This is a genomic window from Acinetobacter sp. SFB (genome assembly GCF_001647545.1).
In the GTDB taxonomy this organism is placed as follows: domain Bacteria; phylum Pseudomonadota; class Gammaproteobacteria; order Pseudomonadales; family Moraxellaceae; genus Acinetobacter.
Genome location: NZ_LSZH01000014.1, coordinates 55,127 through 170,469, shown reverse-complemented (window position 1 = coordinate 170,469; position 115,343 = coordinate 55,127). Strand labels below are relative to the sequence as shown.

General features: G+C 40.5%; 107 protein-coding genes and 4 pseudogenes (2 of these 111 running past the window's edge). 62 read left to right on the top strand and 49 right to left on the bottom strand.

Annotated features, from left to right (window positions below):
- Both mraY and AY606_RS12060 read left to right on the top strand, forming a co-directional pair.
- On the top strand, positions 1 to 388 hold the 3' portion of the coding sequence (mraY, locus tag AY606_RS12065) for a phospho-N-acetylmuramoyl-pentapeptide-transferase (protein ID WP_067868907.1). 731 nt of this gene lie to the left of the window's left edge; 388 of the gene's 1,119 nt are visible here — the last part of the coding sequence; the start codon falls outside the window, past its left edge; the stop codon is at positions 386 to 388.
- Between the two features lie 79 nt (positions 389 to 467).
- Complete coding sequence (locus AY606_RS12060) at positions 468 to 1,271, top strand: putative RNA methyltransferase (protein WP_067868905.1); 804 nt, start codon at positions 468 to 470, stop codon at positions 1,269 to 1,271.
- A gap of 38 nt (positions 1,272 to 1,309) precedes the next feature.
- Here the strand turns inward: AY606_RS12060 and ponA are convergent, their stop codons facing one another.
- The gene (ponA, locus tag AY606_RS12055; protein WP_067868904.1) at positions 1,310 to 3,838 is read right to left on the bottom strand and encodes a penicillin-binding protein PBP1a; all 2,529 of its coding nucleotides are present in this window, start codon (positions 3,836 to 3,838) and stop codon (positions 1,310 to 1,312) included.
- A 165-nt stretch (positions 3,839 to 4,003) separates the two neighbouring features.
- Here ponA and AY606_RS12050 point away from each other — a divergent pair, with 165 nt between their 5' ends.
- The 16 genes and pseudogenes from AY606_RS12050 to AY606_RS11975 all read left to right on the top strand — a co-directional run.
- Positions 4,004 to 5,065, top strand: a complete 1,062-nt coding sequence (locus tag AY606_RS12050) for a pilus assembly protein PilM (protein WP_067868901.1) — start codon at positions 4,004 to 4,006, stop codon at positions 5,063 to 5,065.
- Positions 5,065 to 5,709 carry a PilN domain-containing protein gene (locus tag AY606_RS12045; RefSeq protein ID WP_067868898.1) on the top strand — a complete coding sequence of 215 codons (645 nt, stop codon included), beginning with the start codon at positions 5,065 to 5,067 and terminating at the stop codon, positions 5,707 to 5,709. Before AY606_RS12050 ends, AY606_RS12045 begins: the two co-directional genes overlap by 1 nt.
- Positions 5,706 to 6,431 (top strand): type IV pilus inner membrane component PilO, encoded by a 726-nt coding sequence (locus AY606_RS12040; protein WP_067868895.1) that lies wholly within the window; start codon positions 5,706 to 5,708, stop codon positions 6,429 to 6,431. Before AY606_RS12045 ends, AY606_RS12040 begins: the two co-directional genes overlap by 4 nt.
- A complete protein-coding gene (locus AY606_RS12035) occupies positions 6,431 to 6,958 on the top strand; it encodes a pilus assembly protein PilP (protein ID WP_067868892.1) in 528 nt (175 codons plus the stop codon). Before AY606_RS12040 ends, AY606_RS12035 begins: the two co-directional genes overlap by 1 nt.
- A gap of 61 nt (positions 6,959 to 7,019) precedes the next feature.
- Complete coding sequence (locus AY606_RS12030; protein ID WP_502692129.1) at positions 7,020 to 9,143, top strand: type IV pilus secretin PilQ; 2,124 nt, start codon at positions 7,020 to 7,022, stop codon at positions 9,141 to 9,143.
- A gap of 36 nt (positions 9,144 to 9,179) precedes the next feature.
- Positions 9,180 to 9,728: a shikimate kinase AroK gene (gene aroK, locus AY606_RS12025; RefSeq protein WP_067868878.1), complete on the top strand. Its 549-nt coding sequence runs from the start codon at positions 9,180 to 9,182 to the stop codon at positions 9,726 to 9,728.
- A gap of 17 nt (positions 9,729 to 9,745) precedes the next feature.
- Entirely contained in the window at positions 9,746 to 10,831 is a 1,086-nt protein-coding gene (gene aroB, locus AY606_RS12020; protein ID WP_067868876.1) for a 3-dehydroquinate synthase, read from the top strand.
- A 3-nt stretch (positions 10,832 to 10,834) separates the two neighbouring features.
- The gene (locus AY606_RS12015) at positions 10,835 to 11,683 is read left to right on the top strand and encodes a hypothetical protein (protein ID WP_067868873.1); all 849 of its coding nucleotides are present in this window, start codon (positions 10,835 to 10,837) and stop codon (positions 11,681 to 11,683) included.
- Positions 11,684 to 12,138: 455 nt separating this feature from the next.
- Entirely contained in the window at positions 12,139 to 16,614 is a 4,476-nt protein-coding gene (gene gltB, locus AY606_RS12010) for a glutamate synthase large subunit (RefSeq protein WP_155858203.1), read from the top strand.
- Positions 16,615 to 16,687: 73 nt separating this feature from the next.
- Complete coding sequence (locus AY606_RS12005) at positions 16,688 to 18,109, top strand: glutamate synthase small subunit GltD family protein (RefSeq protein WP_067868871.1); 1,422 nt, start codon at positions 16,688 to 16,690, stop codon at positions 18,107 to 18,109.
- A gap of 396 nt (positions 18,110 to 18,505) precedes the next feature.
- A complete protein-coding gene (locus tag AY606_RS12000) occupies positions 18,506 to 19,390 on the top strand; it encodes a metal-dependent hydrolase (RefSeq protein WP_067868869.1) in 885 nt (294 codons plus the stop codon).
- A gap of 144 nt (positions 19,391 to 19,534) precedes the next feature.
- On the top strand, positions 19,535 to 20,125 hold the full coding sequence (locus AY606_RS11995) for a LemA family protein (protein WP_067868866.1): 591 nt from the start codon (positions 19,535 to 19,537) through the stop codon (positions 20,123 to 20,125).
- Between the two features lie 28 nt (positions 20,126 to 20,153).
- Entirely contained in the window at positions 20,154 to 21,239 is a 1,086-nt protein-coding gene (locus tag AY606_RS11990; RefSeq protein WP_067868863.1) for a TPM domain-containing protein, read from the top strand.
- Entirely contained in the window at positions 21,233 to 21,793 is a 561-nt protein-coding gene (locus AY606_RS11985; protein ID WP_067868860.1) for a TPM domain-containing protein, read from the top strand. Before AY606_RS11990 ends, AY606_RS11985 begins: the two co-directional genes overlap by 7 nt.
- Before the next feature lie 54 nt (positions 21,794 to 21,847).
- A pseudogene (locus AY606_RS11980) lies at positions 21,848 to 22,961 on the top strand (hypothetical protein); the annotation flags it as partial.
- A gap of 3 nt (positions 22,962 to 22,964) precedes the next feature.
- A pseudogene (locus AY606_RS11975) lies at positions 22,965 to 23,244 on the top strand (hypothetical protein); the annotation flags it as partial.
- A 113-nt stretch (positions 23,245 to 23,357) separates the two neighbouring features.
- Here AY606_RS11975 and AY606_RS11970 read toward each other — a convergent pair.
- The gene (locus AY606_RS11970) at positions 23,358 to 23,813 is read right to left on the bottom strand and encodes a pilin (RefSeq protein ID WP_067868856.1); all 456 of its coding nucleotides are present in this window, start codon (positions 23,811 to 23,813) and stop codon (positions 23,358 to 23,360) included.
- A 188-nt stretch (positions 23,814 to 24,001) separates the two neighbouring features.
- Here AY606_RS11970 and AY606_RS11965 point away from each other — a divergent pair, with 188 nt between their 5' ends.
- Genes AY606_RS11965 through AY606_RS11955 form a run of 3 tightly spaced genes read left to right on the top strand, consistent with a single transcriptional unit; the run spans position 24,002 to position 27,598 of the window.
- A complete protein-coding gene (locus AY606_RS11965; RefSeq protein ID WP_249409248.1) occupies positions 24,002 to 25,153 on the top strand; it encodes a glycosyltransferase family 4 protein in 1,152 nt (383 codons plus the stop codon).
- A complete protein-coding gene (locus tag AY606_RS11960; RefSeq protein ID WP_067868854.1) occupies positions 25,150 to 26,565 on the top strand; it encodes a mannose-1-phosphate guanylyltransferase/mannose-6-phosphate isomerase in 1,416 nt (471 codons plus the stop codon). Before AY606_RS11965 ends, AY606_RS11960 begins: the two co-directional genes overlap by 4 nt.
- Complete coding sequence (locus tag AY606_RS11955) at positions 26,552 to 27,598, top strand: glycosyltransferase family 4 protein (RefSeq protein ID WP_067868851.1); 1,047 nt, start codon at positions 26,552 to 26,554, stop codon at positions 27,596 to 27,598. The genes AY606_RS11960 and AY606_RS11955 overlap by 14 nt, the downstream gene beginning before the upstream one ends.
- Here AY606_RS11955 and AY606_RS11950 read toward each other — a convergent pair.
- The 6 genes from AY606_RS11950 to AY606_RS11925 all read right to left on the bottom strand — a co-directional run bounded on the left by AY606_RS11950 (position 27,595) and on the right by AY606_RS11925 (position 34,577).
- The gene (locus tag AY606_RS11950; RefSeq protein WP_067868848.1) at positions 27,595 to 28,875 is read right to left on the bottom strand and encodes a glycosyltransferase family 4 protein; all 1,281 of its coding nucleotides are present in this window, start codon (positions 28,873 to 28,875) and stop codon (positions 27,595 to 27,597) included. The two genes, AY606_RS11955 and AY606_RS11950, sit on opposite strands and share 4 nt — an antisense overlap.
- 1 nt (position 28,876) lies before the next feature.
- The gene (locus tag AY606_RS11945; protein ID WP_067868847.1) at positions 28,877 to 29,593 is read right to left on the bottom strand and encodes a class I SAM-dependent methyltransferase; all 717 of its coding nucleotides are present in this window, start codon (positions 29,591 to 29,593) and stop codon (positions 28,877 to 28,879) included.
- A 10-nt stretch (positions 29,594 to 29,603) separates the two neighbouring features.
- Entirely contained in the window at positions 29,604 to 31,310 is a 1,707-nt protein-coding gene (locus AY606_RS11940) for an ABC transporter ATP-binding protein (protein WP_067868844.1), read from the bottom strand.
- A gap of 8 nt (positions 31,311 to 31,318) precedes the next feature.
- Positions 31,319 to 32,170 carry a glycosyltransferase family 2 protein gene (locus tag AY606_RS11935; RefSeq protein WP_067868840.1) on the bottom strand — a complete coding sequence of 284 codons (852 nt, stop codon included), beginning with the start codon at positions 32,168 to 32,170 and terminating at the stop codon, positions 31,319 to 31,321.
- Positions 32,160 to 34,088 carry a tetratricopeptide repeat protein gene (locus AY606_RS11930; protein ID WP_067868837.1) on the bottom strand — a complete coding sequence of 643 codons (1,929 nt, stop codon included), beginning with the start codon at positions 34,086 to 34,088 and terminating at the stop codon, positions 32,160 to 32,162. The genes AY606_RS11935 and AY606_RS11930 overlap by 11 nt, the downstream gene beginning before the upstream one ends.
- Positions 34,089 to 34,154: 66 nt before the next feature.
- Positions 34,155 to 34,577 (bottom strand): pilin, encoded by a 423-nt coding sequence (locus AY606_RS11925; RefSeq protein WP_067868834.1) that lies wholly within the window; start codon positions 34,575 to 34,577, stop codon positions 34,155 to 34,157.
- A 362-nt stretch (positions 34,578 to 34,939) separates the two neighbouring features.
- Here AY606_RS11925 and AY606_RS16315 point away from each other — a divergent pair, with 362 nt between their 5' ends.
- The 4 genes and pseudogenes from AY606_RS16315 to AY606_RS11915 all read left to right on the top strand — a co-directional run bounded on the left by AY606_RS16315 (position 34,940) and on the right by AY606_RS11915 (position 37,798).
- On the top strand, positions 34,940 to 35,110 hold the full coding sequence (locus tag AY606_RS16315) for a hypothetical protein (protein WP_171255400.1): 171 nt from the start codon (positions 34,940 to 34,942) through the stop codon (positions 35,108 to 35,110).
- Positions 35,111 to 35,221: 111 nt separating this feature from the next.
- Complete coding sequence (locus AY606_RS16775; RefSeq protein WP_067868819.1) at positions 35,222 to 35,566, top strand: pilin; 345 nt, start codon at positions 35,222 to 35,224, stop codon at positions 35,564 to 35,566.
- Positions 35,545 to 36,071 (top strand): annotated as a pseudogene (tfpZ, locus tag AY606_RS16640) (TfpX/TfpZ family type IV pilin accessory protein); the annotation flags it as partial. The gene AY606_RS16775 and the pseudogene tfpZ, both read left to right, overlap by 22 nt.
- An 89-nt stretch (positions 36,072 to 36,160) precedes the next feature.
- Positions 36,161 to 37,798 (top strand): O-antigen ligase family protein, encoded by a 1,638-nt coding sequence (locus AY606_RS11915; RefSeq protein WP_067868816.1) that lies wholly within the window; start codon positions 36,161 to 36,163, stop codon positions 37,796 to 37,798.
- Between the two features lie 51 nt (positions 37,799 to 37,849).
- Here AY606_RS11915 and bfr read toward each other — a convergent pair whose 3' ends face one another.
- From bfr to gmk, 6 genes are all read right to left on the bottom strand, one after another.
- Positions 37,850 to 38,314: a heteropolymeric bacterioferritin subunit Bfr gene (gene bfr / locus AY606_RS11910; protein WP_067868814.1), complete on the bottom strand. Its 465-nt coding sequence runs from the start codon at positions 38,312 to 38,314 to the stop codon at positions 37,850 to 37,852.
- A gap of 251 nt (positions 38,315 to 38,565) precedes the next feature.
- Positions 38,566 to 38,760, bottom strand: a complete 195-nt coding sequence (locus AY606_RS11905; RefSeq protein ID WP_067868803.1) for a bacterioferritin-associated ferredoxin — start codon at positions 38,758 to 38,760, stop codon at positions 38,566 to 38,568.
- A gap of 165 nt (positions 38,761 to 38,925) precedes the next feature.
- Positions 38,926 to 39,309, bottom strand: coding sequence for a deaminase RidA (gene ridA / locus AY606_RS11900; protein ID WP_067726797.1), 384 nt, complete (start codon positions 39,307 to 39,309; stop codon positions 38,926 to 38,928).
- Positions 39,310 to 39,377: 68 nt separating this feature from the next.
- Positions 39,378 to 41,483, bottom strand: coding sequence for a RelA/SpoT family protein (locus AY606_RS11895; protein WP_067868800.1), 2,106 nt, complete (start codon positions 41,481 to 41,483; stop codon positions 39,378 to 39,380).
- Positions 41,484 to 41,703: 220 nt separating this feature from the next.
- A complete protein-coding gene (rpoZ, locus tag AY606_RS11890) occupies positions 41,704 to 41,985 on the bottom strand; it encodes a DNA-directed RNA polymerase subunit omega (protein ID WP_004650579.1) in 282 nt (93 codons plus the stop codon).
- 76 nt (positions 41,986 to 42,061) lie between these two features.
- A complete protein-coding gene (gene gmk, locus AY606_RS11885) occupies positions 42,062 to 42,685 on the bottom strand; it encodes a guanylate kinase (protein WP_067868797.1) in 624 nt (207 codons plus the stop codon).
- Positions 42,686 to 42,819: 134 nt separating this feature from the next.
- Here gmk and ispH point away from each other — a divergent pair, with 134 nt between their 5' ends.
- From ispH to rplS, 12 genes are all read left to right on the top strand, one after another.
- Positions 42,820 to 43,770: a 4-hydroxy-3-methylbut-2-enyl diphosphate reductase gene (ispH, locus tag AY606_RS11880; RefSeq protein WP_067868795.1), complete on the top strand. Its 951-nt coding sequence runs from the start codon at positions 42,820 to 42,822 to the stop codon at positions 43,768 to 43,770.
- Positions 43,771 to 43,933: 163 nt separating this feature from the next.
- The gene (locus AY606_RS11875; protein ID WP_067868793.1) at positions 43,934 to 44,407 is read left to right on the top strand and encodes a GspH/FimT family pseudopilin; all 474 of its coding nucleotides are present in this window, start codon (positions 43,934 to 43,936) and stop codon (positions 44,405 to 44,407) included.
- On the top strand, positions 44,401 to 44,967 hold the full coding sequence (pilV, locus tag AY606_RS11870) for a type IV pilus modification protein PilV (protein ID WP_067868791.1): 567 nt from the start codon (positions 44,401 to 44,403) through the stop codon (positions 44,965 to 44,967). The genes AY606_RS11875 and pilV overlap by 7 nt, the downstream gene beginning before the upstream one ends.
- Before the next feature lies 1 nt (position 44,968).
- Positions 44,969 to 45,982 carry a PilW family protein gene (locus AY606_RS11865; RefSeq protein ID WP_067868790.1) on the top strand — a complete coding sequence of 338 codons (1,014 nt, stop codon included), beginning with the start codon at positions 44,969 to 44,971 and terminating at the stop codon, positions 45,980 to 45,982.
- Positions 45,979 to 46,791 (top strand): PilX N-terminal domain-containing pilus assembly protein, encoded by an 813-nt coding sequence (locus tag AY606_RS11860; RefSeq protein WP_067868788.1) that lies wholly within the window; start codon positions 45,979 to 45,981, stop codon positions 46,789 to 46,791. Before AY606_RS11865 ends, AY606_RS11860 begins: the two co-directional genes overlap by 4 nt.
- Before the next feature lie 10 nt (positions 46,792 to 46,801).
- Positions 46,802 to 51,088 (top strand): pilus assembly protein, encoded by a 4,287-nt coding sequence (locus AY606_RS11855; protein ID WP_067868786.1) that lies wholly within the window; start codon positions 46,802 to 46,804, stop codon positions 51,086 to 51,088.
- Positions 51,089 to 51,101: 13 nt separating this feature from the next.
- On the top strand, positions 51,102 to 51,578 hold the full coding sequence (locus tag AY606_RS11850; RefSeq protein ID WP_067868784.1) for a type IV pilin protein: 477 nt from the start codon (positions 51,102 to 51,104) through the stop codon (positions 51,576 to 51,578).
- Positions 51,578 to 52,003, top strand: a complete 426-nt coding sequence (locus tag AY606_RS11845) for a type IV pilin protein (protein ID WP_067868781.1) — start codon at positions 51,578 to 51,580, stop codon at positions 52,001 to 52,003. Before AY606_RS11850 ends, AY606_RS11845 begins: the two co-directional genes overlap by 1 nt.
- A 144-nt stretch (positions 52,004 to 52,147) precedes the next feature.
- Positions 52,148 to 52,408, top strand: coding sequence for a 30S ribosomal protein S16 (rpsP, locus tag AY606_RS11840; RefSeq protein WP_067868778.1), 261 nt, complete (start codon positions 52,148 to 52,150; stop codon positions 52,406 to 52,408).
- Positions 52,409 to 52,440: 32 nt separating this feature from the next.
- The gene (rimM, locus tag AY606_RS11835; RefSeq protein ID WP_067868775.1) at positions 52,441 to 52,989 is read left to right on the top strand and encodes a ribosome maturation factor RimM; all 549 of its coding nucleotides are present in this window, start codon (positions 52,441 to 52,443) and stop codon (positions 52,987 to 52,989) included.
- Positions 52,990 to 53,031: 42 nt separating this feature from the next.
- Positions 53,032 to 53,772, top strand: coding sequence for a tRNA (guanosine(37)-N1)-methyltransferase TrmD (gene trmD / locus AY606_RS11830; protein ID WP_067868772.1), 741 nt, complete (start codon positions 53,032 to 53,034; stop codon positions 53,770 to 53,772).
- A 149-nt stretch (positions 53,773 to 53,921) separates the two neighbouring features.
- Positions 53,922 to 54,296, top strand: a complete 375-nt coding sequence (gene rplS, locus AY606_RS11825; protein ID WP_067868770.1) for a 50S ribosomal protein L19 — start codon at positions 53,922 to 53,924, stop codon at positions 54,294 to 54,296.
- A 69-nt stretch (positions 54,297 to 54,365) separates the two neighbouring features.
- Here the strand turns inward: rplS and AY606_RS11820 are convergent, their stop codons facing one another.
- Positions 54,366 to 55,346, bottom strand: a complete 981-nt coding sequence (locus AY606_RS11820; RefSeq protein ID WP_067868768.1) for an esterase/lipase family protein — start codon at positions 55,344 to 55,346, stop codon at positions 54,366 to 54,368.
- A gap of 109 nt (positions 55,347 to 55,455) precedes the next feature.
- Positions 55,456 to 56,484, bottom strand: coding sequence for a lipase secretion chaperone (locus AY606_RS11815; protein ID WP_067868766.1), 1,029 nt, complete (start codon positions 56,482 to 56,484; stop codon positions 55,456 to 55,458).
- A 154-nt stretch (positions 56,485 to 56,638) separates the two neighbouring features.
- Between AY606_RS11815 and truB the strand changes: the two genes are divergently transcribed.
- The 3 genes from truB to AY606_RS11800 all read left to right on the top strand — a co-directional run bounded on the left by truB (position 56,639) and on the right by AY606_RS11800 (position 58,938).
- A complete protein-coding gene (truB, locus tag AY606_RS11810; protein WP_067868763.1) occupies positions 56,639 to 57,544 on the top strand; it encodes a tRNA pseudouridine(55) synthase TruB in 906 nt (301 codons plus the stop codon).
- 29 nt (positions 57,545 to 57,573) lie between these two features.
- Entirely contained in the window at positions 57,574 to 58,344 is a 771-nt protein-coding gene (locus AY606_RS11805; protein WP_067868761.1) for a sulfite exporter TauE/SafE family protein, read from the top strand.
- Between the two features lie 132 nt (positions 58,345 to 58,476).
- Positions 58,477 to 58,938 (top strand): hemerythrin domain-containing protein, encoded by a 462-nt coding sequence (locus AY606_RS11800; RefSeq protein ID WP_155858195.1) that lies wholly within the window; start codon positions 58,477 to 58,479, stop codon positions 58,936 to 58,938.
- A gap of 77 nt (positions 58,939 to 59,015) precedes the next feature.
- On the opposite strand, the gene AY606_RS11795 is transcribed toward AY606_RS11800, so the two are convergent.
- From AY606_RS11795 to serA, 3 genes are all read right to left on the bottom strand, one after another.
- On the bottom strand, positions 59,016 to 59,891 hold the full coding sequence (locus tag AY606_RS11795; RefSeq protein ID WP_067868743.1) for an EamA family transporter: 876 nt from the start codon (positions 59,889 to 59,891) through the stop codon (positions 59,016 to 59,018).
- A gap of 184 nt (positions 59,892 to 60,075) precedes the next feature.
- Positions 60,076 to 60,951, bottom strand: a complete 876-nt coding sequence (locus AY606_RS11790; protein WP_067868740.1) for an EamA family transporter — start codon at positions 60,949 to 60,951, stop codon at positions 60,076 to 60,078.
- 416 nt (positions 60,952 to 61,367) lie between these two features.
- Positions 61,368 to 62,600, bottom strand: a complete 1,233-nt coding sequence (gene serA / locus AY606_RS11785; RefSeq protein WP_067868737.1) for a phosphoglycerate dehydrogenase — start codon at positions 62,598 to 62,600, stop codon at positions 61,368 to 61,370.
- 357 nt (positions 62,601 to 62,957) lie between these two features.
- Between serA and AY606_RS11780 the strand changes: the two genes are divergently transcribed.
- From AY606_RS11780 to craA, 4 genes are all read left to right on the top strand, one after another.
- Positions 62,958 to 64,367: a D-2-hydroxyglutarate dehydrogenase gene (locus AY606_RS11780; protein ID WP_067868734.1), complete on the top strand. Its 1,410-nt coding sequence runs from the start codon at positions 62,958 to 62,960 to the stop codon at positions 64,365 to 64,367.
- A gap of 109 nt (positions 64,368 to 64,476) precedes the next feature.
- Positions 64,477 to 64,857 carry a hypothetical protein gene (locus AY606_RS11775; protein ID WP_067868731.1) on the top strand — a complete coding sequence of 127 codons (381 nt, stop codon included), beginning with the start codon at positions 64,477 to 64,479 and terminating at the stop codon, positions 64,855 to 64,857.
- A 94-nt stretch (positions 64,858 to 64,951) separates the two neighbouring features.
- The gene (locus tag AY606_RS11770) at positions 64,952 to 66,373 is read left to right on the top strand and encodes an AbiH family protein (RefSeq protein WP_067869026.1); all 1,422 of its coding nucleotides are present in this window, start codon (positions 64,952 to 64,954) and stop codon (positions 66,371 to 66,373) included.
- Between the two features lie 245 nt (positions 66,374 to 66,618).
- Positions 66,619 to 67,848, top strand: coding sequence for a chloramphenicol efflux MFS transporter CraA (craA, locus tag AY606_RS11765; RefSeq protein ID WP_067868728.1), 1,230 nt, complete (start codon positions 66,619 to 66,621; stop codon positions 67,846 to 67,848).
- 184 nt (positions 67,849 to 68,032) lie between these two features.
- On the opposite strand, the gene AY606_RS11760 is transcribed toward craA, so the two are convergent.
- The 5 genes from AY606_RS11760 to AY606_RS11740 form a co-directional block, all read right to left on the bottom strand.
- Positions 68,033 to 68,338 carry a DUF3817 domain-containing protein gene (locus AY606_RS11760; protein ID WP_067868726.1) on the bottom strand — a complete coding sequence of 102 codons (306 nt, stop codon included), beginning with the start codon at positions 68,336 to 68,338 and terminating at the stop codon, positions 68,033 to 68,035.
- Between the two features lie 120 nt (positions 68,339 to 68,458).
- Positions 68,459 to 70,609, bottom strand: a complete 2,151-nt coding sequence (yccS, locus tag AY606_RS11755; protein WP_067868724.1) for a YccS family putative transporter — start codon at positions 70,607 to 70,609, stop codon at positions 68,459 to 68,461.
- Between the two features lie 182 nt (positions 70,610 to 70,791).
- On the bottom strand, positions 70,792 to 71,343 hold the full coding sequence (gene sodC, locus AY606_RS11750) for a superoxide dismutase family protein (protein WP_067868723.1): 552 nt from the start codon (positions 71,341 to 71,343) through the stop codon (positions 70,792 to 70,794).
- A gap of 109 nt (positions 71,344 to 71,452) precedes the next feature.
- Positions 71,453 to 72,583 carry an AI-2E family transporter gene (locus AY606_RS11745; RefSeq protein WP_171255413.1) on the bottom strand — a complete coding sequence of 377 codons (1,131 nt, stop codon included), beginning with the start codon at positions 72,581 to 72,583 and terminating at the stop codon, positions 71,453 to 71,455.
- A 139-nt stretch (positions 72,584 to 72,722) separates the two neighbouring features.
- The gene (locus AY606_RS11740) at positions 72,723 to 73,367 is read right to left on the bottom strand and encodes a nucleotide-binding protein (protein ID WP_067868719.1); all 645 of its coding nucleotides are present in this window, start codon (positions 73,365 to 73,367) and stop codon (positions 72,723 to 72,725) included.
- A gap of 120 nt (positions 73,368 to 73,487) precedes the next feature.
- On the opposite strand from AY606_RS11740, the gene AY606_RS11735 reads away from it, so the two are divergent.
- On the top strand, positions 73,488 to 73,955 hold the full coding sequence (locus tag AY606_RS11735) for a Holliday junction resolvase-like protein (protein WP_067868716.1): 468 nt from the start codon (positions 73,488 to 73,490) through the stop codon (positions 73,953 to 73,955).
- Between the two features lie 378 nt (positions 73,956 to 74,333).
- On the opposite strand, the gene AY606_RS11730 is transcribed toward AY606_RS11735, so the two are convergent.
- On the bottom strand, positions 74,334 to 74,975 hold the full coding sequence (locus tag AY606_RS11730) for a class I SAM-dependent methyltransferase (protein ID WP_067868713.1): 642 nt from the start codon (positions 74,973 to 74,975) through the stop codon (positions 74,334 to 74,336).
- Between the two features lie 170 nt (positions 74,976 to 75,145).
- Here AY606_RS11730 and AY606_RS11725 point away from each other — a divergent pair, with 170 nt between their 5' ends.
- Positions 75,146 to 75,706 (top strand): hypothetical protein, encoded by a 561-nt coding sequence (locus tag AY606_RS11725; protein ID WP_067868711.1) that lies wholly within the window; start codon positions 75,146 to 75,148, stop codon positions 75,704 to 75,706.
- 115 nt (positions 75,707 to 75,821) lie between these two features.
- Here the strand turns inward: AY606_RS11725 and AY606_RS11720 are convergent, their stop codons facing one another.
- Complete coding sequence (locus AY606_RS11720; RefSeq protein WP_067868709.1) at positions 75,822 to 76,154, bottom strand: HopJ type III effector protein; 333 nt, start codon at positions 76,152 to 76,154, stop codon at positions 75,822 to 75,824.
- Positions 76,155 to 76,333: 179 nt separating this feature from the next.
- Between AY606_RS11720 and crcB the strand changes: the two genes are divergently transcribed.
- A complete protein-coding gene (crcB, locus tag AY606_RS11715) occupies positions 76,334 to 76,714 on the top strand; it encodes a fluoride efflux transporter CrcB (RefSeq protein WP_067868707.1) in 381 nt (126 codons plus the stop codon).
- 116 nt (positions 76,715 to 76,830) lie between these two features.
- Here the strand turns inward: crcB and AY606_RS11710 are convergent, their stop codons facing one another.
- The 4 genes from AY606_RS11710 to AY606_RS11695 form a co-directional block, all read right to left on the bottom strand.
- Positions 76,831 to 77,085: a type B 50S ribosomal protein L31 gene (locus AY606_RS11710; RefSeq protein WP_067868705.1), complete on the bottom strand. Its 255-nt coding sequence runs from the start codon at positions 77,083 to 77,085 to the stop codon at positions 76,831 to 76,833.
- Between the two features lie 103 nt (positions 77,086 to 77,188).
- The gene (locus AY606_RS11705; RefSeq protein WP_067868703.1) at positions 77,189 to 78,487 is read right to left on the bottom strand and encodes an ABC1 kinase family protein; all 1,299 of its coding nucleotides are present in this window, start codon (positions 78,485 to 78,487) and stop codon (positions 77,189 to 77,191) included.
- A gap of 223 nt (positions 78,488 to 78,710) precedes the next feature.
- Positions 78,711 to 80,069 (bottom strand): MATE family efflux transporter, encoded by a 1,359-nt coding sequence (locus AY606_RS11700; RefSeq protein ID WP_067868701.1) that lies wholly within the window; start codon positions 80,067 to 80,069, stop codon positions 78,711 to 78,713.
- Between the two features lie 38 nt (positions 80,070 to 80,107).
- Complete coding sequence (locus AY606_RS11695; protein ID WP_067868699.1) at positions 80,108 to 80,569, bottom strand: DMT family transporter; 462 nt, start codon at positions 80,567 to 80,569, stop codon at positions 80,108 to 80,110.
- Positions 80,570 to 80,692: 123 nt separating this feature from the next.
- Here AY606_RS11695 and hemW point away from each other — a divergent pair, with 123 nt between their 5' ends.
- Complete coding sequence (gene hemW, locus AY606_RS11690) at positions 80,693 to 81,847, top strand: radical SAM family heme chaperone HemW (RefSeq protein WP_067868696.1); 1,155 nt, start codon at positions 80,693 to 80,695, stop codon at positions 81,845 to 81,847.
- Positions 81,848 to 81,983: 136 nt separating this feature from the next.
- Here the strand turns inward: hemW and AY606_RS11685 are convergent, their stop codons facing one another.
- From AY606_RS11685 to ribA, 7 genes are all read right to left on the bottom strand, one after another.
- Positions 81,984 to 82,757 (bottom strand): hypothetical protein, encoded by a 774-nt coding sequence (locus AY606_RS11685; protein ID WP_249409247.1) that lies wholly within the window; start codon positions 82,755 to 82,757, stop codon positions 81,984 to 81,986.
- On the bottom strand, positions 82,738 to 83,265 hold the full coding sequence (locus tag AY606_RS11680) for a DUF6932 family protein (protein ID WP_067868693.1): 528 nt from the start codon (positions 83,263 to 83,265) through the stop codon (positions 82,738 to 82,740). The genes AY606_RS11685 and AY606_RS11680 overlap by 20 nt, the downstream gene beginning before the upstream one ends.
- Positions 83,266 to 83,366: 101 nt before the next feature.
- Positions 83,367 to 85,190 (bottom strand): acyl-CoA dehydrogenase C-terminal domain-containing protein, encoded by a 1,824-nt coding sequence (locus AY606_RS11675; RefSeq protein WP_067868683.1) that lies wholly within the window; start codon positions 85,188 to 85,190, stop codon positions 83,367 to 83,369.
- Between the two features lie 388 nt (positions 85,191 to 85,578).
- Positions 85,579 to 86,367: a shikimate dehydrogenase gene (gene aroE, locus AY606_RS11670; RefSeq protein WP_067868682.1), complete on the bottom strand. Its 789-nt coding sequence runs from the start codon at positions 86,365 to 86,367 to the stop codon at positions 85,579 to 85,581.
- 143 nt (positions 86,368 to 86,510) lie between these two features.
- Positions 86,511 to 86,717 carry a hypothetical protein gene (locus AY606_RS11665; protein WP_067868681.1) on the bottom strand — a complete coding sequence of 69 codons (207 nt, stop codon included), beginning with the start codon at positions 86,715 to 86,717 and terminating at the stop codon, positions 86,511 to 86,513.
- 302 nt (positions 86,718 to 87,019) lie between these two features.
- Complete coding sequence (gene hemF, locus AY606_RS11660) at positions 87,020 to 87,961, bottom strand: oxygen-dependent coproporphyrinogen oxidase (RefSeq protein ID WP_067868680.1); 942 nt, start codon at positions 87,959 to 87,961, stop codon at positions 87,020 to 87,022.
- Positions 87,962 to 88,092: 131 nt separating this feature from the next.
- Positions 88,093 to 88,695, bottom strand: a complete 603-nt coding sequence (ribA, locus tag AY606_RS11655; RefSeq protein ID WP_067868678.1) for a GTP cyclohydrolase II — start codon at positions 88,693 to 88,695, stop codon at positions 88,093 to 88,095.
- A 312-nt stretch (positions 88,696 to 89,007) separates the two neighbouring features.
- Between ribA and dxs the strand changes: the two genes are divergently transcribed.
- From dxs to AY606_RS11615, 9 genes are all read left to right on the top strand, one after another.
- Complete coding sequence (dxs, locus tag AY606_RS11650; RefSeq protein ID WP_067868675.1) at positions 89,008 to 90,918, top strand: 1-deoxy-D-xylulose-5-phosphate synthase; 1,911 nt, start codon at positions 89,008 to 89,010, stop codon at positions 90,916 to 90,918.
- Between the two features lie 112 nt (positions 90,919 to 91,030).
- Entirely contained in the window at positions 91,031 to 91,861 is an 831-nt protein-coding gene (locus AY606_RS11645; protein ID WP_067868672.1) for an inositol monophosphatase family protein, read from the top strand.
- Positions 91,862 to 92,405: 544 nt separating this feature from the next.
- The gene (locus AY606_RS11640; RefSeq protein WP_067868668.1) at positions 92,406 to 94,349 is read left to right on the top strand and encodes a DEAD/DEAH box helicase; all 1,944 of its coding nucleotides are present in this window, start codon (positions 92,406 to 92,408) and stop codon (positions 94,347 to 94,349) included.
- A gap of 82 nt (positions 94,350 to 94,431) precedes the next feature.
- Positions 94,432 to 94,590: a hypothetical protein gene (locus AY606_RS16155; RefSeq protein ID WP_155858193.1), complete on the top strand. Its 159-nt coding sequence runs from the start codon at positions 94,432 to 94,434 to the stop codon at positions 94,588 to 94,590.
- A 161-nt stretch (positions 94,591 to 94,751) separates the two neighbouring features.
- Positions 94,752 to 95,570: an ABC transporter ATP-binding protein gene (locus AY606_RS11635; RefSeq protein ID WP_067868666.1), complete on the top strand. Its 819-nt coding sequence runs from the start codon at positions 94,752 to 94,754 to the stop codon at positions 95,568 to 95,570.
- Positions 95,567 to 96,346: a lipid asymmetry maintenance ABC transporter permease subunit MlaE gene (gene mlaE, locus AY606_RS11630; RefSeq protein ID WP_067868664.1), complete on the top strand. Its 780-nt coding sequence runs from the start codon at positions 95,567 to 95,569 to the stop codon at positions 96,344 to 96,346. Before AY606_RS11635 ends, mlaE begins: the two co-directional genes overlap by 4 nt.
- On the top strand, positions 96,343 to 97,011 hold the full coding sequence (gene mlaD, locus AY606_RS11625) for an outer membrane lipid asymmetry maintenance protein MlaD (RefSeq protein ID WP_067868662.1): 669 nt from the start codon (positions 96,343 to 96,345) through the stop codon (positions 97,009 to 97,011). Before mlaE ends, mlaD begins: the two co-directional genes overlap by 4 nt.
- An 18-nt stretch (positions 97,012 to 97,029) precedes the next feature.
- On the top strand, positions 97,030 to 97,662 hold the full coding sequence (locus AY606_RS11620) for an MlaC/ttg2D family ABC transporter substrate-binding protein (RefSeq protein WP_067868660.1): 633 nt from the start codon (positions 97,030 to 97,032) through the stop codon (positions 97,660 to 97,662).
- Positions 97,663 to 97,677: 15 nt separating this feature from the next.
- On the top strand, positions 97,678 to 97,968 hold the full coding sequence (locus tag AY606_RS11615; protein ID WP_067868657.1) for an STAS domain-containing protein: 291 nt from the start codon (positions 97,678 to 97,680) through the stop codon (positions 97,966 to 97,968).
- Between the two features lie 199 nt (positions 97,969 to 98,167).
- Here the strand turns inward: AY606_RS11615 and AY606_RS11610 are convergent, their stop codons facing one another.
- Positions 98,168 to 99,181 (bottom strand): magnesium and cobalt transport protein CorA, encoded by a 1,014-nt coding sequence (locus AY606_RS11610; RefSeq protein ID WP_067868645.1) that lies wholly within the window; start codon positions 99,179 to 99,181, stop codon positions 98,168 to 98,170.
- Between the two features lie 148 nt (positions 99,182 to 99,329).
- Here AY606_RS11610 and AY606_RS11605 point away from each other — a divergent pair, with 148 nt between their 5' ends.
- Both AY606_RS11605 and AY606_RS11600 read left to right on the top strand, forming a co-directional pair.
- Positions 99,330 to 99,923 carry an LOG family protein gene (locus AY606_RS11605; RefSeq protein WP_067868642.1) on the top strand — a complete coding sequence of 198 codons (594 nt, stop codon included), beginning with the start codon at positions 99,330 to 99,332 and terminating at the stop codon, positions 99,921 to 99,923.
- Between the two features lie 2 nt (positions 99,924 to 99,925).
- Positions 99,926 to 100,333, top strand: coding sequence for an NUDIX hydrolase (locus AY606_RS11600; protein ID WP_067868638.1), 408 nt, complete (start codon positions 99,926 to 99,928; stop codon positions 100,331 to 100,333).
- Between the two features lie 57 nt (positions 100,334 to 100,390).
- Here AY606_RS11600 and AY606_RS11595 read toward each other — a convergent pair whose 3' ends face one another.
- Both AY606_RS11595 and recG read right to left on the bottom strand, forming a co-directional pair.
- Positions 100,391 to 101,023, bottom strand: a complete 633-nt coding sequence (locus AY606_RS11595) for a ComF family protein (protein WP_067868635.1) — start codon at positions 101,021 to 101,023, stop codon at positions 100,391 to 100,393.
- Between the two features lie 215 nt (positions 101,024 to 101,238).
- Positions 101,239 to 103,284, bottom strand: a complete 2,046-nt coding sequence (gene recG, locus AY606_RS11590) for an ATP-dependent DNA helicase RecG (protein WP_067868632.1) — start codon at positions 103,282 to 103,284, stop codon at positions 101,239 to 101,241.
- Between the two features lie 35 nt (positions 103,285 to 103,319).
- Between recG and AY606_RS11585 the strand changes: the two genes are divergently transcribed.
- Entirely contained in the window at positions 103,320 to 104,126 is an 807-nt protein-coding gene (locus AY606_RS11585) for an NAD-dependent epimerase/dehydratase family protein (protein ID WP_067868629.1), read from the top strand.
- Positions 104,127 to 104,247: 121 nt separating this feature from the next.
- Here AY606_RS11585 and plsB read toward each other — a convergent pair whose 3' ends face one another.
- The gene (gene plsB, locus AY606_RS11580; protein WP_067868623.1) at positions 104,248 to 106,824 is read right to left on the bottom strand and encodes a glycerol-3-phosphate 1-O-acyltransferase PlsB; all 2,577 of its coding nucleotides are present in this window, start codon (positions 106,822 to 106,824) and stop codon (positions 104,248 to 104,250) included.
- Between the two features lie 292 nt (positions 106,825 to 107,116).
- Here plsB and AY606_RS11575 point away from each other — a divergent pair, with 292 nt between their 5' ends.
- The gene (locus AY606_RS11575; protein ID WP_067868620.1) at positions 107,117 to 107,989 is read left to right on the top strand and encodes an acyl-CoA thioesterase; all 873 of its coding nucleotides are present in this window, start codon (positions 107,117 to 107,119) and stop codon (positions 107,987 to 107,989) included.
- A 376-nt stretch (positions 107,990 to 108,365) separates the two neighbouring features.
- Positions 108,366 to 109,604 (top strand): dicarboxylate/amino acid:cation symporter, encoded by a 1,239-nt coding sequence (locus tag AY606_RS11570; RefSeq protein ID WP_067868617.1) that lies wholly within the window; start codon positions 108,366 to 108,368, stop codon positions 109,602 to 109,604.
- Here the strand turns inward: AY606_RS11570 and AY606_RS16895 are convergent.
- The 8 genes and pseudogenes from AY606_RS16895 to AY606_RS11540 all read right to left on the bottom strand — a co-directional run.
- Positions 109,574 to 109,792, bottom strand: coding sequence for a VOC family protein (locus tag AY606_RS16895; RefSeq protein WP_502692126.1), 219 nt, complete (start codon positions 109,790 to 109,792; stop codon positions 109,574 to 109,576). The genes AY606_RS11570 and AY606_RS16895 overlap by 31 nt on opposite strands.
- Before the next feature lie 60 nt (positions 109,793 to 109,852).
- Positions 109,853 to 110,002 (bottom strand): VOC family protein, encoded by a 150-nt coding sequence (locus AY606_RS16890; protein ID WP_502692128.1) that lies wholly within the window; start codon positions 110,000 to 110,002, stop codon positions 109,853 to 109,855.
- Between the two features lie 225 nt (positions 110,003 to 110,227).
- Positions 110,228 to 110,500, bottom strand: a pseudogene (locus AY606_RS16635) (metal-dependent hydrolase); the annotation flags it as partial.
- A 191-nt stretch (positions 110,501 to 110,691) separates the two neighbouring features.
- Entirely contained in the window at positions 110,692 to 111,552 is an 861-nt protein-coding gene (gene yihA, locus AY606_RS11560) for a ribosome biogenesis GTP-binding protein YihA/YsxC (RefSeq protein WP_067868603.1), read from the bottom strand.
- Positions 111,553 to 111,653: 101 nt separating this feature from the next.
- Positions 111,654 to 112,097, bottom strand: a complete 444-nt coding sequence (locus tag AY606_RS11555; protein WP_067868599.1) for an RrF2 family transcriptional regulator — start codon at positions 112,095 to 112,097, stop codon at positions 111,654 to 111,656.
- A 93-nt stretch (positions 112,098 to 112,190) separates the two neighbouring features.
- Positions 112,191 to 112,955 (bottom strand): globin domain-containing protein, encoded by a 765-nt coding sequence (locus AY606_RS11550; protein WP_067868592.1) that lies wholly within the window; start codon positions 112,953 to 112,955, stop codon positions 112,191 to 112,193.
- A 151-nt stretch (positions 112,956 to 113,106) separates the two neighbouring features.
- Entirely contained in the window at positions 113,107 to 114,690 is a 1,584-nt protein-coding gene (locus AY606_RS11545; RefSeq protein WP_067868588.1) for a helicase HerA-like domain-containing protein, read from the bottom strand.
- 33 nt (positions 114,691 to 114,723) lie between these two features.
- A protein-coding gene (locus AY606_RS11540; protein WP_067868585.1) for a PLP-dependent transferase crosses the window boundary here: on the bottom strand, positions 114,724 to 115,343 show its 3' portion. 583 nt of this gene lie beyond the right edge of the window; only the last 620 of its 1,203 coding nucleotides appear in the window; the start codon falls outside the window, past its right edge; the stop codon is at positions 114,724 to 114,726.

Genomic DNA, 115,343 nt, shown 5'->3' with positions numbered 1-115,343 from the left:
TGTGAAATATTCATCTGAACTGGTGGTGATCTGTGCAGCAATGATTGGTGCAGGTCTGGCATTCCTTTGGTATAACGCACATCCAGCTCAAGTGTTTATGGGTGATGTCGGTGCATTATCTTTGGGTGCAATGTTGGGTACAATTGCGGTGATGGTTCGCCAAGAAATCGTGTTTGCGATTATGGGCGGTGTGTTTGTGGTTGAAGCCATTTCGGTATTCCTGCAAATTGGTTCACTGCGTATGCGAAATAAACGTGTATTCCTGATGGCGCCGCTACATCACCATTACGAGAAAAAAGGCTGGCGTGAAACCCAGGTGGTAATTCGTTTCTGGATTATCACGATTATGCTGGTAGTTTTAGGCTTAATGACCTTAAAATTGCGCTAAGCAAATATTCGAAAAGCCGGCATTTGCTCCCACATCTGCCGGCTTTTTTATCGCCTGATTTTCAGGCACTGGAGAAAATATGAATCTGCTGATGTGTCCTGTATGTCATGAAGCACTGAAACTGACCGAGAAAACATGGCACTGTGTCAATAATCACAGTTATGACGTGGCAAAACAGGGTTATGTTAATTTGCATGTTGTACAGCATAAACACAGTAAGAACCCAGGCGATACCGTGGAATCGGTGCAGGCGCGCCGTGCATTTTTAAGTGCCGGGTTCTATGCACCTTTGCAAAAGGCAGTGGTTGATAAAATTCATGAATTACGCATTGGAAACCTGCTCGATATTGGCTGTGGTGAAGGCTATTACACCAATGCCATGCAGGCAGAAGTACTGCAATGTATAGGTGTAGATATTGCCAAAAATGCGGTACAGGTTGCGGCTAAGCTCAATAAAAAAGTGACTTGGGTAGTGGGAACAGGTGCCACACTTCCTGTTATGGATGCCTCAATTGACTTATGTACCAGTTTGTTTAGTCCTATTCCCAAGCAGGAAATATTGCGCGTACTGAAGCCCCATGCCTATTTGATGGTGGTGACCCCTGCGACTGAACACTTATATGCGATGCGTGAGGTATTGTTTGAAGAAGTGAATCCACATGAACCACATAAGTTTGTTGACCAATTGACAGATGCTTTTGAATTAATAGATGAAATTATTGTTGACGCGCCTTTTACTCTGCAACAGGCGGATTTGAAAAACCTGATTGCGATGACGCCGTATGCGTATAAAGCAAAACCGGAACGCCGACAGATACTGGAGCAGAATGAGCAATTCGCGTTAAAAGGGCAATTTCAGATTTATTTGTTTAAAAAGAAATAAGCCAAATAAAAAGCCCTCATTTGAGGGCTTTTATGAATTTATTCAAATACATCAATTAAACGTTGAAGTGCGTCCGGTTTATTGTTTTGGTTTTGCGTGTTTGAAGAGTCTGTATGATCTGGAGCCTGTATTTCTTCTCCAGGCAGGTCATCAAAGTCACGTTCAGGTGCACGTGCTGGTGCAACAGGTGCTGGACGATACAATGGGCGCGCCAATGGGGGAGAAGAGCGATCCTCTGTAGCAGTTTCGCCAACAGTTACGGTCTGGTTATGGTTGGTCGGTGCTTTGGCATTTTTATCGAAATGAACCCATGCTGCGGGTGTTCCTTTTAAGGCATTGCCCATAAAGTTGGTCCAGATTGGTAAAGCTGCAACACCACCATATTCACGACGCCCGAGTGTGGTTGGTTGGTCAAAACCGACCCATGCCACAGTCACCAGCTTGCCATTGAATCCGGCAAACCAGGCATCTTTAGCATCATTGGTGGTACCAGTTTTACCGCCAATATCATCCCGACCAATTTTAAGTGCTGCGCGACCTGTACCCTGTTGAATTACATCACGCAGAATATTGGCCATGTCATAAGCAGAACTGGATTTTAAAATACGCTGCGCCTGACGATACTTGCTTTTGGATTCATCCAATTGCAGTTGGGTGAGTTCTTTTTCTGCTTGCAAAGTTTGATTGGTGACTTGAATCACTTCGTCATCTGGAGTTACTGGTTCAGCTGATTCCTGTTCTGCATCGTTTTGATTGATACAAGAAATACATGCATATTCCGGATTACTTTGATAAATCACTTTGCCATAGGCATCTTCGATACGATCAATAAAATGTGGCTGAATACGGTAACCACCATTGGCAAAGGTTGCATAACCGGTTGCCATTTGAATTGGAAGTACTTGCGGTGTACCTAAAGCAATGGTGTAGTTTCGTGGAATCTGATTTTCCTGCAGACCAAAATCCATAAATAATTGCCGCGTACGTTCAATCCCGACAGTTTGTAGCAATCGAACAGAAACAGTATTTCGAGATAAGTACAAGGCGCGACGTAAAGGAATCATTCCTAAATAACGACCATCCGAGTTCTTCGGTGACCATTTGCCAATCGTAATCGGACTATCATTGACCATGCTATACGGCGTCATACCACGTTCAAGGGCCAAAGCATAAACAAACGGCTTAATGGTTGAGCCAGGTTGACGCCAGCCTTGTAAGGCACGATTGAATTTAGATTGGTAAAAATTATATCCTCCGACAATGGCTTCAATTGCTCCATTATTGGGGTTGATTGCAATCAGTTGACCTTGAGCTTTAGGGACTTGAACCAGTGCCCATGAGGTTTTATCATCGTTAGGGCGTAAGCGAATAATATCTTTAATTTTAACAATTTGAGAAGCTTGACGTGGAGCAGGGCCGACACTGTTGGCATTTCTATAAGGATAGGCCCATGACATTCCTGACCAAGGCACGGTCACTGTAGAGCCATCTTGCATCAGTGCATCAAAAGAATTGCTATTCACTTTAATAACTTTCGCAGGATAAGTATTTGCATAGGCACTGAATTCAGTCAGCGGTTTATCGTTTGCTTCAGCACCGCGCCAACCATGACGACGATCATAGGCCTCTAAACCTTCTTGCACCGCCTGTTCTGCATAGGCTTGGCGTTTGCTGTCAACGGTTGTATAAACCTTATAACCAGAATCAATGGCTTGTTCGCCAAATTTTTCAACCAGTTCCGAGCGTACTATTTCTCCGACATACGGATGTTTGTTATTAATGCCGCGGTCTGGCATATCCAGATTAATGGGTTCAGCAATGGCTTTTTGATACTGTGACTGATTGATATAGCCCAATTGCAGCATACGGCCTAAAATCCAGTTACGACGTTCCAATGCGCGTGTTGGATTGACTACAGGATTATATTTAGACGGTGCTTTGGGCAGACCAGAAATCATCGCCATTTGGGCAATACTTAGCTGGTCCAGATTTTTGTTGTAATAAATTTTCGCTGCTGCAGCGATACCGTAGGCATTTTTGCCCAAGAAAATTTTATTCACATAGAGTGTTAAAATTTCCTCTTTGCTTAAGTTCTGTTCTATTTTGCGAGCAAGGAAAATTTCAGTCAGTTTACGTTTCAATGTCCGTTCAGGACTTAAATAATAATTTTTTGCCACCTGCATCGTGATGGTTGAACCACCGGTTTGCACATTGGATCCGGTGATTGTTTCACTGACCGCTCGTCCTAAGCCTTTAAAACTAATACCACTATGTTCAAAGAAAGAGGAATCCTCTGCTGCAAGGAAGGCAGAGATGAAGGGTTTGGGAATCTGTTTGTAGTCTACCGGGACAGATAACTTGCCACCATATTCTGCAATAAGTTGATTATCAGCACTGTACACCTGCAAGGGCTTTAATAACGGCGCCTTTTTTAAAGTGGTCATTTTAGGTAAAGATGGGGCAATATAGAGATACATGCCATAGAATCCCATCGGAATTGCGACCAATGCTATAATTATGATCAAAAAAAATGGATGAACATGGCCCGAACGAGATAGCTTTTTCATAACAAGTAAGTTTTAATAAGAGCTAATGGCAAACTAATTGGCGGTCAGTATAACGTTTACATATACAGATTGTTAGAGGCGTTATTGTATCTGTATAAAATTATAGACCAACACTGATTAGTAGGTTACTTTTATTGGGGATAAAAAAATAATAGGAATTATATTGTGCTCAGGTTATATCGTAAGCCAAATAAGGGGTTAATTGGAGTAGATATTAGTTCTACTTCTGTTAAATTGTTAGAACTTTCTGTTAAGAGCGGTAATAGATATTGGGTTGAAAGCTACGCACTGGTGCCTTTACCTGAAGGGAGTGTGGTCGAAAAGAATATTTTGAATCCAGAAGCGGTGGGGGATGCATTAGAGCGAGCACTTAATCTTGCCAATACTCAATCCACAGCTGCAGCGCTTGCAATTCCAACTTCAATGGTCATTACCAAAACGATTGAGATGGATGCAGATATGACGGACGATGAACGTGAAGTTCAAATTCGTATGGATGCAGAGCAATATATTCCTTTCCCATTAGATGAAGCGAGTCTTGATTTTGAGGTGTTGCCGGATCGTTTGGCAAACCCGAATCGGGTCAATGTACTTTTGGTGGCTACCCGTCTTGAAAATGTTGAAGCACGTGCTGAAGTTTTAGAGCTTGCCGGCTTAACACCTAAAACTGCGGACGTTGAAAGTTTTGCTATCGAAAATGCATATCAGGTGTTTTCCGATACTTTGCCTATGGGCGTAAATACGGTCGGTATTTTAGATATTGGTCATACCATGACGACCTTATCTGTGATGCAAAATAATAAAGTCATTTATACGCGTGAGCAGGTATTCGGTGGCAAACAGCTTACTCAAGAAATTCAAAATCGTTATGGTTTGTCTTTTGAAGAAGCCGGCCGCGCCAAAAAAAGTCGTTCATTGCCTGATGATTATGATGTTGAGGTGTTGGAACCTTATCTAGAAGCTGTGGTTCAACAAGCAGCACGCTCATTACAGTTCTTTTTCTCATCTTCACAGTTCAATGAGATTGACCATATTTTATTGGCAGGCGGTAATGCCAATATTCCGGGGCTCGCCAAGCTACTGCAACAAAAGCTGGGTTATCGTGTGACTACTGCCAACCCATTTTTACAAATGGGCTTTTCTCCACAAATTGATATTAAAAAGATAGAGAATGATGCTTCCTCTCTCATGGTGGCGTGTGGTTTGGCATTAAGGAGTTTTGATTAATGGCGAGAATTAACCTGCTCCCTTGGCGCGATGAGCTGAGAGAGAGACGAAAAAAAGAATTTATTACCATTTGTATTGGTATGGCATTAATCGGGGCTATAGCCGTCGCTTTGGCATGGTTTTACTATGATCATAAACTTGAAGATCAAGAACAAGCCAACCAACTGATTACCAGTACCAATCAAAACCTTGATGTGCAACTGAAATCTTTAGAAGGTTTGGAAGCGCAACGAGATGCCATTATTGAGCGCATGAAGTTGATTCAAGGCTTGCAAGGACAACGCCCCATTGCTGTTCGCCTAATTGATGAAATGGCACGCGTTACACCAAGTAATCTGTACATCACGAAATTTGTCCGTACCGGTGATAAATTTACCATTGAAGGCAAAGCAGAAAGTCCAAACACGGTGGCAGAATTCTTGCGTAATTTAGAAGCTTCGGCTTGGTATCGAAACGCATTTATGAATTCTTTTTTAGCTGTTGAAGAGCAAAAAGATAAAGCTCCGAGTTCAGTGGTTCCTCGTGTTGAAGAACGTTATGGTTCATTCGTTATTACTGCTGACTTGGATGAAATTGCACAACCGACAACCCCAGAAGCACAACAACAAAATCCAGCTAATTCAACCGTGGGGGCAGCACAATGAGTCTCGATGAATTTGATGAATTAAATCCAAATGAAGGGGTTGTTACTCCTAAAAAGAAGATGACCTTAGATAAGTTTCTTCAGCAGTTCAATACCTTGGATATGAATAACTACGGGAGCTGGCCATTATCGGTTAAAATCACTTGCTGGATTTTAATTATGCTGATGATTAGTATTCTGGGATATTTTGCGCTGATTAAAGGTCAAATAGAGGCAATTTCTAATGCCAGCGCTCAAGAACAAAATTTGCTGAACGAGTTTCGTGAAAAAGATTCAAAACTGCGTAATTTGCAACAGTTGCAAGCACAGTTACAAGAAATGGAAGCGAATTTTAATCAGCAACTCGAACAGTTACCTAAAGAAACTGAAATCCCGGGATTGGTTGAAGATATCAACGTCAGTGGGGTAAATTCTGGTCTGAAATTTAAAAATATCCGTTTAGAAAATGAAATCAAGCAAGAGTTCTTTATTGAGCAGCCTATTTCGATTGAAGCAACTGGTGATTATCATGCCTTTGGTTCTTTTGTCAGTGGCATAGCCGCGCTTCCGCGTATTGTTACTTTGCACGATTTTGATATTACCGGTACGGAAAATAAAGAGAAAAAAACCGATATTCCTCAAATTACCTATAATGTTAAAGCTAAAACCTATCGTTATATCGGTGCTACAGAAACTCAAGCAGCAGATGCAAATTCAACTGCTACAGCTGGAGGGGCACAGTAATGAAAATAGAAAAAATGACTTTAAGCCTGATGTTGGGCTTGTTATTGGTGGGGTGTGATTCTCGGATTGATGCGGTCAATGAGCAAATGGCCAGTATTCGTAATCAGCCGCCATTACCGATTGAACCGGCACCTGTTTTCCCCCCTGTACCGACATTTGACTATGCAGCGCATCAACTGAAAAGCCCTTTTTTACCGAGTTCGCTGGCTGCTGAATTGAGAGTAATGGCAGGAAAACGTGTCTATCCTAACTTGTCACGTCAACTACAGCCTTTAGAAAGCTATGCCATTGAATCCTTGAATATGAAGGGTAGTATGCGTAACCAGTCGGGGCAGATCTTGGCCTTGATTCAAACACCAGATGGCGAAATAGAGCGCGTACAGCGTGGTAGTTACATGGGTGTGAATCATGGTCGTGTGGTGAAGATTACGCCAACACAAATCGATCTCATGGAAATTATTCCAGATGGACGGGAAGGATATGTAGAGCGTCCAAGAAGTCTGATATTAATTGGACCTGCGCCTTAAGTTTAAAGGAATAAAAATGAATAACAGTTTTAAAGATTTTATATTTGGGGATGGCAATACAATGAACCATTTGTTCCGTCAATTTTCTATGGGTGCAGTTGCAATTGCAGTAATGCAAGTTGCCAATGCACAAGTCAGTATTACCAATATTGTGCCGATGCAAATTGCAGGTCAGGGTACAGAAATTCGTGTCATGTTTAATGGCTTACCGCCGCAGCCGCAAGCCTATCAATTAGAGCAGCCATCACGTCTGATTCTGGACTTTGATAAAGCACAGCAAAATTTAAAACAAAATAGCATTGCAGTGGCCACCAAAGAAGCCAGTTCTATCGATGTAAGCTCTGATGCGCAACGTTCACGTTTAACGGTGAATTTGGCTGATGCTGGCGCCTTTACTACACGCGTCGAAGGCAATACTTTTATTTTAAAAATTAATTCTGCTGCGGGTAATGCATTTACGACGCAACAGGCTGTTACTCAAAGAGCTACTACCCAAGGCATTTCCAATATTGGCTTCCAGCGCGGTGGTCAGGGTGAAGGACAGGTCGTTATTGATTTGCTCGGCACCAACACACAGGTAGATGTGCAGCAGCAAGGCAGTAAAGTTGTGGTACGAACTTTAGGAAATAAAGTGCCTGCACACTTGGCGCGTCGTTTAAATGTAAATGATTTTGCAACACCTGTATCGACGATTGATGCCAATAATAATGGTGGCAATGGTGTCATTACCATTCAGACTTCCGGTAGCTATGAATATATGGCCTATCAGGCGGACAATAAGCTTACGATCAGTTTAAAACGACCTGAAGATAAAAACCCGCTTAAACCAAAAGCTGCAAATAGTTACACAGGTAAAAAGATTTCTCTAGATTTTCAGGATATTGAAGTGCGTCGTGTGCTGCAATTATTGGCAGACTTCACTGAAATCAATATGGTGACTGCTGATACGGTACAAGGCAATATCACCTTGCGCTTAAAGGATGTACCTTGGGATCAAGCATTAGATATTATTCTAAAAACCAAGAATTTAGATAAGCGTCGTAATGGTAATGTCATCTGGATTGCACCAGTTTCTGAGTTAATTAAAGCAGAAGAAGAGCAGGCGAAGGCGATAGAGCAAAGCGTAAAATTGGCACCAATTCAGACAGAGTACATGCAACTCAGCTATGCCAAGGTTACCGATATTGAAAAACTGATTACCCAAACAAAATCTTCAAATAATTCTAATTCTGGCAATAATAGTAGTAACAATAGTAACTCTAGTGAAAGTTTATTAAGCTCACGTGGGACAATATCCGTTGATGCCCGTACCAATACACTGATTATTAATGATACTGTACAAAATATTGATAAAGTCCGCAAAATGGTCGACTTGCTTGACATTCCAGTGAAACAGGTCATGGTCGAGGCACGTATTGTTCGTGCTACCACAGAGTTTAGTAAAGAAATGGGTGTGAAATGGGGTATCTTGTCACAAGGTATTAATCAAAATAATGATTTGTTGGTCGGTGGTAGTGATCAAACTTTGTGGGATTTAAAAACACCTGACGATGATGGTAAATATACCATTCAACGTCCACAGAACTTAAATGTAGATTTAGGTGTAACCAGTCAAGGTGCAAGCCGTATTGCCTTTGGTTTAATCAGTTTGTCTGATTTTATGCTGGATCTAGAACTTTCTGCACTTCAAGCAGATGGTTATGGTGAAGTGATTTCAACTCCTAAAGTCCTAACCGCAGACAAACAAACAGCCAAAGTTTCATCCGGTACGCAGATTCCTTATCAATCCTCAGAAGGTGGCGGTGCAAATGCAGTTTCTACCACTGAATTTATTGATGCTGTACTGAGTTTGGATGTAACGCCAAGTATTACCCCTGACGGTAAGGTTCAAATGTTGTTAAACATCACCAGTGATACTCCGGGAAATCCAACTCCGACTGGACAATTGACGATTAATAAAAATCAAATTAATACCAATGTCCTGGTTGATAATGGCGAGACGGTGGTATTAGGCGGTATTTTTGAGCAAGTAACTTCAAACCAACAAACTAAGGTTCCATTCCTGGGTGATCTTCCTTACGTTGGTCGTTTATTCCGCAAAGATGTGAAGTCGGATAATAAGCGAGAGTTATTGATTTTTGTTACACCACGAATTGTTAATGACAGTGTTTCAAGAAATCATTAATATATTTTGAATTTAGCAAAATAAATAGGTGACTCCTTGCCAAGCAATGAGTTTGAAACCCTGCCAAATATTTATTTGGTAGGGCCAATGGGGGCTGGGAAAACAACTGTTGGTCGACATGTGGCGGAACTGTTAGGGCGCGAGTTTCTTGATAGTGATCATGAAATTGAACGCAAAACAGGTGCGACCATTCCTTGGATTTTTGAAAAAGAAGGAGAAAAGGGATTTCGTAACCGTGAAACCATGGTGATTGATGAACTCACTGCTCGTTCGCAACTGGTTCTGGCAACCGGTGGTGGTGCAGTGACCCAAGCTTCCAATCGTGAATTTTTAAAACAGCGCGGAATCGTTGTTTACCTCTATACTCCTGTCGAGATTCAGTTACAGCGTACCTACCGGGATAAAAACCGTCCTTTATTGCAAGTTGAAAATCCTGAACAAAAGTTGCGTGATTTATTGGCGCTTCGCGATCCTTTGTATCGAGAAGTTGCACATTATATTATCGAGACCAATCAGGGGGCTGCTCGTGATTTAGCCCAACAAATCTTACATATGATTGTTTCTCAAGAAGCAGGTCTAGTCTAATTAACGGTTTTAATTTCATGCAAACTTTACATGTTGAACTCGGTGATCGCCGCTATCCTATTTTTATTGGCAGTGATTTAAATCCACAATCATTACTTGAGCCTTATATCAAAGGTAAGCAAGTGATGATTGTGAGCAATACCACGGTTGCGCCGTTATATTTAGAACATTATGTGACTGCAATTGAAGCTTTAGGGAAAACGGTTGCAACATGTATTTTGCCTGATGGTGAAAAATATAAAAATATAGAATATTTAAACCTGATTTTTGATGCGCTATTAGAAGCAGGATTTAATCGTGATGCTACCGTTCTGGCGTTGGGTGGTGGCGTGATTGGCGATATGGCTGGCTTTGCATCTGCATGTTTTCAGCGCGGTGTATATTTTATTCAGGTTCCGACCACGCTTTTGTCCCAAGTGGATTCAAGTGTAGGAGGGAAAACCGGCATTAATCATCCCTTGGGTAAAAACATGATTGGTGCTTTTCAACAGCCACAAGTGGTGTTGGCGGATATGGCGCAATTAAGCACTTTGCCTGATCGTGAATTGTCCGCAGGTTTGGCCGAAGTGATTAAATATGCCTTATTGGGCGATCGGGATTTCTTGGGATGGATCGAAGAAAATATGGATGGTCTGATTGGGCGTGATTCAGCGTTGCTGGCTGAAGCGGTTTATCGTTCTTGCGCACATAAAGCTCGTATTGTGGCCAATGATGAGAAAGAACAGGGGGAACGTGCATTATTGAATCTGGGTCATACTTTTGGTCATGCCATTGAATCTTACTTGGGTTATGGGGTTTGGCTACATGGTGAAGCGGTTGCAACCGGTATGGTGATGGCTGCAGATTTATCTCAACGCATGGGCTGGATTTCACTTGATGATTTAGAGCGTACAAAAAAAATCATTCAATGTGCCCATTTACCCGTAAAATGCCCAGCTATTCCACTTGATGAATTCCTCGCATATATGGCACACGATAAAAAAGTGCTAAATGGACAGTTACGTCTTGTACTGATGAAATCATTGGGACAGGCTGTGATTACCAAAGAATTTGATGTGGAATTGATGAAACAAGCGATTTTAGCGAATCAAGAGAAGGCATAAGGCATGGCAACCATCCGTACACAATGGCAACGTATTCAAAATTATATCTGGTTGGTGTGTGGATTGGTGTGTCTGTTTGCAGCACTTGTTTTTTGGGCAATGACGGATAATAAGGATTTGGTAGAAGTAGAAAAATCTGCGGAAACTGAGTCTGAATTGCAAATCCAGCCAGAAAAAGTTGCTGCAACCAGCCTGCTGGGTGCACTTCAAGAAGAAGTCCGTCCTTTGGAAATGACCACACGTGTGGTCAATACTGGCAGCTATGAACCAGAATTTCGGGGCAGTAAATTTATTGCTGAAAATAAGAATGCGACGACAATTGAACTATTTCGCGTGACTAAAGATGATGTGATTCGAAGTTTTCTAAAAAAGCAGCCTGATCGTAAAAACTTTTTCTACATTCGCTTAAGTGGCGAAAATCAAATTGAACAATATGTTTTACTGTATGGCATCTATCGAAATAATGATCAGGCAAAACAAGCCCTGCAACAATTGCCCCTCCAGTTTCCCAAGTCTATTCAACCGCAGGTTGAAAATATTGAAAATTATGCCGCTTTGGTTAATGACATGGGCGCAGAAGAGATGGGTTCAAATAGCAAAATATACGCAGTCAATTTAAAATCTGCACCATTGCCTCGCATTGATGAGAGTCTTTTGGTTTTACCGAAACCTAAGCCAACAATCCCGATGCTTGAGCCTAAATCATCAGCAAGTACCACTACAACGGTTACACGTCGCGATGAAGATGGGAACGTTGTTGATGTTCAGCGTTCAAATTCTTCAGTTGAATCTGCGCCGAAAAAAAATGGCAATAAAGGAGCAGAAACTGAAATTAGCGATCCATTTAATTAAAAATAGAGTTCTAAAATAGAGCAAATTAAGTTATAAAAATGTTTGTATGCACAAATATAGTGCGAAAAATTCTTTCAAGAAAATAAGATGAAGTGTATGAAGCTTTAATATTTCTATATTTAAAACATTTAGCTTTATCTTTTTTGAATTGGCATCATTTTTGCTTTATTGGTGCATGAATTGAGTTATTGTCCCTATTTTGGCGCGAAAAGATTCAAGTATTGTACGAAGTTGCTGAATTTGCATGCTTTAAAAGAGTGCGTAACATCAGCAAAAACATTTTTGTAATTGATCCATACACAGAAGATGAAATGCGATTATCTTAAGTATGTGAAGAAAATGATTCTGCCCAATCTTGATCTGAGTGTGAGTAAATTGGACTAAATCGCAAGAAGATATTTGATTGTTAGATGCCCGCTTTATGGGCCATGTTGAAAGAAGGGTACGCTATGCACATGCCATCGCCTAATACTGTAGCTCCCGCTCAAGGTTTATACCAACCGGATGAGTTTAAAGATAACTGTGGTTTCGGTTTAATCGCCCATATGCAGGGTGATGCAAGCCATGATTTGGTCAAGACCGCGATTCATAGTTTAAGTTGTATGACCCACCGTGGTGGTATTGCCGCAGATGGCAAGACAGGGGATGGTTGTGGTTTATTGCTGGCTATGCCGAAAGCATTTTTCCGTGAAGAAGCAAAAAAACTCAGTGATATCACTTTAAGTGAAATATTTGCAGTGGGTACGGTATTTTTAAATCTTGATCCAGCCATTGCCGCACATTCGAAACAGGTTTTAGCCAAAGAAATTGAATCTGAAGGTCTAAAGGTCCTTGCTTGGCGTGTGATCCCCACCAATGTCGATGCTTTGGGTGAAATTGCACTTCGATCAATGCCCGCATTTGAACAGATTATTGTCAATTGCCCAATGGGTGTGACCGAGGTTGAATTTAACCGTAAGTTATTTCTTGCGCGCCGTCGTGCGGAACAATTGCTCAGCAATGATTCTTCCTTCTATGTCACAACATTGTGTTCAACCGTCATCACCTATAAAGGTTTGATGATGCCTGAAGCAATCGCAGACTTTTATACCGACTTAGCAGATCCGCGTCTGGAATCACATATTGTGGTGTTCCATCAGCGTTTTTCGACCAATACCTTGCCACTTTGGCCGTTGGCACAGCCGTTCCGTTATCTTGCGCACAATGGTGAAATCAATACCATTACGGCTAACCGTAACTGGGCATTGGCACGTGTGCCAAAATTTGAAAATCCATTGCTTCCGGGTTTAACCGAGCTCAATCCGATTGTGAACCGTACCGGTTCGGATTCTTCAAGCTTAGATAACATGCTTGAGATCTTGGTCGGTGGGGGTATGGACTTGTTCCGTGCACTACGCATGCTGGTTCCACCGGCTTGGCAAAATGTTGAAACTTTAGATGCCGATTTACGTGCATTTTACGAGTTTAACTCTAAGCACATGGAAGCATGGGATGGGCCTGCAGGTCTGGTGATTCAGGATGGTCGTCATGCTATCTGTATGCTGGATCGTAATGGTTTACGTCCTGCACGTTGGGTGATTACCAAAAATGGCTACATTACACTTGCATCCGAAATTGGTGTTTGGGGTTATAAACCTGAAGACGTGATTTCTAAAGGTCGTGTTGGTCCAGGTCAAATTTTGGTGATTGATACTCTCACCGGTAAATTGCTCGATACTCAAGATGTCAGCAATCATTTGAAAAAAATGCGCCCTTACCGTGAATGGTTACGTGAAAACTCAATTCGTCTACAAGGTAGTCCGGAACTTGAAGAATATTTATGTGATCAAGGCTTAAAAGGCGATGCCCTAAAAGCCTCACAAAAAATGTTCATGGTGACCTTTGAAGAACGTGATCAATTGCTTCGTCCAATCGCGGAAAGCGGTCAGGAAGCAGTCGGCTCAATGGGTGATGATACGCCAATGGCCGTATTGTCGCGTCAGGTTCGTCATGTATCGGATTATTTCCGCCAACAGTTCGCGCAGGTGACCAATCCACCGATCGATCCATTACGTGAATCGATCGTGATGTCTCTAGAGACGTGTTTGGGTCGTGAGCAAAATGTATTTGAACAAAGTCCTGAACATGCCGATCGCCTGATCATTTCAAGCCCTGTATTGTCAAACTCAAAAATGCACCAAATGCGTACTTTGGGTCGTAAAGGCTACGAAATTGCCGACATCGACTTGAACTATGTGGCAAGCGAAGGTTCGCAGGCGGCGATTTCTCGTATCTGTGAAGAAGCTGCTCAAGCAGTTCGTGACGGCAAAACCTTACTGGTGCTTTCAGATAAGAAAATTCGTGAAGGTTATTTACCTGCCAATGCCTTAATGGCAACAGGCGCAGTGCATCATCACCTGATTCAAGTGGGTTTGCGTACTGATGCCAACATCATTGTAGAAACCGCTTTGGCACGTGATGCGCATCAATTTGCGGTGATCTTGGGCTTTGGTGCCACTGCCATTTATCCATACCTTGCTTATGACGTGATCAATGACTTGATTGCCAAAGGCGAATTGTTGGGTGACCCAATTCATGCTCAGGCGAATTTCCGTAAAGGCATTGAGAAAGGCCTGCTTAAAGTGCTTTCTAAAATGGGTATCTCAACTGTTGCGTCTTATCGTGGTGGTCAGTTATTCGAAGCCGTGGGTTTATCTAATGAAGTGGTGGATAAATGCTTCACTGGTGTGCCAAGCCGTATTCAAGGGGCAACCTTTGCAGATCTTGAAAATGATCTTAAAAAATTGGCTGAAAATGCGTGGAAAGCCCGCAAGCCAATTGACCAAGGTGGTTTGCTGAAATTTGTCTTTGATAAGGAATATCACGCATTTAATCCAGACGTGATCAATTCTCTACATAAAGCAGTACGTTCAGGCGATTATGCTGACTTTAAAGAATATGCTGAATTGGTGAATACTCGTCCAATTACAACGATCCGTGATTTATTCAAGCTTAAAACAGATAATTCAATTGCGCTTGATCGAGTAGAATCGGTGGAAGAAATCTTGCCACGTTTCGACTCTGCAGGCATGTCTTTAGGTGCATTGTCACCGGAAGCGCATGAAGCGATTGCAATTGCCATGAACACCATTGGTGGTCGTTCAAACTCGGGTGAGGGCGGTGAAGATCCTGCACGTTATGGCACCATCCGTAACTCGAAAATTAAACAGATTGCTTCAGGTCGTTTTGGTGTGACACCCGCATATTTAACGTCTGCTGAAGTGTTGCAGATTAAAGTTGCGCAAGGTGCGAAACCGGGTGAAGGCGGTCAGTTGCCGGGTGGTAAAGTGAATGGCTTAATTGCACGTTTACGTTACTCAGTACCAGGTGTCACCCTGATTTCACCACCACCGCACCATGACATCTACTCAATTGAAGATTTGTCACAATTGATTTTTGACTTGAAACAAGTCAATCCTCAAGCGATGGTATCGGTAAAACTAGTCTCTGAACCCGGTGTGGGAACCATTGCGGCAGGTGTTGCAAAAGCCTATGCCGATTTCATTACCATTTCAGGTTATGACGGTGGTACTGCAGCTTCGCCATTATCTTCAATTCACCATGCAGGTTCGCCATGGGAATTGGGTCTGGCTGAGGCGCATCAAGCGCTTCGCGTCAATGACCTGCGTGGCAAAGTACGTGTACAAACCGATGGTGGTTTAAAAACTGGTCTAGACGTGGTTAAAGCAGCGATTCTGGGTGCAGAAAGCTTCGGTTTTGGTTCTACGCCAATGATTGCGTTAGGTTGTAAATACCTGCGTATTTGCCACTTGAACAACTGTGCAACCGGTGTAGCAACGCAGCAAGACCATTTACGTCAAGAGCATTATATTGGCGAGCCAGAAATGCTGATCAACTTCTTCCACTTCATTGCAGAAGAAACCCGTGAATGGTTGGCAGCGCTCGGTGTATCAAGTTTGAAAGACTTGATTGGCCGTACAGATTTGCTTGAAGTCTTACCGGGCGATACAGATAAACATGCTCATTTAGATTTAAGCGCCTTGTTAACCTCACATCCATCTGCGGAAGGTAAAGCGCAATATTGCCAAGTTCAAGGCAATGCACCCTTTGATAAAGGCTTGCTTGCAGAGAAAATGGTGCTTGAGATGCTTCCAACCATTGAAGCAGGCAAGAGTGGCGAGTTTAACTACAATGTGGTGAACTGTGACCGTTCAATTGGTGCACGTATTTCAGGTGAAATTGCGCGTCGTTATGGCAACTTGAGTATGGAAGCCCATCCTGTCGTCATGAATTTGAAAGGTACTGCAGGCCAGTCACTCGGTGTTTGGAATGCCGGCGGTTTGCATATCAAACTTGAAGGTGATGCCAACGATTACGTCGGTAAAGGCATGGCAGGCGGTCGTATCTCGATCTTCCCGCCAAAAGGTTCGCCATTCCAGACACAAAATACTGCAATTATTGGTAACACATGTTTGTATGGTGCAACTGGCGGTAAAGTCTTTGCTGCAGGTACTGCTGGCGAACGTTTTGCAGTGCGTAACTCTGGTGCCTTTGCGGTAATTGAAGGTGCGGGCGACCACTGCTGTGAATATATGACTGGCGGTATTGTGACTGTACTGGGTAAAGTCGGTCATAACTTCGGTGCCGGCATGACCGGTGGCTTTGCTTATGTGCTTGACCTGGATAATGACTTCGTGGATCACTATAACCATGAGTTGATCGAGTTAAACCGTATCTCTACAGAAGCGATGGAAGAACATCAAGAATTCTTGCTTCGTATTTTGGATGAACATATTACAGAGACAGGTAGTGCTTGGGCGTACAAGATCCGCAACGAGTTTGATTTTTACAGCCGTAAATTCTGGCTTGTAAAACCAAAAGCTGCTAATTTGCAAACGCTTTTGAAAACGACTAAAGCCGATCCACAATAATTCCACGACGAACAGATTGATAGGCAGGTGTAGCGGATAAATAAACCGACTGCACCTACCCACGGAGAGAGACATGGCAGAGCGCCTAAACAATGACTTTCAATTCCTGGATGTAGCACGCCAAGATCCAGAGAAAAAAGATCTAACTGTCCGCAAAGCAGAGTTTGTGGAAATTTATAAACCTTTTACAGCGGAAATTGCGGCTAATCAGTCGCACCGTTGTTTAGGTTGTGGTAACCCGTATTGTGAATGGAAATGTCCGGTACATAACTACATTCCAAACTGGTTAAAACTGATTGCTGAAGGTCGTATTTTCCAGGCAGCTGAACTTTGCCATCAAACTAATACATTGCCAGAAGTCTGTGGTCGTGTATGTCCGCAAGACCGTTTATGTGAAGGTGCTTGTACCCTCAATGACGGTTTTGGTGCAGTCACCATTGGTAATGCTGAAAAATATATCAATGATACCGCTTTTGCTTTAGGCTGGCGTCCAGACATGTCCAACGTAAAATGGACAGATAAAAAAGTCGCGATTATTGGTGCAGGTCCTGCAGGTTTAGGTTGTGCAGATATCCTGGTACGTAACGGTGTTAAACCCGTTGTATTTGATAAACGTCCTGAAATTGGTGGTTTGCTGACTTTCGGTATTCCAGAATTCAAGATGGAAAAAGACGTAATGAAACGTCGCCGTGAAATTTTCGCCGGTATGGGCGTTGAATTCCGTTTAAATACTGAAATTGGTACAGATGTAACGATAGATCAGCTTCTTGCAGATTATGATGCCGTGTTCATGGGGATGGGAACATACACCTACATGAAAGGCGGTTTTGCCGGTGAAAATCTTGATGGTGTGCATGATGCGCTTGATTTCTTGATTGCCAACGTCAATCGTACTCAAGGCTGGGAAAAAGACGTAGCAGAATACATCAGCGTTGAAGGCAAAAAGGTGATTGTACTGGGCGGTGGTGACACTGCGATGGACTGTAACCGTACTTCAATTCGTCAAGGTGCGGAATCAGTGGTTTGTGCTTATCGCCGCGATGAAGAAAATATGCCGGGTTCACGTCGTGAAGTAAAAAATGCGCGTGAAGAGGGTGTGAACTTCATGTTCAATCGCCAGCCAATTGAAATTGTGGGTGAAAACGGCAAAGTCACGGGTGTTAAAGTGGTCACTACGCAATTGGGCGAAGCTGATAGTCGTGGCCGTCGCAGCCCGGAACCCGTTCCGGGTTCAGAAGAAGTTTTAGCTGCGGATGCCGTGCTTTTAGCGTTTGGTTTTCGTGCCAGTCCGGCAGATTGGTTTGCGGGTGCAAACATTGGTCTGGATGGTTCGGGTCGTGTGGTTGCCGCTGAAAAGCAACAATACCGTTTCCAGACTTCTAATCCGAAAATATTTGCCGGTGGCGATATGGTTCGTGGTTCTGATCTGGTTGTTACTGCAATCTGGGAAGGTCGTGAAGCAGCTGAAGGGATCCTGGATTATCTGGATATATAAGCAGAATCTCTCATTTGAATAAGCTCTAAATAAATTTTAAAAACCCACTTCGGTGGGTTTTTTATTTTAGAAAATGTTTATGGATGAAATATGATTTTGTGCAATTCATGGAACAAGTATTGAAAAGTCTTCTCTGCTTACAGGAGGATGGTTAGAGAGGATTGAATTTTAAAAGTAGCTTATGAATATCTGAAAAGGCCTTTCTTGCAGATGCAAAATATATGGCGAAGCTCCTTATTTCCTGAAAGGAAAGGGAGCTTATTACTTTTGAGTACGGGTAGGGATAAATAAAAAATGAGCCTTTTCGCAAACTAGGTAAGCGCTTCTGCCATACCTGTCATAAAAATTGCTGTCCATACTGTGCTTATTCTCTGATCAATTTTTAGGATTAAGACTATGACAGAAGTGGCGACAGAAAAATCATATCAAAATCGTCCAAAAGCTCTGGGAATTACAGTCAGAAAGCTGCAATTTAACCCAAAACTGATTCGCAGACACTATTTTGCCAATTCACCCGTAATGTCGCATTTGCTGACTGCACTTTCTTCAACGTTTCCGATTGGTGAGCAGTTCTTTGTACATAGCGTCCGTAATGTGCGGGATAAAGTCAAAGATGAGAAGTTGCAGGCACAGATCGCGGCTTTTATTGGGCAGGAAGCAATGCATTCAAAAGCCCATGCCCAATTTAATGAGGCGTGGCGAAGTGATGATTATAATTTAGATCGCTTTCAGGCATGGCTTGCGCGTAGAAATGATTATGTCAAAAATTTACATCCTAAAATTCAACTCGCCATTACCTGTGCCTTTGAGCATTTCACGGCATTACTTGGCGGATATATTCTTCGCCATCCACAAGTGTTGGCCACTTTAGATGATGACGCGGTAAAGCTTTGGGTGTGGCATGCGATTGAAGAAATTGAACATCGGGCAGTGGCTTTTGATGTGTATCAAGCCGTGTATGGCGATGATAAAGTTCGCCGTATGATCATGCGCAGTGTCACCACAGGATTTGCCAGCCTCACTTTGTATTCTGCAACACGGCTCTTTCTACAGGATAAGCGTAAAAGTTTGCCGAAAGTTGGCGGCAATATTTTTGGTCTTTATTTACTCGGTAAGATGTTTGTCCAACTCATGCCAGAATACTTATCTTATTTTAAAACTGATTTTCATCCTTCGGAAATTGATTACAGTAAAATGGTGAATTATTGGAAAAAGCAGTTGGCAGAAGATTACCAGATGAAAAGTTTTCAACATGAATTAAAACCAGGCTTAATCAATTAAACAGTCAAATCATCAAGACCAATAGAAATATTGGCCCTTTTTTATGCAAGCGCTGAAGTACTGAAATTAAACAGAACTGGGCTTAAATATGTTTACAATAAAAATATTTAAACAAATACAAAGAAATATAGAGGATATAGATAAATGAATGTAATGAAAAAAAGTTTAGTCACTATGACTCTAGTGAGTACTTTGACCTTATCCGGTTGTGGCTATAACACGCTACAGGTCAAAGATGAGGCCGTAACCGCATCTTGGTCTGAAGTACAAAACCAATATCAACGCCGTGCAGACCTTGTACCAAACTTGGTCAATGTGGTGAAAGGCTATGCTAAACATGAAGAAAAAGTTTTAACAGAAGTCACTCAAGCACGCGCCAATGTTGCAGGCTTAAAAGTAGATAAAGAAGTTTTGGAAGATCCAGCTTTATTCCAGAAATATCAACAAGCACAGGCGCAAATGACCAGTGCATTATCGCGTTTGATTGCGGTTTCTGAAAATTATCCCGATCTAAAAGCCAATGAACAATTTCGTGATTTACAGGTTCAACTGGAAGGTACTGAAAACCGGATTGCAGTCGCACGTAACCGTTATATTACGACAGTTCAAGACTTTAATGGCTATGCACGCCAGTTCCCGCAGGTCATGACGGCTAAAGTGATTGGCATGAATCCAAAACCGAACTTTAGTGCTGAACAAGGCGCACAAAATGCACCTAAAGTATCTTTCGAATAATTCATTGATTGCTGAATAAGGATTGCTGATGTCTGATTCTTATAAAAAATACTTTTCATGCATAACTTTGCTGCAAGCCGTGTTGGTTTGCTTGAGTGTGCTCATCAGTTCGGTGACATGGAGTGAAGTCGCCACGGCTACAGATGAAAATGCTGAGGCTGTCGTTGTTGGTAAAATCATTCAGGATCAGCAGCAGACCTCTCAAAATCAGAAAGCAGCCAAAGAAAATGCGACTGACACAACAGTATCATCGCCACAAATTGTCAATGATATGGCGGAAGGTGAATCGATTCGTGGACTGCCAACGCTCAACTCACCGGTTGTGGATCAGGCAAATATATTAACTGAAAGCCAGAAGCAGGAAATTAGTCAGCGAATTTTAGCATTACATGAACAAGGCAAGGCACAAATTGGGGTAGTGATTGTACCGACTACAGGGCAAGAAGATATTTTTGATTTTGCCATGCGTATTGCGGAAAAATGGCAACTCGGTTCAGCCAAGCAAGATAATGGTTTGTTGATGGCGATTGCGGTGAATGACCATCGCATTCAAATTTTGACTGGTTACGGCCTGGAAGGGGTGATACCCGATATTGTGGCCAGTCGTATTATTCGAAATCAGATGACGCCTTATTTTAAACAGGCGCAATATGCCCAAGGGATTGATGCGGGTCTGGTTGAAATAGAACGCATTTTAAATATGGATCCCGAAGTAGCACAGAAAGCTGCACAAGAACTGAAAGAGCGTCAAGAAAAAGCTTTACACGAACAGCAAGCCAAAGAGAAAACTTTTAGTACTGCCTTGTTTATTTTAATCGCAGGAATTGTTGGCTCGTTTATTGTGGGTAAACCTTTAAGTGCATCTACTGCTGCAGTTGCTGGAACTGTAGCGGGTTTGGTCAATGGTGCTGGACTGGTCACCAGTTTATTGATTGGTGGTGGAATTTTCTTTTTACTGATTACGGCTATTGCGCAAACCATTTTCCAGCTGTTTTTAGCCTCTGCAGGTCGTGGCGGCGGTGGAGGGGGGCGTGGTGGCGGCTTTGGCGGTGGTGGAGGATTTAGTGGCGGTGGTGGTGGTTTTGGCGGCGGAGGAGCATCAGGATCATGGTAACTAAAACAGAAACAACAGAAATTATTACACAACCCAAAATGGAAGAAATGAATCAACCTAGCCTTAAACGCTGGTTAAAGCATTCTTTCTATATGCCGGCGGCTAAACGCTATTTTAATAAAATGGATCAACATGCAATTGCACAGGCAGTGATGGAAGCAGAATATGGACATGCAGGAGAAATTCAGGTGGTGATTGAGGGGAACATTCCTTCAAATCAAGCCTACTATCAAAATACTCAAATGCGTGCACGGCAACTGTTTGCTGAACTGGGTGTTTGGGATACCGAGTTTAATAGTGGCATTCTTTTATATCTAAATTTATGTGAACAAAAAGTTGAAATTGTGATTGATCGGGGAATTCAAAAACAAACCGAGCAAACTGTTTGGGATGAAATTTGCCAAAAAATGACTGCCCAACTTTCCCAGCATCAATATCGGGAAGCTGTTATGGCGGGCGTATTTAATATAGGCGATGTATTAAATAAATTTTATGCGCAGTCAAGAATAGATCAGCAGAATGAATTGAGTAATAATCCGATCATATTGGGCTAGAAAATAGGTGGATTTTAAGAGTCACTGATTTTGTAAATATCTTTAAGTTAGAGGGATTGTTATCAAAACTTTTAAAGTCATAAATATATTCTGTCTATACTTATTGGTTATGCTGCTAAATTCCATGGTGGCAGTAACAAATCTACTTATTGGAGCACCTTTGAAGACATTCAATTTGGCGTAAATGCCGCGCAAAGTATTGGTAAAAAGTATGCCTTATTCAATCCGCATTATGATTTTCCCCATCCTGCTGAATATCCATTATTTCCCACCCTGTACTCACAGAAACATCAGCATGAAAATAATCAAAATATTAAGTATGAAACGGCTTTTATCTCTAATTTTGAGGGTGCTCCAATCCGAACAGATACTAATTTTAATCAGTATTTAAGTCGTATTTCGACCACTCTAGGAGATGAGTTAAGAATCACTGAAAGCGATTTAGCTGAACTGGAGGCCTTTGATTGTTTCCGCAACTGGTGAGAAGAAAAGACTGTCAAATTGGAGAGTATTGGAATATTTGCACCCATCAATTTAGACGCTCAATTGCAGTCTATGGCATGCGTTTAAGTGTTATTGGCTTAAGGTGCTTTGTCGATTCAATATAAGCATTTAACCGAAGTGATGACGCTGTATTATCGAGAAAATTCAGTATTTGCCCCGACTATTTTAGTCAGTGATAGCCAAAAAGAGTTTATTCAAGAGCTTGAATATCAGCGTCTGGTGCATTCTTATGCACAGTTTGATGAATGTGTGATTAATAGTTCAAGTCAGCTATTTGGTGGTGCAGGAACCTATTTACAGTTGCAAAAAGACCCTGAGCAATTGAAGGATGTTTTTCCAGAGCATGATGAGACCATCAAGCGCATGAAGAGGGATTAAGCAGCTGATAAAAATAATCTTTTTTAAGCCTATACCAACCTTTCTCCTTGCGCAAAAATTTCCTTTAACCCTATTCCGAGTTGTTTGAGCTGTGCACATGCAATTTTTAATACGGCAAGTGCCAATAAAATGCAAAAAGTAGTGCAACGGATACAGAAAGTGGGTGATACACAAGTGCAAGGCAGGTTGCTGGATGGACAGATGGACAGATGGACAGATGGACAGTAACATTATAGAGTTAAATAAGAACATTCAAAAAATTAAAATCGTGAATAAAGGGAACTAGAGCCTTAGCGTACTCAATGAATACTATGCTGCTTTAGAGCATTTAAAATGCTAATAGGTCAATGACACTGCCAAAGGGTTCTGCCATCAATAATGACACTGTAGCATTTGAAGCAGGGCAAAACGTTCCTTTTCCTGCACAGCAGGTTGAGCAAGCCGAGAATAGGAAAAAAGCAGTTAAAACGGATTCTGAGCAGTTAAAATAGGACTATGAAACATTGCAGAAAAAGGCAAATTCACTATTGTTGGAAAATTTTGAGTTTAGAGGGGAACTTTTAGGTTGAGAGCAAAGTATCATCTAATCTATTCATTGGTGAAATCTGCGTCACGGTAATAAATAACCGTTAAAGATAGGAAGTGACGATTTTTGGCATACATTAATTCTAAATATATACTTTTAAATACCAGTACATATTGAGGGTAAATACAATTGCTGAATTGTACTAGAGCTACATTCCCAACGAGCAGAGCCATTACCTGCATAGTTCATCATGGCAAAAACTAGTGTTTTACCTGCAATGCCTGCATTCATACCAGTATTATTAAAAGTAAATTCAAAAGCGCATATCGAATTGGGCGTAGTGGTGTTAATAGTAACGTTCTTCACATATTTTGCGTTGATTGAACCAGTCGTATCCAAGCCCAAATTAGGGGGTGATGCTGGACAGCTACCACTTTCACCATATACTGCTATGACCTCACTTTTGTAAACACTTGCCATATTTAATGCTTCAGCCAGTTGAGAACGAGCGGTATAATTTTGGTAGGCAGGAATAGCTATTGCAGCTAAAATCCCAATGATAGCGACTACAATCATAAGCTCTATTAAAGTGAAGCCTTTCATATTGTTCATGTTCTATTTTCTCTAGGTATAATCTATTTCATCCCATTTAGAGAGCAAAAAATGAGCCAACTAACTCTAAATGAAAAAATTATCAGTTTAAAAAATACTAAGCAGCATTTGATCTTGTATCTATATTAATTTTTGACTAATCTGCCAGAGTGCAACAGACAAAAACTTAAATATATAGGCAAGGTACTGTGAAAAAAATCCTTATTATTACTCGTAACTTACCACCTCTTGTGGGGGGGATGGAACGCCTCAATTGGCATATGGCTGATGAACTCAGTAAATATGCCGAAGTGAGAGTAATAGGTCCTAGAGGGTCAAAAGCACTAAAGCCAGAAAATATAAGACTAAGCGAAGCGCCGCTAAAGCCTTTCCCCTTGTTTATGCTTATTGCCTTTATAAAGGCCATTTGGTTCGCTTTAATTGATAGACCTGATATTATTCTTGCTGGTAGTGGTTTAACCGCTCCCTTGGCATTAATAGCGAGTAAAAGTATAGGTGCTAAATCTTCTGCTTACTTACACGGTCTTGATATTATTGTATCTAATAAGCTCTACCAAGTTATTTGGGTGCCTTTACTTAGTCGCATAGACAATATTATTGTAAATAGTATTCCAACTAAACAATTAGCCCTAGAGGCAAATATAGCTGAAAGAAAAATAAGTGTAGTACATCCTGGTGTTGATTTATCTATTGCAGCTAAGTCAGCAGAAAGTCTCCAAGCATTCAAACAAAAATATGGTCTAGAAAATAGAAAAATACTTTTATCGATAGGGCGTTTAACTACACGAAAAGGTTTGAAAGAGTTTGTTGAGAATTCTTTGCCTGTGATAGTGAAACAAGAGAAAAGCGCTATATTAGTGATAGTAGGAGAGGCACCTACAAACTCATTGGGGGCTGAGGTGCAAAGTCGAGAGAGTATTGAGCACGCAGCACAAGCAAATGGTGTGGGCGATCATATAAAAATTTTGGGAAGAGTGAATGAAGAAATTTTAACTTTGATTTTGCTCTCTGCAGATGTCCATATCTTTCCAATTCGTTATATAAAAGGTGATCCAGAAGGCTTTGGTATGGTTGCTTTAGAAGCTGCTGCACACGGACTTCCGACTGTGGCTTTTGCTACTGGTGGCGTTATAGATGCAGTGGGAGATGAGCAGTCTGGATATTTAGTAAGCAGTGGTGATTACCTTATGTTAGCTTCTAAAATTATCCATATAATTCAAAATGACAAACTAAAATGGCAGAGTTCCAGCTTAAATTTTGCAAAAAACTTTGCTTGGCCTAATTTTGGAATGAAAATAATAGCTAGTCTGCAGCAGAGCTTTGGGGATAAAAAAAGATGAAAATAGTACCGATTATTATGGCAGGTGGTTTCGGCACAAGATTATGGCCACAATCGCGAGTAATGCACCCTAAACAGTTCTTAGCATTTAATGGCGCAGAAGAAACCTTATTACAAGCTACTTTAAAGAGACTTGATGGTTTAGATGTAGAGCCCCCTATTGTTGTATGTAATGAAGAGCACCGATTTCTTATCGCTGAGCAGCTAAGGGCAATAAAAATAGAAAATGCTTATATTTTATTAGAGAAAAAGAGTAGAAATACTGCACCAGCTATTACTTTAGCAGCGATTCTTGCAGAGAGGCTATATGAGGATTCCATCTTAATTGTATTTGCTGCAGATCATTATTTTTCTGATAAGCAAGAATTACAAGCTTCAGTTAAATGTGCATGTGCACTAGCCAAGTCTGGGAATTTAATCACTTTTGGAATAAAACCTGATAAACCCGAAACAGGTTATGGTTATATAAAACTCGGTGTAGCCATTGCAAGTGAAAATATATTTAAGGTGGAAGGGTTTATTGAGAAACCGAACTTAATGACTGCTAAAGAGTATCTTGAAGCAGGTGAATACCTTTGGAATAGCGGAAATTTTGTTTTCACTAGTTCTACTTTTTTAAAAACTATGAAAGAGTACGCAAATGAAATTTATGAAAGTTGTATTAAAGCAATGAATATGATCAGCACGGATTTATCCTTTGTTAGAGCTGATGAAAAACAACTTGAGTGTTGTCCAGCTTTATCTATAGATTATGCCGTGATGGAAAAAGCAGATAATTTAGCAGTAATTGCCATTTCGTCAAGCTGGAAAGATTTAGGCTCTTGGGGAGCACTTGCTGAGTTAGCCGATAAAGACAATAATGGTAATACTCTTATTGGAGATGTTTTCGCTATAGATAGCAATAATAATTATTTGGTATCAAACCATCGAGTAATAGCTGCTATTGGCGTGAATGATATAGCTGTCATTGAGACGCAAGATGCAATATTGGTTGTAGATAAAACAAAAACCCAAGAAGTGAAGCAGATCGTAGAGTATCTCCAGAAAACACACCGTAAAGAAGCTTCTGAACACCCTAAAACTTATCGTCCATGGGGCAGCTATGAATGCGTAGATAAGGGGGATAGATACCAAGTTAAACGAATTACCGTTAAGCCTGGTGCTAAACTTTCTACCCAACTACACCATCATAGAGCAGAGCATTGGGTAGTTGTATGTGGTACAGCCAAAGTCACAAGAGGTAATGAAGTTTTTATTCTTGCAGAAAATCAATCTACCTTTATACCTATTGGCGAAGTGCATACATTAGAGAACCCCGGGAAAATACCTTTAGAGCTTATTGAGGTTCAGTCAGGGGCTTATTTAGGTGAGGACGATATTATAAGATTAAAGGATGAGTATGGGCGAATATAAGAGATCTGCAATTAAATTTACTAATAAAGACATCGGAGTTTGGTTCCCGACCATTCGTACTGGAACAGGCACAGATAAGTTCACAGAACAATTGGTTAAAGGTTTAAATGAGGAGGGAGTAAGAGCGGAGATAACGTGGTTGCCACATTATGCAGAATATTTACCGTGGTTAATAAAGTCTCCGGTCACACCCAAATGGGCAAACATCGTACATATAAATACGTGGCTTCCCTCTAAATTCTATCCGAAAGAATTTCCAATTGTTGCTACCCTACATCATTGCGTGCAAGATAAAAATTTTTATCCTTATAAAACTAAATTACAGAAACTCTATCATTATTTATGGATTACTCCGATTGAAAAGGAGTCAATTCTACAAGCTACGGCTCTTACAACAGTTAGCGAGTATACAGCCATGTGTGCTAAGGAAATTTTCTATATCTCTAATATAGAGGTAATCTATAATGGAATAGATTTTGATATTTTTAATACCAAATCTTGTAAAAAAAAATTGGATAATAAAAATTTTCGCTTATTATTTGTAGGAAGTAATTCAATTCGTAAAGGATTTGATTTATTACCTAAAATAATGGAAGAATTAGGTGAAGGATACGAATTATTTTATACATCAAATACTCCCAATATGCTTCCATTAAATATGAAAAAATTGCCATATCAAGAAACAGCTTATGATTTGGCAAATACATATAGGTCTATGGATGCTTTACTTTTCCCCTCTAGATTAGAAGGTTTCGGCCTAGTCGTGGCTGAAGCAATGGCATGTGGTTTACCAGTTGTTGTTGCTAATAGTTCTGCACTACCAGAAATAATTGAGAATAAAGTTTCAGGTTTTATTTGTCAAAAGGACAATATTTCAGATTTTGTAAATACAGTAAAATGTTTGAAAAATAATAAGGAATTACAAAAAGAAATATCAAATGCAGCAAGTATACATATTCAGGAAAACTTTAATATTAAACACACTATAAATTCTTATATTACTCTGTACCAAAAATTAATTATAGGTTCTTAAACGTCTAAAAGGAAATCTCCAATACTATTTTTAAAATTTTCCTTACTAAATTTTTTTACATTTATTAATCCTTTTTGGGACAATCGGGAGCATAATTCATCATCAGACCATAATTTTTTAATACATTCGGTCATTTCTTCAATATCTAGAGGGTTTTTTAACAGTAAAGCTGAACCCATTGTGATTTCACTTAATGAGCTATTATTAGAAGTTAAAACGGGCACTCCCAAGGTTTGAGCTTCTATAACGGGTATTCCGAAACCTTCATTTAAGCTGGGAAATAAGAATGCTCGACTATTTCTAATTAAACACAGTTTTTCAATATCACTAACAAAATCAGTTTTTAAAATATTATATTTTGAATCTAGAAAAACTTTCACATCAACTAAATAATCCTCTAATGAGAAATCTTTACTATATTTTTTATTAATACTACCAGAAATAACTAATGGAATAGACTTATCTGAATGAGTTGCATGAATATATGCTTGAATTAAATTATGGACATTTTTTCGTTTCTCAATAGCCCCAACGTAGTACATATATTGACCAGATTTTAATTTATACTTATCTAATACCTGCTGCTGAATTTCAGGTAACGTACTTAGATAAATACTATGCTCATCCGCAGGTAATGGTTGATAAACTACCTCAATTTTATCCTCCATATAGGGAAAATACTCTAAATATCTATCTTTTGTATATTCTGAAACACATAATACTTTATCTGCATAACAGCATGCTTCTAATCGTTTATAAAAATATTTATGAAATTTTCTTTTTTCTTCAATTGGAATAATGTCATGTACTGTTTGAACTATCTTATGTTTAGTCGATTTAAATGCAAGCGGTGAGTCTGTAAAAATAATATCTTGACTTGAAAAGCAAGGGATTTTAATATCATTTAAATAAATTTTTTTTGGAAATAATAAGTCAATATTGTTAGAATAATACAATAATTCTGTATTAATAAAAAAATCAAAATTATTGTTTTGATTATATAAAATAGAATAATTTTTTTTTAAAAATTTTCCTAATAAATAATTTAAAACCACCTTTATTTTTTTATTTTTACAAAAAAAATATTTATTTGGATCTTTAAGATAGTCTAATAAATTCTCCAAGGAAAAATCGCTATCATATACTTGTGAAAATAAACCTATAGTATAATTATTTTTTTTTACAGCCTCAACTAAAGAGCTAGTGAATTGATAAACACCTCTACGATCACTTCTATTAAAAGAATAACTTAAAAATATTATCTTTCTATCTTTCAACTTAAATTTCCTTTTTAAAAAAGACTACTAAATTCTCTGAACAAAAGAAATAATATGTAGTTGGAAAAAAAAATACTTTCATTATTAAATTAATAAATAATTTTATAGGGTATAAAGCTATAGTATAAAAGGTTTTTTTAATGGATTTATATATAAATATTTCACTTTGTCCTTTTATGAAAAGTAGTTTAAAGTCACAATACTTAGAAAGTTGTATAATTTTATTTGAACCAATACAATTTAAATGAGTTAAATCACCATTTTGATTTTTCATACCTATTGGAGAGTCTCCATTAGGAAATCTAGCCACAAAAAAACCACCATTTTTCAGCTTACTTTTTATTTTAACAGTAAATTCAATCAGTTCATTAGAAGTGATATGCTCTAAAACATCGAACGCTACGATTAAATCGAATACATTGTCTTCTAAGTAGTCCATAGTACTACACACTTGAAAACCTTTCTTATTTGCAATAGTTATTAGATCATCATTTACTTCTATACCATACACACTCCATCCCCTTTCTAATGCATATGTTAGAAAACTTCCATTGCCAAAACCAATCTCTAACACCCGTATATTTTGTCCTTTTAAATTGCCTTCTATTTTTTTTAATTCAAGATCATAATATCTTCTAGTGCAATCATCTATTAATCCAAAACTTTCTCCCCAATTTTTCCATTCTAGGTAGCCATCATATATATTGCCATTTTTCATATTTTCATCTCTATAATGTAATTATTGTATTACACTTGGCAACTGCACTTTCTCTATGAGCAATAATTACTATTGTCTTTTTCCCACTTAAATTTTGAATCGCCTCATTTACTGCCTTTTCTGTTTCTATATCTAATGCACTAGTTGCTTCATCCATAAATAAAATTTCTGGATTTTTATATAAAGCCCGGGCGATTCCTATCCTTTGTCTCTGCCCACCAGATAGCATAACTCCACGCTCACCGACTTTTGTTTTATAAGCTTGTGGCAATTGTTGCATAATGAAATCATCAATTTGTGCCTGTTGAGCTGCACGTTTGACTGCTTGCATATCAATCTGGTCTTGTTCAACACCAAAAGCAATATTCTCTGCAATACTTTTATCGGCTAAATAAATTGATTGTGGTACATATCCTACAATTTGGTGCCACGCCTGAATATTACTCTGATTTAACTCAATACCATCTATCAAAATTCTCCCATTTTTTAGATGCAATAATCCCAGCATAATATCCATTAAAGTACTTTTTCCACTCCCACTTTTCCCAACTATACCAACACTTTTATTTTTAAGAATAGTAAGATTGAAATTATCAAAGATTAAATTATCAGGTCTATTATTATAAGAAAAACTAATATCATCTAGCTGAATAATTTGTTCAAATGAAAATTCCCTATTAGATTTTTCAATTTTATTATTTTTTTCTAATAAAAATTCATTTTTCACTACATTAAAAACATTTTGAGAAAATTTTATCTGTGCTATTGCACGATAAACATTCTGTGCGGCAGGTAGCATGCGATAAGCAGCAATACCATAAAGTCCTAGTATTGGTAAAATATTTGAAATTTCTTTACCAGAGATTACCAATACAATTGCAAGAATGATAATACAACCATATCCTATCGTTTCCACAATATGTAAAGGAACTTGCCCTAAAGTTTCTTTAGTTGCTAGATGAAGTGAATATAACCTTGAACTATGATCAACTTTTTCTATATACTGCTTTTCCGCATGATTAATAATAATATCTTTAACTCCTCCCAATACTTCTGAGCAAGCCTGATAACGTATTTCATTTGCTTCAACAAAACTTTGGCCAATTCGATCAAGAATTTTTTTTACGGTTATAAAAATAACAGAATAAAAAAACATTAAGGTTAGGGCTGTTGAAATTGCCATAATAGGATTATAAAAGACAAGAATTATGATCATACAAAGAATGACAACACTATAAGCGATTAAGAATAGTACAGGTTGAATAATTCCACGAACTAACTCATCTACTTCTGATAATATATTTTTAATTAAAGTTGAACTATTTCGTTCAATAAAAAATTCATATGGCTGCTGTAAGTAAATTTCTAAAAGCCTAGTCGAGAAATAGTGGCGTTGCAAGTTGGAAAACCTATACAATGCATACTGAGTAATGATTTTAATAAGAGTAGAAAAAATAACAATGCAAAGGGAAATTATCCCTAAATATACAATGAGTTGACGTGTATCTTTCACTAATAAGATTTTTGAAATTTTTTGAAGTAGCACATTATTTTCTATAATAGTCGGGTTTGCCAACACAGCGAGAAAAGGCATAATCGAAACAACGCCAATTGCCTCAATAATAGCCATTGCAACCACGAGGACAAGGACAAACGAAAGTTTTCGCTTATCAAGTTTTGTCAGTATTTTCCATAACTCTATTAATGTATTAAACACACTAATTCCTATTTATTATCTTTATACATCAAAGCAGTCACCTGTTCTGAAATCAGCCCCATTAGGAAAATCATGATACTGCCTGTATAAAGTAGAGCACTCATATTGGTAAAACGACCTGCATCCCATAAAGTATAGCCATACCACCCTGTAGCCATCATAAATAAAAGAACAGCTATTGGAAGAAACATCTTTAAAGGTGAGAATAGTGTGGCAATTTTAAAAATAATTAGAAAGAAACGCACTCCATCTTTTAAAGGATGAATATGACTTTCACCTATGCGTTTGGCTGCATGTATTGGCACATAAGTCACTGAATAACCTGCACGGAAAAATGCCATAGTGCTAGTGGTTGGGTAGGAAAACCCATTGGGTAATAAATATAAAAACTCCCGAAACTTATCGGCACGCACAGCACGAAAACCCGAAGTTAAGTCTTCAACTTTTTGTTCGGTCATATAGGTTGCGAGGTTGTTATAAAGTGTATTGGCAATACCTCGACCTATACTTGCTTGTGATCCTTTTTGTCTTGCACCCACAACCAGGTCATAACCCTGATTAATTTTTTCTAATAATTTTGATATATCTTGTGGGTCATGTTGACCATCTGCATCCATAAAAATAATGATGTCACCAGTTGCTGAACGTGCCCCTGTTTTAATTGCTGCACCATTGCCTTTAGAGTAGGAGTGAGTAACGACTTTAGCACCTGCTTCTTCTGCAACTTGTTTGGTGTTATCAGTTGAACCGTCATTTACTACAATAATTTCATGAAAAAGTTGTAGCTGTTGAATCTGTGCAAGGGTTTGACCAATGGCACCAGATTCATTTTTAGCGGGTAGGACAATACTAATTTTCATATTTGTCCTTAATTTTCTGGTTTTTCATTTTTTCAATAGCCTGCCTTAAACGAGGAATTTCAAAATCATACTCTGCTTTTGAGCGCTTTAAAGTTTTCACTTCTTGTTTTTGATAAATAGCATTTGCTTGATCTAATAACTGGGTAGAATCTGAATAATAATCTTTGGAGGCCATTTCGGCTACCATCATTAAGCCTGCCTCAACATCATTATAGCGCTTCATTGCCAATTTATAATGTAGATAAGCCTCTACTGGCTGGCGGCTAGCAGCATAAATTTGAGCTTGCAAATAAGGTGTTAATCGTAAAAACAAAGGAAAATCTTTATAGTTGGCATTTTTCTGCATAGCCGCAATGAGTTTTAAGCTTAACGCTCCGTATTGATTAATATTTTCTGGTAAAACTACATATTCTACTAATGTCCTTAGACCTTGTACTGCTTGTGCATCAAATGGTTGGATTGAGAGTCGCGTAATGGCTTGGTGGAAATCTTGCTCAGTCGCCTGATGAGTATAAACTTTTTGTAATAGTAGACGAATTGAAAGTAAAGCACTATTTGGTAAACGTTGAATCGCTTGCTCAATATGAGCATTGGCTTCTTGATAACGTCCTTGATCAATTAAAATCGCTGCAATAGCATTTTGTGCTCGAGGTGAAGTAGGCGTATTTTTTGCCCAATAGATCTGTAAATTATCAGTATTTGACCATAAAAGTGAACGTTGCCATGTCATTAATGTCAGCATACTTAATATTAATATAGAAATAAATGTCACTAATTTATAGTCAATTTTTTCACTTAGCCAAATTAGTCCTGCTGAAAGGGGTAAGAATAAAAATAAAGCAGCTAAATAATTACGGTGTTCAAAGTATAGCTCTAGGCCAATAATAGTGGATTCCATTAAATGAGCAGCAAAGAAAAATAAAATTGCTAGACTGAATAGAGGGTATTTTTTTCTAGCTAAAAATGCACTGATGAATAATACGACTAGAAAAATAATCGAAAAAAAGGTTGTTAAAGGCTGGAATAAACCTCTTGAAATAGGGTATCCATCCTGAAATAAGCCGCGTCCTTCAATCTCTGGAATATAGAGATTAAATAAATACTCAGTAACAATCCGTGCTTCGCTATAAAGACGCTCAACCATATTAAAATTGCGGTTTGGCCAAGGTTCTGCTGAAAGATTAATATAACGAAACATGAGTACAGCAATTGCTAATGAGGGTAGCCATAAACAAATAGCTCGCCATTGCCACAATGGCTTATTTATTTTATTAGAATTACAAAACTCAATTACTAAAATGAGTAAGGGTAAAAGTGCACCATTTTCTTTACTATAGGTTGCTAAGATCGTAGCTAAGCCAATCGAGACTGTCATTAATATATAGCCAACAATAGGCTTTTCAGCTAATAATAATCGACCCTGTAAATAACCGATAATTCCTATTAAGCTAAATAGGGTTGCAAGCTGTGCCATGCGTTGCACGACATATAACGTTGTAGATACAAAGTAAGGATGTAACAACCAGATACTAAAGCTAAGTATCGCTATCCATATGGCTTTTTTTTCTGAATAATTATAATTCTTGAGCAGAAGCAAAGTCGCCCAAAAGAGCAATAAGCCATTTATTAAGTGAATATATAAATTAGTTAATTTGAATGAATAAGCAACACTAGGCCAAGTATTATCATTAATTAAAAAACTAGCCAAAGAAATTGGTCGACCTGTAGGGCCAGAAAAACCATTGGATATAAAATTTAAAGCTTTATCCCAACTATTAATATCCCCATAAGTACCTAACTCTTGTAAATTTGGGTAATCATCAAAGAGGAAATCAGCTTTTAATCCTATTGAGTAACTAAAATAACAAATGAGCAAAGTACTTAAAAGCACAATAAATGGAAAAGTTTTTTTTAACATATAGTTTTTATATCCATAGAAAACAACGCCTATCAATTGATAGGCGTGTTCTAAAACTGACTAAAATTAGCGGCAGTTTGAAGGAACAAGCTCTTGAGTAATAGTACCACGTTTACATTTCCAATTTACACCACCAGTAGACGTAGTAGGACTTAATAGTAAAGTTGCTGAGCCAGCAGTAAGAACTTTATCATTATATAAAATAGTAATTAAGCCATTAGTATTTGTTACAGAAGTTACAGCATTACCTTTAATAGCAGTTGCAGCAGCTAAACCAGCACTAGCATTATCAGCAGGATAACGGTTAGTAGAAGCATAAAATTCAGTTACAGCTGCTTTTGCACCGCCAGCCAAGCTTAAACCTTCAGTAACGTGAGCACGTTTAGTATAGTTCTGATAAGCAGGAATCGCGATAGCAGCCAAAATACCGATAATAGCAACTACAATCATAAGCTCGATGAGCGTAAAGCCTTTTTGCATTGTATTCATAACATTCTCCACAAATGTTTTGTAAATTTAATTATAAGCTTTGTAAGCTAATTTTTAGTTTGCACGAAATGTGCCAAAGTATAGTATCTATTAATTTCATATGAAATCAACAGTTTGTTTAAATTTAAAGATCAATGAAAGTTCGTTGAGTAATTTTATGTAAAAAAGTGACAAAAAATGTCAGTTTTATCGATTTTATGAGAAGTCATTTTGTAAGTGGTTTACGGCTATAAATCACTCAATGTTTGGTCGCTAAAAAAAATCTAGAGTAATTTGCCTAAGTTATGATTATTTGTGCAGTGCTGAGTATGGTTTAAAATTGAAAAGTGCTATTCCTCCAATTTTTTTATAGGGGGCATCGAATGAAACGGCTAAAAGACTTCAAAATTACCGAGCGAACACCTTACCCAGCTCTAACAGTTTTATTTATACAGTTTGGTGATGATGAAGGTACCCAATGTATTGTTCTGCATCGTGCAAAATATGTGATCCATCCGTATAGAGAAGAACTACAAAAGCTGGCTTATAAATGAGTTTGGGTTTTATATACCATTTTTAAGTTATCTATATTTTAAAATATATCACCACCAATCTGCTCTTATAAAAATTCATTCCATCGCGTGAAGTAAAAGCTATTTCCGGATATGGATAAATTGGAAAAACTTGTCCATATAAAGGGGTTTATGGAGTGTGCTGAATTAATGATCGTTGTAGTGTTTATCGGTATTTTAGCTGCTATTGCGATCCATGCTTATCAGGATTCGACAAAGAGTGCGAAATTTACTGAAGGTCTTTCTTTAGCTTCAAGTGTAAAAAATTCAGTAGCAGAAAATACATCTAATGTTGCACCTTATGATTTGGATTGGGCAACACCTATAGGAATAGCTAATGTAACTAGTATTGGAATTAGTAAAACTAACGGTGAAATCACAATAACATATACACCAATAGTTTCTGCATCAGGTGTAAATACCTTAAATTTGATTTAACGATCATTATTGCTATTCAAATTGCAGCCCTATGCTATGGCGTCTATAGTATTGAACAAGGTCGCCCAGCATGGTTGTTTATAATATAGATCGTTTTGAGTTAGTGCGAAAAAATGACATTATTCAAGATAATCTGAGCCAAGCCCAACTCGCATTTCAACATGTGTCATGGTTTAAACCATAATATGTAGCAGTCAATTTTGCAAAAGATGTTAATCAACGTAATAATGATATGTTTGCAGAGGTGTGGGGTGGTATTTCTATAGCACAACGTCCAGAGCGTTATGTCGATTTTGCACAAGCCAAAACACAAATCGAAAGTCGCGCACAAAATTTAGAAGATCTTAAAAAATATAATAACAAAAAATAGGTTGAACATACTTTGGCAAAATATTTAGAAGCGAACACTTTTGTGCCTTTAAAAGCTACAGCTGTAGATATGACAGTTTTAATAGATCAAAAAGCCAACGTGGTTAAAATTATTGATTTAAGACCGTGGAAGTGATTTGCTTTTAAATGATAATAAAAAAGCAGATTACCTTTTAATCTGCTTTTTTATTATCATATGCCCATTCTATTTTCACTGATTTATTCATGAAATTTTTCTTATTGCTTATTGCGGCTGTTTTTATATCTCTTGGCTGGCTCCTCCCGATTCATTACCGCCCTTGGGTAACTTATACAGGCGAGCTGTTTGCTTTTTTATCCCTTTTTACTTTAGCTGCTATTTATTTAAAAGACAGAATTAAACTACCAGTTGTCAGCCTGCCATTATTATTCCTTGCTGCTATTCCATTAATTCAATACTTAGCGGGTGAATTATTTTTCTTTGATAAAGCCTTAATCAGTACGCTATTTGTCTTTGGATTTTGGCTGAGCATCGTCATTGGTTATAACTTGTCGGCAGAAAAAATAGATCTTGAAGAGGTTTTTACTGGACTCAGCTATGTTTTTTTAATGGCAGGAACAGCTACAGCTATTATTGCAATTTGCCAATGGATAAATTTGGATGCCTATTTACCGGGAATGGTCAATATACAAGGCAATACTCGTCCTTTTGCCAACTTTGCTCAGCCTAATAACATGGCGACTTTTTTACTTATGTCCTTAATGGCATGTTTATATTTATATGAAAAGAAAAAAATCCAGACCAAATGGATCGCAGCCTGTGCTTTACCTATCGTTATTGGCGTTGCCTTAAGTCAATCACGTACTTCCTGGGTCGCGTGTCTGTGTATTTTAATTTACTTGGCTTATCAACAATATCGTGGCTTCATTCGCCTGAAATGGTATTGGGCTATTACATGGTTTGGTTTATTTATAGGATTGATTGTGATATCGCCTGTATTGAGCCAACTGCTTGCACAAGCCACTGATGCACAAATTGTGCAAAGTCGGGACGTGGTACAACGCGCAACCGGAGATATGTCACGCTTAGCCATTTGGAATCAAATGCTGCATGCAATTGCAGACCGTCCATGGTTTGGCTATGGCTGGAATCAGACCAGTGTTGCTTATACATTGGTCAGTGATCATTTTCAGGGACCTGTGTGGATTCGTAGCGCGCATAACTTTATTCTTGATTTTCTGCTCTGGAATGGTCTGTTGATTGGCTTGCCTTTTTTGGCTTACTTTGGCTATTGGGGCTATCAGCTGAATAAGCATGTCAATTCGGTCGAATCCGTGATTGGTATTTTAATGATTGGCGCTGTACTGATTCACTCAATGCTGGAATTCCCCCAATACTATGCCTATTTCTTGCTACCAGTCGGTTTTATTATCGGTCTGGTTCAGTCTCAGCAATGCAATATTAAAACCATTGCACTTTCACCCAACTACATGCGCGCAGCATATGCGGTATCTTTAGTATTACTGGTTTTAATTGTCAGAGATTATTCAGTGATGGTGCCCAAACTGAATCAATCCATGCGTTATGAGCAAACGCCTGAGAAAATTACCAATCAAGATCAAATTTACCTGCTTGAAGAGTTTAACTGGCGTATTGCATGGATTCGCATGAATCCGTATAGCAAAATAAATGCAGAGCAATTAGAAGATATTCGGGAGATGGTGCTGAACTATCCGACTAAATATGACCTGATCAAGTATGCCAAAGTACTGGCTTTCAATGGTTATGAGCAAGAAGCAAGACATCAATTATGGTTGTTAAAAACATTACGTAAAGTCGATCTAGACTATGCTTCATTAGCCCAGCCAGCTTCGGAAAAGTAAAACTTTAAATAAAAAAAAGCCGGTCAATTGACTGGCTTTTTTTTAAGAGAATTAAATTTGGCTTTGAATATAGTTTTCGATACCGACTTTCTCAACCAAATCAAGCTGGGTCGTGCTCCAGTCCAAATATTCTTCCTCTTTTTCCAGAATTTCCTGTACAAGATCACGGGTCACATAATCCATTTCCTGCTCTGCCAGGCGGACAGCTTTTTGTAGCGCTTCAATATTTTCGTTTACTTTGCGCACATCACAATTCAGTACTTCAACAGTATGCTGACCGATGTACAACTTACCCAAATTTTGCAGGTTCGGTAAACCTTCAAGAAATAAAATACGTTCAATAATTTTATCTGCATCTTTCATTTGGTGAATGGATTCTTTGTATTCTGCAGAACCGAGTTTCTCAATTCCCCAGTGATTAAACATACGCGAATGCAGGAAATATTGGTTAATCGCAGTCAATTGGTGGTATAACACCTGATTTAACTGATTAATCACATCACGGTTGCCTTTCATTGTAAGTTCTCCATCAACAATTTCTGCCTTAACCATGTGTCAGACAATCAAAAAAATTATTATTACAATGATCTTAAACAAGAACCGAAATAATGGCGAGTAATTTATTGAACGGCAAATGAAAATCGGAATCAAAAAGGATTAAAGCTGAAACTGGAATAATAGAATAAGAAAAACCCGCCTAGAGTCATAAGCGGGGGAGGAAGATGATCTTTCGACCATTAAACTTTGATTATTGTGGTTATAGTATTTTAAGCGGCTATCGATATACGGGCAGCGATTTCTGAAAGTTCATCGCTAATGATGGCACGTGCTTCTGGAGCACAGCGACCACAGCAGGTACCCAAATCAAGCAAGTCGCGAATTTCGCGATAGCTTTCCGCGCCATCGGCTACGGCATCTTTAATATCTTGATCAGTAATACCACGGCATAAACAAACGTACATTTTCAACTCGCCACAAGAGTTAAATAGGATAAGTAATATTATTGATAATTGTTATCGTTTGTCAATGAAATTCATTTGAAATTTCATTCTTGTTTATTGAGTTTTTGAATAAAAAAATACCACTTGATCGGTGGTATTTTAAACAATTATTTAACTGTATGATTTTTATTTATTAATAATAACCACGCCATCCATTTCAACTAAGGCATCTTTAGGCAGACTTGCCACGCCTAATGCTGCACGCGCAGGATAGGGTTGGGCAAAGTATTCCCCCATAATCTGGTTCACCAGTTGGAAATGCGAAAGATCAGTGAGGAAAATGTTCAGTTTGGCGATATCGGCCAAAGAACCCCCAGCTGCTTCACAAACGGCTTTTAAATTATCAAATACGCGACGAATCTGAGCTTCAATACCTTCAACCAATTCCATACTGTAAGGATCTAAGCCAATTTGACCTGAAAGATACAGTGTATTTTCAACTAAAATCGCTTGAGAATATGTACCAATTGCTGCAGGTGCATTTTCCGTATGGATTACTTGGCGGGACATTGATTTCTCCTTATATCATCTTCATACATCATAGCGTATATCATTCAAAAAAGTTGCATATGATTGAATTAACTTGCTTTAGATGCTTCTGTAATATTAATCGTTTGGGCTAAACGGGTAATGCGCGGAAAACCAAAATGCATGCGTAAATCACGAATGATTTGCGCAATCTGTTTGCGGTTATGTACCACAATATTCACGTAAGTTTTCCCTTCATGGTTATGCACCATTTCTACACCAGTTTTTTCTTTACGGCATTGGTAGATGAGTTCAGAAATTTGTTCATCATTCATGGCCATATCAATACTTAAATAGGCGGTAAAGCTTATATCATCGGCATCTTCAGAAGCCCATTGCAAAGGCATGATATTTTCTGGATGTTGGTGTTGTTCATGCAGCAGGTTGTGACAGCGTGCACGATGAACAATGAGTCCACGACGTGACAAATGCCCTTGAATAGGATCGCCAAGAACAGGGTTGCAGCAATGGGCATATTTGACATCCACACCTTCAGTGCCTTGAATCAGGCGAGTTGAAGATTGAGTCTCTACAGTCTGATCTTGGGCAAACAAATGGTTGGCCACCAATTGCGGAAGTAAATCTCCCACCGCAACTTGTTCAAATAGCTGTTCTTTAGTCTCAATATGCCGCCATTGCAAGATATCGATCCAGTCTTCCTGGGTTAAGTCTTTTATCGAGCGAGCAAACAGTTTCAGTGCACGATTTAGCGCTTGCTGACCCACGAGTTGCTGCTCTTCAACATCCTGATCGCGTAAAATATTTTGTAAGGCGCGACGTGCTTTTTGGGTATTAATAAAACTGAGCCAGTCTGGGTTTGGGGTAGCCAGAACATCGGTAATAATTTCAACTACTTGACCACTCATAAGGGGTGTTGAAAGCGGCTTGGTTTCACCGTTTATTTTTGCACCTACCGCGTGATTACCTAAAAACAGGCTGGCAGAATATGCAAAATCGACTGCTGTTGCGCCTTGAGGTAGTTCATGCAAATTACCATGAGGGGTGTAAACCCAAATTTTTTCTTGATGTAAATAATCTAACAGGTCGCTAAATGTGGTTTTTGCACAGGCATCATCAATCAGTACATTCAGGTTTTGCATAGAGGCTTGAATGGCTGAGCGACAGGCTTGTGGCGCATTTTCCCCTAAAACCACCCCAAAACGTGCAGCCTTACGCATCAGTTCAGTTTGAATGGTCAGTGATAAAGTCGTTTTTTCACCTTTTAAACGCATCATCAGGGATTGATTTCCACCAGGAAGTGGGCGGCGAATATGATCGTCATAATGCAGAATCTGAAAATTTTCCCGCAAAATTTCTGCCAGACGGTCACAGTCAGCAATGCTTTGTAAAATAATTTCGAAAGCATGGCTATGAGTCAGTTCTTGCAGATTGATATCATTTTTAACGAAGTGACGCAGTAATTCGATATTGTTATTTTTCTTTTTAATGCGACCAGAAATTTGATGCTGCTCTAGCAATTCAGTAAGTTTTTTTTCCCAAATACTTTGATATTCACAGCGTTTAGGCTTGGTTTGAAATAATGCTTCTTGCACATTATTATACATATCCAGATCGAGATTTTGATAGCACAAATGTTCCAGATTGTCGGCCATCTCATTCATACCGACAATACGACCCATGGGCACAAAAATATCAAAAGTTTCCTGGGCGATACGTCGACGTTTATCGGGCCGTAACGACTCCAGCGTGGTCATATTGTGGTAGCGATCTGCCAGTTTAATAATAATCACACGTGGGTCTTGTAGGGTTGCTTGCAGAATTTTACGGAAGGATGCTGCTTTATTATATTCTTTATCACTGGAATGACTGAGTTTAGTGACGCCATCGACCAGTTCTGCAACAGTACGTCCAAATTTTTCAGTGATGTCTTCTTTATTGAAGTCAGTATCTTCAATCACATCATGTAAAAGCGCAGCCATAAGCGTTTCTGCATCCAGACGCATATGGGCAAGAATGCTACTGACGGCAATCGGGTGCAGAATATACGGTTCACCACTTTTACGGGTAATGCCGTCATGGGCGATATCTGCATAATCACAGGCCAAAAGCACACGCTCGACATCGCTTGCATCTAAATAAGCGTCGATAATGATTTTCAGTTGTTGTCTGGCTTGGCTGACCTGTGGGCCTGGCATATAACACCTTTCTACTTCAGTTTTACAGTTTAAATGGCTAGACCTTTAATGAAAAACATATTGCATGACTTGTCAAATTTTTCATTTAAAAAAAAGCAAAAAAAATACATCTTGAATAACGTATCTTTCTACTTATGTTATAACGGTTATTGAGCAAATATAAAAGTTATCCAATAAAAAAAGCCTAGTTAAAAACTAGGCTTTTTTAAGATTTTTTTTCTTATTGGAAAGAAAAGCCATCTAAATTCAAGTTGTTTGCAGAAAGTGCAAGATCCAGACTAGAGGTTTGATAGTCTTGATCGCGTTGTTTCAAAATATCTTTAGATACATGACCCGCTGCAATTTCACGTAAAGCAACAACGGTTGGTTTATCGTTATCCCACTCTACAGTTGGTTCAATACCTTGACGTGCCAGTTGACGCGCGCGTTTGCTTGCCACTAGTACAAGCTCAAAGCGGTTGTCCACATGGTCTAAACAATCTTCAACGGTTACGCGTGCCATAAGAATTCTCGTTTGAATATTAAATTTGAACAGACTGGGCAGTATAAAAGGCTTTGCCCGTAGACTCAAGTTTTAATCACAATTCAACAGGAGTAATTAATTTTTCAATCAATTCTTGCTGACGAGTCGCTTGTTGAGAGATAACCAAACGATTGGCAATAATCACGCATTCCAGATCATGCAATGCTTTATTAAAGTCATCATTAATAATGACATAGTCAAAGTTTATATATTGCTGCATATCTTCTACTGCACAATCTAAACGCTGTTCAATGACTTCAACAGAGTCGGTGCCACGGTTCGATAAACGTTGACGCAAATCAAACTGGCTAGGCGGTAAAATGAAAATTTGTTTTGATTCGGGGAAAAGCTTGCGAACTTGCTGCGCACCTTGCCAGTCGATCTCAAGTAAAACATCATGACCTTTAGCCAGTTGCTGTTTTACTGTGGCTTGAGCTGTGCCGTAATAGTTGCCAAATACTTCGGCATACTCAATAAAACCGCCTTGCCCAACTAAAGCAAGAAAATCTTGTTTTTGCGAAAAATGATAATGCACACCTTCGAGTTCACCAGGGCGTTGACCACGAGTGGTGTGAGAGACAGAAACATGTAAATTATTTACACGCTCAAGTAGGGCTTTAACGAGAGATGTTTTGCCTGTTCCAGATGCAGCAGAAACGACAAACAAGAGACCCGACATGATATTTTTCCTGATATGATAAAATATCTTCTCTATTTTAGAGCAGACAGCCAGTAAACTAAATAGCTGTTGGTAAGTTGTTTGCATTTATTTCAAATTATTCAGTCTAAATTCAAGTGAACATTGAGGGTCTTATGGAAATTGTATTGGCCAATCCACGTGGTTTTTGTGCAGGTGTCGACCGAGCAATTGCGATCGTTAATCGGGCACTTGAATGTTTTAATCCACCCATTTATGTGCGCCATGAAGTGGTACACAACAAATTTGTGGTCGATGATTTACGTCAGCGCGGGGCTATTTTTGTCGATGAGCTGGATGAAGTACCTGATGATAATATTGTTATTTTTAGCGCACATGGTGTTTCTAAGGCGGTACAAATCGAGGCTGAACGTCGTGGTTTAAAAGTCTTTGATGCAACGTGTCCCTTGGTGACTAAAGTTCATATTGAAGTGACCAAATATGCGCGCGAAGGAACAGAAGCCATTTTGATTGGTCATGAAGGTCATCCCGAAGTTGAAGGAACCATGGGGCAATATGACAAAAAAAATGGTGGTGAAATTTACCTGGTTGAAGATGAGCAAGATGTAGCGGCTTTAGTCGTGCATAATCCTGAAAAAGTGGCTTTTGTCACTCAGACAACTTTATCCATTGATGATACAGCGAAAGTGATTGACGCATTACGAACAAAATTTCCTGAAATTCAGGGGCCGCGTAAGGATGACATCTGTTATGCCACGCAAAATCGTCAAGATGCGGTGCGTGATTTAGCTTTGCAGTGTGATGTGGTTTTGGTGGTCGGTTCGCCGAATTCATCCAATTCAAACCGTTTACGTGAACTGGCAGAGCGTATGGGGAAGCAGGCTTATTTGGTTGATAATGCAGATCAGCTTGATCAAAATTGGTTTAATGAAAATACTAAAATTGGAGTAACTGCGGGGGCATCGGCACCCGAAATTTTAATTAAACAAGTGATCCAGAGATTACAAGATTGGGGTGCCAAAGCACCAGAAGAGCTTGCAGGACGTGAAGAAAATATTACTTTTAGTTTGCCCAAAGAGTTACGTATTTCTGTAACTCAGGCTTAAAGCGTAAATAATTTAACATTCTGAAAAATTTAAAAAATTGACAGATCATTGCTTTTTGGCAATGATCTGTTTTTTTATGCCTTTTATCCTGTTATGTGTTTAATTTGTAATTAAGTTAGGTAGTATCTTTAATAGAGTAAAGTTTTGTTGTTTTGGGGGGCATATGCTGAAAGCAAAAAAAAATCAAGGATTCACTTTAATTGAGCTGATGATAACAATTGCTGTAATGGCAATTATTGCAACGATGGCTGCTCCTTCTATGACTAATCTTTTAGAAAAACAACGATTTCAAAAAAAAGAAAGAGAGTTACTTTCAGTATTAACCCAGACTAAAAGTCAGGCTATTTTAAAGCGTGCAGATATTACGGCAAATCTGAATTCTACAAGTGCAAATACTGATACCGCTATAACTTGGGATAAGGGAAGTAATGTGAGCTTAACCATTCAGACTTTAGCAGAAAATCAGACCACAGGAACTTATTCAGGAACAAACTTGATATTTGATAAAAATGGCTTGGTCAGTAGTTTAACTCAGGATGCCTTAATCAGTTTATGTAACACAAAGTTAAATGTAAAAAAGCAATTAATATTAACCAAACTGGGAAGTGTTTATACCAAGCCTGAGGGAACATGCTGATGAAAATGTTAAAAAATCAGATGGGGGTTGGGATGGTTGAAGTGCTCGTGGCTTTGCTTGTGCTTGCAATTGGAGTTCTGGGTTATGTGGCTTTACAATTGCGTGCCATTGATGCTTCTGCTGAGGCTTTAAGTAAGTCACAAGCCATGCTTGTAATGCGAGGATTAGCTGAGAATATACGTTCTAATCCTGCAGCATTTTCAAATTATCCTGCTTTAATTCAAGGTTATAGTAATTACTCCTCAACTACATCTGCTCCGACATCCTGTCTTAACTCAGCTTGTACTGCTGTGCAGATGGCAACTTACGATGCCTATAATACTGCTAAAAACGCCGACCAGTATGGAATGAAAATTACTATGGAAAACTGCCCGGGTGTTGCCAGTACTATGACTTTAAAACGGCAATGTTTATATATTTTTTGGGCTAAAACACAGCCAAACTCTGCTACTACAACTATAAATGGTGTTTCTACAACCACTATTGATGCTTCTAGTTGCATGTCGAGTTCAGGAACGTATGTAAGTGGTGCATCATGCTTAATGATGGAGGCTTATTAAGATGAGTAAGCCTTCTTTTAAGCCACAAATGGGCTTTACATTGATTGAGTTGATGGTGGCGCTAGTCTTGGGGTTAATCTTGGTTGCAGCAGCAACTCAACTATTTACTGGGGGAATTCTGTCAAGCCAATTGCAACGTGCCAATGCAGAAATACAGGATAGTGGTGTATTTGGTGTGGATTATATGCTGCGAGATATCCGTCTGGCGAATGTAGGGAATTCAACCAATCTGGAAATTAATGACCAGACTGCATATGGTGGGATTGTCCTTACTGGGTCTACATCATCAAGCGCGACTAATGTTAATTTTGTACCTAAAGTAGGAGCTACTGCCTATATTGATTCGGCATTATTAAGTCGGGGTAGTGGAGATACTGTTTCAACTACAGCTAATTACTGGAAAGGATTATCCAATGTAAAAAATACGGCAGGCACAGCTCAAATTAGTGATCAATTGACGATTCAATTTGTTGCACCTTCTCAAATGTTTAATTGTGAAGGACAAACAGTATATGCTGGTGATTTAGTTGTACAACGGTACTTTTTAAGAGTGGATGCCAACGGTACTGGAGCTAGTGATATTGCGCTGGCGTGTGATGCCAATACTCCTGCAACATCTGCAACTGCAGTTTCTGCTCAACCGGCAATAGTTACAGGTTTAGGAACTGCAGGACAAATTATTATTCCACGCGTAGATCATTTTCATGTGCTTTTAAAAACAAGAGATGAGGATGGAAATTTAAGTTACTACACCATTCCACAGTATAGAGCTGCCGCAATTGCAGCAAGAGCAACTACCCCTACAGCGAAGAAAGTACCTAGAATTTTGGCAATTCAGGCTTCTGTGCTTATTCGTTCTACAAACTCTGCAAAAAATACAGTAGTTGATCCGGCTCAAGCAACTTATGTCATGTTGGACACAACGGTTAAAGCAACAGATACATCCAATCGTTTTTTAAGACGTGTTTATAACTCTACGGTAGCTTTGCGTAATGCAATGGGGGAGAACCTATGAGAGTAATGACTCCAACAATTGCATTGCAGCGCCAACAAGGTGCGACATTAATTGTTGTATTAGTTATTTTATTGATTACTACAATAGTGGGTGTTTTGGCAATCCGTGTTGCAATTGTTTCATTAAGCGTAGCAACAAATAGTCAGGTGGATCAATTAAATTTTCAATCTTCTGATACTCCGCTGGTTTTACTGACCCGAACGGATACCTCTACATTAACAAATTTTGGCAATGTGATTGGGGCAAGTCTAAGGGAAAATGAAAGTAACCCAGGTCTTGAATATATTTTCTGTTATAAGCCGACTTCGACGACTGTAAACTTTGCTCAAACAAAGGATGCAATTTTGCTTAAACCTGGGACTGGTAATAATGCAAGCAAAGAAGCAGGTATTGGGGATGGCTTTTGTAATCTAAGTAGTGATTTTGGTAGTAATCGTCAAGCTGTGGTGACTCAAGTAGCGGTAACTATACCCACAGAATCTCTTACAGGTACTCCAGGATCGAATCTACCTAGAGGCATTAATTTAACAGAAGGTACTCAGTTACCGAAAAGTATGACAAGTGCTCAGCGTATAAGAGTAATTACGACTGCAATGTTGCCAGCATATTCAACAGCATTAACTTCGACTATACAGACGGATTGTTTAAGTAATAGTAATGCCAAAATTAGCGACAATCTTTCTGAAGATTTGGCTGCAAAGCAAACGCTATCAGATTGTCTGAAGTCCAAAAATGTACCTTTTAGTACTCAGGTACAAGAATTTAACTATATCAATAAACTTGAAGAAGTAACTGCTCCAGGTGGTTAAGGGGAAAGCAATGAATACAGAATTTAAAAAATTGCAACGTACAAAACTTTGGAATGCAATCTTTGCCGGTACTGTTGCTATGACCTGGCTAACTGCAACATCCGTGGTACAAGCAAGTGACTTACAAATTTATGCGGTACCTAAAGCCGGTAAAAAAACCCTGATTATGATGCTGGATACATCTGGGAGTATGGCTTTCCTCACTGAAGATTATGGAAGTGTTTGTCCAACAGACTGGCGGGGTAATGAAACCATAAGTACAGAAACAGGCGGCGATTCTGTATATAGTTACACGAGAAGATTTTGCTCTGTTTCGTATAACACTAGTAGTGCTTCAAATTATCAAAGGTTAAAAGATCGTTGTTTTAACCCGAATAAAAATGCAGATGGAACCCCGAGTACAGGGACAGCTGCCTTGAAATGCTATGACCGGATTTCGCGTTTAAAAGATGGTATGTTTGGATTGCTGAATAGTAGTGACGCAGCTGTTAGTAATTCCAGTACGGGTACACAGGTTCGACTTTCAACTACGGTAATGGGACTTGGAAACTTCTCATCAGATGGTGATGGGCAAACCGGCCAGATCTTGGTTGCAGCCAAGCCTTTAGGTGCTGTCGGTAGTGCTCAAAGAAATGCCTTGAAAAGTGCAATTGCGGGACTAACCGCATATAATGGTACGCCTTCAGCACATGCGATGGCAGAAGCTGCAGCATATTTGATGGGGACAACTACTTATTCTGAACAAAATTACAATATAAAAAGAGATACTACTAATTTGATTCGAAGTTACTCGACGACTTCATCTGGGAGTGGGTCGAGTAAAAGATATACATATACATATACATATAATGTATACACCTGTAATAGATGGAATTCGGTTGATTTGAATTCCTCGACTCAAACTTGTAACCGATGGGGGAATAATCCTGTTGTAACTACAGGTACAACTACGAATGCAACATCTGGAAGTAATCCGTTGTGGGCTAATCAACCTAATATCCAACCATCAAATGGTTGGTTAAGCAGTGATGGTTTTACTGCAGGTGATTACTATACATATATTGTAAGTAATGCGGATAGTGGAACGCCTAAGTCGAAAGTAAAAGATACTACTACAAATCCCGATATTGTCATGGATCGCAATGCTGCTAATGTGGATGTACTCTATAAATCACCACTCCCAACTGTAACAAATAGGGCAAGTTGTGATGGTCAGGGAATCTATTTCCTATCGGATGGACAACCTAACAGCTCTAGCGATTCTAGAGCTTTAAATGTAATGCAAAAAGCATTAGATACTAAAGGTAGCTTATTTCAATGCTCCAATGATCTATCAAATACAGATGGTAGTTCTGCATGGCGTTGTATGGGAGCCTTTGCAAAAGCATTATTTAACCCTGCAACCAACCCTGTTGGTGTCTCAATTAAAACTGCATTTGTTGGTTTTGGTAAAGAATTTGAAGCAAGTTCGGTTGACGCTACAGGGGTTTCTACTGATACACAAAATGCTTGTCGTATGAGTTCCCGTGCTTATCGAGACCCCTTAACTCAACAGTTGCCAAATGATAAATGTTCTCCAACTTATGGAGGAAGTTTAATGGTGACAGCACCAACTGCAGCAACCTCAACAGATACTTATAAGACTGCTGATGGTTATCGATATGATGGTGGTTATGGTAATGGTGGTTTCTTCCAGGCTTCAAGTGCCAATGATGTAACCAATAGTGTTGTTGCATTTATTAAAAATTTGGGTGGTGCAACATTGGACCCAATCACTACAGGGCCAATTTCTGTCCCGTATGATGCCCTGAATCCTAAAAATTTACAGGAAAACGGTTATTTAAGAGCCTTGGAGCCAGATCCGGCCAATACTAATTTATCTTGGCGCGGTAACCTAAAAAAATATAGTGTAGTTCTAAGTGGCGCTACTGCTGGTGCATTTCAAGGAAGTTCGGGTGGACTGGTTTATGATGCTAAGGGTGCATTTACAACGGGTACGAAAGATTATTGGAATACTTCTTCATATGTGGATGGCGGAAAAGTATTTTTAGGAGGAGCTTATTCTAAAGTACCACTTCCTATTTTGGGACAGACTGAAGAAGTAAGCGGAACATTAATTACTAAGTATGCTTATTCTGCATCCAATAAAATTCGTAATTTGTTTACCGATGTTTCTGCTGTAAGTGCTGATGATTCATCTTTAACACCCTCTACTGGTTTAAGCACAGGGGCAATAATGTTGCAAATACCTGAAAAGCCAGCGGCTACAGCAACAGATCCTTTTACAAGCCCTGCTGCAACTTCAAGTTATGTTTTAGGCAAATTAAATACAATTACAGGTCAAGGTATATTAAAAGATTTTCCTTTAAGTATTAAATTGAAATTGCTTAATTTCTTGGGATATTCAACATCTCTTGATGCAACAACTTTACCTACTTCTTTAACCACTTCTGATGCACCTTATCTTTCTATGGGAGGAAGTATCCATTCAGCACCCGTTCAGTTAACTTATTCTGGAACAATGGATAGTTCAGGAAATTTAACGAGTGCACGAGATCAATCGATCTTATTTGGAACTATGGAAGGCGGTTTACATATTGTTGACGCAAGTTCTGGTGAAGAACAAATGGTTTTTGTTCCTGCTGAAATTCTAAATCATCCAATTAAGTCTAAAGCTCTTGTACCTGGACAAACTGATGCAAGTGCTCCAGTTCATGGTGTTGATGGCGCATGGGTTTCTGATGCAACCTATAAAGTTGATTCTGAAGCTGGAGCAAATAACACGACAGTTACTAAAGTTTTAGCTCGTAGAATGAATGTATATGGTGGGTTGCGTATGGGAGGTTCTAGCTATTATGGCTTGGATGTTCTTGCGCCTAAAAATCCTAAATTATTATTTAGAATAGATCCATCTACTACTGGTTTTGAACGTTTGGGACAAAGTTGGTCTAAACCAGTAATGGCGAATATTCGATATAATGGTGCAATTACACGTGTGATGATTGTTGGGGGAGGGTATGATGCATGTTATGAGGACCCTAACTTCACTCTGGCATCAACATCTGGTAATGGTTCGACCTGTGCAACTACCTCTGAAGCAAATGGTAATGCCGTTTATATTGTAAATGCTCAAACAGGTGACCTTATCTGGTCAGCAACTTATGCCTCTACTGCTACTGACGGTCGTCAATATATGAAACATAGTATTGTGAGCCGCATTAGTACTTTAGATCGTAATGCTGACGGATTGATTGATCATTTATATTTTGGTGATCTTGGGGGGCAGATATTCCGAGCCGATTTAAATAATAAACAAACGCTATCTGGTTCAACTTACAGTGCTTTTGGTGTACGAGTAGTGCGTTTAGCGAATCTTGCAACAGATGATGCTACAAATGATCCTGATAATAGTTATATAGGTGGTAAAGCTCCTCGTTTCTATGAACCTCCTACAGTAACTATTCATGATCAGGGAAAAAATACATTTATTTTAGTAGGTATTGCATCAGGTAACCGAGCTGCTCCCTTAGATGTTTTCCCAGCGACTGGTAGAGAAGGATTAACACCTGCTTCAGCAATGACAGATCGTCCGGTAAACAATGTATACGGTATTATTGATAGAGATTTTATTAATAAGGATTTGATGACAGTAGCATATACTGACTTAATAACTAAAGATAAAACTCGTGCAAATTTACGCAAAAATCCACAAATTGTTGCAACCACCGAGTCTGTAGAAACAATTTTCTTCCCATCAAGTGGAAGTGGTAAAGATGGTTGGTACCGATCTTTATCGAGTCAAAATACAGCTACTACAGGCTTGAATAATGTAGAGCGTGCACAAGATGGTACATTTAGAATGCGGGGTGGGTTAAAGGCATTTGAGGAACCAATGGCACTTACAGGTTATCTGTTGGTTCCAGTTTATGATCCGCAGGGTACAGGTATTGAAGCACAAGATCCATGTAAACCACGTGTAATTGGGGAAACTGATTTTCAACGTTTTTGTCTACCCTTCGGTGCATGTCTAACAGCAACCGGTGCTTTAGATACGGATAAGGAACGGAGAAGTGGTTTTCAGACTAAAACAACGGACTGTCCAACAGGGGTGACTGAATGTAACTCGAATATTTTAGGTGCAGGTATTAGAGGTGTTAGTTTTGTTCCTAAGGCTGAAACAACAACGACTTCTGAAAGTTGTGGGCGTCTCTCGATGGCTGGAAATATTGCAGGTACGGGTGAGTGGAAATGTACAAGTAAGTTTATTCCAACACGATGGTATGAGCGTTATCGTTAACAGGACATTATGAATGAACAGATCTTTAATGCTAAAATTCGATCAGGGTTTTACCCTAATTGAATTGATGATTGTAGTGGTAGTGATTGCAATTTTCGCTGCAATCGCTCTTCCAAGCTATCAGGCATACACACGTAAGGCGAATACTGCTTTTGCTCAGCAGGAAATATTAAAATTAGCTGATCAACTGGAAAGACATAAGACCAGAAACTTCAGTTATAAAAATTTTGCTACGGGCACACTTACCCTTAATCGTGGTGGATACACTCTTACTGTTACCGATGATACGACAGCAGGGAATTCGCTAAACTCAACTGCGACTAACGGTCAGACTTGGGTAATTAAAGCCACCACTGCAGATGCTAAACAAATGAAGTTACTAGCGAAAAGTTCAGGATTACGTTGTCAGAGCACAACTACGACAGCAGTGGATAACAATTGCTCTAGTGCAGTATGTACGGTTTGTGAAACCAATAGTGAGGCCTGGTAATGCGTAATGGATTTACATTAATTGAGCTAATGATTGTGGTCGCTATTATTGCCATCATTATGGCAATAGCACTGCCTAGCTATGCTCAATACAAAAAAAGAGTAAACCGTGCTGATGTTCAGACAGAAATGATGAATATAGCGCAGCGCCTTGAATCTCATAAATTGGCAAATTTTACATATCCGGTCACGACCATGAGCAGTTTTTATGGAGGTAATGTTTTTCCGAGAACAGGGACTGCATTATTCACACTTGCCTTTACTACCTCTAATGCTAATACCTGGGTAATGACAGCAACTCCTCTATCAACCTCATCACAAGCAGGGGATGGAATTATTTGTCTAAACGACCAAGGACAAAAATTTTGGGCCAAGGGTGCTACAACCTGTGCGCTTTCAGCCACCTCTAACTGGGACGGTCGCTAAAATAAATTCAAACGGTAGACAACTTAAAATTTGATCTTTCTTTCATAACAAATATAACGTAAAATATTGCCCTCTATGAAAGGGGTTTGAAATGCTGCCGATGGTCGGCGCAGGGATAATCCGTAAAAACTATAAGGTTATATCATGGTCGTAATTCGTCTGGCACGCGGTGGTGCTAAAAAACGTCCGTTCTATCAAGTTATTGTAACTGATAGCCGCAATGCGCGTGACGGTCGTTTCATCGAACGTATTGGTTTCTTTAACCCTACAGCTCAAGGTCAAGCAGAAAAACTTCGTTTAGATGCTGACCGTTTTGCTCATTGGGTTGCTCAAGGCGCTCAACCGTCTGAACGTGTTGCTTCTTTAGCTGCTCAAGCTAAGAAAGCTGCTGCAGCTACTGCATAATTTATTGCGAATTAAGTAGTAGGTAATAACCCATGACACCAACACAGAATGTTCCCGAAGATCGTATTCAGATTGGACAGCTACGTTCAGCATATGGATTAAATGGGTGGCTCTGGGTCTATTCCAATACAGAACCCATGAGCAACATCTTTGACTATCTTCCTTGGTACATTGAGACCAAAGAAGGTTGGCAAACAGTAGATGTAAAACGCTGGAAACCGCATGGTAAAGGCTTGGTTGTCAGCTTAAAAGGTGTGAGCGATCGCACGGCAGCGGATAGCCTGGTTGGTACAAATGTCTGGATTTCAAAATCGCAAATTCCGAAAGCAGGAATGGACGAGTTTTACTGGACAGATTTGAAAGGCTTAACAGTGTTAGGCCTGGATGATGCTGAACAAGAAGTAAACCTCGGCAAAATCCATGAAATGTTTGAGACCGGTGCCAACGATGTGATGGTGGTTCACGCAACACCAGACAGCGTTGATGCTGAAGAGCGCATGATTCCATGGCATAAAGATGTGGTACAGCGCGTTGATCTTGAAGCTGGTCGTATCTACGTCAATTGGGGCGTAGATTATTAATCCTTTAAGGATGAACGCAGCAGGAAAATAGAGGAGTCTGCGATGTTTTTTGCAGTCATTACGCTTTTTCCTGAAATGTTTGAAGCGATTACAGCCTACGGTATTAGCGGGCGTGCAGCAAAACGTGAAATTGTACAAGTGACTTGTATTAATCCACGCGATTTTGCAACGGGTAACTATAAACGGGTGGATGAACGTCCATTTGGCGGTGGTCCGGGTATGGTGATGATGGCTGAGCCTTTGTCTCAGGCAATTCAGCATGCCAAAGAGCTTGCAAAGCAAGTAGGTTGTGTTCAGGTTCCTGTGGTGTATATGTCTCCGCAAGGAAAAACCTTAAATGAACTGGCAGTACAGCAGTTTGTCGAATATGACGGATTGATTGTGCTCTGCGGGCGTTATGAAGGTGTCGATGAACGTTTGATCCAGCAATATGTTGATCAGGAATGGTCAATTGGGGATTATGTTTTGTCGGGTGGCGAACTTCCTGCGATGGTTTTGTTGGACAGTATTATCCGGAGGCTTCCGGGTGCGATGTCTGATGAACAATCCGCGATACAGGACTCATTTGTGGATGGTCTTTTAGACTGCCCGCAATATACCAAGCCAGACCAGTTTGAAGGTTTGGATGTGCCTGAGGTGTTAAAGTCTGGGCATCATGCAAACATTGAAAAATGGCGGTTTTTGCAGCGTTATCAACGAACCCTCGATCGCAGGCCTGAGCTTGTAGAAAAAGTTGAGTTGACCAAGCAGCAAAAGAAATGGCTAAAAGATTCGAATACCTAAAGTCGACTTTAAGTATTTTTAAACAGGCTCTTTATCGACCGAAGTGAAGACTGAGGTGGTAAAGGGAAAGATAAACGGGTCGATATGCGCTTTAGCCTCTGTCCCCAGCGGTAACAGACCTCTTCTGTCCGCACATTGGAGATTCCCACATGAGTGGTAAACATCCTTTAGTTCAAATTATTGAAAATGCTCAATTAAAAACTGATATCCCGGCTTTCGCGCCTGGTGATACTGTTATTGTTTCTGTAAAAGTAAAAGAGGGCGATCGTGAACGTCTTCAGGCTTTTGAAGGCGTTGTAATTGCAATCAAAAACCGTGGTTTGAACTCTGCGTTTACAGTTCGTAAAATCTCTAGCGGTATTGGTGTTGAACGTGTTTTCCAAACACATTCTCCAATCGTAGCTAAAATTGAAGTGAAACGTCGTGGTGACGTTCGTCGTGCTAAACTTTACTACCTACGCGAATTGTCTGGTAAAGCTGCACGTATTCGTGAAAAATTACCAGCTCGTAAAGTTAAAGCTTAATTTAAAGTTTTATCTCGAGTTAAAAAATGCGCCTAAAGGCGCATTTTTTTATGTCTGAATTTTTTAGTTTTATAAACCTTGCAGTTTTAAGCGGTTGGCATGTTGGCGGTATACCGATACCGGGTCAGGAGCCAAGAATGCAGTTAAGCCAAAGAACTGGTTGATGGCATCCAGGTGATTCCAGTTATAGTTGTCACGAATGGTTTTACCATATTTCGCGCTACAACGAGAAACAAGACCGTCATTGTCGCCTTTAGGATCGGTCAGTTTTGCAGTAATCCCCAACAGCATATCTGGATCAAGCGGGTTGGTTACTGTACCTGTACCTGAGAATGAATAAAAAGAAATCCCTTTTTCAGTGGCAGGACCTTCGCCACAGGCTGTTTTTGGCATGCCTAAAGGATATTTAGCTTGAAACGCCTTAGAGCCTGCAACGCTTAAACTTTTCCCCGCACTTAATGAGTCATGCGGGAAGGAGTTAGGATCAAGTCCTTGTGCCCAGACAAGCATTTTTGATGCAAAATTGACGACACTGACCAACGGACCTTCCACGGAAGTGCCTTCAGCTGCAATAATATAATCTGCAACCTTAGAGCCTTTAAGCGGGCTGGAGATTGCAGTTGCTGACGCGACTTTGTTCGGTGCAACATTGGAGACATAGGCAATGCTGTGTCCGCCATGGCTATGGCCCAATAAGTTCACTTTGGGTGAACCCGTTAGGGCAATAATTTCATCGACTTGTTGTAATAGCTGCTCACCACGGACTTCAGAGCTATTAAAGGGGGTGACACGCGTCGCCCAAGCATTGGCACCGTTACGAGCCAAATCAGGCAGTATTTGATACCAATAATCGATTCCAAGTTCATCTGTCCCAGCACGAATCCATCCGCCCATCCCATGTGCAAATACCAGAGGATATTTGGTTTTTGCATAATTTGATGTTGCTTTATCTGTGATTTGTGAAGCTTGACCTGCTGAAGCTATTTGAGGCAATGCAATCGCCGCACTGGATAATATTGCGTATACGAGTGCCTTAGAGTTCCATTTCATTGTATTTATCTCACATTTTTTATTTTTTAAAACTGCTCTGAATTTATTGATTCATAGCAGTTACATATATCAGATGATCAATTTAATCAGCTGATAGGCTACATTGCGATTACTCGCCATATGGTAATTTTCCTCCCTGATCATGCACTGTTTCAAAAGTTCCAACCCGGAGTTGTTCTTCGGGTTTACTAAAATGCTGCGTCCGTAACTGTTGCATGGCTTGTTGTTTGGCATCCTCGCTCAAGCCGCTTTTTATAATGTTGTCGCGCTCTTTTAAATAACCATCGACCTTGTTTTTCCAGTCACTGCGTTGTCCATCTAAGCTTTCTAAACGCTGTGTGGCTTGAGGACCGACCAGATTCGTCCGCATTTGATGAAGTTCTTCTGCGGAACCACCGCGTACCTTAATGTCAGCAGTAAGTTTGCGCAAGTCTTCGAGTTTATTGAGCTGCTCTAAGTTTTCTTTCCAGTCTTCGGGTAATTGATTGAACAAATCTTTTAATTTTTGCGCTTTTTGCGCTTCGCTTAGATTTTTATCATCCATAACGGTCATGCGGCTTAAGGTGTATTCATGGTAAATATCTTCAGTCCCGAATAAGCCTTCAATTTCGTAATCAGAAAAAAGTTGTTTACGCAGATTTTTCATATTGGCAAAGATGCTTTGATAATATTTGGGATCTTCTTTATCTATATTCGGTGCCTGTAAATCACCCAGTTTTTCGCGATAATCGATATAGCGATTCCACAAATCTAGAATTTGTGCGAGGGCAGGCGCTTTATAGGCTTGCTGGATATAAGCCTGGAAATCATTTTTAATCTGCTTGAGATCTTTTTCTCCATACTGGGTAATGAAATATTCAAAACAGTTCCTGGTTTGCTCATTCACAATTAAGCGATTGGCGCTATCGAGGCGTAACTGACAGTTCACTTCAGTGTCTTGTTGGCTTTTACTCATAAACGCCCCGCCTTGAATCAGGTTTGCGGGCATCTTTGTCGTTAAGCTATTAGCTTGAGGATCAATAGTTTGAGCTGTGCGTGTTTTTTCAGCACTCGATTGCGAGGGCGCTAGCCAAAATAATAATGCGCCAATACCAACAATAATAAGAGCCAAAATAATCCATAACTTATATTTCTGCATTTCCTATGCAACCTTTTTCCTGTATTTGTTTTTATAAGTCTAAAAATAGAACTTAAATTTGCCATTAAAAATGTAAATCTAACGTAGAGAAGTTGTAAATGTGGACAAGCGGTTGTTAACATGTCAGCCGTTTCAACTTGCTTGATCTTTCGCTATGAAAAAGACCTCACCTAAGATTCAACGCCGGCATATTAGCGGTGTGTTTTTATTGAATAAGCCTTTGGGTATTAGTTCTAATGCTGCTTTACAGAGAGTACGTGGCTTATATCGAGCACAAAAAGGCGGTCATACCGGTGCTTTAGATCCTTTAGCATCGGGATTGTTGCCAATTTGTTTAGGTGAAGCGACTAAATTTTCCCACTATTTACTCGACTCGATCAAGCGTTATCAAACCACTATTCACCTCGGTCATAGCACAACCACGGGTGATATCGAAGGTGAAGTATTGTCGGAACAAGCTGTTCCAGTACTGACCGAAGATACAATTCAACAGGTTCTGGCAGGTTTTGTGGGGGACATTCAGCAAGTTCCACCGATGTATTCTGCTTTGAAAAAAGAAGGCCGTCCGTTGTATGAATTGGCACGTCAAGGCATTGAAGTTGAACGGGAAGCACGTCCGCTCACCATTGAGGCAATTGAGTTATTGTCTTTTACCGAAAATAGCCTGACTTTAGATATTACCTGTTCTAAAGGGACTTATATTCGGGTGTTGGGTGAAGACATTGCCAAAGCCTTGGGGACATTCGGTCATTTAACTTATCTGCACCGGATTAAAACCGGTCAGTTTGACCTGATTCCCGAATATACCATTGAGTATTTGGAAAGCTTGACTGAATTTGAACGTGAAGCTTTGTTATTACCTGTATTTGCACCAGTCGAGCATTTCCCAAGCGTTCAGATTCCTGAGGGTAGAGCTGAACATTTTGGGCATGGTATGGAAAGCAATATTGAGCATGAAGCTGCCGCAGAAGTACTGGTTTTTGATGGTGAGAAATGTTTGGGTTTAGCCGAGATTACCGATAAAAAACGTCTGGTGCCAAAACGTGTTTTAAATCTCTAATCATTATTTCAAGATAGGTCTAAAGCAACATGGATATTGAGATCATCCTCAGCCTGATTTTTTTTGCATTTTTTGCAGGTGCGATAGATGCAGCAGTCGGTGGCGGTGGTCTGATTCAGATTCCAGCTCTCATGAATGCTTTTCCGCATATGAACACGGCAACACTGTTTGGCACCAATAAAATGGCTTCCATTTGTGGTACGGCCTCAGCAGCATGGTCGTATTTACGCCGGGTTAAAGTTGTCTGGAAGTTATTGGTGGTGATTGGGGTGGCTGCCTTTATCAGCTCTTTTGCAGGAGCGGCTTGTGTAACCCTGATTCCCCAAGCAGTACTCAGGCCTTTTGTGCTGTTTATGCTGATCGTGATTGCCATTTATACCTTTATGAAGAAGCAGTTCGGCCAAGTGCATTTTCAGCAGAGTATCACCAGGAAAACCTTAATTCTGGCCGGCATTGGGGGGGTGGTGATTGGATTTTATGACGGTATTTTTGGTCCTGGTACCGGTAGTTTTTTTATTTTCTATTTTATTCGTTATTTAAAAGTCGATTTTTTGCATGCGTCTGCCTTATCTAAAATTGGCAATTTTATGACCAATTTCGCAGCCTTAAGTTTCTTCATTCCAACCGGGCATGTGCTGTTCAGTTTGGGTTTGATGATGGCGGTTGCCAATGTTGCAGGTTCACTGATTGGCGTGAAGATGGCCTTAAAGTATGGCAGTGGCTTTATCCGGATTCTTTTTCTGGTCTTGGTCGCGGTTTTGATTTTGCGCTTAAGTTATCAGATATTATTTGCAAGTTAATAAAAACATTCACAAAAATTAACAGTATTAGAGCATGTTCCTGCATAAGAATAAGCAATCGGCATGGGCATCATTGCCCATTTTTATCAGAGTTTGCCCTGATCATATAGCATAAAGCCAGAGGTCATTAGCATAATGAATATTTTTGAAGCATTACGTCAGAGTCATGAAATACAAAGAGAACTGGCAGAAAAATTACTGCAAACTTCTGGGAATACTCCAGAACGCCATGAGTTGTTTAAACAACTAAAGAATGAATTATTTGCCCATGAAGCGGCTGAAGACCGTTATTTTTATATTCCGCTCATGATGACAGATTCTGGACTGAATATTACCCGTCATGCCTTGGCAGAACATCATGAAATGGATGAGATGATTGAAGAGCTGAGTGAAACTGATTTCAGCAATCCGGGCTGGATTGCGATAGCCAAAAAGCTTTCTGATAAGGTGCATCATCATCTAAAAGAGGAAGAGCATAGCTTTTTTCAGCAGGCCGGAAAAATTCTGGAAGAGGAACAGAAAACAGCTTTGGCGGTGCAGTACAAGAATGAGTATCAGCGTTATAAAGACATGAAAAAAGATATGCTGGTATAAAGCTAAAATTTAAATTCAAGATTGCATGATAAAAAAAGATGGCATTATGGCCATCTTTTTTTATTTAGACCTATGGATTAGTCAGGTTGATGATTTTTATTTTTACTGGCCCTAAATGTTACACCGACCGAAGCAAGCATGATGCAAAGCAAGGCAACGCTCTGTAAAAGCGTAATTTGTTCTTTCAATAACCACCAGCCTGCCAAAGCACCGAGGGCCGGGGATAAACTGGACAATGTGCCATAACTGAGTTTGCTTAAACGCTTGAGTGCCATCAGGTCCAAAGCATAAGGAATCGCGGTTGCAAGCAGGGCAATGACCAAGGCCTGTCCCCAATATTGAGTTTGAATCAGGGCTGTAGGATTATTGACTGCACTGATCGGTAACATCACCATGGCCGACAGGACAATGGCAATGCTCAGCGCATGCAGGCCAATATTTTGCCGTACGACACGTTGCCCGAAATAAATATAAATGGCCCAGCAGATACCGGCACCCAAAGCGAATGCTGCACCCAGATAAGAGAAGTTATCGGCTGATGCATCTTGCCACGGTACCATCAACGCAACGCCTAAAATAGCCAGACCTACCCACAGATAATCAGTTTTTTCTTTGATCGAAAGCAGGGCCAGGGTCAGCGGTCCCAAGAATTCTAAGCCGACTGCAATCCCTTGCGGTAATTTGCCTAAAGAGGCATAAAACAACACATTCATTAAACAGACAGAGCCACTATAAAACAGCAAGTCCTTCCATTTTAAATAGGGTAAGCGTTTGATGATTTTCCAGGAACGGAACATCAGTACAATTAAAATGGAAGCAAAACTAAGACGTAGTGTAACTACCGTCAGTGGATCAAGCACTTCAAACAGTTGTTTGGCAAAAGAGGCACTGATCTGATAGGCGATCATGGATAAAACCATGAACAATACGGCAGTAAGTTGGGTGTTCGGCATGGTGCACGCAGGATCACCAAATTAGGTGAATCCACTGGAAAAGATGGCGCCAGTATAGCAATTCTGTTGAATTTTTGAGGAATTGTGCGGTGGTAAATGTTGTGAATTTAAAATTTTAAATTTAAAAAATCAGCGCGAAAATTCAGCCTGACTGATTTGAATTTAAATAATAAATTTTCTATTTTTATTCGATCTTGTTCTTGGCGTGTTGCATGGTATAGGTACAGCCAATGGAGGCTGTAATAATGGTCGCAAGTGCCAGCCACTGATTCCATAACAATTGCTCGCCTAAAAATATAAACCCCGATAATGCTGCAATCGCCGGTTCTACGCTCATTAAAGTGCCGAAGCTGAGCGCAGTTAAATTACGCAGTGCAATCATTTCCAGAGTAAAAGGCAGGGCACTGGCAAGCGCCGCCAAGGCGACAAAATAAACTAAATTTGAAGGCTCGAAAACGTTAGGTGGCATACCGGAAAATAGCGCAATTGGCATCAAGCACAGCATGCCGATAAACATGCCCAAGCATACGGTATGATTACCTGAAATACCGGAAGGTTTTTGTCCGGAAACGATATATAGCGCCCAGCAAGCACCTGCACCTAGTGCCAAAGCAATCCCGATTAAATCCAGCTGTTGTGAGGCCTGATCAAAGGGAAACAATAAAATTAAACCCAGAATAGCTAGTCCCACCCAGACAAAATCAAATTTTTTTCGTGCGTAATACAACGCTACGCTGAGTGGCCCAATGAATTCAAAAGAAACGGCAATGCCGAGCGGAAGGCGGTTAATGGCCAGGTAAAACAGGGCATTCATACCGGCGAGCGCAATACCATAACTGATAATGGCTTTCCATTTCACCTGTTTGAAATTGATTTGCCAAATTTTAAAAATAAGCGCCAAGATTACAGCGCCAAGTAACAGACGCATTGCCGCAATGGTCAGAATTGGAAATTGACCAAACAGAATTTTGGCAAGCGAGCCACTGCTCTGTACGCTGATCATTGCAATCAGCAATAACAGCAGGGCCTGAACATGTGGCGTATTTTTAAAATTCAACATTTATTAAATGAACTAAATTCGTTTCGATTTCTCGAATAGGAGGAGAGAAGCGAAGGCTTTATGAATATTTCCGAATATGCGTGAAATAATAAGGAACGATGCTATTTTAGCATTGAGATGCTTAATTTCATCTTTAGCTTATTGTTACTTGGTTTTGTCCGGAGAAGCATTGCCTCATAAGACCAAAGCCAGCTTACGAACATTTGAAACATGTTGCAAATGTTCTTATTGTAGAACTTGAAAGGTTAAGATATTTAAATAAATTGTTCGCAGAAACATTCATTATTTAATCTCGGTCTGCCTCGAACAGCTGCGAATGGAGAAATCGCGGAACCGATATCTTTTACATTTAAATTGCGGAATTTAAAAAATAAAAAACCACAGCACCAATGCTGTGGTTTTTTTTAAATCTTAAATTAGAACAATACGCGAACTCGGATGGTACCTTCAACTTCTTGAAGGGTATCTAACGCTTCTTTAGATGCAGTTGCATCAACGTCCATCACCAAGTAACCCACATCACCTTTAGTCATTAATGATTGACCAGAGATGTTGATGCCGTGTTCAGCAAACAGGTTGTTGATTTTAGAAAGAACGCCAGGAATGTTTTGGTGAATGTGAAGTAAACGGTGTTTACCTTCAGTCAACGGCAACGCAATTTCCGGGAAGTTCACAGCAGATAAAGTCATACCTTTATCGGAGTAAGCGACAAATTTCTCTGCAACTTCTAGACCGATATTCGCTTGCGCTTCCATAGTCGAACCACCCACGTGAGGAGTCAAAATCACGTTGTCCAAGCCACGAAGTGGAGAAACAAATTCTTCACCGTTTGCTTTAGGTTCTTTAGGGAATACGTCAATTGCAGCACCTGCAATGTGACCCGATTTAATCGCATCAGCCAAATCTTCAATCAGTACACAGGTACCACGTGCAGCATTGATGAAGATAGAACCTTCTTTCATTTGTGCAAACTGGTCTTTGCCAAAGAAATTACGTGTTGATGGCACGTCAGGAACGTGTAGAGAAACAACGTCAGCATTTGCAAGTAACTCGGCAAGAGAACCCACTTGACGTGCATTACCCATCGGAAGCTTAGTCACTGCATCATAATAGATAACATGCATACCCATGCTTTCAGCAAGAACTGAAAGTTGCGAACCGATTGAGCCGTAACCCACGATACCTAAAGTTTTACCACGAGTTTCAAATGAACCCACTGCAGACTTGTTCCAGCCACCACGGTGAGTAGAAGCAGATTTCGCAGGAACACCACGAAGTAAAAGAATGGCTTCAGCAAGTACCAGTTCAGCTACTGAGCGGGTATTTGAATATGGTGCGTTAAATACTGGAATACCGCGAATCATCGCAGCATTCAGATTAACCTGATTGGTACCGATACAAAAACAGCCAACCGCGATAAGCTTGTTGGCTGCTTCAAATACTTCTTCAGTCAATTGAGTACGTGAACGAATGCCGATGAAGTGTGCATCTTTAACCGCTTCTTTCAACGCTTCACCCTCAAGCGCAGTTTTACGGGAATCGATGTTGGTATATCCAGCAGCATTTAATGTGTCGATTGCGTTTTGATGAACGCCTTCCAACAACAAGAAACGAATTTTATCTTTAGGTAGAGAAAGATGTTGGCTCATTACGGCTCCGCTACAAAGGCCAAATTTAGTCGCGATATGATAACATACGAGAACGGTCTATATACATTTCCTTTATGACGCAGAGGATAGGTATTTTTGTCATACATACTGCCGTGCATTACAGATTTTGGTCTAACTAAGGCTGTAATATTTAAGGCGAGATTGTCAAAATGCTTATTTCCGCAGGGTTTCAGTGGAAAATGCCTTATAATGCTGCGCAGTGAAAACTGCCACAGCCATGCTGCTGGTTTTGTGTTCACGCTCAGTCTAAGACATCATTGCATTTTAATCTTTTTACAAATGAATGATCTATAGACCATCCACCCCCTTGTATATTTCTTGCTAGGTCTGCAAACGATGAATGCTCCAGTCGCTTTAACACCTGAGTTATTAACCCAATTGACAGTTATTGTCGGTGAAAACCGCATTAAAACTGATGCTGTTAGTCTTGATGCCTGGGGCAGAGACTACACCAAGCATTTTGATCCGAATCCATCCGTCATCGTTTTTCCATCGAGCACGGAACAGGTGCAGGCGATTGTTAAATTTGCGAATGAACACAATATTGCCATCACGCCATCGGGCGGTCGTACCGGTTTATCTGCGGGTGCAGTCGCTGCAAATGGCGAAATTGTGGTGAGCATGGACAAGATGAACCAGATTCTTGAGTTCTTCCCTGCAGACCGTATGGTACGTGTACAGGCGGGTGTGGTGACTGAACAATTGCAGAATTATGCTGAAGAACAAGGTATGTATTACCCAGTCGATTTTGCATCTTCAGGTTCTTCGCAAATTGGCGGCAACATTGGTACCAATGCTGGCGGAATCAAAGTCATTAAATACGGCATGACCCGTAACTGGGTGTTGGGTCTGACTGTGGTGACGGGTAAGGGCGATATCCTGCGACTGAACAAAGGCATGATCAAGAACGCAACCGGTTATGCACTACAGCATTTGTTTATTGGTGGTGAAGGGACGCTAGGTCTGGTGACTGAAGCTGAAATTAAGCTTGAGCGTCAACCGCATGACTTGCAAGTAATGGTTTTAGGTGTACCTGACTTTGATGCGATCATGCCGGTATTGCATGCATTCCAGAACAAAATTGATTTAACTGCATTCGAATTCTTCGGCGAATTGGCCATGCAGAAAGTGCTGGATCATGGTCATGTACAGCGTCCATTTGAAACGGCATGTCCTTTCTATGTATTGCTTGAATTTGAAGCGCCATTTGAACCGATCATGGATGCGGCGATGGAAATCTTCGAGCATTGCATGGAACAGGGTTGGGTGCTGGATGGCGTGATGAGCCAAAACTTGGACCAAGTACATAGCTTGTGGCGTTTACGCGAAGATATCTCTGAATCAATCGCACCGTTTACACCTTATAAAAATGACATTTCAGTATTGATTACCCACGTTCCTGCATTTATTAAAGAAATTGATGCGATTGTGGAAGCGAATTACCCTGACTTTGAAATTTGCTGGTTCGGTCATATTGGTGACGGTAATTTACACTTGAACATCTTGAAGCCAGAGAACTTGTCTAAAGATGAATTCTTTGCCAAATGTCAGGTAGTAAATAAGTATGTGTTCGAAACTGTGAAAAAATATGACGGTTCGATTTCTGCGGAACACGGTGTGGGGATGACGAAAAAGCCATATCTTGATTACTCGCGTTCTGCCGAAGAAATTGAATACATGAAAGCTTTGAAACAGGTGTTCGATCCAAACGGTATTATGAACCCGGGCAAATTATTTGATCTTTAATATTTGACCTGTAAGTTCTTTTGCCCGATGACTACATAACTGTTATCGAGTCAGAAAAAAAGGCATGGCATCATAGGTGCCATGTCTTTTTTATGGGGAAGATTTCCTAATGTTACGTTTATTATCTACCTCTCTAATTTGTTTGGGCTTAATGACGACAGGTTGTGCAACAACAAAAAAACTAGCATCTAAAGTCAGTCTTGGTTCATCAGATACGCCGTTACAACAAGTCTTGAAAGAAAGACCTGATTTGCGCAAGAACTCGGCAACAGTTGAAATTCGTCAATTTTTTAATAGTGTAGAGTCCCCAACTGCTGCACAAGTGAAAGTGACTGAAACGGGTTTAAAGGATGATTCGGTTCGCTCGATGCGTACGGTTTATAGTTTTAAACTGGTGGATGGTGATTGGAAGAAGATTGATACGGAGAAGTCCTATCAATGTATGCGCAGCAAAAACACCAAGTCTTTTCAAAAAGCGAAATGCTCTTAATAAATCTTTGATTTATGGTTGAAAGTTAGGCTGTAATGCCTCATAAAAAGCGTATCGATTGATGCGCTTTTTTGCGTTTGGGGGAATAAGAGCAATGAATATTTTGATTGTCGGAAACGGCTTTGATTTGTCGCACTATTTGCCGACGAAGTATGATCATTTTATGGATGTGATGGATGCAATAGAAAAAAAGGATTTAGGTAAGCCAATTCAGAATGTTTTTAGTAATCCTCTAAATACTTTGCCTGAATTAATATTGAAAGTTTTAGAAATAAAAAGAGCAGTAGATGAAAAAACGTATCAGATGAATTTTGATGATTTATTTGTTATATGCCGAGATAAAAAATTTGTTAGTAAAACTAAAGAAATATATGACACAACGTCCATTATTCTTTCTGTAGAAGAAATAGTAGAACTTCAATATAAGTTGAAAAAGAATTGTTGGTATCAATATTTCAAAAATCATGTTGAAGAAATTAAAACATGGATTGATTTTGAACAAAAAATACAAGATGTACTTACTATATTAGCGGAATGTATCGGAGAGCTAGAAAAAATTCATAATCCCAAAAAGATTTATGAATATTTTTCAGAACATCCTAAAGATGGGAGTTTAGGAATTAAAGAAAAAAATTCAAAGATATTAAATTTTTTTAACTTTACTGCTGAAGAAGAATATTATCGTCAATCTATTAATCTAGGTCGACCATCTCATAAAAGCACGCGTATCAACTTAAATCCAAGATTTTGTCATGGTGAAAGTCTTTTAAATAATTTTTCACCCTCATTATTCTTAGATTTTTTATCAAATCAATTAGATGATTTTATTGAAATATTTAATTTATATCTTGAATTAGTCGTTAATCAATTAATTCCAGTGCATAAATTTTCTATTGAAAGTAAGGGAATAATCAGTCTAGATAAAATTTATTCTTTTAATTATACGAATACTTATCAAAGAATATATGATTTGGTGAAAGTTGAGTATTTACATGGAAGTCATGGTGAAAATCAAAATATTGTATTGGGTATATTCGATTTAGAACATGATTCCTTAAGAAAACTCAAAGCTTATGGTTTTACCAAATATCATCAAAAACTTTTTAAAGACACAGATTATTTATTTTTGGATGAATCTAAGAATAATATTTTAGCCTATAAAAAAAGGGTTGAAGATTTTGAGAAAAATTATCAGAAACCTAACAAGGAATATTATAGGGATGCCCTTAGATTTGAAGAAAAATTAAATCTAAATTTTTATATTTGGGGGCATTCCTTAGATGTTTCCGATAAAGATTATATTATTGATTTATTTAGTTTAAATGATGATATAGATCGAAATGTCAGAGTAACTGTCTATTACTTTGATAAAAATGCAAAATTTATGTTACTTAATAATTTACTTTCAATATTGGGCAAAGACAAAGTCGAACAATGGATGAAGAACAAATGGCTTCAATTCAAAGAAAATCCAGAAATTAAATTTAATGAAACGATTTCGGAAAAAACAGCTTAAAGACAAGAAAAATAGACTCTGCTAAACTATACCTACTCGACCAAGTAGGTGTACTTGTTTGAGATCAATTTTCTCATGAATTTTTTATTTCAACACCTTGTGAATACAGTGTTTTAAGCCACTTATTACCCAGTGCATTATCCAAACTTTAATTTTAATTCTCAATGCTGGTCATTGGGCTGACGCATCTCTCCCTAAAAATAATGCGTAGTCCTAAAAAGCCTATTCAAAAATAGTAGAAAACAATGCAAAAAGTTAAAACAGCTACTTTAAACCGTGCCACGCTGATGTTCCCCTTGGCATTGGTCCTGTTTGAATTTTCCGTCTATATCGGCAACGACTTGGTTCAACCCGCCATGCTCGCCATTACCAAAGACTTTGGCGTAAGCAGTTCATGGGCACCATCTTCCATGTCGTTTTACCTGTTGGGTGGAGCTTGTGTAGCGTGGTTGCTTGGACCATTGTCCGACCGTTTGGGACGCAGAAAAGTATTACTTTCAGGTGTACTGTTCTTTGTACTGTGCTGCTTGCTGATTTTATTCACCCAAAATATTGAAAGCTTTTTGGCGCTGCGCTTTTTACAAGGCATTGGCTTAACGGTGATTTCCGCAGTCGGTTATGCCGCTATTCAGGAAACCTTTGAAGAACGCGACGCGATTAAAGTCATGGCGCTGATGGCCAATATTTCCTTGCTTGCACCTTTACTCGGTCCTATCGTCGGTGCATTCCTGATTGATCACGTGTCATGGCATTGGGGTTTTATTGGCATCGCATTTTTGGCTTTTTTAAGCTGGTTTGGTTTAAACGCCAAAATGCCGAACACGAAATTAAGCATTCCCAAACAGCCGCTGATTTATATTTTGGATGACTTTAAAAAGGTCTATAAAAACAAACGTTTTTTAGGAATGACTTTAGCCCTCCCTATGGTCAGTATGCCGCTGATGCTGTGGATTGCACTTTCACCTGTGATATTGGTAGAAGAGTTGGGCTTTAGCAGCATGCAATATGGCTTGGCACAGTTTCCGGTCTTGGGCGGATTAATTCTGGGCAATATCGTGCTGATTAAAATTATCGACAAACTGGCTTTGGGTAAATCGGTACTGATTGGCTTGCCGGTGATGTTGCTGGGAACAGTGGTTTTAATTGCCGGGGTGATTTGGTCGGATTATCTGATCTGGTGCTTAATTGCCGGCATGACTTTAATCAGCTTTGGTGAAGGTATCAGTTTTTCAGTGCTTTACCGTTTTGCACTGATGTCATCAGAAATATCTAAAGGAACAGTCGCAGCAGCCGTGTCGATGCTGTTGATGTTTAGCTTCTTTATTATTATTGAACTGGTGCGGATGATGTATGAGCAATACCATCTTTGGGCATATAGCATAGCGTGTTTTGTTTTAATCGCGCTGTGGTTTAGTTTTCCGCGAAGCATGCTTAAACAGATTTTAAAAGAACGTCTAGAACAGGGAAGGTTTTAGCCGCCTTATTTGTTTCCTCTCCTTGTAGGAGATGAGGAATATATTCCGCAAGGCGAGAGGTTAATCATCCCTTTACCCCTCCTTAAAGGAGGGGAATATAGTGGTGTGAAATAAGTGTTTTCTCTCTTTGTGCGATGAGGAATATATTTCGCAAGGAATGAGGGCGCATCCTTTTAATCAGAAACTATAGCTTGGATTCAGCGATTGGCTGTTCAAAGTTCTTTAATTTGCGATCAAAAACAAAAGTGCCAAACGGTAAAATGGATGCGATTAAACCCAGAATAAACATGTAAATCGACCATTTCTGTCTTTCACATACCGTAAACAACACGATTAAAAACAGCATGAACAGTACGCCGTGCCCCATGCCGACATATTTCACCAAGACTGGATTATCCAGTAGGTATTTCATCGGCATTGCGATAAGCAAAAGCAGCAGAAAGGAAACACCTTCTAAAAGACCAATGACACGTAAAGTTTGAATATTCATGCTCATGCTTAAATTAATCCGAATTAAGCATGAGTTTACTGAGTATTGCAGCGGTAGTGAATTAAAAATAAATATATTTTAAAATATATCAAATACTTATAACCAACTATTTAACTCGGATTATTTGATTTCCTGCTTCAGCAGCTGGCTGTGTAAATCTATAAATTCAGGCAGCGTTTCCATTAATAAGCTGATCTGTTTCAGTGCCAATAATAAATTTTCAGACAAATTTTCTTGTGTACTGATCTGTTGAATGTCGTGCAGCTTGTGCTGAATTTTGTCCATATCCAAAGCTTGTTGCTGCAACAGCACGGCAAATAGAGTGTCTTTACACCACAGCATTAAATCCAGCACTTGTACATCTTGCACCTGTTCCCGGTGACTGCCCAGAGCCGAAACATAACTGAGTTGACTGTGGCTATAGACCAGATAGCGAAAAGCCGCATGAATCAGCGCCTGATTTGGATTGGGTTCGGTACTTAAGCTGGAAATCATGCTCGACAGTTCAATCTGCGCATTGTGTGCGGTACGGCGTGCCCGACGGTAATCCAGACTGTTGTTTTTGCCAAACTGATATTGCTTCACCACCGCATCGAAATACGCCAATGTCGCTTGGTTACTCTTTTTGATGGTGCTGGAAATATTACGAAAGTTCCAGTCGGGCCAGATAAAACTGACCGCAAACCAGGCAATCAGGCAGCCTAAAAGGGTATCGACAATTCGCGGTAAAATAATGGCATAACCTGAGCCTTTTAAATTGAAAATCAGCAGTACCATTAAGGTTGCCATCAGTGTTGCTATGGCGTATTTTTTGGAACGCAGATAGAAAAAACACACGCCAGAAATAATGGTCAGAACCAGTTGCCCTTCAATACTCGGAACAAAATATAAAATCGGCATACCGAAAAGAACACCTAAAAGGGTACCTAAAGTACGTAGTTTCAAACGGCTTTTGGTGGCGAAATAACTGATCTGACAGACGAATAAACTGGTGAGTAAAATCCAGTAACCATTTTTGGCGAAGGGCATTAATGAGATGGCGTAGCCCACGGCAAATACAAAGGCAATTCGCACCGCATGACGAAACAGCGCTGAATTGGGCGTAAAATGTTGTTTCAGTTTCAGCCATAAATCCGGGAGATCCTGAATATCATCATCGAGCAGATTGATATTTTCCTGGTGCTGGAGATAACTTTGACGATAGTTATTTTGTTCATGACTCAAATTTAAAAACTGTTCCTGAATTTTTTTCAGGTTGCGCAGAATCAGCAGCAGGTTTTTTACTTCCAGATTCTGCGGATTTTCCTCAATCCATAATTGAATCGAATTTTCCAGATTGGCAATTGCAATGTCCGTATCTGAATTGGACTGATAAGTCTGATGGTTCAGAATATCGTGCGCCAGTTTCTGACAGGATAAAGCATGCAGTTTTACATTCTTTTGAATCCGAAAAATCAGATCGGTACGGCTAAAGTTTTGATGAATATTTTCATAATGCAGATAGTTTGATGTTGCTTGCTCATGAATGTCTTGCGCCAGAAAATACAGATTGAGCCAGTAAATGGTATTTTTATTGGCACGAGCGGCTTTTAAACGGGTAAGTAACGATGCCTTGGTGATATTCAGGCTTTGTACCACTTCACTGTTTTTTAAGGAAAGCTGATATAGCAGCGGTTCTATATTGTCAGTATTATCCGGATCAAACAGCCGGGCTTTAACCAACAGTAAGTCAGCAATCGCATTGAAATTGGCAGCCAAATTATCTTGTACAGCCTGAGTGGGTTTGAGCAAATAAAAGATAATTGACGTCAAACCATACCACAGCGCACCCAGTACAAAATAACTCGGTTGTTGATACCACTGGTTGTATTCACCCAGTCCAAACATGGTGTAAATGGACAGTAAAATCGTGCCGAAAGAAATGGTGGCATAACGTTGTCCCAGTGCGTCCATTAAAATAAAAGCGGCACTCGACAATGATAAATACAGAATAAAAAGCAGTTTATAAGGATAGAGAAATTCAAGAATACTGCTGACGCCAAAAAACAGAATGCAGACATAGACCAGATTGCGTAAGCGAATACTCAGGCGATCATCAAAATCGGTCAGGGCTGTGGCAATCGCGCCTAAAGTCACTGGCACAATGAACGGCTCACAACCTAAAAAAAGCAGACCTAAAGTGGTTCCAGTCAGGACAATAAAAATTTGCAGACAATAAATTAAAATGGAATTGGATTTAAAACGTTGAAGCAAATCTTTCAGGCTATTCACGAGTTTTCTAAAGTAAAATTTATTATCCCTACAGCCTGAACTTTTTTAAATGTCCTGTCAATTTTGCATGGGCAAACTGCTTAAGGGCATTTATATTTAAAGCCTATTTTAAACTGCGACAGATTTATGCACAAAAAAAGCAGACTCTAGGTCTGCTTATTATTTATATTTTAAATTGATCGTTATTTAATCAATCCACAGGCAATACGGTCACCGCCACCGCCCAGAGGTTTGGGCTGATCGGCATAGTTATCGCCACCGGCATGAACCATAATCGCTAAACCTTGAATGTCGGCCAATTTTAAACGCGGTGCAACCAAAGTCACCTTCGCGTGTCCTTGAGCATCGACATTTAACAGGGGTAAATCACCTAAATGACCGGTAAGTGGCGTTCCGTGATGAGGTGCCTGGTTCGGGTTGAAGTGGCCACCAGCGGCAATTGCTGCACCGATTTTCCCATCTTTTTCAGCCGGATCACAGGAACCTTTTTCATGAATATGAAAACCGTGTGGGCCGGGTGGCAGTTCAGCCAAGTCAGTCATAAGGACTAAACCTGCAGGACTGTCTTTAAACTTGATGGTACCAATTTCTTTACCGACTCCTTGAGCCGATACCGCATGAACGGTCGCCTGGTGATGAGCCTCATGAGATGAGGTAGGTGAACTTGTGCAGCCCAGCAGGGCAAAACTGCTAATCGCACCCAGCATCGTTAATTTAAATAGCGAAGACCACATTGCATTGCATCCTTTACTTTTATTTTGATCTTGACCATTCAAACAAGGCCTCGGATGCAATTCAATAATGATTAAGTATTTGAATGTATGAGTTTCTTAAACTTTAAGCCTAAATTTTATCTGAATTTGATTGGTCTTTATCATCGTCAAGATCATAGGCCATGGTGGATTTTGGCAGCATGAAAGGCTCCAATTCATTGGTTTCATGAAGCCATTCACGCCAAATCGCCAGCAATACCGCAAGAATCACCGGACCAATAAATAGACCGACCAGACCAAAACTGGCAATTCCGCCTAATACCCCAAACATAATCAGCAAGAACGGAATTTGGGTTGCACCCGAAATCACCAGAGGACGAATCACATTATCCGAAGTACTGACAATACAGACACCCCATGCCATCACTCCAATTGCTTCAACGGTTTGACCTTGTGAGAACAGCCATAATGCAACTGAGCCATAAGCCAGTGGTGTTCCAAATGGAATCAGTGCCAAGATGAAGGTCACAATGGTCAGTACCATTGGATTGGGTACACCGGCAACGAAATAACTTAAGCCGGCTAATACGGCTTGCGCCACCGCGGTTAAACCCACGCCATAAACTACAGCACGGGTCGTTTCAGAAATGGTATCTAAATAATGATGCACGCGTGGGCCAATAATCATTTCCAAGGCTCTGCTGACTTGGTTCAGAATGGTTTGACCATCACGGTAGAAAAAGAACAAGGACAATACGGCAAAACCCAGCTTAACGATGTTTTTACCAATCTCATTTAGAACGAAACGACCGTAATTGAGATGACCCTGAATCCAGCTGGAAACCGTTTGCACAATACTGTTCGGATCAGTATTGATGTCATGTAAGGTGCGGCTAACTTCCTTGCCTATAAACGGTAAATCGCGAATAAATTGCGGCACATTTAAGTGACCTGAGAACACCTGTTTTTGTAATTCATAATATAAATTTCGACCTTCATGTTGCAGCATGAAAATGCCGAAGGTCAGCGGAATACCGATCAATAAAATAATCAGGCTGATCATGATCGTTGCGCTTAGGGTGGCACGTGAACCAGACTTGCGATAAATCCATTGATACCAGGGCCAGGTCATATAGGCAATAATGGCTGCCCAAAGTACAGGCACAATAAAGTATTTGAGGACGTTAAAACTCAAGAAAAGGAGGATGAAAAATAATCCAAATAATAGTACTTTTTGTAATGTTGGCGCGTACTGTTGCACTGCATTCACTGTTTTGTTTCTAAGGTCCATGCCATCTTAACTGAAAAAAAAGCTCGCGAGAATGAAAGCCGAGTAAGTTCTAGTGAATAATCAATAAGCAAATACTGCATAGAGAGGCAAAGCTAGAACCTGTAAGCCCCTAAAACCATTTGGTCGGATCATCAATAATGGCATTTAAAACTGGCTGCCACTGGTTTTGCATACTCAAATAATTTTTTTGTGTTTTATCAAACACGGTTAGACCTTGCATGGCCAACTGACTATAAGCGGTTCGTTCAGAAATCCAGGCGACAGGTTGCTGTTCAATTTTATTAAAAAAATCTTGGATTTCTTTAGTGCTGGCACTATTGGCTTTAACGCGATTGGCAAGCAGTAAAATTTGTACTTTACCTTTACGAATACGCTTGATGTCCTGTAAATGCTTCAAGAAACGGCGCGTACTGTCGATGTCGAAAAATGAGGGTTGTAATGGGGTAATAATGGCGTGAGCTTCCCCAATCAGTTGCTCTGCATGTTCACCAGAAAGTGCACCCGGCGCATCTATAATCAGATATTCTAAATTTTTAGGTGCATCACCAATTGATTTTTCATGTCGCCAGTCCAGGCTTTGAATCGGGGCGGCATTTTCAGGGCGGTGTTTAAGCCATTGCAAAGTTGATTTTTGGTTATCGGCATCAGCCAGTGCAACACGGTAACTTTTTTGTGCCAAAGCGGCAGCCAGGCTGATTGCGGTAATGGTTTTGCCACATCCACCTTTCTGATTTGCAATTAAGATTGTTTTCATGACCCTGACGATTTTATTCTGCTCAGTCCTAGCATATCATTGTTTGATGCGACGAATATGACACATGACAAAAGTCTTAAAGACCCATGTGGCGGTACTTTTTTGGATTAGGAAAATAGAATGTCCATCTGGATGGCAATGTTGATCGGTGCATGTATAGGCGTGGTACTCACCACCCTGATTTTAAGCAATACCCGTAATGGACGAGTAAAAGCGGAATATGAGCAGTACATTGCCGAGTTGGAACTGGAGCATCAACAGGCTTTGACCAGTGCCCAAAAGCGGAGTGTCAATACCAGTCGTGCCGTGTTAAAAGGAAAAATGGCAGAGCAAATGGCACCGATTATGCCCGAGTTTCAATATTTACCCAGTGATGCCAAATTCTTGGGTGATCCGGTCGATTACGTGGTGTTTGATGGCTATACCGACTTACGCGATGGTGAAGGACGGGCTGAAGATATAGAAGTGGTACTGATTGATATTAAAAGTGGCGGGGCACGCCTCACCAAGGGGCAACAAGCCATTGCTCAAGCGATTCGAGATGGACGAGTACGCTTTGAAACCATTCGCATCGACTTTGATGATTAAAATGGCGATGAATATGCTATTCCCTTAAATTCCAGGCTTCCTCATCCGAGCTTGAGAAAATTTATAATCTTAGATATTGAAAAATAAAGCAGCATTAATAAATCTAATTTCAGGTTCTATTATTTCGTCTTGTACTTGAGTCAAAGCAGTGCCTTAACGTTGTTCAGATGCGACCCGAGCAGCGCTGCTGCGTAAGGTTTCGGGAAAATGAGGGCTCTCAAATATATTGAGAGCCTAAAAGAAAATCCTTTGTCAGTTAACCACTGGGTCGAATATGCTTTATCTATTCAATCGCTTGAAAACATGATCTTGCAAACAATATCCTGTTCTCAAGCCTGCAACTGACATTTGCATGTAGCCTATTATTTTTTATTCAGCTTATGTCGAACTCCGCTTTTGCTGTTTTTGAACGCGGGCAAAGAGCATGCGCCTGCCAATTTTAGGAATACCGGCGGCATCAAAATAATGCTGTTCTTTAAAGCGAAAATTCGCATCCAGCAGGGCCTGTTCGATATTACGATTCAGGTGACAGCCATCCGCCAGACGTTTTTGAATAGGGGTCAGCAAATTCTGTAGATGCCTCAGAGTATTGTTGTCCTGATACTGCACATGCTCAACCAAATGCAAAGTACCAGTCGGTTTGAGTACCCGATGCAACTCATTTAAGGCTTGGGCTAAATTTTCAATACTGCATAAAGTCCAGGTACTGACAATATGCTCAATACTGTGATCGGCAAAAGGCAGCTTTTCAGCACTGGCCTGAATATGCTGTACATGTATCGCACTTTCATGCACGCGCTGGATCGCCAGTTGATAAATATCGGCATTGGGTTCGAGGGCGTAGAGCGTATCGACATTCTGATAAAAAGGTAGATTTACCCCTGTGCCAAAACCAATTTCTAACACTTCACCGGAAATGGGTAATAGTAATTCACGACGTTGATCCATCAGGCTCGGTGTTTGCATGACTTGATTGAGTAAATGCGGGAAAATGTGTTGCTGATAAAATTTATAAATCATTGAAGGCTTAATTTTTCTTTATAGGTGGCTATTTTAATAGATATTTCAGTCAATTAATAAGACAAAAAAGTGACTGAATATATCTATATTGTTACCAAGTCTATATACCCATTTAAGTTTCATGACTTAAGATAAAAGCTGAAATAAAAAATTCGTTTTGAGGTATGCAGATGACTAGACAATTATTATTCAGTGCTTTACTTGCAACCAGCATGTTGCAAATGAGTGCCAGTGCATCTGTCGATCATAATATTTCTAAGGGTTTGGCACCGGTTGCTAAAGACCAATCCATTAAAAAGCTACAATCCTTTAGAGGTGATTTTCGTATTTTAGGTTCGAAAATTTATACCAACGATGAGCAAGCCAAGTTTTCTCCAATTGATTATGCGGTCAGTTGGGGTTTATTTGCCGAACCTGAAATTGCACGACATATATCGGTCAATCAGTATGACCGCTACTTGAACTGGAAGATTGACCGTTTGCCGGTGCCGAAAGAGCAAGCCATGCAGATGGTGTCAAATATGCACATTATTCCGGCAAATCCACAGATTGCCAAACAAATTAAAAATGTAAAACGGGGTGATTTGGTGCGTTTAACAGGCGAACTGGTCGAAATTAAAGATAAAGATTTGGTCTGGACTTCATCTCTAACCCCGACAGATACCGGTGATGGCGCATGTGAATTATTCCGTGTCAGTTCAATTGAGTGGATAGAAAAGGTAAAAGGTTGATCATTTTTAACTCCCTCCCTTGTACACTCAAAACATATTTTGAGAATTTTCAGCTTTATACAAGGTAAGATAAAAAACCCTCTTTGATAAAGAGGGTTTTTTATAGGATGGAAGCTTATTTTGCTGTTAAAGCTTGGCCTTCAAACTGAAGACCATCCCATCCATTTTGCATAAACTGGCGAATATTTTGGTGGTCGGTGGCTTCAGGTGTAGCCAATACCGCAGCATAATGTTCAGCAAACAGGCTTAAAGTCTGCGCTTGATCTAAACCATTTAACTGAGCAAAAGAAAAAACTTTTGCACTGCCTTGATTTTCAGTCGCAGCATTGGCTTGTTGGCCATTTTTAAATGCTGTTGGTGTGTGATTGTAACGGGCTTCAATAGATGCAATCACATCTGCAAATTTCACTTCGTCTGCTTGAAGTTGTGCCAATAAATCTTGAATCATGATTTCCTCAGTCCCTATAAACAGTCAATTTAACCGCAAGACTATAGCAATTTTTATGCATTTTATTCAGCATTATTTCTTTGGAAAAGATACACAATTATGCAAAAGTATTGTTCAATGAAAACAGGGCAGTGAATAAAGATGGGTGAGACACACCCGATACTGGATGAAATAAATAAATGAACTGGTTACTGGTAGCGATGGGTGGGGCGATTGGCGCAAGTTTGCGTTATGGCGCAGGTGTATTTTTACTGAAACCGACCAGCGTATTTCCTTGGACCACCTGGTGGGTGAATATCTTTGGCTGCCTGCTTGCCGGTATTTTCTTTGCCTGTAGCCAAAAATTCCCCAACTTGCAAAATGAAGCGCGGCTGTTGTTGATGGTCGGAATTTTAGGCGGCTTTACCACATTTTCAAGTTTTGGTCTGGAAACCTTTCAGCTGTTAAAACATGGTCAGACCACACTTGCTTTGAGCTATGTGATTTCCAGTGTGATCATCGGAGTGATTGTTTTGGCATTGGGTTTCTATCTGTTTCAATGGGTATTACACAGCAAATAAAAGCTGAATGATGTTTGAGTTAAAAATACAAAAGATAAAAAAAGAAGCCTAAGTGGAGGATGCTTAGGCTTCTGAATAAGGAAAAAATAACAAGCTCAGCTTAACTGAATATTAATTTAATGTGAGTGTTTGAAACGTGCGAAACGTTTGTTGAAACTTGCCACACGACCTTCATTGCTCGCCTGACGTTGTTCACCGGTATAAAACGGATGAGATGCACTCGAAACATCTAAAGTCACGTAAGGATAATCCTGACCTTGATAACTCTTGGTGTGTTGGGTTTGCAAGGTACTTCCAATAACGAAATAGGCATCCGCATTGGTGTCATGGAACAGCACTTCACGATATTCTGGATGGATATTGGTACGCATGATGAACTCCAAAATTATTGTTAATATGGTTATGTTATATCATAACATTATATTTTGCAAATAAAACCCAAATCAGCAGCCGTATTTGGGTTCTATGAAAGACTTATTGGCGTGGTGGAACCAGTTCATCAAACAGGTCATTAAGATTGTCATGCATTTTTAAATGAATCATGTTCCAGTAATGACCTGAAACGGTACGATTGACCATCAATGTCTCTGGTGAAGGCTTAAATACATCCCAATATTTTAAAGAAGGTTTAAGTAACTCCATGCCATCATGATGGGCCGAATTTTCTTCGAAATCATACATCGTGGTGAGTGGGCGCATCAGGACTTCTAACCATTGCTTGTACAGTTCAGCCGGGAATTTCCCCTGTTCTGAAATGGCATGCAGGGCATCTAGCTGTTGTTCCATCTCAGTAATATTACCTTCACGGGCGGACTGCACCAAATGTTTAAAGTGTTGTACAGTTTCACTGGATAATACTTTTACACCGCCGTAATCGTAAATCACCACCGTGCCATCTTCACGGAAGGCAAAGTTGCCTGGATGCGGGTCGCAGTGGAAACGTTTCAAATAGAAAATCTCTTGCCCAATGGCACGAAATAAACGGCGACCCAGTTCATTACGGGTATCTTGAGACCAGGTACTCGCAGTTTCAATACTTTCACCCGGTTCCAGGCTTAGGGTTAATATATGTCGTGAAGAATAATCTTTATAGACTTGCGGAATAATAATTTTACTGTCTAAGCTTTGGTGAAATGTACGCGCCACTTCTAAGTTTTGCGCTTCAATCTCATAGTTCAATTCATTGTCTAAACTTTCCTGAATTTCCTTGAACAGTTGATCCTGTAATTTGCGATCAACCTTCAATACACCCATTAAACGTAAAGCCAAACGCACCTGTTTCAGATCGCTTTCGCAGGCTTCATCGACACCCGGATATTGTACTTTCACCACCACTTGTTGCCCGTTCGGCAAGAAAGCTTTGTGCACTTGGCCAATAGAAGCTGCGGCAAAAGGCTGTTCATCGAAGTGTTTAAAGATTTGATCGAGCGGTTTACCCAGTTCTTTTTCGACTTGGGCTTTAATTTCAGCAAAAGGCATTGCAGGAGCCTGACGCTGTAACTTGCTAATGGCACGCGCCACTTCAGGCGGAAAGATGTCTTTATATTGTGACGCAATTTGCCCCACTTTCATGACCGCACCCTTCATTTCGCCAAGGGTATCTGCAATTTGTAGACCTATATCTTGAAAAAGTTTACTGCGAGAGGCATTTTTTTGTTCTTCATCGGCATTAAAATTTTTGATCGAATTTGTGACGGTTTTAGTTGCGATGCTCGCCGTCATACTGGCAAGTTTCATAAAACGACGACCGGGTGTGCTAGCCGTTTTTGCCATGCGATATTCCTCAAGATCATCATAGATGTATTTCAATGATCATAGGGCTTAAACTTGCTATTGCCTACTTTAAATTGTTAAAAGCTGCATTTTTACTGTTCAATTTTAAAAATTAAAAATATTTTTTGTAGCTTAAATTGATGAAGTTTTTATGATTATTTTTTATTGATGTTGCTGTTTATCTCATTCCTTTTTCATGAGAAAAGGAATGAGATCGAAAGATTTAAGCCATTTTGATACGGTGATTAATCATATATAAACGGGTCAATAACAGCACACAGGCCACCGTTAAACCCACAATCAAACCGACCCACACTCCAGCCGCTTTCATTTCTGTAAAGCGTGCCAGATAAATCCCAACAGGGAAGGCAATGACCCAATAAGCGATCATGGTGATCCACATAGGAGCTTTGGTATCTTGCATGCCACGCAGACAACCTGCGGCACTGACTTGCCAGGCATCCATCAACTGATAGGCAATTGCAAATAACAACAGATACATCGCTACCTGTGCTACCTCATAATCTGAAGTGTAAATCGAGACAATTTCAGGACGGAAGAACCAGATTAGCGCCATAGTGGCAAGCGCTAAAATGGTTCCGGTCAGTAATCCCAGATACTGAACTTTACGCATTGCTCGCCAGTTTTTTTCACCATAATAAGTCCCTACACGAATGGTCAGTGCAATTGCGAGTGACATCGGAATCATAAACAATTGCGACGTCACGGAAATGGCAATCTGGTGCGCTGCAACCAAGGTTTCACCTAAAGGGCTTAACACAATGGCTGCGGTACTGAAAATGCTGACTTCAAAAAATATCGCTAAACCAATCGGCAAACCGAGCTGTAAAATACGCTTTACCCAATACGGATCAATTTTTTCCCACGCTGCGAAGACTTGGGTTTTACGGTAAGCCTTGCCTTTAAACACATAAGTTGCCAAAGCAATGAACATCAGCCATTGCAAAATAGCCGTAGCAAAGCCACAGCCTGCACTGCCCAGTTCAGGAATCGGGCCTAAGCCATACATGAAAATAAAGTTCAGTGGCACCAGTGCAACCAGCGCAACCAGACTAATGACAGTAACAGGGCGTGGATAACCCAGTGCTTCCGAGTAGCCACGTAGCGCTGCATACATGGTGACTGCAGGCATCCCTAAACCAATGGCATGCAAGAACAAGCTGGCTTTTGGCAATAACGCTTCAGGTACGCCTAAAACAGGCAACAAAAATGGCATGACTTGTAAAATCAATGCGGCAATGATTCCGAGAATAAAAGCTACCCAGAGTGACTGCCGGGCAATAGTGGCAATTTTTTCCGGAGTACGTGCGCCGTTGGCTTCGGCAACCAAAGGAGTGGTCGCAATCATGATGCCACTGAATAACAGCATCACCGGAATCCATAAACCCACCCCGACTGCAATGGCTGCAAGGTCAGTTGGCGAGAGATGTCCTGCCATAATGGTATCAATTAAGCCCAAACCTGCTTGGGCAAATTGGGTGATTAAAATGGGAATCATCAAATGAAAGAGTTGCTTTAATTCAAAGCGGTTTGTTGTCGTTAAAGCAGTGACATTAGACACAAAAAATACTCATTATTTATTAATAAAGATCATGATCTTTAGCGTTGCAAAGTAAGCAGCACGCCAATGAAAACAATCATACTTCCTAAAAAGCGTTGCCAGTTGATCGGGGTTTTTTCAGTGCCAAACCAGCCAAAATGATCCAGTAACATCGACATGGCGATTTGCCCAAAAATAACCAGCCCGGTCAAGATGAGAAAACCAAGTTTAGGCACAGCATAGATACTCAAACTGATAGCATAAACGCCTAAAAAGCCACCTAACCAAAGAAACCAGGGAATCTGGGTTAAAGTTGAAAAATGAGGTTTTTCTGCGGATTGAAAAAACACCAGTATGGCAAGCACTATTGTACCTACCAAAAAAGATAAAAGGGCAGCTTGCAAAGGAGAATGTAAATATTCACGTAATTGGTTATTTAAGGCATTTTGCAAACTCATCGCAACACCGATGCCCATCGCAAGCGGTAACAAAAAAAGTAACTGACTGGATATTTTCATCATATTAAGTATGTATTCTTGTTGAATTTTTCTCAGTCTAAAACAATCCCTAACAGTATTCCTTAGTGTCTTGATGCAGTCATGTTAAAATATATTTCCCGTATTTTGTTGTTTTGAGCTTAATCCTTGGCTGAATTAAATCCTGTGCTTGTTCCATTATCTTTATATATTCATATGCCTTGGTGTGTGCGTAAGTGTCCCTATTGCGACTTTAATTCGCATGCCGTGCCTGATGGAAAACTGTCTTTAGATTTAGAGCAGGAATATTTGCAGGCCTTGGTTGCAGACTTCAAAACCCAGCTCGATTTTGCTCAAGGTCGCCAGATTCATAGTGTGTTTATTGGTGGCGGTACGCCATCTTTAATTTCAGCCAAAGGTTATGTGTGGTTGTTCAATCAACTAAAAAGCATTATTACCTTTGAAGATGGCTGTGAAATCACCTTAGAAGCCAATCCCGGAACTGTGGAGCATGATCCTTTTGCAGGTTATTTAGAAGCAGGAATTAACCGTCTTTCTATTGGTGTGCAAAGTTTTAATACGGATCACCTAAAAAAATTAGGGCGTATTCACAGTAATGATGATGCAATTAATGCCATTCATCTGGCCCGTGAGGCTGGTTTTGAACGCATCAATGTCGATTTGATGCATGGCCTGCCAGAGCAGACTTTAGAGCAAGCGTTACTGGATTTAAAACTGGCGGTAGAAAATGGCGCAACCCATGTGTCATGGTATCAACTAACCATTGAACCGAATACCGTATTTTTCCGCACTCAACCAGTTTTACCTGTAGAAGACGTGCTGGAAGATATTCAGGAACAAGGCGAAGCTTATTTAAAAGCGCAAGGTTTTGTGAATTATGAAGTCTCGGCCTGGCGTAAGGAAAAACCATCTGTACATAATTTAAATTACTGGCAGTTTGGTGATTATCTAGCAATTGGCGCAGGGGCGCATGGCAAAGTGACCCAATCTGATGGCGTGTACCGTTTTCAGAAAACCCGTTTGCCAAAGGATTATTTGGCCAAAGTTCCTGCCGAGCATCTTCAGCTTAAAAAAATTGAAAATGAAGAGATGCCGTTTGAATTTATGATGAATGCCTTACGGTTAAATGAGGGCGTAGAAGCAAAAATTTATCATGAGCGTACAGGTTTAGACTTGACTGATTTAGATGAACTTTTAAATTCACTACGTGCTAAAGATTTGATGGTTGAAGATCAAAAACGTTTGTCTTGTACAGCGCAGGGACATGTGTTTTTAAATTCGGTACTGGAAGAGTTTCTTTAAATAATCTCAATAAAGTCGTAACTTTCGGTCACACGATCAAAAGTAGGATGGGTACTTATATTTTTTATAACTCTCAAAGCTATGAATTGATTAATCCGTAGCTTTTCTATTTCGACTAAAACAGATTTTTCTAATCTCACTCGGTAAGTTTTTTATCTTCATCAACTAATATAATTTTTCCTGAACGGTCGAGATTTTGAACAATACCTGATATTTCACATTCTAAAGGTGGTTCAATATCCAGATCATTTAAAAAGTTAATTGCATTTTCAATTTTTGTAGAATTTCCCATCCAATAATATTTTTTTTCTTGATGTGAATCCCAACATAATTCGAAATCTAGGTGATTACTTCTTAAAGCTATTAACATGGATTTAATACTTAAAATACCTTTATTTCCCATTACGGAAAATACTTCATTATTAGATTTAGGGTCTTCTAAAGATAAAAAGAATTCAAACCAATTGCTTAGTGTATTTTGAGATAAACTCCACCCAAATAAATCAGGTTGAATTTCAAGACTGATCACGAATTTTGTAGAGCCTGAAACAATATTTGCCAGCCTTAAATCTAATTCGGTTTGGTTAATATATTCTGCATACTTTTGTGGTTTTCGAACCTTTGTAGAAATTGTAATAAGACTCTCTGCTAATCCTTTAGACAGTATTGCATGTAGCATTAGAGGAAGAGATCCATTATGGGCTTTTTCACCAATAAAACGTACTTCAAGAATTTCTTTCTCGCGTTTTAATTGCAATTGATATAATTGGTTTCTTAAATCTTTTACATGATTTTCAAAAGAAACTAAGCTAGCTTTTTCAAAATCATCGGATTCATCTAAATTTTGTTTCTTTACAAGAAGAATGCTTTCAGCTTCATTTAATTTTTCATTAAGAGTGTGAATTTGCATTTGCAAAGATCCTAAGTTGTAGAAAGCCTTTAGCCTCTTTTAACTGATTTAGACTAAAAAGTCCCTGCCAATAGAAATGTTCTTTCTCATCATCTTTATCTCTGAAAAATAAATCACATCCATATCTTGCTCGAATTAAATCACGATTATTTAAAAAATCTAAGAGTTTAGTTTTTATTTTTTGAGGTAAAGAATTGACTTGTTTTTTATCTAAAAAAATTACTAAATCTAAGTCGCTTGGGTGCGGTTTTAAAGAACAGCATGATCCATCAATCCAAATAATTAAGTCAATTGAATACTGTTTTAATTCATTAACTAACTCTCTGAAGCGATTACAGAGATAAGTGCGTGTTCTTTTATCTTCGAATGGAAACAGAATTTTACTTTCAAGAGCATCAAGCTCAATACGGTGTAATCCAGGCTCTAATAAAGTTGGATAAATATATTTGTCTCCAATAAATCTTTCTGGATCAGTTTCTATGAACTCTATTTTTTGGATACCGTTCATCTTTTATAAATTAAATATTTAATTTAATAATTATTAGCACATTTATAGAACAATAAAAAGAGCGCCGAAGCGCTCTTTTATTTTGAGTTAAAATTTACAACTTAGTAGTCAAAGCTGAAATGTTCAGGGGCTAAAGAAATCATGGTTTTCGATGGATTCACCATGGCTTCGGCATGACCCTGAGTACGCGGCAATATACGCTCGAAATAGAAATCGGCCACTTTGATTTTGGCTTTATAGAATTCAGGGGTTTCTGCGCCGTTCCCCGATTCTAGTTTCTCAGAAGCGACTGCAGCTTGTTGTGCCCAGTAGTAAGCCATCATTGCATAGCCAGAGAACATCAAGAAATCTGTAGATGCTGAAGAGACGATATCGCGGTCTTTACGTGCTGCAAGCATGATGCGTACAGTTAACGCATTCCATTGTGCACAAATCTTGGTTAAGTCCCATGCAAAACGGCGCATGTATTTGTTGCGTGCATGACGACCACAGAAACGTAAGATTTCAGCAGTGTAGTCACGAACCACTTTGCCTTTAGAAGACAGCAAAACTTTACGACCAATCAGGTCAAGTGCCTGAACACCGGTTGTACCTTCATATAAGGTCGCAATACGTGCATCACGTGCAATTTGTTCCATGCCATGTTCTTTAATATAACCATGACCACCAAACACTTGCATACCGTGATTAGCCGCTTCCAGACCCAATTCAGTCAAGAAACCTTTCAAGATAGGGGTATAGAAACCAAGTTTGTCATCATATTCTTCAAACTTCGCTTGGTCGCCTTGAGTCAGCGCATCGGTCATTTTGTCAGCAAGCTGTGCAGCATGATAAATCATGGCACGACCACCTTCCGCAATGGCTTTTTGCGTCAGCAGCATACGGCGCACGTCAGCATGGTGAATAATCGCATCTGCCACTTGCTCAGGGTCTTTCTTGCCTGATAGCGCACGCATAGACATACGTTCTTTGGCATAGGGCAATGCACCCTGGAAAGACAATTCTGCATGGGCAATACCTTGAACTGCTGTACCAATACGTGCAGTGTTCATGAAGGTAAACATCGCATGCAAACCTTTGTGCTGTTCACCAATCAGGTAACCTGTTGCAGCATCAAAATTTAAAACCGCTGTTGCAGAAGCGCGAATTCCCATTTTGTGTTCAATTGAACCACAGTTCACAGGGTTACGTTCACCTATGCCACCCTCAGCATTCGGGGTAAATTTAGGCACGATAAACAGCGAAATACCACGCGTACCTGCAGGCGCATCAGGAAGGCGAGCCAGTACAATATGGACAATGTTTTCAGTCAGGTCATGTTCACCTGCAGAGATGAAGATTTTTGTCCCGGTAATTTTATAGGTACCATCCGCTTGCGGTTCAGCTTTGGTTTTGACTTGTCCCAAATCTGTACCGCATTGTGGTTCAGTCAAACACATGGTGCCCGACCAGGTTCCCGCAGTTAAATGCGGCATATAGATATTTTTTTGTTCTTCAGTTCCGAACTGCATGATGGTATTCATACAGCCCATACTCAAACCCGGATACATGGTAAATGACCAGTTCGCCGTACCCATCATTTCAGATTTGATCAGGTTAAGCGACATCGGCAAGCCTTGACCACCATACTCTTCCGGATAAGACAGACCTTGCCAGCCACCTTGCACAAATTGGTCATAGGCTTCTTTAAAGCCTTTTGGTGTTCTGACTTCGCCATTTTCAAAATGACAGCCTTCCTCATCACCCGACTGATTTATAGGAGAGAGAATGTTTTCACAAAAATCTGCTGCACCTTCTAGAATCATGTCTACGGTATCAGGGTCGGCAGCTTCGCCATTCGATAAAGTTTTATAATGTTCTGGGTAATCAAAAACTTCATTCATTAAAAAGCGAATGTCGTGTAAAGGGGCTTTATAAGCTGGCATAGTGTTAATCCTAATTTAGAAATAGTTTTGGATTACGAATCGATAGTTTGATTATTCACATTGTTCATCAAAATACATTGATGGTGTAGCCTGGGAAAAATGTCAGAAAGGCGAATTGTAAGTAGATAAATTTAACTATTAATGTAACTGATTATATTGTTTGGTTCACTTTCTTAATGTATTTCATGTAAATAGATGTTTTAAATAATAATTAAATTAGACAGTTATTGCCTATAGTGAGTTTTGGATAGGTGAATATTTGAATAATTCTCATGAACTACATTTAATAAAACATAATGTCATAAAATCCAATTCAAAAATATATTTTGTGGGTAATATTGAAAAGAAGCAAGGGTTTACTTCTTTTCGATTGCTTTATTTCATCTGGCTAAAGAAAATCTTTCAGTGCTGGCTTCACGCCATTCCAGATCGAGAAAGATTCAATCGCTTGACCGACCAACATGCCATAACCTTCTGAAGTGGGAATACCGCGCGCCCTGGCTTGATCTAAAAAGCTCGAAGGTTTGCCATAGGCCATTTCATAAGCATGTTTAAACTGTAAAGATTCAGGTAAAACCAGAGGATCACCACTTAGGCTGGCAGAGGTGGCATTAATCACAAGATCGAACTCACCAGTCACATCATTTAAAGAAATTGGAGCCAGTGTGGCTTGCGGAACTGCATCTTTTAAATCGGCAACCAGTTGCTCGGCACGGGCCAGGGTACGATTGGCAATCACGATTTTTTTCACCCCCGCCTGAACCAAAGGGTAGACCACACCACGGGTTGCTCCACCGGCACCAATAATTAAAAGATCCGTATTTTCCAGGTTCCAGTCTAGCGCTTTAATCGCATCGACCAAGCCTTGACCATCGGTATTGTCACCATGCAGCTTGCCATCTTGCATCCACAAGGTATTTACCGCTTTGGCAATTTTGGCCCGTTCTGTTAAAACCTGACATTGAGCAAAGGCCTGTTCCTTAAAAGGCACGGTCACGTTCAGGCCTATGCCTCCCTGGGCAAAGAATTCTTTTATATTGGCTTCAAAACCATCAAGAGGGGCAAGACGTTTGCTGTAATTTAGATCAATGCCTGATTTTTTGGCAAAAGCATGATGAAGTTCTGGCGAGCGTGACTGTTCGATTGGATGGCCAATCACCGCGAATTGTTTGCTCATTTCACAAGATCCATGTGCGGAAATGGCATTCAATATACGTGATTTTTCGATCAGGCTAAAGTCAGAAGAAGGGAGAAAATAAAAGTTAAAGGTCTATAAAAGTAAAAGGGAAACGGAAAAAACTAGAGAGGATTGAAACAATCTTAAGGATTACAGATTTCACGAACCAAGTCTTCTAGCCACATTGCTGCGGTAAAAAACAAGGCAAATCCTGCAAATATAGTAAATGTAATCGATAAACTATCGGAAAGCGTGCTTTCGGATGATAAGGTAGTAATGATGGAAGCTATGATCAGGGTGAAAATGGACCAAAATAAAACCACCTTATGATTTAAAATTTTATCTAACATTGTTGGTTACCTAAAGCACGCTTTTTTAGTTGATATGTGCTTTTAAAATATGTGTGAATAGTATATTGAATTGATAAGTCTAAACGATTTTATAAATTCTATAGAGTGTTGTGCTGTAAGAAAATATGTCAGTAGAATTATTATGAATGAAATATGATGAATCTTGTATGCCATAAAAGTATTGATTTAAAGTTTTATTCTTATAAGTTTTTGAATTTTCAATTTAAAAAAATGATGCAGATAAATAAATCCCTTTGTCCAGAAATGGAAAAAGGGATTGAATGTTTTAAATGTATTATTAATTATTGCAGTTCAGTCAACCAATCTTGCGGTTTTAAATAATAGTCCGTTAAGCGTTTTTCCGCAGAATCTTGTTCCCATTCCGGACGATATGACCAAGCGGCAAGCGGGGGCATACTGACTAAAATTGATTCAATCCGACCACCGGTTTGCAGACCAAATAAGGTGCCACGGTCATAAACTAGATTATATTCCACATAGCGGCCACGACGGTAGAGCTGGAAATCGCGTTGCGCTTTGGTATAGGGTTGATTTTGATGACGCTGGAAAATTGGCAAGATTGCTTCTAGGTAACCATTGCCGACGGCCTGAATGTATTTAAAACAGGTTTCGAAATCCCACTGATTTAAATCATCAAAGAATAATCCGCCTACACCGCGTTGTTCATCACGATGTTTTAAATAGAAGTAGTCATCACACCACTTTTTGTGTTCGGGATAAACCGTATCACCAAATGGCGCACACAGATCATGGGCTTTTTGGTGCCAGTCCAATACGTCCTGATCATCTGGATAGAAAGGGGTTAGATCAAAACCGCCACCAAACCACCATACAGGATCTTGTCCTTCAGGCTCTGCCACAAACAAACGCACGTTGGCATGAGAAGTTGGAACATTCGGGTTCTTAGGATGAATCACCAAAGATACACCTAATGCTTGTGCTTTTGCTCCGGCAATTTGTGGATGACGTTCTGTTGCCGAAGCCGGTAATTTTGAAATATTGATGTGAGAAAACATCACACCACCTTTTTCAATCACGGTGCCATTTTGCAAAACACGTGAACGACCGCCACCGCCTTCCGGGCGTTCCCAATCATCAATCTCAAAATGAGCAGTGCCGCCACTCTCTAATTCTCGTTGTTCCAAACCTGCACAAATACGGGCTTGAAGGTCGAGGAGAAATTCGCGAACGCGTTGAATATCAGCTGAAGTTGGGTTCTGCATAGATGACCTCTATTGCCTAATTTTAAGGACTAAATACATCAAAACATAAAGTCATAAAAAAAGTAAGGGATTTTTTAACATCTTGTAAAAAATCCCTGATTACTGTGATTTATAAAGCTTTATAAAGTGAATTAGAAGTCACCTTTTTTATACATGTGCGCCATACGTTCGTGTTTGGTTTTTAGGTATTCTGCATTGAACGGATTTAAGCCCACGGTGAGGGGGACACGATCAACCACATCAATACCCAGTTCTTCTAATGCGGCAATTTTTGAAGGATTATTGGTCACCAATTTGACCTGTTTCACCTTTAAATGCTCAAGCATGATCGTGCACATGTCATAACGTCGTGCATCTGCAGGCAAATTCAACATCAGATTGGCATCCACGGTATCATGTCCCTGATCTTGCAGGGCATAGGCGCGAATTTTATTGGTCAGCCCAATACCACGACCTTCTTGGCGTAAGTATAAAATCACCCCCTGACCCACTTCGTTAATCAACTTGAGTGTTGCCTGGAGTTGCGGTCCACAGTCACATTTCAGTGAGGCAAAGGCATCACCGGTTAAACATTCAGAGTGAATGCGAACCACCACCGGATCAGTCGGTGCTGTCTCTAGACCTTTAGAAAGTGCGACATGTTCTTCACCGGTTTGAGGATCTTGAAATACAGTGATTTTAAATTCACCAAAAGCGGTTGGTAATCTTGAAGTTGCGACAAATTCTATCGGCACTGCTTAACCCGTCAAATAGTTCATTAATTAGCTGAAGTATAGCGTAATGCTTGGACATTGGTAGAATTGCTATGCTGAAATTATGCAGAAGATTTTCTTTTTTGTATAAAGCGAACGATAATAGTTGATAAATAGTAAGATTATTCAGGATAATCTCGCTCATGAACAAACACCCAGTGTAGAGAACTTGCTCTAAACTGCATCGCTAGAAATGTGGCTGATTTAAAGGTGATACAATTCGGTACTTGCTTGTCTCGAATAACCCATTTACCTAGCTTAGGATTTGCCAGGCTTTAGAAGGCTTTGCCATTTATGTTGTATACAGAAATACCGACTCACCGCCCTGTAACACCGTTGCTGGATACCATTGATCATCCACAACAATTACGATTACTCGAGCGCAGCCAATTAGAAAAAGTGGCGGATGAGTTACGTCAGTACATTTTGTATGCAGCAGGACAAAGTGGTGGGCATTTTGGTGCCAATCTGGGCGTGATCGAACTGACCGTGGCTTTGCATTATTGTTTTAATACCCCGCATGACCGTTTAATTTGGGATGTCGGGCATCAGGCTTATCCGCATAAAGCCTTAACCGGTCGCCGTGAGCAATTGACTACCATTCGTTCCAAAGATGGCTTGGCAGCTTTTCCAACTCGTGAAGAGTCGGTTTTTGATACTTTTGGTGTGGGACATTCTTCTACCGCAATATCTGCGGGTTTAGGCATGTCACTGGCACGCCGTTACCAGAAAAATCCGTGTGAGGTGGTGTCGATCATTGGCGATGGCGCGATGACAGCCGGTATGGCTTTTGAAGCCATGAATGATGCGGTAGCACACAATGCTGATTTAATCGTGGTACTAAACGACAACGATATGTCGATTTCATGCAGTACCGGTGGTTTTGCCAAGCACTTGGCTGCCATCTGGGGAAGTGGCCAATCGGTGAATATTTCAGAAACAGGGGAGGCTTATGTACAGCCTCATCCTGAATGGAATTACAATTCGCGTTTACACAGTGCAGCAACGGATGCAGCAGATAACTTATTTAAAGCCATTGGGTTTGACTACTTTGGTCCTTTTGACGGTCATGATGTCAATCATTTGGTCCAAGTCTTTGATGCATTAAAAAAACGCAAAGGTCCGCGTTTAATTCATGTCTATACCAAAAAAGGTAAAGGCTTTGTACCTGCTGAAGCAGATCAGATTAAATACCACGCAATTAGTAAAATAAATTCAGCCCCTGTAGTAAATACTGCACCTAAATATTCGGATGTATTTGGGCAGTGGCTGTGTGATGAAGCAGCACAAGATAACCGCTTACTCGCGATTACACCGGCGATGTGTGAAGGTTCCGGCATGGTGCAGTTCGCTAAGCAATTTCCCGAGCGCTTTTTCGATGTCGCGATTGCCGAACAACATGCAGTGACTTTGGCTGCCGGTATGGCATGTGAAGGTTTAAAACCTGTAGTGGCGATTTATTCGACCTTCTTGCAACGTGGTTATGATCAACTGATTCACGATGTTGCCTTGCAAAATTTAGATGTGACTTTTGGGATTGACCGTGCCGGCTTGGTCGGTGAAGATGGGCCAACCCATGCCGGTGCTTACGATTATGCCTTTATGCGTACCGTGCCGAATATGGTGATTATGGCGCCTAAAGACGAAAATGAATGTCGCCAGATGCTCCATACGGCGTATCAATATAATGGTCCTGCGGCGGTGCGTTATCCACGCGGTAATGGCGTCGGTGTTAAAATTGAATCCCAATTGACTGCTTTAGAGATTGGTAAAGCTGAAGTTGTAGCCAGTTTTAATGAACAGCAAGATGAACAGATTAGTATTTTGGCTTTTGGTAGCCGAGTCACGGTTGCGATGGAAGCAGCACAAGCATTGGCAGAAGCACATGAGGTTGGTGTACGTGTGGTCAACATGCGCTTTGTGAAACCGTTAGATGAACAGATCATTGAGCAACTTGCGGCAACCACCAGCTTGTTTGTGACGGTTGAAGAACATGCGGTTATGGCAGGCGCAGGAAGTGCGGTAAATGAGTATTTGGCTCAAGCACAAATTGTTAAACCGACTTTAAATTTAGGTTTACCTGATATTTTTATGCACCAGGCTTCACATACACAAATGTTGCAACAGGCTGGGCTTGATCCCAAAGGCATTGAAAAGTCGATTGAATTGGCTTGGCTAAAGCTTGGACAAACCATTTCATCATGATGAAATAAATTTTAAAAAACATTTTTCCCCTAAAAGCCCGCATATTTGCTAAAATATTCGGGCTTTTAGGCATTATTCTTTATCAGTTTCTTAAATTTGTAGTGGGTGTTCAATGGAACCTATGGTGGTTATGGCTGCGCGTGCGGCTCAATTAGTTGGTCAAGAGCTTTTAAAAGCGCATCAAAATCGTCATAAACTCGATCTACAAGTCGAAGAAAAAGGGATTGATGGTCCGGTAACGCGTGTAGATCGTTATTTGGAACAGTTGACGATCGATACTCTACGTAAAAGCTATAAAAACCACAGCTTCCTTGGTGAAGAGTTTGGTATGCAAGAAGGTACTGGTCACGACGCCGATTGGTGTTGGGTGATCGATCCTTTGGACGGTACTTTAAACTTCATTAACGGTTTTCCACATTTCTGTATCTCAATTGCAGTTCAACATAAAGGCGTAACTCAACACGGTGTTATTTATGACCCTGTGAAAGACGAGCTTTTCTCTGCAAGTCGTGGCCGCGGTGCCATGATGAATCAACGTCGTATTCGCGTAAATATTAAAGACAGTCTAGACAAGACATTCTTGGCTGTAGGCCATGCTTACCGTAATAAACGTAACGGTGAAGTGGTGTCTTATGCGAAAAACCATTTTGATTCATTATTAAACGTGACTGAAGCGGGTGCACAATTCCGTCGTTCAGGTTCTGCTGCGTTAGATTTGGCGTATGTTGCTGCAGGTCGTCTTGATGGTTACTTCGAACTTGGTTTGAAACCTTGGGATATCGCTGTAGGCGAGTTACTGGTAAAAGAAGCCGGTGGTACTGTAGTGGATGCACGTGGTGGTCCCGATTCTATGGACAATGGTCAAGTCATTGCTTGCTCTATGAAAATGCTAAAACCTTTAATGCAAGCTGTCGTTCCAGCTTGGGGTGAAGCCGCAAAGTAAGACCGATTTAATCGAGTGATATGACAAAAAAAGCTCTCCATGTGAGGGCTTTTTTATTGCCAGAGAAATTTGATCTTCATCTTTAATGTGAGTTTTAATCACTTTTAACGTGATTTTTTGACGAAAGATGCCGCTAATTAAAAATTTCGCTGAAAAAATAAACAAAATTAAGTTGTAAAATAGGCTGTTACTGAAAAAAACAGTATCAATTCATAATTCAATCGAAAAAAATGATTACTTTTTAAAATTATTCTGTTATTATGCCGCCACGCACTTAAATTTCCGTTCTTTACCTGAACATTATCTTCTAATCATTGTATGCGCGTTCTGTCCATAGAGAGGACATATCCTTCGCGCCCCAATCGCTTAAGCGATTCCCTTCAGGTTTGCGGCCGTAATCATATACGTGCGTTATATCCACATCGACGTTATTCGGATCGCTGCTGAATCCTAATTTTTCAGCTCTATTTGCTGTGCCGCTTTTTGCCGATGTCCATATTGTAATTTATTTAATGGAGCACCCACTTCAGGGTGAACACTCTCTATGAGCAAAACTTTTGCTGATTTTTCCCTCGATGCGTCTTTAATCCAAGCGATCGAAGGTTTAGGCTTTACTACGCCAACTCCTGTACAAGAACAAGCAATTCCAGCTGCACTTGAAGGTAAAGACCTTCTTGTATCAAGCCAAACTGGTTCTGGTAAAACTGCTGCATTCTTACTACCTACTTTAAATGCTTTAGCAAATGAAGATTCGCTTATCTCATTTAAAGACCGCATGAAAGCGGTAACTCAACCGAATATCCTAGTGATTTCTCCTACTCGTGAATTAGCACAACAAGTATGTCAAGATGCGATTGCATTGGTTCGTCATATGAAAGGTGTTCGTGTTGCTGCGATCATGGGTGGTATGCCTTTCGGTAAACAAATTCAACAATTAAAAGGTGCACAAGTTGTAGTTGCGACTCCAGGTCGTTTACTTGATCTTGTAAACCGTCGTCAACTTAAACTTGACATGGTTGATGCATTAATCGTCGACGAAGCTGACCGTATGCTTGACTTGGGCTTCTCTGAAGACCTAGAAGCAATTGGTGAATTGGCAGCTAACCGTAAACAAACATTGATGTTCTCTGCGACTTTTGCACCGCGTATCGTTACGCTTGCTGAACGCATGATGAATGATCCGCTGCGTATTGCGATCGAAACTGGTCACTCTACAAATACAGACATCACCCAAACATTGCATTGGACTGATGGCTTTGAACACAAGAAAAAATTGCTTACTCACTGGTTATCTGATGAATCAGTAGATCAAGCAGTTGTGTTTGCATCAACTCAAGAAGATACAGACATGTTGGCTGAAGAACTTGCTGAAGCAGGTCTATCAGTTGTAGCACTTCACGGTGCTATGCCACAGACTGTTCGTAACCGTCGTTTACGTAGTATCCGTGAAGGTCGTGCAAAAATCCTTGTTGCTACAGACGTAGCGGCGCGTGGTCTTGATGTACCAACAATTTCACACGTAATCAACTTCGGTTTACCGATGAAAAACGAAGACTATGTACACCGTATCGGTCGTACAGGTCGTGCCGGTCGTACAGGTAATGCAATTACTCTGGCGACTTACCGTGAACGCGGTAAGATCCGTGCGCTTGAAGACTTCCTAGATGCACGTTTAAACGTGTCTGAAATTGAAGGTCTTGAGCCATCTCCACCTCCTGCACGCGGTGCTCGTGATGGCGCTGGTCGTGGTCGTGATGGCGGTCGTGGCGGTTTCGGCGGTGGTCGTGGTCGTGATGGCGGCGGTCGTAGCGGTGGCGGTTTCAGCGGTGGTCGTGATGGCGGTCGTGGCGGTGATCGTCCACAACGTAGCTTCGATGACAAACCACGTGGCGATCGTCCACAACGTAGTTTTGATGACAAACCACGTGGCGAACGTCCTTCTTATGGCGATGATCGTCCTAAGCGTGATTTCGGTGATCGTCCAGCTCCACGTCGTGAAGGCGGTTTTGGTGATCGTCCACAACGTTCTTTCGATGACCGTCCAAAACGTGATTTTGGTGATCGTCCAGCTCCACGTCGTGAAGGCGGTTTTGGTGATCGTCCACAACGTTCTTTCGATGATCGTCCAGCGCCACGTCGCGAAGGCGGTTTCGGTGATCGTCCGCAACGTTCGTTTGGTGACAAACCACGTTCGGCTGATGACAACCGTGGTAATCGTGTAGATTACAAACCAGCTCGTGAAGGTGATCGTCCAGCTCCACGTCGTGAAGGTGATCGTCCAGCTCCACGTCGTGACTACGGTGATCGTCCGGCTCCACGTCGTGAAGGCGGTTTTGGTGATCGTCCACAACGTTCTTTCAGCGATGATCGTCCTAAGCGTACTTTCGGTGGCGAAGATCGTCCACGTCGTAGCTTTGATGACAAACCACGTACTGAACGTCCAGCTTTTGGTGGCGAAGAACGTCCGCGTCGTAAATTTAACGACTAATTTATTCGTTAGATTTAGATAGAAAAAACCGGTGGAAACACCGGTTTTTTTATGGATTAATATTTGATCTTATAAGATAAAAATGTATACTCAATCATGTTTTGTTTTAAAATCGTTAAATATGAACAATGAATCTGTGCATCATATTCAAAATTTTAATCAAGAGGTGATTATGCCTTATATTGGTTTGGCCTTGTTGTTAGGTAATATTGGCTACTATCTCTATAACGTGTTTCTGTAACACAGCGTCCTGTTTTTATACCTGTTTTTTATAAGAAATAAAATTACAATTAAATTCATTAGAAACTTCACTGGATTCATCGCCTTTTATCTAAAAGTGACATTTTAAGCTTTAATCCTTTATAGTATGCATGCTGAAAAAATGTAGGAAAACGCTCAGCTATGAATAAGCGAATACCCTCTCAATCTCATTCTTTGATTGAGATTAAAAATCTGAGCTTTAAACGAGGGGAACGTATCATTTATGACAATATCAGTCTAACGATTCGTCGGGGTCAAATCACTGCCATTATGGGACCTTCAGGTACAGGTAAAACTACCTTGCTGCGTCTGATTGGTGGGCAGCTGGTTCCAGACCAAGGCCAAGTTCTACTCGATGGAAAAGATATTGCCACAATGTCGCGGTCTGACCTGTTTGCTGCACGGGCGCGTATGGGAATGCTGTTCCAAAGCGGGGCGCTATTTACCGATATGACCACTTATGAAAATGTGGCATTTCCACTTCGGGCCCATACCAAGTTGCCTGAACATCTAATCGCTGAAATTGTGGCATTAAAATTAGAGTCTGTGGGTTTGCGCGGTGCAGAACAGCTGATGCCGTCCGAGCTGTCGGGTGGGATGAACCGTCGTGTCGCACTGGCACGTGCTATTGCGCTTGATCCAGAACTGATTATGTATGATGAGCCATTCGCGGGCCAAGATCCGATTGTGATGGGGGTTTTGAGCCGTTTAATCCGTTCGCTACGTGAAGCTCTGGACTTAACCACCATTATTGTCTCGCATGATGTGGCAGAGACGTTGTCGATTGCTGACTATATTTATGTGGTGGCTGAAGGCAAGATTCAGGGGGAAGGCACGCCTGCTGAACTCAGAGAACATGCTTCACCTTTTGTACGTCAATTTCTCACCGGTTCAATAGACGGTCCGGTCGATTATCAATTTAGCCATCAAGCTTATTTAAGTGATGAGGTACGTTCATGAATGCCATTGCCTTATTAGGTAGACGCGTTATTGAACGTGTACGTGGTATTGGTGTGGCAACGGTGATGTTGCTGCAAATTTTATTTTCCATGCCGACTAAACTGGGCGTAAGCTTGTTTATTTATCAAATGCACCGTATTGGGGTCATGTCTTTATTGATCATTGGTGTGTCTGGTCTGTTTATTGGCTTGGTGCTAGGTTTGCAAGGCTATTCCATTTTGGTGAATGTCGGTTCTGAAGCAATGCTTGGAACTATGGTGTCGCTGACTTTATTACGTGAACTTGCACCAGTCGTTGCAGCCTTGTTGTTTGCTGGGCGCGCCGGTTCAGCACTGACTGCTGAAATTGGCCTAATGAAAGCCACAGAGCAACTTTCCAGCATGGAAATGATTGGCGTTGATCCACTAAAACGTATTGTTTCACCACGTTTGTGGGCAGGTGTTGTCAGTTTACCGATGTTGACCGTGATTTTTGCAGCCATTGGTATCTTGGGTGGTAAAATGGTCGGGGTAGACTTTCTGGGTGTTGATGAAGGTTCTTATTGGAGCGGTATGCAAAGTTCCGTCCAATTTGGGCATGATGTGGTCAATGGTATTATCAAAAGTATTGTTTTTGCCCTGATTTGTACCTGGATTGCGGTGTATCAAGGTTATGCCTGTGAGCCGACATCTGAAGGGATTGCAACATCTACAACCCGTACAGTGGTTTATTCGTCATTGTGTGTATTAGGTTTTGATTTCGTGTTGACTGCGGTCATGTTTGGAGGGGTTCAATGAAATCACGTACAAGTGAGCTGACCGTCGGTATTTTTGTCATTATTTTCGGTTTGGCGTTATTTTTCTTGGCCATGAAAGTGAGTGGATTGTCTGGCACCAATTTACGTGATGCTTATGACATGACTGCACAATTTGACAACGTAAATGGTTTAAAGCCGCGTGCTAAAGTCACCATGAGTGGGGTAACGATTGGTCGTGTCACGGATATTACTCTTGATCCTGTATCACGCTTAGCGACCGTTCATTTTGAGCTGGATGGTAAGCTGACTTCATTCAATAAAGAGCAGCTTAAAACGGTTAAAGCCAATGCTTTAGAAGAACTGCGCTATAGCACTGAATATACTGAAGCAACGCCTGCACAACAAAAAGAAATGGAAAAACAACTTGTTGATAACATGAGCTCCATCACCAGTATTGATGAAGATGCTTATATTATGGTCGCAACCAATGGTTTGTTGGGTGAAAAATATTTGAAAGTGGTTCCGGGCGGTGGTTTGAACTACGTGAAACGTGGTGAAAGTATTGTCAATACACAAGGCACCATGGACCTTGAAGATTTGATTAGTAAGTTTATTACTGGTGGTGCGAGTAAATCATCAGAAAAAGCGACAGATGCAAAAATATCAGGTGAATCGGCAGATGCAGAAGCATCCTTTGTTGAATAATTTGGAGAGGAAGTTTTAATGAATACTTTAGTTAAACATGTACTTACGGCTAGTATTTTATCAACAATGATGGCGACTACTGCATTTGCAGTACCGGCGGAAGCTCCACCTACTTTTGTTAAAAAAGTTGCAGATGGTCTGATTTCACGCTTGAAAGCGGATCAAGCTAAATTGCAAAATAATCCAGCTGCAGTGAAAATGATTGTACGTCAAAATCTTGACCCTTATATTGATTCACAAGCATTTACCCGTATTGTGATGGGGACATATGCGACCAATCAATATAGTACTGCTGCTCAGCGTGCTCAGTTTGAGCGTAACTTCCGTGAAACTTTAATTGAAAACTACGGTAGCGCATTTGCGAAGTTCTCAAATCAGTCTTATAGCCTTCGTCCATATAAAGAGACCAACAGTAAAAACCCTGTAGTGACAATGGACTTTAATAACAAAGGTGAAAAAATTCCTGTATCTTTCCAATTGGTGGATAAAGGCAATCAATGGAAAATCCGCAATATTAATGTATCGGGTATTGATTTAGGTTTGCAGTTCCGCAATCAGTTTGCTGCGACGGTAAAACGTAATGGTGGCAGTTTGGATAAAGCGATTGCAAACTTCCAGCCAGATGCAGAAGTAGCTGTTAATAAAAAATAATTGAGTAGGTGTTCGGTGATTGAATTCATTCATCAGGAATTGCAGGTTTCTGGAAAAATAGATTATCTCAATGCTGAAAGCTATTATCAGCAGGGTTTAAAACTGATTCAATCTCAAAATCAGTTTCCGGTAGTCGTGAATTTGGCCCAGTTAGAGCAGGGTAGTACCTTGGCTTTGGCAGTATTGGTGCGCTGGTTGCGCCAGACTCCGAAAGCACAAGGCATCCAGTTTAAAGCTGTACCTGAAAAAATGCTGAAAATTATTCAGGCCTGTCATTTACAAAATGATCTGCAATTGATTGCCTGAATACTGAGATATAAAAAAGCACCGTAAGGTGCTTTTTTATTGTCATATATTTTGAGGGATTTTTTGGTTTAGGCATTTAGCAAATAGGATAAGAAAAACTCCCTCTTCTGCTAGCAAGTGAGAAGCATTACTTTGCATACATCTTTTGAACCATCTTTCAAAGGCAGAAATGAGTTTAATGCCTATAAAAATGAATAGCTTAAATCCATTTTTTCCAGCGGAAATAAATCAATGGGCCAATGAAGAAAGCGAGCAAAATAATACCGACCATAATGAAGCTTGTTGTTCCTTTGGCAAAAGGCAGTACATCGGTATTCATGCCATAAATACTCGCAACCAGCATGGGAGGCGCGAGCATACTGGGCAAGATCGAGAATCGACGAATCGTGTCATTCTGTTCAGTGTTAATGAATCCCGAGGTGGTATCGAGTAAGAATCGAACCTTTTGGAATAAGAAGGCATCATGTTCCACCAGGGAGCGCACATCTTCACTCAATTCTCGAATATCGGCATCGTAAATATGGCTGCCCAAAGCACGTGGGCGAGACAAGAAAGTCAGCACACGGCGTAAATCGATTAAACATAATTGTGCTTTTCCAAGCATGTCTTCTAATTGGGCCAAGCGGGTAATCATGTCATCCAAATCGAGTATTTGTTCACGATGACGGTTATTCAATACTTCGGTGGAATATTTTTCCAGGTCTTTGTGAACATCTTCTAGGATATCCGCAAGCTCATCCAGTTTGGCTTCAAGCAGACCCAGTAATACCCAGGTAGGATCTTTATAGTCAATTTCATAATCATTGCGACGCGCACGCGCACGAAAGGCACGGAACGCAACCAGCTTTTCACCACGCAAGGTAAACAGGTGTTGTTTATGCAGAATAAAAGCGACAGTTTGTACGGTGGCTAAAATACTTGAATCGTCATCTGCTTCACCATCGACCTGAAAGTTTTTATTTTTCGTTAAAAAGTAGGTGCTGATATGTAAAATACCGTCATCATCACGGTAAAATCGTGCTGATGAGGAAATGTCTTCTAGTGATTTTAGCGTGGGGAGATTCTGGTCATAGGCATCCAAGACCCACTGTTGTTCTTCTTGTGAGGGGGCGATTAAATCAATCCACACCAAATCTGGGTGAAGATCGAAGCCCCCATTAATGGTGGCATCTTCCAAACTACCGCGCTCTGTGGCGTAAAAGGCTTCAAGCATGCTGTCTTTTCCCTGCGCAGTATAGGTTAGTCAATGGGTGTATTTTAGACAAGGAATTGAATAAAAACACTGCTTGAATCACTTTTTTATTAAAAATCTCCTGAAAATTTAACTTATTAGTATAGCATCTTCAAAACATGGTGAAAAAATGACGAATTCAATCGCAATTTTTTGTGGTTCAGCGGTGGGGACAGATACTATTTTTTTAGACACTGCACAGAAAGTAGGTCAAGCAATTGCCAAGCAAGGGAAAACACTGGTGTACGGCGGTGGTCGTTCGGGTTTGATGGGTATTGTTGCCGATAGTGCTTTACAGGTGGGCGGTAAAGTCATCGGTGTAATTCCAAATGCATTGGTTGACCGTGAGCTTGCACATCCACATTTAACCGAGTTGCATGTGGTTACCAATATGCATGAACGCAAAACCAAGATGTCGGAACTGTCCGATGCATTTATAGCTTTACCGGGTGGTGCAGGAACGCTGGAAGAAATCTTTGAGCAGTGGACTTGGGCGCAATTAGGTATTCATTTAAAGCCATGTGCATTTTTAAATGTAGAGGGTTTTTATGATGATTTGCTGAAATTTATCCAGTTGACCACGGCAAAAGGTTTTACTCATTCACGCTTTACCGACAGTATTATTGCTTCAGATTCGATCTTAGATATTTTACTGCAATTTGATACTTTTCAGGCCCCACAACCGAAATGGGGAATGGTTGATCAGCAAGAATTGGTGAAATAAAGATGAAAGTGATTACCGTGGCAGCCGCCATTATTTTAAATGACCAGCATCAGCTTTTAGTGGTTCGTAAGCAGAATACCTCGTGTTTTATGCAGGTGGGTGGCAAGCTTGAACCGAATGAACTGCCTGAACACACCATGTTGCGTGAAATTCAGGAAGAGATCGGTTGTCAGGCATCTATTGAGCAATTTGTCGGGCGTTTTGAAACGGCCACTGCTAATGAACCTGATCATTTATTGGTAAGTTATGTCTATAGGGTAACTTTGGATCATGCGCCGAAAATTGATGCAGAAATTGCAGAGATGAAGTGGGTCAATTTGGATGATAAAGAAACCCAACTTGCCCCATTGACGACAGAAATTGTGATGCCGTGGGTGCAGCAGTTTTTAATAGAAAGTACGATTTCCTAGATACGAACTAAAGCAAGTTTTACATTTTTACTTGTCTTTTAGAAAAGAAAGCAATTTTTAAGTTTCTGCACTTGCGATACACGCTGCGTAAACTTTCTGACAACCCAGTTCTTCAAGCTTTTGTTTTAATGCATAGATAGAGCTGCCTGTGGTCACCACGTCATCTAAAATAAGCACACGGCGGTAACGAAGTTTTGATGTGGGGTTGATCTGAAACTGTTGTTCAATATTATCAAGACGTTCGAGCCGGCTTAAACCCTTTTGTGAATGTTGCTGTAAGCGGCTGACAGGTTGCCAGACCGGAACATTGATTTGTTTGGCCATAATTTTAGCCAGCACCAAAGACTGGTTATAACCGCGTTCCAGTAGTCGTTGTGTTGATATCGGCATCGGGACAATCGCTTGAATTTTGGGTAGGCGAAGTTCGATTAGTGTGCCGGCAAGTAGGTTTTGAAAATGCAGGTGTTGTTCATATTTAAATTTTTGAATGATGCGATCAATCGGGTAGTCATAATGACAAGCCACCTGAATATTCATTTCCTGTCGCTGAACCTTACTTTTAGACCACGGCAATTGTTGCCAGCAATCTTTACAGAGTGAATGTTGGTGGTTCCGGTCAATTCCACATAGTGTACAAGATGAAATGCCTTGGATTATTTTGCGGAATAATGGATTAATGAATTGCAGCATGGTTTGATTCTTCTTTTTATTTAGCGTTAATTTTACACAGTAGGTAGGAACGCTCAAGAGTTTTTTAATGGATTTAATCACTCATTTTAAAATCTGCAAAGCGTATAGCGACTCTTGTCAGGACAGCATCCATGCTGTCGAATTAATCATAACTATCTGAGTAAAGCCTTTATTTTTATATTCATTATTGAATCTATTGTTTTAAAGTAGATTCTCTACACATACGCGTATCGTGGTGCTTCAGGCAACCAGCGTTTGAGTAAAGCTTTGGCATTTTCCGGATAATCTTTGAGAATTTGCTGTGCCACATAATGCGCTTGACTCAGCAGATGATCGTCTCGTTCAAGCTTGGCAACCCGGAATCCCATATCGCCAGTTTGTTTGGTGCCGAGCAGTTCACCCGGACCGCGAATTTCCAGATCCTTTTCTGCAATCACAAAACCATCATTACTTTCCCGCAAAATACGTAAGCGTTCCTGTCCATTTTGTGACAGCGGGCTTTTATACAGCAGGGCACAGAAACTGGCTGTGGCACCACGTCCAACCCGTCCACGTAATTGATGTAACTGAGAAAGTCCCAAGCGTTCAGCATTTTCAATCACCATAATTGAGGCATTGGGTACATCGACCCCGACTTCAATGACGGTCGTGGCAATCAATAGTTGCAGTTGATTATCTTTAAATTGCTGCATCACCAACTGCTTTTCATCGGCTTTCATTTTGCCATGTACCAGACCAATATTGATATGTGGAAAGCGCTCTTTAATTTCCTGATAAGTGGCTTCAGCCGCTTGAGCATCCAAGGTTTCAGATTGTTCCACTAGGGTACACACCCAATAAGCCTGTTTGCCTTCAGCACAGTTAGTGGTAACCCGATGCAACACTTCTTCACGGCGGTCTAAAGGAATGGTAACGGTTTGAATTGGGGTACGACCCGGAGGAAGTTCATCAATCACCGAAGTATCCAAATCACCATAAGCAGACATCGCCAGTGTGCGCGGAATCGGGGTGGCCGTCATGACTAGTTGATGCGGTGTCATATTGTTGGCCCCTTTATTACGCAAGGCCAGCCGTTGATCGACTCCGAAGCGATGCTGTTCATCAATAATCACCAAACCGAGTTTGGCGAAACCGACATTTTCCTGAAATAGTGCGTGGGTGCCAACGACTAAATTGGCGGTTCCTTCTTTGATGCCTTGTTCTGCTGCTGCGCGAGCTTTACCTTTTTGTTTTCCTGAAAGCCATGACACAGTTAAGCCAAGGGGTTCAAACCATTTTTTAAAATTCAAATAATGCTGTTCAGCCAAAATTTCAGTCGGTGCCATCAGCGCTACTTGCCATCCTTCTTCCAAGGCATGACAGGCTGCAACGCCCGCAACCAAAGTTTTACCTGCACCGACATCGCCCTGAACTAAACGCAGCATCGGTTTGTTTTGTTTTAAGTCCTGCACAATTTCTTTGGAGACACGTTTTTGCGCGCCGGTCAGACTAAAGGGCAAGCTGCCCAATAACTGTTTGGCAAAATTTTTACTCGGTGAAAAAGACGGTGCTTCAATTTGCTGAATATACGCCCGGCGTGAAAGCAGACTAATCTGGTGCGCGACCAGTTCTTCAAAAATTAAACGCTGCTGGGCAGGATGTGAGCCTTGTGCCAGTTGCAACATATTGGCATTTAATGGCGGCTCATGAATATATTCCAGTGCCTGTTTCAGCGCATAACCATTGGTGAATTTTTCCGGCAATAATTCAGGCAGGTCATCACTATGCTGCCTAAGTGCCTGTTTGACATAGTCACGGATTTTGGCTTGGGTTAAACCCTCAGTAGCCGGATAAATGGCGGTCAATTCAGTTTTGGGTAAGGGCGTATGTTCGGTAATCAGCTGAATTTCAGGATGATAAAGCTCTAAACCACGTGCACCGACACGAACTTCACCAAAGATGCGCAGTTGATTGCCGGGTTTGGCACGATCGGTCAGGGCTTTATAGATATGGTAAAAACGCAAGGTGACTTTGCCGAAATCATCTTCTAGCAGCACCGCCATCGATTTACGCTTACCCGGTGGAAAATCCACACCTTTGACCACGCCTTCTAGCAAATAGCTGCGCCCCACGATCAATTGGTTCATGGGGATGATCGTGCTACGATCTTCATAATCACGTGGCAGATGAAAAAGTAAATCATCTGTGCTGAAAATATTCAGTTTTTCCAGTAAAGCAGCAGAGGCGTTTCCAACCCCTTGCAATTGATGGACAGCGGCCATTTACCCTCAACTTCGGTTATGTAATCAGGTGTTTAATGCATATATTATTTATTGGTTATGGTAAAACATCTCAGCGCGTTGCCAAACAGTTATTTGAGCAAGGCCACCAAATTACCACAATTAGCCAAAGCCCGAAAACGGATCAATTTGCGACACATTTGATTCAGGATGTTCATCAGTTGGATTTAACGCATATTCCAGCCATTGATTGGATCTATGTTTTACTGTCACCCTCACAAAGCACTCTAGAGGGGTATCAGCGGACCTATGTCGACTCTATTGCCCCCATTGTCGTCGCATTAAAATCTCATCCAGTTCAAAAGATTGTCGTGGTGTCATCTACCCGTGTATACGGTGAAAATAAGGGTGAGCGAATTGATGATGATTCCGTCATGCACCCCAGTGATGAACAGGGCCAACTACTCTTAAAGATGGAGCAGCTGTATCAGCAGGCTTTCCCCAATCAATGCATCATCATTCGTCCCACCGGCATTTATGGTACATCCGTTGCCCGAATGATCAAGCTGGCTGAAGTCACTCAAAGTTATGCCAAAATTCACTATAGCAACCGTATTCACATCGATGATTTAGCCCGATTTCTGGCGCAATTGATTCACGTGGAACATCCTGAAAAATCATATATTGTCAGCAATAACCAACCGATTGCTTTACATGAAGTGATTCAATGGTTTCAACGGCAGCTGAATTTACCTGAACTAGTTTTAGAAACTGAAGAGCTGTCAGGAAAAAGAATGTATGCAACGCGAATGGCTAAAACAGGATTTGAGTTGGAACATGCAGACTGTTTTGGGGATTATTTGCAGATGCTAGGAAATAAATGACACTCCTTCTCCCTCTGGGAGAAGGTTGGGATGAGGTTTTTATAATTAACCTCTCCCTTGCGAACTTAAAATATATTCTCAGGGTTCTCATCTCCTAGAAGGAGAAGGAACTCTTAAGGCATTACTTCTTCTTGCGTTTCAAACGACGTTTCGCTTGTTGAGCCGCAACAGCATCTAAAGCTTCTTTTAACTCTTCATCGCTAAAGGTGGTAATGTGCTGTAGCATTTGCAAAGTCACGTCATCCAGAACCAGGTTGGCGTACTGCGCAACATTTTTGAAGTTCTCATCAAACACAATGGCATTGTCTTCGTTGTTGCGAATATAGCCCTGTTGAGTCAGTACTTTTATAAAGCTTTGGAACAGGGCTTTATCAAAGAATTCAGGTGAATTGAACTCATACAACACCGATAGACGTTGACCGACCAAATGACTGAGCTCTTCAACCTGACGGGTTGAAATGTTGCCTGAACCACGCTGCGTGATCAGAGCCAGAGTCATGTAATAACGCTCAAGACTTTGCATCACAGGGGCAGCCAGAACCACCAGCTGGTTATGATCTTCTGAATTGGGTGCAGGCGAAACCAGATTACCTTCAATATCTTCAAAAATCAGTTTGGCTTGAATTAAGGCTTCGACATAAGCACAGATTTGATCTTTCAACTCATCATCTTGCCATTTTAAGAACAATTCTGCTTTTAAGAATGGATAGAGCGTACGAATCACATTAATCAAATCACCACGGCGAATTAAACCGTTATGCTCAACCAAAGCAGCAATTAAAGACGGCAATACAAAGGCATGCAGAATGTTATTACGGAAGTAAGTCAGTAAAACCGCTTGATTGTCTTCAATCGCAATAATATCGCCCAACACATGTTTGATGCGTTTAATCAGTTTCAGTTTTAAACCGTAGGCAATAATTTCTTTGCCTGAAAGCGGTGTAACTTGGGTGCGTGCATCATAAGGTAAGGCAGCGACCAGCTTGCGATAGGCATCGAGTTGTTTAATGCAGATCTCTTCATCCAAAGTATGTTTTGGTGTTGCCAGTAGAATCAGAGAAAGCAGTGAAACCGGGTTAATTACTACCGCACGGTTAATATTTTCTAAAATCGCATGCGCTGAACTGCTGACTGCATCTGACACTTCTTGCGGAACGGGATCATCATTCTTTTCAATCTTGATCTGATCTGCACCGTGTTTTTTCAGCATGTCATCTAAAAATACCGGTTCACCAAAGTTGACATGTACTTTACCGAAAATGCGCTCGATTTTACGCAAGGTTTTTAAAATACCAATAATCGACTCAGATTCTTTCGGCTTGCCTTGCATTTCACCGACATAGGTTGAACCTTCCATCAGGCGTTCATAACCAATATAAGTCGGCAAAAACACGATTGGTTTTGATCGACCACGTAAATGACTATGGACAGTCATTGCGAGCATACCAGTTTTGGCTGGCAACAAACGCCCTGTACGTGAGCGGCCACCTTCAATAAAGTATTCCAGTGGCGTATTACGTGACAAAATGCTGAACAGGTATTCTTTGAATACCGTGGTATATAAGCCATTGCCCCGGAAAGTGCGACGAATAAAGAATGCACCGCCACCCCGGAGTAATTGACCTACAAACGGCATATTCAGGTTATCACCCGCAGCGATGTACGGCACCATCATGCCGCGCTTGTAAATCACATAAGACAGCAATAAATAGTCAATGTGACTGCGGTGACACGGGGTATAGATAATTTCGTAGTCTTTGGCAAGTTCACGCACGGTACTAAAGTTATGGACTTCTACGCCGTCATACAGCTGTGTCCATAAACGGGTCAGCGCCATATCGGCAAAATGCACTGCAGAATGTGAATAATCAGAGACAATTTCGTTTAAATAAGCAATTGCACGACGTTCAGATTCAATCATGCTGACTTTGCTGCGGATACTTTCACGGCGAATGGCTTCTTGTACATCCGTCGATTTGATCAGTGAATGCATCACATTACGACGGTCTGACAGGTCAGGCCCGAGTACAACTTCACGCTGACCGTCTAAATAGTTATTCAGCGTATTGAGAATATAGGTCGCAGGCGACAAGTTGGGATGGGTCTTTTGGGCAAAGTCGATTAGCCCACGCAAGGATTGTCCCTGATGGAATTCCAGATAAGACTGACGACCATGCAAGCCAATATTCACCAATTGCTTGATTGTACCCGGAGTGGCCCAGGTATCGGTAAACAGCAGCTTGAACCAGGAATCTTCTTTATCTGGCGAGCGTCCCCACAGTACAGTCACAGGAATCAGTTCAATATCCACTTCAGGATGATGTTCTAAAAGATCAATTAAGCGGAGTAAACGGGGTGGAAAAGCATGTGGCGGAGGATTTAGTAAATTGTTTTCATTGTGATGCTGCAAGAACAGTACCGATGCTTTTTCTTTGTGATTCCCGAACATTAATGGGTCTAAGGCAGCAGGAAGTTTGAGTCGTCGTGTTTCACCATCGACAATCAGTGCATTGCTGCGCGAGTAATTTTGTAGCACATAACAGATGATTTTCTGCGTAACCGGTTGCTCTGTTGCCGCATTTACTTCTGTAGTTGTCGGTTCAGTAGGAACCTCACCAAGAACATGTGGGGTTACCACGAGGTCAAGCAGCTTACTTGAAAGCTGACGATACATTTGACCAAAGCCACTCTTGGACATATACACTCCTACTTAAATGACCGAAACCACAGATTTTCTGAGGGGGAAATTGTTATGCATCATTGTAATTTAAAACAATATGTCATTTTCTGACAAAATGCATATCGAGTGTTAAATTTTATCGTTAAAAATCGTATTTTTAGCCATTGTTAAGCAAAAATAATCTGACAGACCGGTCAGTCTAAATCTAGGGTTTTGGTCTGGATTTATGGCAAAATAGCTGCAATAGTTTATCTGATTGATTTAAATTTTTCGCCTACATTTCAGGTATCCCCAGCAAAATAGGTCGTTTATGAATGCGTTAACCCAAGAACTGGTTGAATTACTTAGCCTTGAAAAAATTGAAGAAAATATCTACCGAGGCATCAGCCGCAACTTGGTGGGAAAACGTGTCTTCGGTGGTCAGGTGTTAGGGCAGGCATTACGTGCCGCTTCGTATACCACAGACCGTCCTGCACATTCATTACATGCCTATTTCTTGTATGGTGGTGATATCAACGCACCTATTCTGTATCAGGTTGACCGTTTGCGGGATGGGAAAAGCTTTGTCAGTCGCCAGGTTAATGCCATTCAACATGGTCGTACCATTTTTACCGCGATGATTTCTTTTGCTTATCCAGAAGAGGGATTAAATTACCAGATTAGTGAACCTGAATATCCGGCGCCAGAACAGGTGAAATCAGAAGCTGAACTGAAAAAAATGTTTGTGGAATTTGTGCCGGAAAATGTGCGTGCCAGCTTTATGCGCGATCGCCATATTGATATCCGTCCGATTGATCCAAGCAATCCATTTCAACCGCAACCTGAAGCGCCATCTTATGCGCACTATTTACGCACGCATGATAAAATCGCGCCAGAAATTGACGAGCTTTCTTTACATCAGGCCATTGCTGCATTTTATTCAGACTATACTTTAATGACCACAGCGCTCCGTCCGCACGGTTTAAGTTATTTATCGCCAAGTTTGCAATGTGCCAGTATTGACCATGCCATGTATTTCCATAAGCCATTCCGTGTCGATGAATGGATGCTATACGACATGGATGCTACGGTAAGTGCGAGTTCGCGTGGCCTGAATTTCGGTCGCATGTGGCAAAACGGTGAGCTGGTGTGCAGTACCACTCAAGAAGGTCTAATTCGCATCCGCGAAATTGAAACTCAATAACCAATCATATTTTTTTTAAAAACCGGACAAAACGTCCGGTTTTTTTATGATGTTATTTTAGTGGCAGTGCGGAATATCTTCCGACACATCTTTAGGACAGCCATGTCCGGAATGAGCAAAAGCTGTTTCCTATACTGAATATGAGCGCGGCGAGAAGAATTATTTTTTTATATGGGTACTCTTTTAATTATTGGTAGAGGAGTCCTGATTCAAAAGCAGATCTTATGTCCTTTATTTGGCAAGTCGTTGGAGCTCTAGATAAAGTTTAAATTCTGCTTTTGCATATTTATGCTGAACGTGTAACAAAAAGTTTCTCGATTCTAAAAATAAGGCATGGCATAGTGCCTGCAAGACTTAACAATAAAAGCATGTAGAGATGAGCTTAAATACCCAAATTTTGATTGCTGCAATTTTAGGCGTGGCTTTCGGTTTTATTCTGAATCTTTATCCCGACACTGCATTTTTTGATGCCAGTTTGTATGGTTTGGGAATTGCCAGCAGTATTTTTATTGGCTTATTGAAGATGCTGTTAATCCCGCTTATTTTTAGTTCAATTGTAGTGGGCGTCTCCAATTTACAAGCGGGTGGACAATTAGGCAAAGTCTGGAAAATTACCTTGGCCTGCTGCGTCACGACCACCACTTTGGCTTTGATTCTCGGGATCAGTTGTGCGCATCTGTTTGATGTTGGAAAGGGCGTAGACATTGCCCTGTTTCAGGATGCAATGAATACCCATCAAACCCCGGACACCTTAACGGCAACGTCATTTTTCACCAATTTTATTCAAAATACCCTTATCAATCCTTTTAAAGCTTTTTCTGAAGGTAATGTTTTGGCTGTGGTGCTGTTTGCTTTATTTATTGGTGTGGCTTTGGTGCATGGTGGCGAGCGTTTCAAAACCGTACGTCAAGTCAGTCAGCAGTTTTTCGACATGATGATGTTTATGATTATCTGGGTGATGCGACTGGCACCGATCGGTATTTTTGCTCTGCTGGCAAAACTTATTTCAACTGAAGATATTTCTGTACTGAACCGTCTGATGGAATTTGCTGCTGTGGTGACCGGAACCACCATATTTCACGGTGCCGTGGTTTTACCGCTACTCCTGTGGATTTTTGGCAAGATGAATCCGATCACTTTTTTTAAAGGCACACGCACAGCCCTGATTACTGCTTTTGCCACCAGTTCCAGTTCGGCCACTCTGCCACTTTCCATGAAGTGTGCTCAGGAAAACCTGGGGGTACGTCCGGCAACGGCCGGTTTCGTCATTCCCTTGGGAACACAGTTGAATATGGATGGCACAGCACTTTATGAAGCTGCTGCAGCTTTATTTGTTGCTAACTTGATGGGGCTGGATTTAAGTATTGGACAACAGCTTATTGTCTGTTTGACCGCCATGATTGCCTCCTTAGGTGCACCGGGTATTCCAAGTGCAGGCATGGTGACCATGATTATGGTATTGCAGTCAGTGGGTCTGCCGGCGGAAGCCATTGCCATTTTATTGCCGATTGACCGTTTACTGGATACCGTACGTACTGTGGTTAACGTGCAAGGGGATATGATGATTAGTGTGGTGGTCGACCGTCACACCCGTGATGATGAAATTCCAACCTGATCATTTTCCCAGTCTAGATTCCATACCAATTCCCCAACATGTCCATTGGGATCTTGAAAATCACCTGTATATCCACCGGGAAAGTTGGCTTGTGCAGGTTTAATAATTTGAGCACCTGCATGAGCTGCTTGTGCAATGACTTGATCGACTTCTATTAATGGACTAAAGACCTGATGTCCAAGGGTCATTTGGGTCGGACAGATTGCATTTAGTTCCAGAGGGGTAGCATGCAGAATACTCTGTTGCGGTTATAAAGCGAGTTTTAAATCTGATTGCAGTTGTATAAAAGCGACTGCACCATAGTCATAGTGTTGACCCACAATCCTTTCGTTATATAAGCCCAAACCTTGACAATAAAACGTCAGTGACTGCTCTAAATTCTTGACGGCAAGCGTGATAACAGAAATTGAGGGCTTTATCTTTTATCCATATCATTTTTATGATCTGGATGGATTGTAGTGCAAATAAAAATAGGGCATAAAGCCCTACGGTCCGGTATTCATATGATTGCCTTAAGCGACTTTCAGGGCTGCGCGTTTTGCAGCAGGTGAGTGATCTAAATAGGCAAGTGCATCTTCAGTTTTGGCTTCATGCACAGGATCGTACTAGGGCATCAAATACTTGCGCTCTACATCAATGTTACACACCGAGAGATATTCTTTATTCGCTGAGGCATGTGCCTGCCTGGCTTCCTAGTGGATAAAAGCTTTAACATCCGGTTGGAGTTTTTCATCGCTAATTTGCGGCAAAACTTTGTTATACGGACGGCAGAACCAGAATTCACTGGCAGGTAAAATCATATTAATTGCATTGACGAAATAATTGACAAAGGGTTGATTTTGAATCCAGTCGAGAGGTGTCTGCTGCCATTCAGATTTGACTTTACGCGGCTTGATTTAGTAATCAATTGAAGATCCAATTTTAGACTTTTTCAATAAGCATAAAAGCTCCATCATGCTGTCCTTATTTTGTCTGTGATCATGATCACATCGACTTAGGAGCAGTATAAAAAAATGCCCTCCATTGTGCTTGGCAATAGAGGGCATTCAAATATCAAAAGATGATAATTTTTGTCAGACAACCGGTATTAGTCAGCTTGTCTACTTTCATCGGTAGCATCTTCGGCAATTTCAATCTCTGCTTCATCATCTGCATACATCGATTCTACCGGTTCATCCAGATCATCGGCATCCGCTTCAGGAATACGATCTAAATCGAATTTGGTCGCTTGTTCCAAGGTGAAATTCAGACGGCCACCCATGACACTTGCAAGTTCTTCCAAACCTTGTTTGTTCATGGATGAGAACAATTGAATGGAGAAGTCCAGTTTCATTTTTTTCAATTGCTGTTGCACTTCTTGCAGCACTTTAGAGGCAGGACCACGGTTAAGTTTATCTGATTTAGTTAACAGGACATGGACAAATAAATGACGTGAATAAGCCCATTCCAGCATCATTACGTCAAAGTGTTGCAGTGGATGGCGAATATCCATCAGCAGCACGAGGCCTTGTAGGCTTTGGCGATGAATCAGATAATTTTCCAGTTCTTTTTGCCAAACAATTTTCATGGCTTCAGGTACGGCGGCATAACCATAACCGGGCAAATCGACCAGACGCTGATCCGGATTACCCAAACTGAAGAAGTTGATCATCTGGGTACGACCCGGCTTTTTCGATGCACGTGCCAATTGTTTTTGATTGGTTAAGGCATTGATAGCACTGGATTTACCGGCATTTGAACGACCGGCAAAAGCAATTTCATAACCTGTGTCTTCTACACACAGGTTGAGCTTTGGCGCACTCATCAAGAATTCGGCTTGGCGTAACCAGTTGAGTGAACGCACGGAATATTCAGTAATGGCAGAATCAACTTTTTTCTCATAGCTGATCTTTTGCTTAGGCGCATTCGCTGTCTTACTGTTTTTGGATTTTCCTCTGCTGTGGTGCATAACTCAACTTCAATAAATGATCTACAAAGAAACATTATAAAGGAAGTCGTCTAGGCAAGCGACCTTTGCATTTTGAAAGCTATAAAACTTCGGTCGTTGATTTAAAGATTAAGCAGTGCAATCGGGGAGGAAGATGCGGATTTAGCGGAACTGCCGGTATCCAGCACATCGCCTAAACAATAGTGATCTAGTGACTGGTAAAACTGCTCAAGTGCTTGATCTAAAATGCCTTTAAGGCCGCAGTTGCTGCGCAGTACGCAGGGCGGAGTGTTGCATTCCACAATCTGGTTATCGCCTTGCAGGATACGCACAATTTGGCCCAGATTTAAATTTAAAGTTTCTGCATTCAGGCGAATCCCACCGCCTTTTCCACGTGCGGTAACGATCCAATCCTGTTTTCCCATGAAATGGACAATTTTGACCAGATGATTTTGAGAGACATGCAAATCCTGTGCAATTTCTGCAATGGTATATGGGGTATCTCTAGATCTAGAGATATACATCAATAGACGCAAGGCATAATCAGTAAATTTATTGAGTTGCATAGGGTCTTTAGAACGTGGGAAGGTGGATAGCGTAACTTGAAAGTTCCCCGAAGGGAACTTTCAATAACAGGCAATTAATGACTGATGATGCATTTAGCCTTTAACTGGTGCAGAAACCTGAACTACATCACCAACTTTATAGTTCTTAAGCAAGATGTTAGCCACAGAATATTCTGTATGATTTTCTTCAGGTTTTACCTCAAAAGTAAACTGATCTGCAGATTGAGCTTCAGCAAAAGTAAATTGTTGTGGCTGTTGAATATCACGTCCAGGCACTTGAACCTTAACTGAAATATAGCTGCCTGCTTCAGCAGCAGCAACTGGCTGACCATCTTGTGCTTTTAAAGTAAAACGTTTACCTGTGTCATTTGCGTCAACTGCAGCGATTTCAAAAGCACGCCATCCAGCCCAACCGCCATTTTGTGCAGCCAAACCTTCATATTTCTGTTTTTCTACACCGGCCAAGATGCCTGCCAATTGCAGATAAGCCTCTTTCCAGGCAGCAATCAGGTCAGATTCAAAAGGTACATTTAAAACTTCGCTAATTGAATGCAACAGGTTGTCACCGACAATGGCATAGTGATCAGGCTGGATATCCAGGCTGACATGCTTAGTGGTAATGTGCTCAATTGCTTTAGCCAATACACTCGGGTTTTCAATATGTTCTGCATAAGCCAATACAGCAGCGGCCAAGGCGCGTGGCTGACGGCCGCTAGCTTGATGATCTAAGTTAAAGATGTTTTTTAATTCTGGATTGTTATTTAGCATACGCTTATAAAAATAGCTGGTCAGTGCAACACCATTTTCACGAAGGACAGGGACAGTGGATTTAACAAGTTCGATATGTTGTGGAGTCATGGCTAGAACATCTTTTGTTAGGGTTATAAGATGTATTTAAAATACATCTTATAAAAATTATTGTAAATACATCTTTTTTAAAAAACCATAAAAAAATTATGGAATATCTGAATATCCCATAATTTTAAAAATCCTGATGGGAAGAAGAAAGTTATTTCCTGCCGAAAAGAGAACCGAGCAAACCACGGACAATTTTCTGTCCTGTACTTCCCCCTAAACTGCGAGCCGCACTTTTCGCAAATGTTCCGACAATATCTTGCGTGATTTTTTCACGTTGCTTTGATGCGCGTTCAGCCTCTTTCTGTTGTTCACGTACAATACGTTCTTGTTCGCGTGCTTGCTGTTTGGCAAAAGCTTCCTGATCTTTGGCTTGTTGTTTGGTTAGGGCTTCTTGTTGCTTGGCTTGCTGTTTCGCTGTTTCCTCTGCCACTGTCTGTTGCTGACGCTGTACCACTTTTTGCTGCAATATCTCATATGCACTTTCACGGTCAACATGCTGCTCATAAACTCCTGCAACAATGCTTTGATTCATCAGTATTTTGCGTTCATCTAAGCTAATCGGGCTAAATGAAGAGTAGGGCGGCATCACCCAGCCACGTTCAACAATCTGTGGAATGCCTTGCTCATCTAGGCAGCTAATTAAGGCTTCACCGACACCCAGTTCAGTAATGGCTTGATCGACTTTAAATTCAGAATTGGCGCGGAAGGTATCTGCTGCCGTTTTTACCGCTTTTTGATCTTTTGGGGTAAATGCACGTAAGGCATGCTGGATGCGATTACCCAGTTGTCCTAAAACGCTTTCAGGCAGGTCGAGTGGATTTTGAGTGACAAAATAAATCCCCACGCCTTTAGAGCGAATTAAGCGTACCACTTGTTCAATTTTCTCCTGTAGCGCTGTGCTGGCATTATCAAACAATAAATGTGCTTCATCGAAAAAGAACACCAGTTTGGGTTTATCCATATCGCCCACTTCAGGCAATTGTTCAAACAGTTCCGATAGCATCCAGAGCAGGAAAGTGGCATACAGTTTGGGGGTGTTCATCAATTTGTCAGCTGCCAACAGGTTGATGTAACCACGCCCATGGCTATCCGTCTGAATAAAATCCAGAATGTTTAAACTCGGTTCACCAAAAAACTGATCGCCACCTTGGTTTGCAAGCGCCAATAAATTACGTTGAATAGCACCCAGACTGGCGGGAGAAAGGTTGCCGTATTCAGCCTGAAATTCCGGGGCATGTTCAGACACATAAGTAATAATTGATTTTAAATCCTTAAAATCAATCAGCAGTAAGCCCTGATCATCTGCAATCCGGAAAACTGCCGAAAGTACCCCTTGCTGTGTGTCATTCAGATTGAGCATTTGTGCTAAGAGTAACGGTCCTATTTCCGAAACGGTGGTTCGAATTGGATGACCTTGTTGGCCAAATAAATCCCAAAACACTACGGGTGATGCAGCAAAGGGGATAGATTCAATATTTAAGACTTTAAGACGTTGATCGAATTTAGCATTACTTGAACCCGCTTTGGCCAAGCTTGAAACATCGCCTTTGGCATCGGCTAAAAACACGGGTACACCAATTCGGGAAAAGTTTTCTGCAAGAACTTTTAACGTCACCGTTTTACCCGTTCCGGTTGCACCCGCGATTAAGCCGTGACGGTTGGCAAACTGTGAATGTAAAACAATCTCTTGCTGCGTATTCGAGGTTTTCTTGGCAATAACGATCGGTGTACTCATGTCTGTTCCTATTTTATTTTCTTATACTTGGTGTTATTCGCGTTGTGGTGTATTTAATTGTTTTAACGCGTTTTCTATATCTTGAATTAAATCATCTGGATGTTCCAGCCCTATACAAAAACGAACCAGCAATCCTTGTTGTAAATGTGTATGTTCCAGTACACGCATATCTTTTAAGTTATACAGCATGACCAAGCTGACAGGGCCACCCCAGCTAAAACCCAGCTTGAACAGTTGTAAAGCATCACAGAATTTGCGGATAGCTGAGAGCGTATAGTCGGGTTTGAAAATCACACTCACTAAACCGGCACTTTGACCCATATGACAGATTTCTTTCCAGTAGTGATGTCCGGCAGAGGATTCATCAGCAGGATGCAGCACCTGAACAAATTCTTTTTGTCGTTTCAACCAGCCCAGCAGCTTTAAAGTGCTTTGGGACTGATGTTCATAACGAACTCGCATGGAAGCTAAACTGCGTTGAACTTGTGCAGCGTCATCCCCTGAAATGGAAATACCTTGAATGGCATGCATACGAAACAGTTGGTGATGCAGGTTTTTATCCACTGTCACCACTGAACCCATCAAAATATCTCCACCACCGCTTGGATATTTCGTCAGCGCATGTACCGTCAGATCGACACTCAAATGCTGGT

Bases quoted from the DNA above. Each gene is read 5' to 3' on its own strand.
- AY606_RS12060 (WP_067868905.1), top strand. From the start codon at position 468: ATGAATCTGCTGATGTGTCCTGTATGTCATGAAGCACTGAAACTGACC.
- ponA (WP_067868904.1), bottom strand. From the start codon at position 3,838: ATGAAAAAGCTATCTCGTTCGGGCCATGTTCATCCATTTTTTTTGATC.
- AY606_RS12045 (WP_067868898.1), top strand. From the start codon at position 5,065: ATGGCGAGAATTAACCTGCTCCCTTGGCGCGATGAGCTGAGAGAGAGA.
- AY606_RS12040 (WP_067868895.1), top strand. From the start codon at position 5,706: ATGAGTCTCGATGAATTTGATGAATTAAATCCAAATGAAGGGGTTGTT.
- AY606_RS12035 (WP_067868892.1), top strand. From the start codon at position 6,431: ATGAAAATAGAAAAAATGACTTTAAGCCTGATGTTGGGCTTGTTATTG.
- AY606_RS12030 (WP_502692129.1), top strand. From the start codon at position 7,020: ATGAACCATTTGTTCCGTCAATTTTCTATGGGTGCAGTTGCAATTGCA.
- aroB (WP_067868876.1), top strand. From the start codon at position 9,746: ATGCAAACTTTACATGTTGAACTCGGTGATCGCCGCTATCCTATTTTT.
- AY606_RS12015 (WP_067868873.1), top strand. From the start codon at position 10,835: ATGGCAACCATCCGTACACAATGGCAACGTATTCAAAATTATATCTGG.
- gltB (WP_155858203.1), top strand. From the start codon at position 12,139: ATGCCATCGCCTAATACTGTAGCTCCCGCTCAAGGTTTATACCAACCG.
- AY606_RS12005 (WP_067868871.1), top strand. From the start codon at position 16,688: ATGGCAGAGCGCCTAAACAATGACTTTCAATTCCTGGATGTAGCACGC.
- AY606_RS12000 (WP_067868869.1), top strand. From the start codon at position 18,506: ATGACAGAAGTGGCGACAGAAAAATCATATCAAAATCGTCCAAAAGCT.
- AY606_RS11995 (WP_067868866.1), top strand. From the start codon at position 19,535: ATGAATGTAATGAAAAAAAGTTTAGTCACTATGACTCTAGTGAGTACT.
- AY606_RS11990 (WP_067868863.1), top strand. From the start codon at position 20,154: ATGTCTGATTCTTATAAAAAATACTTTTCATGCATAACTTTGCTGCAA.
- AY606_RS11985 (WP_067868860.1), top strand. From the start codon at position 21,233: ATGGTAACTAAAACAGAAACAACAGAAATTATTACACAACCCAAAATG.
- AY606_RS11970 (WP_067868856.1), bottom strand. From the start codon at position 23,813: ATGAACAATATGAAAGGCTTCACTTTAATAGAGCTTATGATTGTAGTC.
- AY606_RS11960 (WP_067868854.1), top strand. From the start codon at position 25,150: ATGAAAATAGTACCGATTATTATGGCAGGTGGTTTCGGCACAAGATTA.
- AY606_RS11955 (WP_067868851.1), top strand. From the start codon at position 26,552: ATGGGCGAATATAAGAGATCTGCAATTAAATTTACTAATAAAGACATC.
- AY606_RS11945 (WP_067868847.1), bottom strand. From the start codon at position 29,593: ATGAAAAATGGCAATATATATGATGGCTACCTAGAATGGAAAAATTGG.
- AY606_RS11935 (WP_067868840.1), bottom strand. From the start codon at position 32,170: ATGAAAATTAGTATTGTCCTACCCGCTAAAAATGAATCTGGTGCCATT.
- AY606_RS11930 (WP_067868837.1), bottom strand. From the start codon at position 34,088: ATGTTAAAAAAAACTTTTCCATTTATTGTGCTTTTAAGTACTTTGCTC.
- AY606_RS11925 (WP_067868834.1), bottom strand. From the start codon at position 34,577: ATGAATACAATGCAAAAAGGCTTTACGCTCATCGAGCTTATGATTGTA.
- AY606_RS16315 (WP_171255400.1), top strand. From the start codon at position 34,940: ATGAAACGGCTAAAAGACTTCAAAATTACCGAGCGAACACCTTACCCA.
- AY606_RS16775 (WP_067868819.1), top strand. From the start codon at position 35,222: ATGGATAAATTGGAAAAACTTGTCCATATAAAGGGGTTTATGGAGTGT.
- AY606_RS11915 (WP_067868816.1), top strand. From the start codon at position 36,161: ATGAAATTTTTCTTATTGCTTATTGCGGCTGTTTTTATATCTCTTGGC.
- bfr (WP_067868814.1), bottom strand. From the start codon at position 38,314: ATGAAAGGCAACCGTGATGTGATTAATCAGTTAAATCAGGTGTTATAC.
- AY606_RS11905 (WP_067868803.1), bottom strand. From the start codon at position 38,760: ATGTACGTTTGTTTATGCCGTGGTATTACTGATCAAGATATTAAAGAT.
- ridA (WP_067726797.1), bottom strand. From the start codon at position 39,309: ATGTCCCGCCAAGTAATCCATACGGAAAATGCACCTGCAGCAATTGGT.
- AY606_RS11895 (WP_067868800.1), bottom strand. From the start codon at position 41,483: ATGCCAGGCCCACAGGTCAGCCAAGCCAGACAACAACTGAAAATCATT.
- rpoZ (WP_004650579.1), bottom strand. From the start codon at position 41,985: ATGGCACGCGTAACCGTTGAAGATTGTTTAGACCATGTGGACAACCGC.
- gmk (WP_067868797.1), bottom strand. From the start codon at position 42,685: ATGTCGGGTCTCTTGTTTGTCGTTTCTGCTGCATCTGGAACAGGCAAA.
- ispH (WP_067868795.1), top strand. From the start codon at position 42,820: ATGGAAATTGTATTGGCCAATCCACGTGGTTTTTGTGCAGGTGTCGAC.
- AY606_RS11875 (WP_067868793.1), top strand. From the start codon at position 43,934: ATGCTGAAAGCAAAAAAAAATCAAGGATTCACTTTAATTGAGCTGATG.
- pilV (WP_067868791.1), top strand. From the start codon at position 44,401: ATGCTGATGAAAATGTTAAAAAATCAGATGGGGGTTGGGATGGTTGAA.
- AY606_RS11865 (WP_067868790.1), top strand. From the start codon at position 44,969: ATGAGTAAGCCTTCTTTTAAGCCACAAATGGGCTTTACATTGATTGAG.
- AY606_RS11860 (WP_067868788.1), top strand. From the start codon at position 45,979: ATGAGAGTAATGACTCCAACAATTGCATTGCAGCGCCAACAAGGTGCG.
- AY606_RS11855 (WP_067868786.1), top strand. From the start codon at position 46,802: ATGAATACAGAATTTAAAAAATTGCAACGTACAAAACTTTGGAATGCA.
- AY606_RS11850 (WP_067868784.1), top strand. From the start codon at position 51,102: ATGAACAGATCTTTAATGCTAAAATTCGATCAGGGTTTTACCCTAATT.
- AY606_RS11845 (WP_067868781.1), top strand. From the start codon at position 51,578: ATGCGTAATGGATTTACATTAATTGAGCTAATGATTGTGGTCGCTATT.
- rpsP (WP_067868778.1), top strand. From the start codon at position 52,148: ATGGTCGTAATTCGTCTGGCACGCGGTGGTGCTAAAAAACGTCCGTTC.
- rimM (WP_067868775.1), top strand. From the start codon at position 52,441: ATGACACCAACACAGAATGTTCCCGAAGATCGTATTCAGATTGGACAG.
- trmD (WP_067868772.1), top strand. From the start codon at position 53,032: ATGTTTTTTGCAGTCATTACGCTTTTTCCTGAAATGTTTGAAGCGATT.
- rplS (WP_067868770.1), top strand. From the start codon at position 53,922: ATGAGTGGTAAACATCCTTTAGTTCAAATTATTGAAAATGCTCAATTA.
- AY606_RS11820 (WP_067868768.1), bottom strand. From the start codon at position 55,346: ATGAAATGGAACTCTAAGGCACTCGTATACGCAATATTATCCAGTGCG.
- AY606_RS11815 (WP_067868766.1), bottom strand. From the start codon at position 56,484: ATGCAGAAATATAAGTTATGGATTATTTTGGCTCTTATTATTGTTGGT.
- truB (WP_067868763.1), top strand. From the start codon at position 56,639: ATGAAAAAGACCTCACCTAAGATTCAACGCCGGCATATTAGCGGTGTG.
- AY606_RS11805 (WP_067868761.1), top strand. From the start codon at position 57,574: ATGGATATTGAGATCATCCTCAGCCTGATTTTTTTTGCATTTTTTGCA.
- AY606_RS11795 (WP_067868743.1), bottom strand. From the start codon at position 59,891: ATGCCGAACACCCAACTTACTGCCGTATTGTTCATGGTTTTATCCATG.
- AY606_RS11790 (WP_067868740.1), bottom strand. From the start codon at position 60,951: ATGTTGAATTTTAAAAATACGCCACATGTTCAGGCCCTGCTGTTATTG.
- serA (WP_067868737.1), bottom strand. From the start codon at position 62,600: ATGAGCCAACATCTTTCTCTACCTAAAGATAAAATTCGTTTCTTGTTG.
- AY606_RS11780 (WP_067868734.1), top strand. From the start codon at position 62,958: ATGAATGCTCCAGTCGCTTTAACACCTGAGTTATTAACCCAATTGACA.
- AY606_RS11775 (WP_067868731.1), top strand. From the start codon at position 64,477: ATGTTACGTTTATTATCTACCTCTCTAATTTGTTTGGGCTTAATGACG.
- AY606_RS11770 (WP_067869026.1), top strand. From the start codon at position 64,952: ATGAATATTTTGATTGTCGGAAACGGCTTTGATTTGTCGCACTATTTG.
- craA (WP_067868728.1), top strand. From the start codon at position 66,619: ATGCAAAAAGTTAAAACAGCTACTTTAAACCGTGCCACGCTGATGTTC.
- AY606_RS11760 (WP_067868726.1), bottom strand. From the start codon at position 68,338: ATGAATATTCAAACTTTACGTGTCATTGGTCTTTTAGAAGGTGTTTCC.
- sodC (WP_067868723.1), bottom strand. From the start codon at position 71,343: ATGTGGTCTTCGCTATTTAAATTAACGATGCTGGGTGCGATTAGCAGT.
- AY606_RS11740 (WP_067868719.1), bottom strand. From the start codon at position 73,367: ATGAAAACAATCTTAATTGCAAATCAGAAAGGTGGATGTGGCAAAACC.
- AY606_RS11735 (WP_067868716.1), top strand. From the start codon at position 73,488: ATGTCCATCTGGATGGCAATGTTGATCGGTGCATGTATAGGCGTGGTA.
- AY606_RS11730 (WP_067868713.1), bottom strand. From the start codon at position 74,975: ATGATTTATAAATTTTATCAGCAACACATTTTCCCGCATTTACTCAAT.
- AY606_RS11725 (WP_067868711.1), top strand. From the start codon at position 75,146: ATGACTAGACAATTATTATTCAGTGCTTTACTTGCAACCAGCATGTTG.
- AY606_RS11720 (WP_067868709.1), bottom strand. From the start codon at position 76,154: ATGATTCAAGATTTATTGGCACAACTTCAAGCAGACGAAGTGAAATTT.
- crcB (WP_067868707.1), top strand. From the start codon at position 76,334: ATGAACTGGTTACTGGTAGCGATGGGTGGGGCGATTGGCGCAAGTTTG.
- AY606_RS11710 (WP_067868705.1), bottom strand. From the start codon at position 77,085: ATGCGTACCAATATCCATCCAGAATATCGTGAAGTGCTGTTCCATGAC.
- AY606_RS11705 (WP_067868703.1), bottom strand. From the start codon at position 78,487: ATGGCAAAAACGGCTAGCACACCCGGTCGTCGTTTTATGAAACTTGCC.
- AY606_RS11695 (WP_067868699.1), bottom strand. From the start codon at position 80,569: ATGATGAAAATATCCAGTCAGTTACTTTTTTTGTTACCGCTTGCGATG.
- AY606_RS11685 (WP_249409247.1), bottom strand. From the start codon at position 82,757: ATGCAAATTCACACTCTTAATGAAAAATTAAATGAAGCTGAAAGCATT.
- AY606_RS11680 (WP_067868693.1), bottom strand. From the start codon at position 83,265: ATGAACGGTATCCAAAAAATAGAGTTCATAGAAACTGATCCAGAAAGA.
- AY606_RS11675 (WP_067868683.1), bottom strand. From the start codon at position 85,190: ATGCCAGCTTATAAAGCCCCTTTACACGACATTCGCTTTTTAATGAAT.
- aroE (WP_067868682.1), bottom strand. From the start codon at position 86,367: ATGAGCAAACAATTCGCGGTGATTGGCCATCCAATCGAACAGTCACGC.
- AY606_RS11665 (WP_067868681.1), bottom strand. From the start codon at position 86,717: ATGTTAGATAAAATTTTAAATCATAAGGTGGTTTTATTTTGGTCCATT.
- hemF (WP_067868680.1), bottom strand. From the start codon at position 87,961: ATGCAGAACCCAACTTCAGCTGATATTCAACGCGTTCGCGAATTTCTC.
- dxs (WP_067868675.1), top strand. From the start codon at position 89,008: ATGTTGTATACAGAAATACCGACTCACCGCCCTGTAACACCGTTGCTG.
- AY606_RS11645 (WP_067868672.1), top strand. From the start codon at position 91,031: ATGGAACCTATGGTGGTTATGGCTGCGCGTGCGGCTCAATTAGTTGGT.
- AY606_RS11640 (WP_067868668.1), top strand. From the start codon at position 92,406: ATGAGCAAAACTTTTGCTGATTTTTCCCTCGATGCGTCTTTAATCCAA.
- AY606_RS16155 (WP_155858193.1), top strand. From the start codon at position 94,432: ATGTATACTCAATCATGTTTTGTTTTAAAATCGTTAAATATGAACAAT.
- AY606_RS11635 (WP_067868666.1), top strand. From the start codon at position 94,752: ATGAATAAGCGAATACCCTCTCAATCTCATTCTTTGATTGAGATTAAA.
- mlaE (WP_067868664.1), top strand. From the start codon at position 95,567: ATGAATGCCATTGCCTTATTAGGTAGACGCGTTATTGAACGTGTACGT.
- mlaD (WP_067868662.1), top strand. From the start codon at position 96,343: ATGAAATCACGTACAAGTGAGCTGACCGTCGGTATTTTTGTCATTATT.
- AY606_RS11620 (WP_067868660.1), top strand. From the start codon at position 97,030: ATGAATACTTTAGTTAAACATGTACTTACGGCTAGTATTTTATCAACA.
- AY606_RS11610 (WP_067868645.1), bottom strand. From the start codon at position 99,181: ATGCTTGAAGCCTTTTACGCCACAGAGCGCGGTAGTTTGGAAGATGCC.
- AY606_RS11605 (WP_067868642.1), top strand. From the start codon at position 99,330: ATGACGAATTCAATCGCAATTTTTTGTGGTTCAGCGGTGGGGACAGAT.
- AY606_RS11600 (WP_067868638.1), top strand. From the start codon at position 99,926: ATGAAAGTGATTACCGTGGCAGCCGCCATTATTTTAAATGACCAGCAT.
- AY606_RS11595 (WP_067868635.1), bottom strand. From the start codon at position 101,023: ATGCTGCAATTCATTAATCCATTATTCCGCAAAATAATCCAAGGCATT.
- recG (WP_067868632.1), bottom strand. From the start codon at position 103,284: ATGGCCGCTGTCCATCAATTGCAAGGGGTTGGAAACGCCTCTGCTGCT.
- AY606_RS11585 (WP_067868629.1), top strand. From the start codon at position 103,320: ATGCATATATTATTTATTGGTTATGGTAAAACATCTCAGCGCGTTGCC.
- plsB (WP_067868623.1), bottom strand. From the start codon at position 106,824: ATGTCCAAGAGTGGCTTTGGTCAAATGTATCGTCAGCTTTCAAGTAAG.
- AY606_RS11575 (WP_067868620.1), top strand. From the start codon at position 107,117: ATGAATGCGTTAACCCAAGAACTGGTTGAATTACTTAGCCTTGAAAAA.
- AY606_RS11570 (WP_067868617.1), top strand. From the start codon at position 108,366: ATGAGCTTAAATACCCAAATTTTGATTGCTGCAATTTTAGGCGTGGCT.
- AY606_RS16895 (WP_502692126.1), bottom strand. From the start codon at position 109,792: ATGACCCTTGGACATCAGGTCTTTAGTCCATTAATAGAAGTCGATCAA.
- yihA (WP_067868603.1), bottom strand. From the start codon at position 111,552: ATGCACCACAGCAGAGGAAAATCCAAAAACAGTAAGACAGCGAATGCG.
- AY606_RS11555 (WP_067868599.1), bottom strand. From the start codon at position 112,097: ATGCAACTCAATAAATTTACTGATTATGCCTTGCGTCTATTGATGTAT.
- AY606_RS11550 (WP_067868592.1), bottom strand. From the start codon at position 112,955: ATGACTCCACAACATATCGAACTTGTTAAATCCACTGTCCCTGTCCTT.
- AY606_RS11545 (WP_067868588.1), bottom strand. From the start codon at position 114,690: ATGAGTACACCGATCGTTATTGCCAAGAAAACCTCGAATACGCAGCAA.